This window comes from Mycobacterium tilburgii (assembly GCF_902168065.1).
In the GTDB taxonomy this organism is placed as follows: Bacteria; Actinomycetota; Actinomycetes; order Mycobacteriales; family Mycobacteriaceae; genus Mycobacterium; species Mycobacterium tilburgii.
The window spans coordinates 1-103017 of the sequence record NZ_LR655692.1; the positions used below are offsets into that span (position 1 = coordinate 1).

At 66.0% G+C, this 103017-nt stretch carries 77 protein-coding genes, 8 tRNA genes and 44 pseudogenes; 56 read left to right on the forward strand and 73 right to left on the reverse strand.

Annotation, left to right across the window (positions count from 1 at the left end; genetic code table 11):
• The 4 genes and pseudogenes from FQ389_RS21065 to FQ389_RS02550 form a co-directional block, all read right to left on the reverse strand.
• Positions 1 to 494, reverse strand: a 494-nt coding sequence (locus FQ389_RS21065) for a DUF5709 domain-containing protein (protein WP_313901943.1), incomplete at its 3' end; no start/stop codon positions are given.
• A gap of 19 nt (positions 495 to 513) precedes the next feature.
• Positions 514 to 626, reverse strand: a pseudogene (locus tag FQ389_RS21930) (hypothetical protein); the annotation flags it as partial.
• A complete protein-coding gene (locus tag FQ389_RS21935; protein WP_144205963.1) occupies positions 625 to 1152 on the reverse strand; it encodes a GGDEF domain-containing protein in 528 nt (175 codons plus the stop codon). The pseudogene FQ389_RS21930 and the gene FQ389_RS21935, both read right to left, overlap by 2 nt.
• 21 nt (positions 1153 to 1173) lie before the next feature.
• Positions 1174 to 2670 carry a potassium/proton antiporter gene (locus FQ389_RS02550; protein ID WP_144205964.1) on the reverse strand — a complete coding sequence of 499 codons (1497 nt, stop codon included), beginning with the start codon at positions 2668 to 2670 and terminating at the stop codon, positions 1174 to 1176.
• Positions 2671 to 2855: 185 nt separating this feature from the next.
• On the opposite strand from FQ389_RS02550, the gene FQ389_RS02555 reads away from it, so the two are divergent.
• Entirely contained in the window at positions 2856 to 3554 is a 699-nt protein-coding gene (locus tag FQ389_RS02555) for a potassium channel family protein (protein WP_144206028.1), read from the forward strand.
• Positions 3555 to 3579: 25 nt separating this feature from the next.
• Here FQ389_RS02555 and FQ389_RS02560 read toward each other — a convergent pair whose 3' ends face one another.
• Positions 3580 to 5058 carry a DUF4185 domain-containing protein gene (locus FQ389_RS02560; RefSeq protein ID WP_407662727.1) on the reverse strand — a complete coding sequence of 493 codons (1479 nt, stop codon included), beginning with the start codon at positions 5056 to 5058 and terminating at the stop codon, positions 3580 to 3582.
• A 468-nt stretch (positions 5059 to 5526) separates the two neighbouring features.
• Here FQ389_RS02560 and FQ389_RS02565 point away from each other — a divergent pair.
• Positions 5527 to 6476, forward strand: a pseudogene (locus tag FQ389_RS02565) (MFS transporter); the annotation flags it as partial.
• 242 nt (positions 6477 to 6718) lie between these two features.
• On the opposite strand, the gene FQ389_RS02570 reads toward FQ389_RS02565, so the two are convergent.
• The 6 genes and pseudogenes from FQ389_RS02570 to FQ389_RS02595 all read right to left on the reverse strand — a co-directional run bounded on the left by FQ389_RS02570 (position 6719) and on the right by FQ389_RS02595 (position 12832).
• On the reverse strand, positions 6719 to 7402 hold the full coding sequence (locus FQ389_RS02570; RefSeq protein WP_144206029.1) for a PE family protein: 684 nt from the start codon (positions 7400 to 7402) through the stop codon (positions 6719 to 6721).
• A 198-nt stretch (positions 7403 to 7600) separates the two neighbouring features.
• On the reverse strand, positions 7601 to 8791 hold the full coding sequence (gene tuf, locus FQ389_RS02575) for an elongation factor Tu (RefSeq protein ID WP_069399557.1): 1191 nt from the start codon (positions 8789 to 8791) through the stop codon (positions 7601 to 7603).
• Between the two features lie 145 nt (positions 8792 to 8936).
• Complete coding sequence (fusA, locus tag FQ389_RS02580; RefSeq protein ID WP_144205966.1) at positions 8937 to 11042, reverse strand: elongation factor G; 2106 nt, start codon at positions 11040 to 11042, stop codon at positions 8937 to 8939.
• An 84-nt stretch (positions 11043 to 11126) separates the two neighbouring features.
• Positions 11127 to 11597, reverse strand: coding sequence for a 30S ribosomal protein S7 (rpsG, locus tag FQ389_RS02585; protein ID WP_144205967.1), 471 nt, complete (start codon positions 11595 to 11597; stop codon positions 11127 to 11129).
• Positions 11597 to 11971 (reverse strand): 30S ribosomal protein S12, encoded by a 375-nt coding sequence (gene rpsL, locus FQ389_RS02590; RefSeq protein ID WP_144205968.1) that lies wholly within the window; start codon positions 11969 to 11971, stop codon positions 11597 to 11599. Before rpsL ends, rpsG begins: the two co-directional genes overlap by 1 nt.
• A 299-nt stretch (positions 11972 to 12270) precedes the next feature.
• Positions 12271 to 12832, reverse strand: a pseudogene (locus tag FQ389_RS02595) (TetR-like C-terminal domain-containing protein).
• A gap of 189 nt (positions 12833 to 13021) precedes the next feature.
• Here FQ389_RS02595 and FQ389_RS02600 point away from each other — a divergent pair.
• On the forward strand, positions 13022 to 13396 hold the full coding sequence (locus tag FQ389_RS02600) for a DUF3060 domain-containing protein (RefSeq protein WP_144205969.1): 375 nt from the start codon (positions 13022 to 13024) through the stop codon (positions 13394 to 13396).
• 29 nt (positions 13397 to 13425) lie between these two features.
• Positions 13426 to 13899 (forward strand): DUF3060 domain-containing protein, encoded by a 474-nt coding sequence (locus FQ389_RS02605; RefSeq protein ID WP_144205970.1) that lies wholly within the window; start codon positions 13426 to 13428, stop codon positions 13897 to 13899.
• 4 nt (positions 13900 to 13903) lie between these two features.
• Here the strand turns inward: FQ389_RS02605 and FQ389_RS02610 are convergent, their stop codons facing one another.
• The 10 genes and pseudogenes from FQ389_RS02610 to FQ389_RS02650 form a co-directional block, all read right to left on the reverse strand.
• Positions 13904 to 14671: a crotonase/enoyl-CoA hydratase family protein gene (locus FQ389_RS02610; RefSeq protein WP_144205971.1), complete on the reverse strand. Its 768-nt coding sequence runs from the start codon at positions 14669 to 14671 to the stop codon at positions 13904 to 13906.
• A pseudogene (locus FQ389_RS02615) lies at positions 14668 to 15397 on the reverse strand (PaaX family transcriptional regulator C-terminal domain-containing protein). Before FQ389_RS02615 ends, FQ389_RS02610 begins: the two are co-directional and overlap by 4 nt.
• Before the next feature lie 2 nt (positions 15398 to 15399).
• A pseudogene (locus FQ389_RS02620) lies at positions 15400 to 16339 on the reverse strand (crotonase/enoyl-CoA hydratase family protein).
• Entirely contained in the window at positions 16336 to 17133 is a 798-nt protein-coding gene (locus FQ389_RS02625) for an acyl-CoA dehydrogenase family protein (RefSeq protein ID WP_144205972.1), read from the reverse strand. Before FQ389_RS02625 ends, FQ389_RS02620 begins: the two are co-directional and overlap by 4 nt.
• A 229-nt stretch (positions 17134 to 17362) precedes the next feature.
• On the reverse strand, positions 17363 to 17536 hold the full coding sequence (locus tag FQ389_RS17660) for a hypothetical protein (RefSeq protein ID WP_186296237.1): 174 nt from the start codon (positions 17534 to 17536) through the stop codon (positions 17363 to 17365).
• A 118-nt stretch (positions 17537 to 17654) separates the two neighbouring features.
• Positions 17655 to 18410 (reverse strand): deoxyribonuclease IV, encoded by a 756-nt coding sequence (locus FQ389_RS02630; protein ID WP_144205973.1) that lies wholly within the window; start codon positions 18408 to 18410, stop codon positions 17655 to 17657.
• Between the two features lie 99 nt (positions 18411 to 18509).
• Complete coding sequence (locus FQ389_RS02635; protein ID WP_144205974.1) at positions 18510 to 22460, reverse strand: DNA-directed RNA polymerase subunit beta'; 3951 nt, start codon at positions 22458 to 22460, stop codon at positions 18510 to 18512.
• A gap of 51 nt (positions 22461 to 22511) precedes the next feature.
• Entirely contained in the window at positions 22512 to 25997 is a 3486-nt protein-coding gene (gene rpoB / locus FQ389_RS02640; protein WP_407662731.1) for a DNA-directed RNA polymerase subunit beta, read from the reverse strand.
• A gap of 449 nt (positions 25998 to 26446) precedes the next feature.
• On the reverse strand, positions 26447 to 27457 hold the full coding sequence (locus tag FQ389_RS02645; protein ID WP_186296238.1) for an ABC transporter ATP-binding protein: 1011 nt from the start codon (positions 27455 to 27457) through the stop codon (positions 26447 to 26449).
• Positions 27458 to 27632: 175 nt separating this feature from the next.
• Positions 27633 to 28674 (reverse strand): annotated as a pseudogene (locus tag FQ389_RS02650) (carotenoid oxygenase family protein).
• A 173-nt stretch (positions 28675 to 28847) separates the two neighbouring features.
• On the opposite strand from FQ389_RS02650, the pseudogene FQ389_RS02655 reads away from it, so the two are divergent.
• Positions 28848 to 29246, forward strand: a pseudogene (locus tag FQ389_RS02655) (TetR/AcrR family transcriptional regulator); the annotation flags it as partial.
• Positions 29247 to 29383: 137 nt separating this feature from the next.
• Here FQ389_RS02655 and rplL read toward each other — a convergent pair.
• The 7 genes and pseudogenes from rplL to FQ389_RS02680 form a co-directional block, all read right to left on the reverse strand.
• A complete protein-coding gene (gene rplL, locus FQ389_RS02660) occupies positions 29384 to 29782 on the reverse strand; it encodes a 50S ribosomal protein L7/L12 (RefSeq protein WP_144205977.1) in 399 nt (132 codons plus the stop codon).
• Positions 29783 to 29814: 32 nt separating this feature from the next.
• A complete protein-coding gene (gene rplJ / locus FQ389_RS02665; RefSeq protein WP_144205978.1) occupies positions 29815 to 30432 on the reverse strand; it encodes a 50S ribosomal protein L10 in 618 nt (205 codons plus the stop codon).
• A gap of 262 nt (positions 30433 to 30694) precedes the next feature.
• Positions 30695 to 30847, reverse strand: a complete 153-nt coding sequence (locus tag FQ389_RS21940; RefSeq protein WP_407662728.1) for a hypothetical protein — start codon at positions 30845 to 30847, stop codon at positions 30695 to 30697.
• Positions 30799 to 31092 (reverse strand): ROK family protein, encoded by a 294-nt coding sequence (locus tag FQ389_RS21945; RefSeq protein ID WP_407662735.1) that lies wholly within the window; start codon positions 31090 to 31092, stop codon positions 30799 to 30801. Before FQ389_RS21945 ends, FQ389_RS21940 begins: the two co-directional genes overlap by 49 nt.
• Before the next feature lie 44 nt (positions 31093 to 31136).
• A pseudogene (locus FQ389_RS21950) lies at positions 31137 to 31601 on the reverse strand (ROK family protein); the annotation flags it as partial.
• Positions 31546 to 32200, reverse strand: a pseudogene (locus FQ389_RS02675) (DUF7158 domain-containing protein). The pseudogenes FQ389_RS21950 and FQ389_RS02675, both read right to left, overlap by 56 nt.
• A pseudogene (locus FQ389_RS02680) lies at positions 32197 to 33379 on the reverse strand (NEW3 domain-containing protein); the annotation flags it as partial. The pseudogenes FQ389_RS02680 and FQ389_RS02675, both read right to left, overlap by 4 nt.
• Positions 33380 to 33447: 68 nt before the next feature.
• Here FQ389_RS02680 and FQ389_RS02685 point away from each other — a divergent pair.
• From FQ389_RS02685 to FQ389_RS02715, 7 genes and pseudogenes are all read left to right on the forward strand, one after another.
• Complete coding sequence (locus FQ389_RS02685) at positions 33448 to 34794, forward strand: ABC1 kinase family protein (protein WP_186296239.1); 1347 nt, start codon at positions 33448 to 33450, stop codon at positions 34792 to 34794.
• 89 nt (positions 34795 to 34883) lie between these two features.
• Positions 34884 to 35568, forward strand: a pseudogene (locus tag FQ389_RS02690) (alpha/beta fold hydrolase).
• Positions 35569 to 35668: 100 nt separating this feature from the next.
• Complete coding sequence (locus tag FQ389_RS02695) at positions 35669 to 36529, forward strand: cyclopropane mycolic acid synthase family methyltransferase (RefSeq protein ID WP_144205979.1); 861 nt, start codon at positions 35669 to 35671, stop codon at positions 36527 to 36529.
• A gap of 144 nt (positions 36530 to 36673) precedes the next feature.
• Positions 36674 to 37405, forward strand: a pseudogene (locus tag FQ389_RS02700) (class I SAM-dependent methyltransferase).
• Between the two features lie 95 nt (positions 37406 to 37500).
• A complete protein-coding gene (gene mmaA4, locus FQ389_RS02705; protein ID WP_144205980.1) occupies positions 37501 to 38397 on the forward strand; it encodes a hydroxymycolate synthase MmaA4 in 897 nt (298 codons plus the stop codon).
• A gap of 93 nt (positions 38398 to 38490) precedes the next feature.
• Positions 38491 to 39189 (forward strand): annotated as a pseudogene (locus tag FQ389_RS02710) (YciI family protein).
• Between the two features lie 7 nt (positions 39190 to 39196).
• Positions 39197 to 39904: pseudogene (locus tag FQ389_RS02715) on the forward strand (RNA polymerase sigma factor); the annotation flags it as partial.
• A gap of 40 nt (positions 39905 to 39944) precedes the next feature.
• Here FQ389_RS02715 and rplA read toward each other — a convergent pair.
• The 12 genes from rplA to FQ389_RS02775 all read right to left on the reverse strand — a co-directional run bounded on the left by rplA (position 39945) and on the right by FQ389_RS02775 (position 44946).
• Positions 39945 to 40652, reverse strand: a complete 708-nt coding sequence (gene rplA, locus FQ389_RS02720) for a 50S ribosomal protein L1 (RefSeq protein ID WP_144205981.1) — start codon at positions 40650 to 40652, stop codon at positions 39945 to 39947.
• A 61-nt stretch (positions 40653 to 40713) separates the two neighbouring features.
• Entirely contained in the window at positions 40714 to 41142 is a 429-nt protein-coding gene (gene rplK, locus FQ389_RS02725; RefSeq protein ID WP_144205982.1) for a 50S ribosomal protein L11, read from the reverse strand.
• Between the two features lie 19 nt (positions 41143 to 41161).
• Positions 41162 to 41947, reverse strand: a complete 786-nt coding sequence (nusG, locus tag FQ389_RS02730) for a transcription termination/antitermination protein NusG (protein WP_144205983.1) — start codon at positions 41945 to 41947, stop codon at positions 41162 to 41164.
• Between the two features lie 32 nt (positions 41948 to 41979).
• Entirely contained in the window at positions 41980 to 42438 is a 459-nt protein-coding gene (secE, locus tag FQ389_RS02735; RefSeq protein WP_144205984.1) for a preprotein translocase subunit SecE, read from the reverse strand.
• Positions 42439 to 42584: 146 nt separating this feature from the next.
• Positions 42585 to 42657 (reverse strand) — tRNA-Trp (locus FQ389_RS02740).
• Positions 42658 to 42808: 151 nt separating this feature from the next.
• A complete protein-coding gene (hadC, locus tag FQ389_RS02745; RefSeq protein WP_144205985.1) occupies positions 42809 to 43321 on the reverse strand; it encodes a (3R)-hydroxyacyl-ACP dehydratase subunit HadC in 513 nt (170 codons plus the stop codon).
• A 3-nt stretch (positions 43322 to 43324) separates the two neighbouring features.
• Positions 43325 to 43753, reverse strand: a complete 429-nt coding sequence (hadB, locus tag FQ389_RS02750; protein WP_144205986.1) for a (3R)-hydroxyacyl-ACP dehydratase subunit HadB — start codon at positions 43751 to 43753, stop codon at positions 43325 to 43327.
• Positions 43740 to 44219, reverse strand: coding sequence for a (3R)-hydroxyacyl-ACP dehydratase subunit HadA (gene hadA, locus FQ389_RS02755; protein ID WP_144205987.1), 480 nt, complete (start codon positions 44217 to 44219; stop codon positions 43740 to 43742). The genes hadB and hadA overlap by 14 nt, the downstream gene beginning before the upstream one ends.
• 47 nt (positions 44220 to 44266) lie before the next feature.
• Positions 44267 to 44434, reverse strand: coding sequence for a 50S ribosomal protein L33 (rpmG, locus tag FQ389_RS02760; protein WP_144205988.1), 168 nt, complete (start codon positions 44432 to 44434; stop codon positions 44267 to 44269).
• A 42-nt stretch (positions 44435 to 44476) separates the two neighbouring features.
• Positions 44477 to 44550, reverse strand: a tRNA-Met gene (locus FQ389_RS02765).
• Positions 44551 to 44586: 36 nt separating this feature from the next.
• Positions 44587 to 44659 (reverse strand) — tRNA-Thr (locus FQ389_RS02770).
• Positions 44660 to 44733: 74 nt separating this feature from the next.
• Positions 44734 to 44946, reverse strand: a complete 213-nt coding sequence (locus tag FQ389_RS02775) for a type II toxin-antitoxin system VapB family antitoxin (RefSeq protein ID WP_144205989.1) — start codon at positions 44944 to 44946, stop codon at positions 44734 to 44736.
• Between the two features lie 110 nt (positions 44947 to 45056).
• Here FQ389_RS02775 and FQ389_RS02780 point away from each other — a divergent pair, with 110 nt between their 5' ends.
• The 3 genes and pseudogenes from FQ389_RS02780 to FQ389_RS02790 all read left to right on the forward strand — a co-directional run bounded on the left by FQ389_RS02780 (position 45057) and on the right by FQ389_RS02790 (position 47497).
• On the forward strand, positions 45057 to 45779 hold the full coding sequence (locus FQ389_RS02780; protein ID WP_144205990.1) for an MBL fold metallo-hydrolase: 723 nt from the start codon (positions 45057 to 45059) through the stop codon (positions 45777 to 45779).
• Between the two features lie 187 nt (positions 45780 to 45966).
• Positions 45967 to 46717: pseudogene (locus tag FQ389_RS02785) on the forward strand (hypothetical protein).
• 84 nt (positions 46718 to 46801) lie between these two features.
• The gene (locus FQ389_RS02790) at positions 46802 to 47497 is read left to right on the forward strand and encodes a crotonase/enoyl-CoA hydratase family protein (RefSeq protein ID WP_144205991.1); all 696 of its coding nucleotides are present in this window, start codon (positions 46802 to 46804) and stop codon (positions 47495 to 47497) included.
• Between the two features lie 51 nt (positions 47498 to 47548).
• On the opposite strand, the pseudogene FQ389_RS18795 reads toward FQ389_RS02790, so the two are convergent.
• The 3 pseudogenes from FQ389_RS18795 to FQ389_RS02800 all read right to left on the reverse strand — a co-directional run.
• A pseudogene (locus tag FQ389_RS18795) lies at positions 47549 to 47752 on the reverse strand (patatin-like phospholipase family protein); the annotation flags it as partial.
• Positions 47739 to 48189, reverse strand: a pseudogene (cynS, locus tag FQ389_RS02795) (cyanase); the annotation flags it as partial. The pseudogenes FQ389_RS18795 and cynS, both read right to left, overlap by 14 nt.
• An 86-nt stretch (positions 48190 to 48275) precedes the next feature.
• Positions 48276 to 48476 (reverse strand): annotated as a pseudogene (locus FQ389_RS02800) (nitroreductase family protein); the annotation flags it as partial.
• Between the two features lie 247 nt (positions 48477 to 48723).
• On the opposite strand from FQ389_RS02800, the gene FQ389_RS02805 reads away from it, so the two are divergent.
• On the forward strand, positions 48724 to 51108 hold the full coding sequence (locus FQ389_RS02805; protein WP_144205992.1) for a lysylphosphatidylglycerol synthase transmembrane domain-containing protein: 2385 nt from the start codon (positions 48724 to 48726) through the stop codon (positions 51106 to 51108).
• Here the strand turns inward: FQ389_RS02805 and FQ389_RS21070 are convergent.
• Both FQ389_RS21070 and FQ389_RS18820 read right to left on the reverse strand, forming a co-directional pair.
• Positions 51105 to 51989, reverse strand: a pseudogene (locus FQ389_RS21070) (glycoside hydrolase domain-containing protein); the annotation flags it as partial. The gene FQ389_RS02805 and the pseudogene FQ389_RS21070 overlap by 4 nt on opposite strands.
• Before the next feature lie 35 nt (positions 51990 to 52024).
• Positions 52025 to 52465 (reverse strand): annotated as a pseudogene (locus tag FQ389_RS18820) (hypothetical protein); the annotation flags it as partial.
• Positions 52466 to 52471: 6 nt separating this feature from the next.
• On the opposite strand from FQ389_RS18820, the pseudogene FQ389_RS18825 reads away from it, so the two are divergent.
• A pseudogene (locus FQ389_RS18825) lies at positions 52472 to 52949 on the forward strand (hypothetical protein).
• Here FQ389_RS18825 and FQ389_RS02820 read toward each other — a convergent pair.
• From FQ389_RS02820 to FQ389_RS02830, 3 genes and pseudogenes are all read right to left on the reverse strand, one after another.
• Entirely contained in the window at positions 52946 to 54049 is a 1104-nt protein-coding gene (locus FQ389_RS02820; protein WP_144205993.1) for a galactokinase, read from the reverse strand. The pseudogene FQ389_RS18825 and the gene FQ389_RS02820 overlap by 4 nt on opposite strands.
• Complete coding sequence (galT, locus tag FQ389_RS02825) at positions 54046 to 55131, reverse strand: galactose-1-phosphate uridylyltransferase (protein WP_407662732.1); 1086 nt, start codon at positions 55129 to 55131, stop codon at positions 54046 to 54048. Before galT ends, FQ389_RS02820 begins: the two co-directional genes overlap by 4 nt.
• Before the next feature lie 28 nt (positions 55132 to 55159).
• Positions 55160 to 55858 (reverse strand): annotated as a pseudogene (locus FQ389_RS02830) (ANTAR domain-containing protein).
• A 658-nt stretch (positions 55859 to 56516) separates the two neighbouring features.
• Between FQ389_RS02830 and FQ389_RS02835 the strand changes: the two are divergent.
• The 7 genes and pseudogenes from FQ389_RS02835 (at position 56517) to FQ389_RS02860 (ending at position 60053) form a co-directional block, all read left to right on the forward strand.
• Positions 56517 to 56720, forward strand: a complete 204-nt coding sequence (locus FQ389_RS02835) for a hypothetical protein (protein WP_144205995.1) — start codon at positions 56517 to 56519, stop codon at positions 56718 to 56720.
• Positions 56708 to 56998 carry a hypothetical protein gene (locus FQ389_RS02840; protein WP_144205996.1) on the forward strand — a complete coding sequence of 97 codons (291 nt, stop codon included), beginning with the start codon at positions 56708 to 56710 and terminating at the stop codon, positions 56996 to 56998. The genes FQ389_RS02835 and FQ389_RS02840 overlap by 13 nt, the downstream gene beginning before the upstream one ends.
• Positions 56995 to 57201 (forward strand): hypothetical protein, encoded by a 207-nt coding sequence (locus FQ389_RS02845; RefSeq protein WP_144205997.1) that lies wholly within the window; start codon positions 56995 to 56997, stop codon positions 57199 to 57201. Before FQ389_RS02840 ends, FQ389_RS02845 begins: the two co-directional genes overlap by 4 nt.
• Positions 57202 to 57415: 214 nt before the next feature.
• Entirely contained in the window at positions 57416 to 57565 is a 150-nt protein-coding gene (locus tag FQ389_RS17665; RefSeq protein WP_186296241.1) for a hypothetical protein, read from the forward strand.
• A gap of 568 nt (positions 57566 to 58133) precedes the next feature.
• Positions 58134 to 58510: pseudogene (locus tag FQ389_RS02850) on the forward strand (SDR family NAD(P)-dependent oxidoreductase); the annotation flags it as partial.
• A gap of 1078 nt (positions 58511 to 59588) precedes the next feature.
• Positions 59589 to 59666, forward strand: a pseudogene (locus FQ389_RS21955) (TetR/AcrR family transcriptional regulator); the annotation flags it as partial.
• Between the two features lie 54 nt (positions 59667 to 59720).
• Entirely contained in the window at positions 59721 to 60053 is a 333-nt protein-coding gene (locus FQ389_RS02860) for a TetR family transcriptional regulator C-terminal domain-containing protein (RefSeq protein ID WP_407662733.1), read from the forward strand.
• A 203-nt stretch (positions 60054 to 60256) separates the two neighbouring features.
• Here FQ389_RS02860 and FQ389_RS17670 read toward each other — a convergent pair whose 3' ends face one another.
• Positions 60257 to 60598 (reverse strand): hypothetical protein, encoded by a 342-nt coding sequence (locus FQ389_RS17670; protein WP_186296242.1) that lies wholly within the window; start codon positions 60596 to 60598, stop codon positions 60257 to 60259.
• A gap of 324 nt (positions 60599 to 60922) precedes the next feature.
• On the opposite strand from FQ389_RS17670, the gene FQ389_RS17675 reads away from it, so the two are divergent.
• On the forward strand, positions 60923 to 61090 hold the full coding sequence (locus FQ389_RS17675) for a hypothetical protein (RefSeq protein ID WP_186296243.1): 168 nt from the start codon (positions 60923 to 60925) through the stop codon (positions 61088 to 61090).
• A gap of 618 nt (positions 61091 to 61708) precedes the next feature.
• On the opposite strand, the gene FQ389_RS02870 is transcribed toward FQ389_RS17675, so the two are convergent.
• Positions 61709 to 62134 carry a hypothetical protein gene (locus FQ389_RS02870; RefSeq protein WP_144205999.1) on the reverse strand — a complete coding sequence of 142 codons (426 nt, stop codon included), beginning with the start codon at positions 62132 to 62134 and terminating at the stop codon, positions 61709 to 61711.
• An 84-nt stretch (positions 62135 to 62218) separates the two neighbouring features.
• Positions 62219 to 62304, reverse strand: a tRNA-Tyr gene (locus FQ389_RS02875).
• Positions 62305 to 62376: 72 nt separating this feature from the next.
• Here FQ389_RS02875 and FQ389_RS02880 point away from each other — a divergent pair.
• The 3 genes and pseudogenes from FQ389_RS02880 to FQ389_RS02890 all read left to right on the forward strand — a co-directional run bounded on the left by FQ389_RS02880 (position 62377) and on the right by FQ389_RS02890 (position 65396).
• Entirely contained in the window at positions 62377 to 62868 is a 492-nt protein-coding gene (locus FQ389_RS02880; RefSeq protein ID WP_144206000.1) for a YajQ family cyclic di-GMP-binding protein, read from the forward strand.
• A 73-nt stretch (positions 62869 to 62941) separates the two neighbouring features.
• Positions 62942 to 64368 (forward strand): annotated as a pseudogene (locus FQ389_RS02885) (flavin-containing monooxygenase).
• Positions 64369 to 64455: 87 nt separating this feature from the next.
• A pseudogene (locus tag FQ389_RS02890) lies at positions 64456 to 65396 on the forward strand (NAD(P)H-dependent glycerol-3-phosphate dehydrogenase).
• Between the two features lie 92 nt (positions 65397 to 65488).
• Here FQ389_RS02890 and htpX read toward each other — a convergent pair.
• Complete coding sequence (gene htpX / locus FQ389_RS02895; RefSeq protein ID WP_144206001.1) at positions 65489 to 66349, reverse strand: zinc metalloprotease HtpX; 861 nt, start codon at positions 66347 to 66349, stop codon at positions 65489 to 65491.
• A gap of 92 nt (positions 66350 to 66441) precedes the next feature.
• On the reverse strand, positions 66442 to 67458 hold the full coding sequence (grcC1, locus tag FQ389_RS02900; RefSeq protein ID WP_144206002.1) for a nonaprenyl/(2E,6E)-farnesyl/geranylgeranyl diphosphat synthase: 1017 nt from the start codon (positions 67456 to 67458) through the stop codon (positions 66442 to 66444).
• A 21-nt stretch (positions 67459 to 67479) separates the two neighbouring features.
• Between grcC1 and menJ the strand changes: the two genes are divergently transcribed.
• From menJ to FQ389_RS02915, 3 genes and pseudogenes are all read left to right on the forward strand, one after another.
• A complete protein-coding gene (gene menJ, locus FQ389_RS02905) occupies positions 67480 to 68721 on the forward strand; it encodes a menaquinone reductase (RefSeq protein WP_144206003.1) in 1242 nt (413 codons plus the stop codon).
• A gap of 85 nt (positions 68722 to 68806) precedes the next feature.
• Positions 68807 to 69432 (forward strand): annotated as a pseudogene (locus FQ389_RS02910) (class I SAM-dependent methyltransferase).
• Positions 69433 to 69476: 44 nt separating this feature from the next.
• Entirely contained in the window at positions 69477 to 69908 is a 432-nt protein-coding gene (locus FQ389_RS02915) for a DUF732 domain-containing protein (RefSeq protein WP_144206004.1), read from the forward strand.
• 4 nt (positions 69909 to 69912) lie between these two features.
• Here FQ389_RS02915 and FQ389_RS02920 read toward each other — a convergent pair whose 3' ends face one another.
• The gene (locus tag FQ389_RS02920) at positions 69913 to 70605 is read right to left on the reverse strand and encodes a demethylmenaquinone methyltransferase (protein WP_144206005.1); all 693 of its coding nucleotides are present in this window, start codon (positions 70603 to 70605) and stop codon (positions 69913 to 69915) included.
• Between the two features lie 72 nt (positions 70606 to 70677).
• Here FQ389_RS02920 and FQ389_RS02925 point away from each other — a divergent pair, with 72 nt between their 5' ends.
• A complete protein-coding gene (locus tag FQ389_RS02925) occupies positions 70678 to 71427 on the forward strand; it encodes an SDR family NAD(P)-dependent oxidoreductase (protein ID WP_186296244.1) in 750 nt (249 codons plus the stop codon).
• 34 nt (positions 71428 to 71461) lie between these two features.
• Here FQ389_RS02925 and FQ389_RS02930 read toward each other — a convergent pair whose 3' ends face one another.
• Positions 71462 to 71779 carry a hypothetical protein gene (locus FQ389_RS02930; RefSeq protein WP_144206007.1) on the reverse strand — a complete coding sequence of 106 codons (318 nt, stop codon included), beginning with the start codon at positions 71777 to 71779 and terminating at the stop codon, positions 71462 to 71464.
• A gap of 197 nt (positions 71780 to 71976) precedes the next feature.
• Positions 71977 to 72126 (reverse strand): hypothetical protein, encoded by a 150-nt coding sequence (locus FQ389_RS17680; protein WP_186296245.1) that lies wholly within the window; start codon positions 72124 to 72126, stop codon positions 71977 to 71979.
• Between FQ389_RS17680 and FQ389_RS02935 the strand changes: the two are divergent.
• Positions 72126 to 72524: pseudogene (locus tag FQ389_RS02935) on the forward strand (cytochrome P450); the annotation flags it as partial. The gene FQ389_RS17680 and the pseudogene FQ389_RS02935 sit on opposite strands and share 1 nt — an antisense overlap.
• 46 nt (positions 72525 to 72570) lie before the next feature.
• Here the strand turns inward: FQ389_RS02935 and FQ389_RS02940 are convergent.
• From FQ389_RS02940 to FQ389_RS02965, 6 genes and pseudogenes are all read right to left on the reverse strand, one after another.
• Positions 72571 to 73724, reverse strand: a pseudogene (locus FQ389_RS02940) (glycosyltransferase family 4 protein).
• Between the two features lie 75 nt (positions 73725 to 73799).
• Positions 73800 to 74303 (reverse strand): DUF3592 domain-containing protein, encoded by a 504-nt coding sequence (locus FQ389_RS02945; RefSeq protein WP_407662729.1) that lies wholly within the window; start codon positions 74301 to 74303, stop codon positions 73800 to 73802.
• A gap of 17 nt (positions 74304 to 74320) precedes the next feature.
• Positions 74321 to 75970 carry a 2-succinyl-5-enolpyruvyl-6-hydroxy-3-cyclohexene-1-carboxylic-acid synthase gene (menD, locus tag FQ389_RS02950; protein ID WP_144206009.1) on the reverse strand — a complete coding sequence of 550 codons (1650 nt, stop codon included), beginning with the start codon at positions 75968 to 75970 and terminating at the stop codon, positions 74321 to 74323.
• 97 nt (positions 75971 to 76067) lie between these two features.
• Positions 76068 to 76850, reverse strand: a complete 783-nt coding sequence (locus tag FQ389_RS02955) for an alpha/beta fold hydrolase (RefSeq protein WP_144206010.1) — start codon at positions 76848 to 76850, stop codon at positions 76068 to 76070.
• Positions 76847 to 77764, reverse strand: a complete 918-nt coding sequence (locus tag FQ389_RS02960; RefSeq protein ID WP_260860435.1) for an o-succinylbenzoate synthase — start codon at positions 77762 to 77764, stop codon at positions 76847 to 76849. Before FQ389_RS02960 ends, FQ389_RS02955 begins: the two co-directional genes overlap by 4 nt.
• A 50-nt stretch (positions 77765 to 77814) precedes the next feature.
• A pseudogene (locus tag FQ389_RS02965) lies at positions 77815 to 79411 on the reverse strand (amidohydrolase).
• Positions 79412 to 79488: 77 nt separating this feature from the next.
• Between FQ389_RS02965 and fadD8 the strand changes: the two are divergent.
• The 12 genes and pseudogenes from fadD8 to FQ389_RS03020 all read left to right on the forward strand — a co-directional run bounded on the left by fadD8 (position 79489) and on the right by FQ389_RS03020 (position 88213).
• Positions 79489 to 81080: pseudogene (fadD8, locus tag FQ389_RS02970) on the forward strand (fatty-acid--CoA ligase FadD8).
• A gap of 353 nt (positions 81081 to 81433) precedes the next feature.
• Positions 81434 to 81879, forward strand: a pseudogene (locus FQ389_RS02975) (nitroreductase family deazaflavin-dependent oxidoreductase).
• A gap of 13 nt (positions 81880 to 81892) precedes the next feature.
• Entirely contained in the window at positions 81893 to 82795 is a 903-nt protein-coding gene (locus FQ389_RS02980) for a 1,4-dihydroxy-2-naphthoyl-CoA synthase (RefSeq protein ID WP_144206012.1), read from the forward strand.
• Between the two features lie 24 nt (positions 82796 to 82819).
• On the forward strand, positions 82820 to 83731 hold the full coding sequence (locus FQ389_RS02985; protein WP_144206013.1) for an SDR family oxidoreductase: 912 nt from the start codon (positions 82820 to 82822) through the stop codon (positions 83729 to 83731).
• Positions 83732 to 83741: 10 nt separating this feature from the next.
• A complete protein-coding gene (locus FQ389_RS02990) occupies positions 83742 to 84149 on the forward strand; it encodes a VOC family protein (protein ID WP_144206014.1) in 408 nt (135 codons plus the stop codon).
• Between the two features lie 97 nt (positions 84150 to 84246).
• A pseudogene (locus tag FQ389_RS02995) lies at positions 84247 to 85457 on the forward strand (anion permease); the annotation flags it as partial.
• 3 nt (positions 85458 to 85460) lie between these two features.
• Positions 85461 to 85760, forward strand: coding sequence for a hypothetical protein (locus FQ389_RS03000; protein WP_144206016.1), 300 nt, complete (start codon positions 85461 to 85463; stop codon positions 85758 to 85760).
• A 50-nt stretch (positions 85761 to 85810) separates the two neighbouring features.
• The gene (locus tag FQ389_RS03005) at positions 85811 to 86134 is read left to right on the forward strand and encodes a DUF3349 domain-containing protein (protein WP_144206017.1); all 324 of its coding nucleotides are present in this window, start codon (positions 85811 to 85813) and stop codon (positions 86132 to 86134) included.
• Between the two features lie 68 nt (positions 86135 to 86202).
• Positions 86203 to 87137: pseudogene (locus tag FQ389_RS03010) on the forward strand (AMP-binding protein).
• A 27-nt stretch (positions 87138 to 87164) separates the two neighbouring features.
• Positions 87165 to 87359, forward strand: a pseudogene (locus tag FQ389_RS21535) (amino acid permease); the annotation flags it as partial.
• 73 nt (positions 87360 to 87432) lie between these two features.
• Positions 87433 to 87606 (forward strand): hypothetical protein, encoded by a 174-nt coding sequence (locus FQ389_RS18830; protein ID WP_260860431.1) that lies wholly within the window; start codon positions 87433 to 87435, stop codon positions 87604 to 87606.
• Positions 87599 to 88213: an APC family permease gene (locus FQ389_RS03020; protein WP_186296246.1), complete on the forward strand. Its 615-nt coding sequence runs from the start codon at positions 87599 to 87601 to the stop codon at positions 88211 to 88213. Before FQ389_RS18830 ends, FQ389_RS03020 begins: the two co-directional genes overlap by 8 nt.
• Here the strand turns inward: FQ389_RS03020 and FQ389_RS03025 are convergent.
• Together FQ389_RS03025 and FQ389_RS03030 are read right to left on the reverse strand one after the other, a co-directional pair.
• Positions 88213 to 88770, reverse strand: a pseudogene (locus FQ389_RS03025) (TIGR04282 family arsenosugar biosynthesis glycosyltransferase); the annotation flags it as partial. The gene FQ389_RS03020 and the pseudogene FQ389_RS03025 overlap by 1 nt on opposite strands.
• A gap of 125 nt (positions 88771 to 88895) precedes the next feature.
• A complete protein-coding gene (locus FQ389_RS03030; RefSeq protein WP_144206020.1) occupies positions 88896 to 90419 on the reverse strand; it encodes a hypothetical protein in 1524 nt (507 codons plus the stop codon).
• Positions 90420 to 90688: 269 nt separating this feature from the next.
• Here FQ389_RS03030 and FQ389_RS03035 point away from each other — a divergent pair, with 269 nt between their 5' ends.
• Entirely contained in the window at positions 90689 to 92221 is a 1533-nt protein-coding gene (locus FQ389_RS03035) for a DUF7937 domain-containing protein (RefSeq protein WP_260860437.1), read from the forward strand.
• 4 nt (positions 92222 to 92225) lie between these two features.
• Here the strand turns inward: FQ389_RS03035 and FQ389_RS03040 are convergent.
• Positions 92226 to 92476 (reverse strand): annotated as a pseudogene (locus FQ389_RS03040) (NAD-dependent epimerase/dehydratase family protein); the annotation flags it as partial.
• A 78-nt stretch (positions 92477 to 92554) separates the two neighbouring features.
• On the opposite strand from FQ389_RS03040, the gene FQ389_RS03045 reads away from it, so the two are divergent.
• The 4 genes and pseudogenes from FQ389_RS03045 (at position 92555) to FQ389_RS03060 (ending at position 96109) form a co-directional block, all read left to right on the forward strand.
• Positions 92555 to 92839, forward strand: a complete 285-nt coding sequence (locus tag FQ389_RS03045; protein WP_144206022.1) for an SMP-30/gluconolactonase/LRE family protein — start codon at positions 92555 to 92557, stop codon at positions 92837 to 92839.
• 613 nt (positions 92840 to 93452) lie between these two features.
• The gene (locus FQ389_RS21540; protein WP_144206023.1) at positions 93453 to 93650 is read left to right on the forward strand and encodes a zinc-binding dehydrogenase; all 198 of its coding nucleotides are present in this window, start codon (positions 93453 to 93455) and stop codon (positions 93648 to 93650) included.
• A gap of 59 nt (positions 93651 to 93709) precedes the next feature.
• Positions 93710 to 94432, forward strand: a pseudogene (locus tag FQ389_RS03055) (SDR family NAD(P)-dependent oxidoreductase).
• A gap of 57 nt (positions 94433 to 94489) precedes the next feature.
• Entirely contained in the window at positions 94490 to 96109 is a 1620-nt protein-coding gene (locus tag FQ389_RS03060) for a multicopper oxidase family protein (RefSeq protein ID WP_144206024.1), read from the forward strand.
• Here the strand turns inward: FQ389_RS03060 and FQ389_RS03065 are convergent.
• The 4 pseudogenes from FQ389_RS03065 to FQ389_RS03080 all read right to left on the reverse strand — a co-directional run.
• Positions 96106 to 96927, reverse strand: a pseudogene (locus FQ389_RS03065) (alpha/beta fold hydrolase). The gene FQ389_RS03060 and the pseudogene FQ389_RS03065 sit on opposite strands and share 4 nt — an antisense overlap.
• Positions 96927 to 97915 (reverse strand): annotated as a pseudogene (locus FQ389_RS03070) (cyclase family protein). The pseudogenes FQ389_RS03065 and FQ389_RS03070 overlap by 1 nt, the downstream one beginning before the upstream one ends.
• A pseudogene (locus FQ389_RS03075) lies at positions 97912 to 98771 on the reverse strand (coniferyl-alcohol dehydrogenase). The pseudogenes FQ389_RS03070 and FQ389_RS03075 overlap by 4 nt, the downstream one beginning before the upstream one ends.
• A gap of 30 nt (positions 98772 to 98801) precedes the next feature.
• Positions 98802 to 99207: pseudogene (locus FQ389_RS03080) on the reverse strand (LLM class flavin-dependent oxidoreductase); the annotation flags it as partial.
• Positions 99208 to 99342: 135 nt separating this feature from the next.
• On the opposite strand from FQ389_RS03080, the pseudogene FQ389_RS03085 reads away from it, so the two are divergent.
• From FQ389_RS03085 to FQ389_RS03095, 3 genes and pseudogenes are all read left to right on the forward strand, one after another.
• Positions 99343 to 99657: pseudogene (locus FQ389_RS03085) on the forward strand (helix-turn-helix domain-containing protein); the annotation flags it as partial.
• 184 nt (positions 99658 to 99841) lie between these two features.
• Complete coding sequence (locus tag FQ389_RS03090; RefSeq protein ID WP_144206025.1) at positions 99842 to 100339, forward strand: hypothetical protein; 498 nt, start codon at positions 99842 to 99844, stop codon at positions 100337 to 100339.
• A 104-nt stretch (positions 100340 to 100443) separates the two neighbouring features.
• Positions 100444 to 100881, forward strand: a pseudogene (locus FQ389_RS03095) (PPOX class F420-dependent oxidoreductase).
• A gap of 9 nt (positions 100882 to 100890) precedes the next feature.
• Here the strand turns inward: FQ389_RS03095 and FQ389_RS03100 are convergent.
• Positions 100891 to 101361, reverse strand: a complete 471-nt coding sequence (locus FQ389_RS03100; protein WP_144206026.1) for a substrate-binding domain-containing protein — start codon at positions 101359 to 101361, stop codon at positions 100891 to 100893.
• A 221-nt stretch (positions 101362 to 101582) separates the two neighbouring features.
• Here FQ389_RS03100 and FQ389_RS18835 point away from each other — a divergent pair, with 221 nt between their 5' ends.
• Positions 101583 to 101795, forward strand: a complete 213-nt coding sequence (locus tag FQ389_RS18835) for a hypothetical protein (RefSeq protein ID WP_260860433.1) — start codon at positions 101583 to 101585, stop codon at positions 101793 to 101795.
• A 60-nt stretch (positions 101796 to 101855) separates the two neighbouring features.
• Here the strand turns inward: FQ389_RS18835 and FQ389_RS03110 are convergent.
• The 3 genes from FQ389_RS03110 to FQ389_RS03120 form a co-directional block, all read right to left on the reverse strand.
• Positions 101856 to 101929 (reverse strand) — tRNA-Phe (locus tag FQ389_RS03110).
• A gap of 35 nt (positions 101930 to 101964) precedes the next feature.
• Positions 101965 to 102038, reverse strand: a tRNA-Asp gene (locus FQ389_RS03115).
• Between the two features lie 48 nt (positions 102039 to 102086).
• Positions 102087 to 102159, reverse strand: a tRNA-Glu gene (locus tag FQ389_RS03120).
• 136 nt (positions 102160 to 102295) lie between these two features.
• On the opposite strand from FQ389_RS03120, the gene FQ389_RS03125 reads away from it, so the two are divergent.
• Positions 102296 to 102368: transfer RNA gene (locus FQ389_RS03125), tRNA-Lys, on the forward strand.
• Positions 102369 to 102494: 126 nt separating this feature from the next.
• Positions 102495 to 103017: TIGR04255 family protein (locus tag FQ389_RS03130; RefSeq protein WP_407662734.1), on the forward strand; the 523-nt coding region annotated here is incomplete at its 3' end.

Genomic DNA, 103017 nt, shown 5'->3' on the forward strand with positions numbered 1-103017 from the left:
TTCATTCTCTGCTCCTGTGTGCTATTCGGCCGCGGGGTCAACCAAAGGTGCCATATCTCATCGGCATTGGTGTCCTCGTAGACGACCATATGCATGGCAGCTTCCTCGGCCGAGGCGCCGCCACCGTCAACGCCGACGTCGTGGGCAAGGTAATTCCGTACCCGGATCCGTCGGGTCCACGTCGAATGCGACGAGCCGGCCCGCGCGCAGGTCGCCGACCTGGTTGTCGAGTGACTCGCCGTCGCTGTCGACGCTATCGCCGATTCCGTCACCGTCCCACGCATCGCTGACGTCGGGCACCTCGCGGGCCAGTCGACGCCCAGACTTTCATGGGTCCGCGCTTCGCTGCTGGTAAGCCCCAGGCCAGCAGTTCGCGGGGGCGTTCCAGAGGCGAGTAGCCTTCGTCGAGATCGATGCCGGTCTGTTCGGAGTCCAGAGTCTCTTCGGGTTCGAGCAGGTGGGCCTTGCACATCATCGAATTCAGAAATCCCCATCAGCACACCTCACATTTCGTCAGATCGATTCGTGGCGTTGCCGTAGGACGTGGGCCTCACTGCGCTCCGGGCGACTATGTGCGGATAGTGCAACTCAAAGGCCGGCCGTTCGGAGCGGATGCGTGGCAGCTCAACGCCCTCGATCGCCTAGTACCCGCCGATTTCGCTGAAAATGCTTGATGAACTCTGATTCATCAGAGGACTGTTTGAGGTCGACGTGAAGGCGCGCTACGACAGAAGAACTCTGAGCTCGCAGAACTCCGCTACCAGTTGCCTGGTGCGCGTCATTATTGTTGAAAGTTGTTGATCCAGCAGCATTTAACGTTCCGCACGGCACAGGGCGCCGGGATGCGGCAGATCGAGATGGTGATAAGCCCGGTTGCCCCCGGCGCGTTTGGCCTCGTACATCGCGGTGTCGGCGGGTGCCGACCAATGCATCGATGAGGTGCACATCCGGTGGTGTCGGAATCTGGTCGAGCGCAACCGCGGCGGTGATCGGAAAAGGAAGGTCGGCTATCGCTTGCCGCATCGTCTCAGTTATATCGGCGTGCTCGGGGGTGCCGGCCGTGTCGACGACGACGAACTCCTCGCCTCCGATCCGCGCGATCACCGCCGCAGGCCGACAGTTCTGCTCCAGAGCCGCGCCGACGCCAACCACGGGTCCCGGTCGCGACCCACGTCAGTCAACTTCCCCGTACTCGTCGAACCAGTAGGCGAGCTTGCCGCGCCGGCTGACCGCGCGAAGCCTGGATTCGGCCGCGGCCCGCGTTTTGCTGGTGGTGACGATCAGCAATTCGTCGCCGGTTTCGATGCGCGTATTGGAAATCGGGACAAAGGTATGTCCGTCGCGAATGATCAGCGTGATCACCGCCGGGTCGGGCAGCCTGAGTTCGAGGATGGTGACGTTGTGCAGCCGCGACGGTGCCTGCACGGTCATGGTCAGCAGTTCCGCGTCGAGCATGTCCAGCGGCGCCGCCTCGACCTGGATTTCCCGGGTGGGATCGCGGGCGATCAGGCCCAGCCGCTGTGCCACCGGGCGCAGGCTGGGGCCCTGCACCAGCGTGAACACCACCACGAGCAGGAACACGATGTTCAGCAGGCGGTAGCTGCCGGCCACCCCTTCGACGACCGGGAAGGTCGCCAACACGATCGGGACCGCGCCCCGCAGACCAGCCCACGACAGGAATATCTGCTCGCGCCAGGGAATGCGGAACCAGACGAGCGAGGCGACAACCGACAGCGGCCGGGCGACGAGCAGCAAGACGAGTCCGACGACGATCGCCGGGATCACGTCATCGGCCAGGTCGCTGGGGTTTACCAGCAGACCCAGCAGCACGAATAGCCCGATCTGCGCCAGCCAGCCGACTCCTTCGGCGAACGACCGGGTTGCCGACCGGTGCGGCAGCCCAGAGTTGGCCAGCACCAGCGCAGACAGATATGCGGCGATGAATCCACTGGCATGGGCCTCACCGGCGGCGGCGAATGCAACCAGTCCCAGGCCGAAGGTCGCGATCGGATACAAGCCGGAAGCGGGCAGCGCGATGCGCCGTAGCGCGACCGCGCCGAGGTAGCCTACGGCCACGCCGCCCGCGGCGCCCCCGAACAGTTTCCCGACCAGGTCGATGACGGCGCTCTCCGGTTCCAGCACGAAGGGCACGACACTGAACATCAGCACCAGAATCACGCCCGGCGCATCGTTGAACCCGGACTCCGCCTCGAGCAGTCCGGCGACCCGACGGGGAAGCGGCAGCACGCGCAGGACGGAGAACACCGCCGCGGCGTCGGTCGAGGAGACAGTGGCGCCGAGCAACAACGCGAGCTGCCAGTCAATGCCCAGAAGTAAGTGCGCCAAGCAAGCCGTCACCACGGTGCTGATGACGACGCCGACCGTGGCCAGGGCGACCGCGGGTACCAGGACCTTGCGGATGTCGTTGAACCGGGTGGCCAACCCGCCCTCGATGAGGATCAGCGCCAGCGCCGCGGTGCCGATGTTCCTGGCCAGCTGCACGTCGTCGAACTGAAGACCGAGCGCGTCTTCGCCGAGCACCACGCCGACGAGCAGGAAGAACAGCAGGCTGGGAAAACCGACCCGGGTTGCCACGCGAGTACCGACGATGCTGGCCAGCAGCACGAGGCCGCCGACCAGCAACGCCAGATACAGCTGCTGCAAGGTCATTACATTCCCGTTCGGATACGTCCCGGCACCGGTAGCCGGATCAGCATTCATCTACGACAAGGGGCCCGCCATTGGCGTGCTGTCAGTAAATCAGTACCGCCTCCCGGTGCGCTCACCGTACCTGGGGAAGCGTCCACGCCCGGCCGACGTCGATGCGACAAAATAGCAGGGTGGCGAAGCGGAGAATGCGAATCGGAATTGCCGGTGCGGGCAAGATCGGCCGTTCGGTCGCGGGTGAGTTGTTGGACAACGGCCACAAAATTCTGTTGATCGAACGTGAACGGAGCAATTTCGAACCGCACACAGTTCCCGGTGCGGACTGGCTGAACGCGGACGCTTGCGAGCTGACCGCATTGCAAGAGGCGGGCCTGGATACCTGCGATGTCGTGATCGCCGCCACCGGAGACGACAAATCCAATCTGGTCGTCGGACTGCTGGCCAAGGTCGAATTCGGGGTGCCCAGGATGGTGGCCCGGATCAACGACGTCCGCAACGCGTGGCTGTTCACCCAGACCTGGGGCATCGACGTGGCGGTCTCGACACCGGACGCAATGGTCGCCGGAATCGAGGGTGCCATCGATGTGGGCCACCTGGTGCGATTGATGGCACTTCACGAAGGGCGCGCGGCCCTGACGAAACTCACGCTGCCCGAGGGCAATCCGCTCGTGGGACAGCAGATGCACGACTTGGATCTGCCGGAAAACACCGTCTTGGTCACCGTGCTCCGACGCGACGAGGTGATTGTTCCGCAGCCCGGTGATGTGCTCGAAGCCGGCGACGAAATGTTGTTCGTCGGCAACGACGCCCTGGAGCTGTCGAGACACGCGGACAAGGACGGGCCGCTGTGGGGGGGCGATCCGAAGGCGTGGCGGTCCGAGCGCTAACTATTTCTCTGACTAACCTCTATGGCTAAGGCAGCACCGTGTGCATCAGCATCACGTCGTAGGCAGACCACAACGACAGGTTGAAGTACAGGTCCCGGCCCGACGACCACGGATGGATCATCGGCGCGTAGATGCCGCCGGGCATCTGGAATGACGAGACCAGGGGTTGCTCGTCGCTCCACGGTCCCACCGGCGTCGGCGCGGTCCTGGCGACGACGTCGTTGCTGCTGCCATTGGTGTAGAGCACCAGGTACTGCTTGAGGTAGTTGTTGTACTGGGCCGACATCTCGCCCACCGGGCCCGGCCACAGCGGGGTCGCCGCGCCCGGGTTCGCCGGCACCCAGCGTCCGCCGTTGTCACCATTCCAGTACTGGTACTTGCTCAGATCGGGCAGCTGGTTCGGCGGGACGCGCGACAGGAACACCGCGCCGCCACGTCCCGAGGGTGTGCCGAAGTTGTACAGGTAGCCGTCCTGACCCTTCATGAACGCACCCATCTGGAAGTTCTCGTTGCCCGGGGTGAACCCGAAACCCGGGACAGCGTCGGGTGCCGCCGTGCGGATGGAGCTGGGGAAGATCCCCCAGTTCGTGCCGTTGTCGTTGGACCTCGCGATCGCCGAATAGTTGGTCGACCACTGACCGTCGCGGCCCCAGCGGCGGATCGACATGTAGCTCATGTACTGCGTCCGCCCTATCGAAATGGCCGACGTTGGAATGATTCCCGTCTCATGGGTCGCCTTGTGAATGGTGTTGACGACCTGCTTGGAAAGGCCGTTGGTCCAGACTGGGGAGCCGGAATAGTTGTCGTTGGGCACACCATCCGGAATGTGGATCCCGTGCGACAGGTCGCGGTCGTTGCTGCGGAACAGCACGTTGTACCGCCATTGCTGGCCGCGCACCTTGCAGTAGCCGAAGGTGTCGCCGAACGCCATCAAGGCCTGACGGTTGACGGGATCGCCGTTGTCCCAAACGATCCCGAGGTCGGTGCCGGAGATACCGAACCGCTGCAGCGTCCTGTTCGGGCCATTCGGGCCGGTGACCCAGTCCACCAGCGACGTCGGCGATCCCGCAATCTGCGCCGGGGGTGGCAGCGCGTCGGGAGCCGGTTGCGGTGCGGGTTGGGCGCCCGGGGCCGCATTCGGCTGCAACGGCGTGGCATTCGGCGATTGCGGCAGACCCGGCGCGGGTGGATTCGGTGCGGGCGGCGGTACCACCCCGGCCTGCGGAACCATCGGCGCGGAATACCGCCGCGCGCTGGTGTGGGGCTTGAGCACGGACGAGATCAGCGGGCCCAGTTTGGGCAGCGGCGCCTGGTCATTGGTGTGGGACGGCCTTCGCCCCGTCGGCGGCTGCACGACCGGTTGCGGCGCGGGAATGGCCGGTGGCGCAGCAGGGGGGTCGATGTTGGCCTCGGGTGCACCACACGGTGTGGCGTTTGCTGATGGCACGGGTCCTGCCGCGACGATGTAGGCGATAGCGGCCACCGGCACCACCGCTGGCGACATGGTCCGAAGAATCCCCGACAAAGTCATACCCTTCCAGTGGCGAGTCGTCACATTGACGTTCGCGTTGGCTCATGTGACGATAGTGATCAACGGGGCTCATGTGACCAGTCATCAGCCAATAGGTATATATCCGTGACCGTGTCGAAACCGAGGCTTCCAGCGCTTCCGCGCGATCTTTGCTAGCTGCTGAAATCGAGTCCGGTTCGTCGCGCCCGAGTACGGCGCCGACACGCGGGCAGCACCGCAAAGACAAGCGCCGCAGTTACCGTCGTCACCGAGCCGCATACTGCCAGTTGGCCGCCTAGGCTGTGATCCGCCGCACACCCACTGCTCCTGCACCAACACGGTCTGGGCCACCCCGGGTGGACGGTCCGCCAAGGAGGACGACCGGTGAGCATCGACGACACAGTGCGGCCGAACAAATCCGGAGCCGGACGCGCATACCTTCGTCGGGTGGTCGCCGCCTCGATGGCGGGCACCATCGTCGAATGGTACGAATTCTTCCTCCACGGCACCGCGGCCACGCTAGTGTTCGGGAAGGTGTTCTTCGCCAAGGGCGGCACTGACCTCGACGCCATTTTCGCCGCCTTCGTGACCTACGCCGTCGGCTTTGCGGCCCGGCCCGCTGGGCGGCGTCGTGTTCGGCCAACTCGGAGACAAGTACGGGCGCAAGAAGCTACTGCAGCTGAGCCTGGTCCTGGTCGGCATCGCGACCTTCCTGATGGCCTGTCTGCCCACGTTCGCCCAGATCGGCTATTGGGCGCTGGCGCTCTTGGTGGTATTGCGGTTCATTCAGGGCTTCGCCGTCGGCGGCGAGTGGGGCGGCGCCGTGCTGTTAGTCGCCGAGCACAGCCCCAACGACAGCCGCGGCTTCTGGGCGAGTTGGCCGCAATCCGGTGTGCCGGGCGGGAACCTGTTGGCCACCGCGGTGCTGCTGGTGCTCACCTCGACCCTGTCGGACACGGCGTTCCTGAGCTGGGTCTGGCGCGTGGCCTTTTGGTTGTCCGCGGTCGTGGTGGTGATCGGTTACTACATCCGGACCAAAGTCAGCGACGCGCCGAATCTTTTTGGCAGCGCTGGAAGAGGCGGAGCGCACCAAAGACGACCGGGTGGTTGTGGTCGAGGCGATAAAGCGTTATCCCCGCGGCATTTTGACCGCGATGGGACTACGCGTGGGCGAGAACATCATGTACTACCTGGTGGTCACCTTCTCGATCACCTAACTCAATGCAAGTCCACGCGAACACCAAAACCATCCTGTGGTGGCTGCTGGCCGCAAACGCCGTGCACTTCGCGGTCATTCCGCTGTTCGGGGTCTCAGCGAACGATTCGACAGGTGCCCAGTGTATTTCGTCGGATCCCTGGCCGCTGGAACCTGGGGATTCTTCGCCTTCCCGACGATGAGCAGCAGCAAAAACCACCAACTGCGTCTTCAGGTAGCGCGCCAACACGTGTCTCTCCTCGCTTTGCCGGGAAGTTCGTGTCAGATTAGCGCCGCCACGCGCCCAGTAGTGGCAAACCGTGCCAGCCCGTCAGCGACTGGGGACAGGCGGTTGCCCCTTAAACGAGGTTGCCGGGAAGGGCGTCGCCGGAGTGTTCGACACCGGCCGCACGGACGCCGGAAGCATGGTGGCCGACGACAGCCCGGCGGCTTCCGCACTCACCGGGGGGCCGAGGTGCCCAGCGGACCCGACATGTCCGGGGTCACGGATGCGCCGGCAGCGGGTGCCGCCTGTGCGTACGACGCGGTGTGCGCCGGCGTCGTCGCGGCCGGGCCGGCGGGATTGGCCGGGTTGGCGGGAGCAACCGAACCGGCCGGCCCGGCCGCGCTCGCCGCCATCGGGGTCACTGTCGCCGCCGCGGGCGCCGCGCTCCCGGCCACCGCGGCCGGCGCTGGGGTACCGGTGACCGCGGCCGCCGTGGTCACCGGTACCGGTACGCCCGACGCCAGCGAACCCGCTTGTGCCGCAGCTCCGACCAGCGGCTGCTGCGCGCTCAGCGCGTGGGTGGCGGCGGTGGACGCGCCCAACACGGGTTGCGCCGCGGCCTGCAGGGGCGCCGCGTTGACGACCTCAGTGTCGGCGTACTGTGTCGCCCCGCCACTCATCAACTGTACGAACTGCTCGTGGAACAACGCCGCCTGCGCACTGATCGCCTGGTAGATCTGGGCGTGCACGCCGAACAACTGCGCGATGCTTGTCGACACGGCATCCGCGCCGGCGGCCTGAACAACTTGGGTGGCACCCGCCGCGGCCGAGTTCGCGTAGTTGATGGCGGTGCCGATTTTCGCCAGGTCTGATGCCGCGGCAGCCACATATTCCGGCGTCGCATTCACGAACGACATCCGAACCTCCCGGCCAAGCCCTGACGGTCGACTTCCCCGACCGTCAATTCAAACTAGACATGCAGATCTTACCGGAAATTCGCTGATCAGGAATGCACCTTTGGGCTTGAAGACGGCTCAACGGCCGCCGCATGACATAAGGCCCGGACTGCCGAAAACGGCAGTCCGGGCCTTATGTCGACTCTCGAGCCGGTAGCCCTACTTGTTTATCTTGACGACCCGGCCAGCGCCGACGGTGCGGCCACCTTCACGGATCGCGAACCGCAGACCCTCGTCCATGGCGACGGGCTGGATCAGCTTCACCGAGATGTTGGTGTTGTCACCGGGCATCACCATTTCGGTGCCCTCCGGCAGCGTCACCACGCCGGTCACGTCGGTGGTGCGGAAGTAGAACTGCGGACGGTAGTTGTTGAAGAACGGCGTGTGCCTACCGCCCTCGTCCTTGGACAGGATGTAGACCTGGCCCTCGAACTCGGTGTGCGGCGTGGTGGTGCCGGGCTTGGTGACAACCTGACCGCGCTCGACATCCTCACGCTTGATACCGCGCAGCAGCAACCCGACGTTGTCGCCAGCCTGGCCCTGGTCGAGCAGCTTGCGGAACATCTCCACACCGGTGACCGTGGTCTTGGTGCTGGTTGGGCGGATACCGACAATCTCGACTTCCTCGTTGACGTTGATCATGCCGCGCTCGACACGACCGGTGACCACGGTGCCACGACCGGTGATCGTGAACACGTCCTCCACGGGCATCAGGAACGGTTTATCGGTCTCGCGGACCGGGTCCGGGATCGACTCGTCAACGGCGTCCATCAACTCCTCGACGCTCTTGACCCACTTCTCGTCACCCTCGAGCGCCTTGAGCGCAGACACCCGCACCACCGGCGCCTCCTCGTCGAACTCCTGGGCGGCCAGCAGCTCACGGACCTCCAGCTCGACAAGCTCGAGCAGCTCTTCGTCATCCACCGCGTCGGCCTTGTTCAGGGCGACCAGGATGTAGGGCACACCCACCTGACGGGCGAGCAGCACGTGCTCACGCGTCTGCGGCATCGGGCCGTCGGTGGCGGCGACCACCAGAATCGCGCCGTCCATCTGGGCGGCGCCGGTGATCATGTTCTTGATGTAGTCGGCGTGGCCCGGGGCGTCGACGTGCGCGTAGTGACGCTTCTCGGTCTGGTACTCCACGTGGGAAATGTTGATCGTGATACCGCGCTGCCGCTCCTCGGGCGCGTTGTCGATCTGGTCGAATGCACGCGATTCATTCAGGTCCGGGTACTTGTCGTGCAGAACCTTGGTGATCGCCGCGGTCAGTGTGGTCTTGCCGTGGTCAACGTGACCAATGGTCCCGATGTTGACGTGGGGCTTGGTCCTTTCAAACTTCGCCTTCGCCACTGTTGTGTCCTCCGACTGTGTTGGTGCTTCGTGAAAAGCAGTTTTGATGTTTTCAGCTGTGCCGCGGTAGTGACCGGGCCAGGTTACTCCCTGGCGATTTACCGATCACCGCTTGGCTCGTTACGGGTGAGCCGGTGTTGACCGCTCACTCGCCCGTGGCCTTCGCAATGATCTCCTTCGACACGTTCGCCGGGACTTCGGTGTACGAGTCGAACACCATGGAGTAGTTCGCCCGGCCTTGCGTCTTGGACCGCAGGTCGCCGACGTAGCCGAACATCTCCGACAGCGGCACGTGCGCCCGAACGGCGCGCGCACCAGCCCGCTCCTCCATGGCCTGGATCTGGCCACGGCGGGAGTTCAGGTCACCGATCACGTCACCCATGTAGTCCTCGGGTGTGGTCACTTCGACCGCCATGATCGGCTCGAGGATCACCGGCTGGGCTTGCTGCGCAGCCTTTTTCAGCACCTGTGAACCTGCGATCTTGAACGCCATTTCCGAGGAGTCAACCTCGTGGTAGGCACCGTCGAGCAAGGTAACCTTCAGGTTCACCAGCGGATAGCCGGCCAGCACGCCGTACTGCATGGCGTCCTGGGCGCCCGCGTCCACCGACGGGATGTACTCCCGAGGGATGCGGCCACCTGTCACCTTGTTCTCGAACTCGTAGGTGGCACCGTCTTCATCGGTGAACGGCTCGAGGTTGATGATCACCTTCGCGAACTGACCCGAGCCACCCGTCTGCTTCTTGTGGGTGAACTCGACGTTCTGCACGGCCCGCTTGATGGTCTCCTTGTACGCCACCTGTGGCTTACCGACGTTGGCCTCGACCTTGAACTCGCGGCGCATCCGGTCCACCAGGATATCCAGGTGCAACTCGCCCATGCCGCCGATGACGGTCTGACCGGTCTCCTGATCCAGGTGCACCTTGAAGGTCGGGTCTTCCTCGGCGAGCTTCTGGATCGACAGCGACAGCTTCTCCTGGTCGCTCTTGGTTTTGGGCTCGATGGCCACCTCGATGACCGGGTCCGGGAAGGTCATGGATTCCAGCACGACCTGGTAGTTCGGGTCGCTCAGAGTGTCACCGGTGGTGGTGTCCTTCAGGCCGATCACCGCATAGATGTGCCCCGCCGAGGCGGTCTCGACCGGGTTCTCCTTGTTGGAGTGCATCTGGAACAGCTTGCCCAGCCGCTCTTTCTTGCCCTTGGTGGCGTTGATCACCTGGCTGCCGGAGTCGACCTTGCCCGAGTAGACGCGGACGTAGGTCAGCTTGCCGAAGAACGGGTGCGTGGCGACCTTGAAGGCCAGCGCCGAGAACGGCTCGTCGGTCGACGGGTTGCGGACGACCTCAACGTCCTCCTTGCCCGGCGTGTGGCCGATGGCCGGCGGTACATCCACCGGTGAGGGCAGATAGTCGATGACCGCATCCAGCATCGGCTGGACGCCCTTGTTCTTGAACGCGCTGCCGCACAGCACCGGGTAGGCCTCCGAGCTGATGGTCAGCTTGCGGATGGCGGCCTTGATCTCGGCGACCGTGAGCTCTTCGTCGCCGAGGTACTTGTCCAGCAACGCCTCGTCGGTCTCGGCGACGACCTCGAGCAGCCTGGTGCGGTACTCGTCGGCCTTCTCCTGCAGTTCGGCGGGAATGTCGACCACGTCGTACTTCTCACCGAGCTTGGCCTCGGCGCTCCACACCTTGGCCTTCATCTCGACCAGGTCGACGACGCCTTCGAAGTCGCCCTCGGAGCCGACGGGCAGCTGGATCGGGGTGACGTTGGCGCCCAAGCGCTCCTCCATCGTCTTCACCGAGAAGTAGAAGTCGGCGCCGATCTTGTCCATCTTGTTGACGAAGCAGATCCGTGGGACGTCGTACTTGTCCGCCTGGCGCCACACCTGCTCGGACTGCGGCTCCACACCCTCCTTGCCGTCGAACACGGCAACGGCACCATCCAGCACACGTAGGCTGCGTTCCACCTCGACGGTGAAGTCGACGTGCCCGGGGGTATCGATGATGTTGATCTGGTTGTCGTTCCAGAAGCAGGTGGTCGCGGCCGAGGTGATGGTGATACCCCGCTCCTGCTCCTGCTGCATCCAGTCCATGGTGGCGGCGCCGTCGTGGACCTCACCGATCTTGTAGCTGATACCGGTGTAGTAGAGGATGCGCTCGGTCGTCGTCGTCTTGCCGGCGTCGATGTGCGCCATGATGCCGATATTGCGGACCTTGGTCAGGTCGGTCAGCACGTCCTTCTGCGCCACAGAAGTCTTCCCACTCTTTCGATTGCGTAGTTAGTTCGCTGTCGGTTACGCCCGGCCGCACTGCCGGTCGGCGCCGTTTCGGCCTTACCAGCGATAGTGCGCAAAGGCGCGGTTGGCCTCGGCCATCTTGTGGGTGTCCTCACGCCGCTTCACGGAAGCCCCGAGGCCATTGCTGGCGTCCAGGATCTCGTTCGCCAGCCGCTCGATCATCGTCTTCTCCCGGCGTTGCCGCGAGAAGCTGACCAGCCAACGCAGCGCCAGGGTGGTCGACCGGTCCGGCCGCACCTCGACGGGCACCTGGTAGGTGGCACCACCGACGCGGCGGCTGCGGACTTCCAGGGCTGGTTTGACGTTATCCAATGCCCGCTTGAGCGTGATCACCGGATCGGCGCCGGTCTTGTCGCGGGCTTGTTCGAGCGCACCATAAACAATGCGTTCGGCCAGCGATTTCTTCCCCTTCAGCAGAACCTTGTTCACCAACTGGGTGACCAGCTGCGATCCGTAAACCGGGTCATTGACCAGTGGACGCTTCGGCGCGGGCCCCTTGCGCGGCATTAGCTCTTCTCCTTCTTGGCGCCGTACCGGCTGCGAGCTTGCTTGCGATTCTTAGCACCCTGGGTGTCCAGCGAGCCGCGGATGATCTTGTAGCGCACACCCGGCAGGTCCTTCACCCGGCCACCACGCACCAACACCATCGAGTGCTCCTGCAGGTTGTGACCTTCGCCGGGGATGTAGGCGGTGACCTCGACCTGGCTCGTCAGCTTCACGCGCGCGACCTTCCGAAGCGCCGAGTTCGGCTTCTTCGGGGTGGTGGTGTACACGCGGGTGCACACGCCACGACGCTGCGGGCTACCCTTCAGGGCAGCGGTCTTGACCTTGGCGACCTTGTCGCGGCGACCCTTGCGTACCAGCTGCTGAATGGTTGGCATCTACCGACTTTCTGTGTTCGAGGTCTTTTTAAGTCTCTGTCCTGCAGCTATCCACCGCCACGTAGCACCTGACGTACCCCGCGGCCGGGCGTATCGCACGCGCTCAGCACCAGATAAATCCGATGCGTGGACATACGAATTTGCCCGGCATTCGCTTCCTTACGTCAGGCGCCGTAAGCCGCCAGGCATGAGTTTCCACAATACCCGCCGCTGGTCTGGCAGGTCAAAGCGAGTGTCGCACCGCACCAACCGCCGTGCCACCCCCGTCGATCTGACCGTTATTTCGGCCCGCCTTCAAGCTAAGAACCGGCCTGGGTACTTCGCCGGTCCAACCCTGTCGCCAATCGCAACACCATGTCGGTGAACAGCGCACCGGTGTCGATGTCGTCCATCACACCCGTCATTTCCAGCAGCAGAAACCTGTGCAACGCCGACCAGAACTCGAGCGCGGCGTAAAAGGCCTCCTCGCCGTCGAGACCGTAGGAAGACAGCACGGCGATGATGGGGTGCGGCCGCGGCACGGGTGGGTGCGGTGTATTCGGGATCGTCACCGCCCAGCGACATCCGGGTGAACGCCGAATACCGCCCGGGATGATGGTGCGCATAGCTGCGGTAGGCGCCGGCCATGACCAGCACCGCGTCGTCGCGCGAGCGCCCCTCCCCGACCCGGTTGAGCGTCGTGATGATGTCGTCGATGACCCGGATCCGCACCGCGCACCGCAGGTCCTCCAGGCTGTCGACGTGGTTGTAGAGCGACGGCCCCTTGGTGCCCAACTGCGTGGCAAGCGCGTTGATGGTCAGCGAGTCCCATCCCGGCCCGCGGGCGCCACCCACCGATGGTGGTTCCGGGTGGGCTGCCATGGAAACGCCTTTCGACGCGGTGATCAGGGGATGCTCAACTAATGACTCTAGTTGACGAAGCCGCTGATAGACGCCAGTGGATCCGGGACGGGCCTTAGTCAACCCGGGCGAAACTATTTGCCATTGCGCAGGCCGATACACGTAGGCTCATTCCAGCACATACCCGCAGCCGCCGAAGGGGGACCCGCGATGCACTGGAGAACGGCCGCCGGGTCGCTTGCAACCGGTGTCATCGCGATCACGGCCGCGGCCGCGCCGCCGCCGGCCGCGCAGGCCAAAAACGGCGACACCCACATCATCGGGGAGGGCAGTCAGCAAACCATCGACTGCAACGACAGCACGCTGTACGTCAACGGCACCCGGAATTCCGTCAACGCGTTGGGCAACTGTTGGGCGGTGACGGTCATGGGGTCGGGCAATACGGTAATCGCTGACTCGGTCACCCATGACATCACCGTGTACGGCTATGACCAGACGGTCTTCTTTCACAATGGATCGCCGATTCTGTGGGACCGCGGTCGCGAACTGGGAATGACGAATCGCCTGCAGCAGGTGCCCGCCTGACCTATAGCTGCCGCACCAAGGAGGGGAACATGCGCGTCCACGTCAGCGACCGTTCGATCAGGCTGGCCGTACTCACCGTGGCACCGGCCGTCGCGGCCAGCTGCAGTTCGACCGCCAACCCGCCCGGCGGCCCCAGCACGACGACGAAGAGCAGCACCACCACGACGACCACCGGCGCGGCCGCCACGACCGCGCCGAACAGCGAAAACACCACCGCCTCAGTCGAAATCGGCAACACCCTGAACTACGGCTCGGTGGACACCACGGCAACCCTCGACTGCGCCTCCGGCAAGTCGCTGAACGTCGCCGGATCCAACAACACGCTGGCAGTCACCGGTACCTGCGCGACGGTAAGCGTCGGCGGCGCGAACAACAAGATCGCCATCGACAAGGTCGACACCCGCATCACCGTGCTGGGCCTCGACAACACCATCACCTACAAGGGCGGCGATCCCAAGGTGGACAACCTCGGCTCTGGCAACACCATCAGTGAGGGCAGCTGATCGGTTACGTCGCGGCCGCTCCGTGCCGACCAGCCCCGGCGGCGAATCGCCCCGCCCCCTCGCTGGCTTCGGCGGCAACCTTGGCGATGCTGACGAATTCTTGGTGGATCGCCGCGGACTCCGGCAACCCCCACTGATGCAGCGCCGACAGCCGGTCCGCCCGCAGACACTGTTGCGGGAGCGCGGCCAACTCGGCCGCCAGCTGCTCGGCCGCTTGCCGCGCTTGACCTTTCGAGACGACCCGATTGGCCAATCCCATCGCCAGGGCTTCATCGGCCTTGACCTCTCGGCCGGTCAGGATCAGGTCCAGCGCCCGGCTCTGGCCGATCAGCCGCGGCAGCCGCACGGTGCCCCCGTCGATCAGCGGCACTCCCCAACGCCGGCAGAACACGCCGAACACGGCGTCCTCCTCGGCCACCCGCAGGTCGCACCAGATAGCCAACTCCAGACCGCCCGCGACGGCGTAGCCGCTCACCGCGGCGATCACCGGCTTGGACAGCACCATCCGCGACGGGCCCATCGGGCCGGGACCGGTCCGGTGCAGCTCGTTGGCCTGCGGTGTGCCGAAGGCCTTCAGATCAGCGCCCGCACAGAACGTTCCGCCCTCGCCCCACAGCACCGCCACCGACGCGGAATCGTCGCGTTCGAATTTCTCGAAGGCCGCGTACAGGGCGATTGCCGCCGGACCGTTCACCGCGTTACGCGCCTCGGGCCGGTTCAGGATCACCGTCGTCACCGGACCCTTGCGCTCCACCCGCACCGCATCACTCATGTCGCCTCCAGGAGTTGAGTTGTATCGCGCCGGTCGAGCAGTTCGGTCGCAAAGTCGTGATAGACGGCACGCAGCGGCGCACCGGGCCAATCCTCGGGCAGCAGATCGGCAGGCAGCATCGTATCGGTGAGCAGGTGCCGCACGATCGCCGCGGCGACCACGAAGCGGCCCGGAACGTCTGCGACAGCGGCCATCTCATCCAGAAGCCGGCGACCGTCCGCCGCCCAGCCGGGCAGGTCCCACAGCTGCGCGGCGAGCTGCTCGGGCGCGTCATCGCGCGCGGTGAGCACCCGCCGGACCCGATCGGCCAGATCGGGTTCGAGGTCGGGGTCGAGGTTGTTCGGGCCTCATCCATACACCCTCGCGTAATTCACCGAAACGATTGCGGTACATGCTGTTTCGCTGCGCAGCACGCGTTCGCGCATCGGCGCCGACGCCGGTCACAATCACGACATGCCAGTCGCCGCGCCAGGGTCGGATCCGGAGCCGCATCGCCTCGTCCTGACGGCGCTGGCGTGCCAGCAGCCGATCCGAGAGCCGGTAGCCGTCGGCCGAGCGGATTAGGTCACCGGCCCCGACCCTGCGGGTTAGCGCAACCCGCAGGGTCGTCTCCTTGATTCCGAAATCGGCTGTCAGCCTGATCAGCTCACTCGCGGTCGCCCAGGCCGCCGGATGGGCACCCAGCAGAACGCTGAGTACCACCGAGCGCGCGGTCATCGTCGCCATGACTACACCCCGGAGGTACGTCGGACGTAGTCGCCGAACGGCTCGTCGCGATGGCGCACCGCCTCGCGGAAGCCGTGTTCGACCGAGTCGGCAACGAAGGCGTGCCCCTCCGGGCGTGTGCCGGGCGATGCCGTCGAACAACGTGCTGACCATCCGACTGGTAGCCACACCCCGTTGCAACAGAGCGGAATTCAGCGCGAGCTTCACCATGATCAGCTGATTGACCGGCACCGCCGCAATGCGCTCCACCAGCCGTTCGGTGCGCTCGTAGAGATCTTTGGGGTCGGGCGCCTCGACGGCCAGACCCCACTCGGCGGCTTGCGCCCCGGTGATCGAATCACCGGTGAACAGAAGGCGTTTGGCCAGTTGGTCACCGAGCCGATGCGCCCACAGGCCGGCGGCCGGGACACCCCACACCCGGGTGGGCGGGTAACCGATTTTGGCGTCTGCCGCGGCGATAACCTGGTCGGCGTGCAACGCGATGTCGGTGCCGCCGGCCACGCAGTACCCGTGAATCTTGACCACCGTCGGCTTGTCAGCGTGCATCAGGCTCGAAAACCCGCGCACGAACCGGCTCATCATCTGATAGTCGATCATCGGGTCCCAGGGCTGGTCGGGCCGGTGGTTGATGCCCTGGGTTTTGCCGTCCAGCACGGTGCCCGCATAGGCGCCGGTCCCGCCGGCCGAGCCGGTGCCGTCGGCGTAAGCGGACAGGTCGAAGCCCGCGCAAAACCCTTCGCCGCGGCCGGATACCAGGATGACGTGCACGTTGGGGTCGAGGTCGGCACGCTCCACCAGCGCAGAGAGCTCCAGCGGAGTGTCCGCGACGATCGCGTTGCCCTTCTCCGGCCGGTTGAAGGTGATCCGCGCGACCCAGCCGGTGACCTCGTAGGTCATTGTCTTGAGGTTGTCGAAGTCGACTGGCCTGATCGCGTAAGTCACCGGTGGCTCAGCCCTTTACCAGGCACCGCTCCAGGATAGGCGCCAGATCCAGTCCGGTCAGCATGGTGCCGACCGCGCCGCCCCATTGACCGCCCAGCCTGGTGGTCAAGAACACCTCGGCGACCGCGGGGTAGCATGCCGGACCGGACCAGCAGCGAACCTTGCAACGCCAGGCAGATGTCCTCGGCGACCTTGCGCGCCCGGTAGGCGATGGTGTCCAGGTCGCTCAGCTCGTCGCGCAGCTGGCCGACGTGGCGGCCCAGCCGCGGGTCCTGACCGGCGCTCTCGTCGAGTTCGGCGAACAGCACCTCGATGCATTCCGGCCGAGTTGCCATGGCGCGCAAGGTATCTAGCACGCTCACGTTGCCCGAGCCTTCCCAGATGCCCACCAGCGGAGCCTCGCGGAACGTCCGCGGCATGCCGGAGTCCTCGACATAACCGTTTCCTCCCAGGCATTCCAGCGCCTTAGCGGCGTGCGGGGTGGCCCGCTTGCATACCCAGTGCTTGCTGGCCGCCAGACCGATGCGGCGCAGTAGCCGCCTCCTTGGCGTCCCCGCGCAGTGCGTTGTCGGTGGCGCTGGCCATCCGCATCGCGACGATCGTCGCGGCCTCGGCCTCGACGCCAGGTCGGCGAGCACGTTGCGCATCAGGGGTTGGTCAATCAGGTAGGCGCCGAAGGCCTTTCGGTGCTGGGCGTGATAGATCGCGCGGGTCAGGCCGGTGCGCATGCTGGTAGCGCTGCCCAGGATGCAGTCAAGGCGGGTGAGGTTGACCATCTCGATGATAGGCGGCACGCCACGCCCTCCTCGCCCACCAGCCAGACGACGGCACCGTCGTACTCCACCTCGCTCGAGGCGTTGGCATGGTTACCGAGCTTGTCCTTGAGCCGCTGCAAGAACATTCGGTTGCGGCTGCAGTCGGGCAGGATCCGCGGAAGCATGAAGCAAGACAGCCCACCGGGAGCCTGCGCGAGGACCAAGAAGATGTCGCACATGGGCGCCGAGTTGAACCAATTGTGACCGGTCAAACTGTAACTGCCGTACCGTTCGGAGTGGCCTGGGTGGTGCCGGCGCTCACGTCGGAACCACCCTGCTTCTCGGTCATCGACATCCCGGCGGTGATGCCGACTTTCGTGGTGGCCAGCTTGAGCTCGACCGCCGCTGGAGAACACAACCCCGCATCATCCGCAGTGCTCACCGAGGCTTTGATCCGCGAGGGCGGGCAGTGGGTACCTGGTTGGTGACGACATGCGTGTCCGACATGCCACTCATATTACAGTTTTCAACAGCCGAACAAGAGGTGTAATACGGGCGGCTCAGCCGCGAGTGCGCTCCCGCAGGAAGGCGATGTCGTCCTTACGTCCCTCATCGGCGGTCTCGCAGATCACTGGCGCGTCGGCGGCCTCGACCACCGCCACCAGCAATTCGGGATCGATTTTTCCGGTGCCGAAGTTGGCGTGCCGGTCGGCACCCGATCCCGCGGCATCGCGCGAATCGTTGCAGTGCACCAGGTCGATGCGCCCGGTCAGCGCCTTGATCCGGCCCACCGCGTCGATCAGCGCCTCACCGGCGGCCCAGGCGTGACAGGTATCCAGGCAGAAACCAATTCCCTTGTCGCCGATGTGATCCCACAGTTTGCCGATGGTGTCGAAATAGCGGGCCATGGCGTGGTCGCCGCCGGCGGTGTTCTCTAGATACACTGGGACGTCGGTTTCCAAATAGTCCAGCGCCTTGACCCACCGCTCGAAACCGGCCTCCGTGTCGTTGTCGTCCGCGTAACCGCCGTGCACGATGACCGCGGTCGCGTTGATCTGGGCGGCGGCGTCGCAGGTGTTTTGCAGGATCTTGCGCGACGGGATGCGGATGCGGTTGTTGGCCGAGGCGACGTTGATCAGATACGGCGCGTGCACATACAGCGGTGTGCCGGACGTCTTGAGCACCTCGGCGTCCTCGCGGGGTTTCGGCTTTTTCCAGCTCTGCGGGTTGCTGAGGAAAAACTGCACCACGTCGGCGCCGTCGGCTTGCGCGGCGGCCAGCGGGTCGTCATTGCGGACGTGCGAACCGATGAGCACGTCGGCCAGTCTAGTGATCCGGTGCGACGCGACGGCTTCTCGCGCGGGTAGCCGGCACGAAAAAGCCCCCGCACGAGGCGGGGGCTTTTTCGTCAGCAATTAGCGGTAATCGCTGTAGCCGTAGTCGTCCAGCGGAACCGCGGCACCGGTGGCCTGACCGAAGTCCGGGCTGTAGTACTGATCCTCGTAGGACGAAATCGTGTACGCCGCGGCGCGGGCCTCTTCGGTCGGCTGCACCTGGATGTTGCGGTACCGGTTGATGCCGGTGCCGGCCGGGATCAGCTTTCCAATGATCACGTTCTCCTTCAGACCGTTGAGCTTGTCGCTGCGGCAGTTGATCGCCGCGTCGGTCAGCACTCGCGTGGTCTCCTGGAACGACGCCGCGGACAGCCAAGAGTCGGTGGCCAGGCTCGCCTTCGTGATCCCCATCAGCACCGGACGACCGGCCGCGGGCTCGCTGCCCTCGGCCACCACCCGGCGGTTCTCCGCCTCGAACTCCGCACGGTCGATCAGCGAACCGGGCAGGAACTCCGTCGCGCCCGAGTCGATGATGGTGACCCGGCGCAACATCTGGCGCACGATCACCTCGATGTGCTTGTCGTGGATCGACACACCCTGAGCGCGGTAGACTTCCTGGACCTCGCGGACCAGGTGGATCTGCACCTCGCGGGGGCCCTGCACGCGCAGCACCTCGTGCGGGTCGGCCGAGCCTTCCATCAGCTGCTGGCCCACTTCGACGTGGTCGCCGTCGGACAGCACCCGCTCGGAACCGTCTTCGTGCTTGAACACACGCAGCCGCTGCCGCTTCGAGAGCTTATCGTAAACGACTTCCTCGCCGCCGTCGTCCGGAATGATGGTGATCTTGTAGAAACGGTCACCATCCTCGAGCTGGACCCGCCCGGTGACGTCGGCGATCGGCGCCTTGCCTCGCGGCACCCGGGCCTCGAACAGCTCCTGCACCCGCGGCAGACCACCGGTGATGTCCTCACCGACACCACCCTGGTGGAAGGTACGCATGGTCAGCTGCGTGCCGGGCTCACCGATGGACTGCGCGGCCACGATGCCGACAGCCTCGCCGATGTCGACCAGCTTGCCGGTCGCCATCGAACGCCCGTAGCAGGTCGCGCACACACCGGTACCCGTGGTGCAGGTCAGCACCGAACGCACCTTGACCGACGTGATGCCCGCGCCCAGCAGGGCCTCGATCTCCGGATCGCCCAGGTCCTCGCCGCGCGCGACGACCACGTTGCCCGCCTCGTCGACCGCGTCGGCACCCAAAGTCCGTGCGTACGCCGAGGTTTCGATGTACGGGTCACGGATCAGGCTGCCGTCGGGCTGACGCTCGGCCATCTTGACGATGATGCCGCGCTCGGTCTGGCAGTCGTGTTCGCGGACGATGACGTCCTGGCTCACGTCCACCAGACGACGGGTCAGGTACCCGGAATCGGCGGTACGCAACGCGGTGTCCGCCAAGCCCTTTCGAGCACCGTGGGTGTTGATGAAGTACTCCAGCACGGTCAGGCCCTCGCGGAACGACGACTTGACCGGACGCGGGATGAACTCACCCTTCGGGTTGGTCACCAGACCCTTCATACCGGCCAACGTCCGGGTCTGGGTGAAGTTACCCGTGGCGCCCGAGTCGACGATTGTGATGATCGGGTTGTCGCTGGGGTAGTGCTCCCGCAGCGCCTTACCGACCTCGTCGGTGGCTTCCTTCCAAATCTCCACCAGCGCCTCATTGCGCTCGTCATGGTTCAAAGCACCACGCTGGAACTGCTTTTCGACCTTGTCGGCCCGGTCCTCGTAGTGGTCGAGGATCTCCTTCTTACGCGGCGGCACCAGCACGTCGGCCATCGAGACCGTGACACCGCTGCGGGTCGCCCAGTAGAAACCGGCGTCCTTTAGCTTGTCCACGGTCTGCGCGACCATGATCATCGGGTAGCGCTCGGCCAGGTCGTTGATGATCTTGGCCTGAACCTTCTTGTGCATCTGCTTGTTCACGAACGGGTAGCCCAGCGGCAGCAGTTCGTTGAACAGCACCCGACCCAGGGTCGTCTCGGCCATCCACGCATCGCCTGGCTGCCAACCGTTTTGGCCGAACAACTCCGCCTCGATCTCGGCCGGCGGACGCAGCTCCGTCAACCTCACCTTGATCTTGGCCCGCACCGAGAGCACACCGCGGTCCGACGCCATGATGGCCTCGGCTGGCGAAGAGTACACGCCGACCTCCGGCTGATCCTTGGCCGCCGGCTGGTATTCGCCGTCGGCCCCGGCCACCTCGGTGGTCAGGTAGTACAGACCGGTCACCATGTCGAGTCGCGGCATGGCCAGCGGACGGCCGGACGCAGGCGACAAGATGTTGTTGCTCGACAGCATCAGGATGCGAGCCTCGGCCTGCGCCTCGGCACTCAGCGGCAAGTGCACCGCCATCTGGTCACCGTCGAAGTCGGCGTTGAACGCCTCACACACCAACGGGTGCAGCTGAATAGCCTTGCCCTCCACCAGCATTGGCTCGAAAGCCTGAATACCGAGGCGGTGCAGGGTGGGCGCGCGGTTCAGCAGCACGGGGTGCTCCGCGATGACTTCTTCGAGCACGTCCCACACCTGGGGACGCTGGCGCTCGACCATGCGCTTGGCGCTCTTGATGTTCTGCGCGTGGTTGAGGTCCACCAGACGCTTCATCACGAACGGCTTGAACAGCTCCAGCGCCATCAGCTTGGGCAGACCGCACTGGTGCAGCTTGAGCTGCGGACCGACCACGATGACCGAACGGCCCGAGTAGTCGACACGCTTACCGAGCAGGTTCTGCCGGAACCGGCCCTGCTTACCCTTGAGCAGATCCGACAGCGACTTGAGCGGACGGTTGCCCGGCCCGGTGACCGGACGGCCGCGACGGCCGTTGTCGAACAGCGCGTCGACGGACTCCTGCAACATCCGCTTCTCGTTGTTGACGATGATCTCGGGCGCGCCGAGGTCGATCAGCCTCTTGAGGCGGTTATTGCGGTTGATCACGCGGCGGTACAGGTCGTTGAGGTCGCTGGTCGCGAACCGGCCACCGTCGAGCTGCACCATCGGACGCAGCTCCGGCGGGATCACCGGCACCGCATCGAGCACCATGCCCATCGGCGAGTTGCCCGACTGCTGGAACGCCGCGACGACCTTCAGCCGCTTCAGTGCACGAAGCTTCTTCTGCCCCTTGCCGTTCCGAATGACGTCGCGCAGCATCTCGGCCTCGGCGTCGATGTCGAAGTTCTCGATCAGCTTCTGGATCGACTCCGCGCCCATGGCACCGGTGAAGTACTCGCCGTAGCGGTCGACCAGCTCGCGGTAGAGGTTCTCGTCGACGATCAGCTGCTTGGGAGCCAGCTTGGTGAACGTCGTCCAGATGTCCTCGAACCGGTCCAGCTCGCGCTGGGCCCGGTCGCGGATCTGACGCATCTCACGCTCGCCGCTGTCCCGAACCTTGCGTCGCGCATCGGCTTTCGCGCCCTCGGCCTCCAGCGCGGCCAAGTCGGCCTCCAGCTTCTGGGCACGTGCCTCCAGATCCGCGTCACGCTGGTCCTCGACACCCTTGCGCTCTACCACCATCTCGGCCTCGAGCGTGGAGAACTCGTTGTGCCGCATCTCCTCGTCGACCGAGGTGATCACATAGGCCGCGAAGTAGATGATCTTCTCGAGATCCTTCGGTGCCAGGTCAAGCAGGTAGCCCAACCGGCTCGGCACACCCTTGAAGTACCAGATGTGCGTGACCGGCGCGGCCAGCTCGATGTGGCCCATCCGCTCGCGACGCACCTTGGCGCGAGTCACCTCGACGCCGCAGCGCTCACAAATGATGCCCTTGAAACGCACGCGCTTGTACTTGCCGCAGTAGCACTCCCAGTCGCGAGTCGGTCCGAAGATCTTCTCGCAGAACAGGCCGTCCTTCTCCGGCTTCAGCGTGCGGTAGTTGATCGTCTCCGGCTTCTTGACCTCGCCGTAAGACCATTGCCTGATGTCCTCCGCGGTCGCCAAACCGATACGGAGTTCATCGAAGAAGTTGACGTCGAGCACGTAACTCCCTTTCCCCTTGCGGGTTCAGTAACGATTTAATGCTAGGTCGCGCTAAGCGAGATCCTCGACGGACGCAGATTCGTTGCGCGACAGGTTGATTCCCAGGTTCGCTGCTGCGCGCTCAAGGTCCTCGTCCTCGCCTTCGCGCAGCTCGATGGCCGCACCATCGGAGGAGAGCACCTCAACGTTGAGGCACAGCGACTGCAGCTCCTTGAGTAGCACCTTGAACGACTCTGGGATGCCCGGCTCGGGGATGTTCTCGCCCTTGACGATCGCCTCGTACACCTTGACCCGACCGACGGTGTCGTCGGACTTGATGGTCAACAGCTCCTGCAACGTGTACGCCGCGCCGTAGGCCTGCATGGCCCAGCACTCCATCTCACCGAACCGCTGTCCACCGAACTGCGCCTTACCACCTAACGGCTGCTGGGTGATCATCGAGTACGGACCCGTCGAGCGCGCGTGGATCTTGTCGTCCACCAAGTGGTGCAGCTTCATAATGTACATGTAGCCAACGGTCACCGGGTACGGGAACAGCTCGCCACTGCGGCCGTCAAACAGCACCACCTTGCCGTCGGCATCCACCATCACGTCGCCGTCGCGGTTGGGCAGCGTGCAGGACAACAGACCCTGCAGCTCCTCCTCCTTGGCACCGTCGAACACCGGAGTTGACACGATCTGGTCCGGCTGAGCGTGCCGCAACTGCTCCGGCAGGTTCGCCGCCCAGTCCGGCGTGCCTTCGATGTCCCAGCCAGCCTTGGCGACCCACCCGAGGTGGGTTTCCAGGATCTGACCGATGTTCATCCGTCGCGGCACACCGTGCGTGTTCAGGATAATGTCGACGGGCGTGCCGTCTGGCAAGAAGGGCATGTCCTCGACGGGCAGGATCTTGCCGATGACACCCTTGTTGCCGTGGCGTCCGGCCAGCTTGTCACCGTCGGAGATCTTGCGCTTCTGGGCCACATAGACGCGGACCAGCTCGTTGACGCCGGCCGGCAGCTCGTCGTCATCCTCGCGGGAAAACACGCGGATGCCGATGACCTTGCCGGACTCACCGTGCGGCACCTTCAACGACGTGTCGCGGACCTCGCGGGCCTTCTCGCCGAAGATCGCCCGCAGCAGCCGCTCCTCCGGGGTCAGCTCGGTCTCACCCTTCGGGGTGACCTTGCCGACCAGGATGTCGCCGTCGCGAACCTCGGCGCCGATGCGCACGATGCCCCGCTCGTCCAAGTCGGCCAGCACCTCGTCGGAGACGTTCGGGATGTCCCGGGTGATCTCCTCGGCGCCCAGCTTGGTGTCGCGGGCGTCGATCTCGTGCTCCTCGATGTGGATCGAGGTGAGCACGTCCTCCTCAACCAGCCGGTTGGACAGGATGATCGCGTCCTCGTAGTTGTGGCCTTCCCACGGCATGATCGCCACCAGCAGGTTCTTGCCCAGGGCCATCTCACCGTTCTGGGTGCACGGGCCGTCGGCGATGACCTGGCCCGCCTCGACGCGGTCGCCCGCGTCGACGATTGGCGACTGGTTCGCGCAGGTGCCGTGGTTAGACCGGGCGAACTTACGCATCCGGTAGGTGTGCCGGGTGCCGTCGTCGGCCATCACGGTGATGTAGTCGGCGGACACCTCCTCGATAACCCCGGACTTGTCGGCGACAACGACATCGCCGGCATCGATCGCGGCGCGCAGCTCCATGCCGGTGCCGACCAGCGGGGCCTCGCTGCGTACCAGCGGAACCGCCTGGCGCTGCATGTTGGCACCCATCAGGGCACGGTTAGCGTCGTCGTGCTCAAGGAACGGGATCATGGCCGTGGCCACCGACACCATCTGGCGCGGCGACACGTCCATGTAGTCCACCTCGGACGACGGGACGTATTCGACCTCGCCCGCCTTGCGGCGAACCAGCACACGCGACTCTTCGAAGCGGCCGTCGGCGTCGATCGGCGAGTTGGCCTGCGCCACGACGTGGCGGTCCTCCTCGTCGGCGGTCAGGTAGTCGATCTGGTCGGTGACCACACCGTCGACCACCTTGCGGTACGGAGTCTCGATGAACCCGAACGGGTTGACCCGCGCGTACACCGACAGCGATCCGATCAGACCGATGTTCGGACCCTCCGGAGTCTCGATCGGACACATCCGGCCGTAGTGCGACGGGTGCACGTCACGGACCTCGAGGCCCGCACGCTCACGCGACAGACCACCGGGGCCCAGGGCCGACAACCGGCGCTTATGGGTCAGACCCGACAGCGGGTTGTTCTGGTCCATGAACTGCGACAGCTGGCTAGTGCCGAAGAACTCCTTGATCGCCGCCACGACCGGGCGGATGTTGATCAGGGTCTGCGGCGTGATGGCCTCGACGTCCTGAGTGGTCATCCGCTCGCGGACCACCCGCTCCATGCGCGACATGCCGACCCGGATCTGGTTCTGGATCAGCTCGCCCACGGTGCGTAGGCGGCGGTTGCCGAAGTGGTCGATGTCGTCGGTCTCCACCGGCACCTCGACCCCACCGGGGACCGTCATCGTCGGCTGGCCCTCGTGCAAGCGCACCAGGTACTCGATGGTGGCGACGACGTCTTCCTCGGTCAGCGTCGACGACGTGATCGGCTCGCCGGCGTGCAGCCCCAGCTTCTTGTTGACCTTGTAGCGGCCCACCCGGGCCAGGTCGTAGCGCTTCTCCTTGAAGAAGAGGTTCTCCAGCAGGGTCTGCGCGGACTCCCTAGTCGGCGGCTCGCCCGGACGCAGCTTGCGGTAGATGTCCAGCAGCGCCTCGTCGGTGCCGGCGGTGTTGTCCTTCTCCAGCGTCGACATCATGGTCTCGGAGAAGCCGAACCGCTCCGTGATCTGCTCGTTGGTCCAGCCGAGGGCCTTGAGCAGCACGGTGACAGGCTGACGACGCTTGCGGTCGATGCGCACACCGACGGTGTCGCGCTTGTCGACGTCGAACTCCAGCCAGGCGCCGCGGCTCGGGATCACCTTGACGCTGTGCAGCAGCTTCTCGGTCGACTTGTCGATCGTCTCGTCGAAATACACACCGGGCGAGCGGACCAGCTGGCTGACCACGACACGCTCGGTCCCGTTGATAATGAACGTGCCCTTTTCGGTCATCATCGGGAAGTCGCCCATGAAGACCGTCTGGCTCTTGATCTCACCGGTGTTGTTGTTGATGAATTCGGCCGTGACGAACAGCGGTGCCGCGTACGTCATGTCCTTGTCTTTGCACTCGTCCACCGGCGCCTTGACTTCGTCGAAGCGGGGGTCGGAGAACGACAGCGACATCGAGCCGGAGAAATCCTCGATCGGCGACAGCTCGTACAGCACCTCTTCGAGGCCACCAACCGGGTTGAGTTCGCCGCGAGCGGCGGCGATCTCACGCCAACGCGGCGAGCCGATCAACCACTCAAAGGAGTCGGTCTGCACGTCGAGCAGCCCCGGAACCTCAAGCGGTTCGCGAAGCTTGGCGAAAGAAACTCGGTCAGGTGATCCGGGCACGGAGTTGTTAGAACTAGAGGAGTCCGTCTTGCTCTGGCGAGAATCTGCCAAGATGCATCCTTCCAGCACCTCGTGCGACTCACGAGAACCGGGGCCACCGGACCTGTTCGCCGCGAATTGTGTCGGTTATGCCGGCGAACGATCTACCCGACTCTCACGCCCACAACTAAATAGCTGAGCTGCAGAAAAAGGCTCAGACTAAGGACCACGGTGGCGGGTGAGGGCGGGCAAGAAGTAGCCAACGCAACGTCCAACAATAGCGCAGGCGCGCGCATTCTTCAACTAACCATTCAGGGAGTACCGGCGCTGGCAGGCGTCTCGACTATCCCGTGGGTACATGCTGTCTTACAAATTTACGTGTCCGCGCTCTTGTCGTCAAGAGGAACGCACCGCAAGTTGTGAGAAAATCTTGCGGCCCCCGCCTCCGGCTGTTCTCGACGCGCCACGAGCAGCCGACCCGCCGAGCGGGGGCTACGCGGGGGAGCGATTGGGGGCGGGGACTAGTCGCCGAACTCGTGCGCCTGGTACCGGTGCGTGCCCTCGAGGTCGTCGAGAATCGCGGCCTGCGCCTTCTTCGGCAGGGTGTGCAACATCTCCCGCACCCGGGCCTGGCGGCGGGCCACACCCTTGCGCTCCGGCATGCCTGGCGTCGCCGTGATCTGCGGCGGCACGCCCTCGATCTGTTCGGTGCCGCCGGCGTGGTGACCCTGGTCGAGCAGCGCCTGCTCTTCGGCCATGGTCGCCTCGTCCTTCTCCTCGGACATACCGATCGGTCCGATGCGTCGGCCGTTGAGGAATTGGCGCACGACGGGCTCGTCGCTGGTCAACAAGACCTCGCGGGGCCCGAACATCACCAGGCGCTTACGGAACAACATGCCGATGTTGTCCGGCACCGTGCGGGCGATGTTGATGTTGTGCGTCACGATCAGGATGGTCGCGTCGATCTGGGCGTTGATGTCTAGGATCAGCTGACTCAGGTAAGCGGTACGAACGGGGTCCAGACCGGAGTCAGGCTCGTCACAGAGGATGATTTGTGGGTCCAACACCAGGGCGCGGGCCAGGCCGGCACGCTTGCGCATACCACCGGATATCTCACCGGGGAACTTTTTCTCGTCTCCCCCGAGACCCACCATCTCCAGCTTCTCCATGACGATGTCACGGATTTCGCTTTCCTTCTTCTTGGTGTGCTCGCGCAGCGGAAAGGCGGTGTTGTCATACAGATTCATCGACCCGAACAGCGCGCCGTCCTGGAACAGCACACCGAAAAGAGTCCGAATCTCGTAGAGCTCCTTGGCGGAGCACTCGATGATGTCGGTGCCGTCGATGACAATCGAGCCACGTTCCGGACGAAGAAGGCCGATCAGGGATTTCAAAAACACCGACTTACCGGTACCCGACGGGCCCAGCAAAACGCTGACCTCCCCGGCGGGGATATCCAGGGTCACGTCTTCCCAAATCCTCGAGGAGCCGAAGGATTTGGTCAGACCGCTGACCTCGATAGCGACGCCCATAGGAATCCTTCCGTCGACACCTGCTGCCACCTGCCCCTTTGTGTAGCTTGAGTCACTGTAGTGCACGCCTGCACCAGCACAGCAGTAGTTGTGCAGCACCGGAGGAAAAATTAGCAGACTCGAGACCCCCACCCTTAGACGCAGGCTAATGGTCATCGGAGCAGCGGTAAAGGGGTCAAACGGTCGGAGCCCAGTTGCCGTGGAAGCCCATCGGTACGCGCTGGGGCTGGTGGATCGTGGCGATCGACTCGAGCGTTTGCGCGTCGAGCAAGAGTAATTGCCCTTCATCACGGCCGCGGTGATAGCCGTACCCATCAGCACGCCGTCATCCTCGGCACGCGCGCCCGCTCCGTTCGCCGGGTTCGGCACAAAGGACATCTTGCCGAGCAAAAGGTCCGGATCGAGCGCGGCAACGACGCTGTATCCTGTCGCGTAGTCGTGCTTGTAGCGCGCTGGTCATCTCGGTCGCCCCGCTCGACAAGTAGCCGCCATCCATGCCGACGGTATAGCCGAACCAACGCCAACTGCCCAGCAAGCTTTCATCGATGCGCGGGAACTCCTGCGGCCGGTCGTCGCGGCATTCGGTGGAAACCGCCCCGGTGGTCAGCGAGAAATCGTGCATCACCGGCGACCCGGTCACCTCGATGTCGATGGTGCGGCGCGCGCGGCCCGCGATGTCGATCACGGAGTAGTGCACGGTGCGGCCGCGCCCGAAAGGGTTAGGACACCGCGTTGCAGTTCGCCGGTGTGCGGATCCCGGTGCGGGTACGGGGTGTAGCCGCCGAACAGGGTCCCGTCGAAGTCGCAGGGCCCGACCGTGTCCAGCTCGTCGGTGAGTTCTTAGTTGGCGCCGCCGCCCTCGACGAGCGCCAGCGTGCGCCCCGCGTGGGTCAGCACGTTGGTGTTGTGTCCGACCGACAACATGCCGGCGTACGGGTTCAGTCCGGTGGGTTGCGGCTCCCCCAGGGCGGCACACACGGGTGGTGTGCGGACCCACCGGTTGCTATACCAGCACAGCCTTGCTGTCGCGCCACGCCGTGGACCACCGCGTCGCCGGTGAACCAGCGGTAGGTCGCCGGATCGATCTCGGCGGCCGGGTTCGGCCCGTTGCGCAGGTAGCGGCCGTTGAGGTGTTCCGGGATCTGTCTGGTGACAGGCAGGTCGGTCGCGGTCACCTCGGCACTCACAGGTGCCAGGAAATCCTCAATCCTCGAGATAGGGGTTACGCACTTTGGTGATCGGGGTGGAAGTCACTGCTGAGCTCGCTATAACCTATAACATTGATATTTCAGCGTTATTAGGTATGGTAAGCTGGCGCCGCGGCAAGGGCAAGGGCCTGCTAGAGAAGTACTTTGAAGTACTAAAGAAGTGCTTAGAGAAAACTGATGAGATGACTTCGGAGCTTCGGCGTAGCGTTCGCGACGAGATGCTGCACGCGGCGGTGAACCTGCTCGACAACGACGGGCCCGATGCCCTGCAGACCCGCAAGGTGACCAGCGCCGCGGGCACCTCGACGATGGCGGTGTACACCCACTTCGGCGGCATGCGGTCGCTAGATCGCGGCGGTCGCCGATGAGGGGTTGCGCCAGTTCGACGCGGCGTTGACGGTGCCGCCGACGGAGGATCCGGTCGCGGACCTGTTCTCCGGGTCGGCGCCGCGTACCGGCGCTACGCGATCGAGCGGCCGCACATGTATCGACTGATATTCGGCAGCACCAGCGCACACGGCATCAACGCGCACAACGTGCTGACGCTGACGGTCGCCGAGATCGACGAGCACATCAAATTTACTTGTGGCGCTGGGTGATTCAACCGAACGAGTGGCCCAGTCGCTGAGAGCCTCGACCCGTCCTGAAGGGTGTGAACGCACGAAACCCCCGGTACTCCTAAAACCAGGGGTCCCGGGGGGTTTGCGTGTGAAGCGGGCTACTTGACGGTGACGGTGGCGCCGGCGGCCTCGAGCTTGGTCTTGGCCTCGTCGGCGGCCTCCTTGGCGACCTTCTCCAGCATCGGCTTGGGAGCACCGTCGACCAGGTCCTTGGCCTCCTTGAGGCCCAGGCCGGAGACGATCTCACGGACCACCTTGATCACGCCGATCTTCTTGTCGCCGGCGGACTCGAGGATGACGTCGAACTCCGACTGCTCCTCGGCGGCCTCGGCGGCACCGCCGCCGGCAGCACCACCGCCACCGGCGGCGGCGACGGCGACCGGAGCGGCCGCTGTGACCTCGAAGGTCTCCTCGAACTTCTTCACGAAGTCGGAGAGCTCGAGCAGGGTCATTTCCTTGAATGCGTCAAGCAGGTCGTCAGTAGAGATTTTTGCCATGGTGTGGGTCCTTCCTGATTTGGGGGTTTGAGTTATTCGGCGTCAGCCGAGGTCTCGGCGGGAGCTTCCGAAGCTGTTTCTTCCGGGGCGGTTTCTGGGACGGGGGCCGCTTCTGCAGCCGCGGCGGGAGCCGGTTCGGAAGCCTTCTTCTCCTGCAGGGCCGCCGCCAAGCGGGCCAGCTGCGAGGCCGGCGCGTTGAACAGCCCGGCCGCCTTGGCCAGGTTGCCCTTCATGGCGCCGGCCAGCTTGGCCAGCAGCACCTCGCGCGAATCCAGGTCGGCGATGCGCTCGACCTCGGCCACCATCAGGGGGTGGCCGTCCATGTAGCCACCCTTGATAACCAGCGCCTTGTTCTCCTTGGCGAAGGTCTTGATGGCCTTGGCGGCGTCCACCGGCTCGCCCTTGACGAACGCGATGGCCGTCGGGCCGACGAACAGCTCGTCGAGTACCTCGATGCCCGCCTCCGTCGCCGCGCGCTTGATCAGCGTGTTTTTGGCCACGGTGTAGGTGGCCGAACCCGCCAGCGAGCGGCGCAGCTCGGCCAGGTTGGCGACCGTCAGCCCGCGGTATTCAGTGATGACGGTTGCGGTTGAGGCGCTGAATTGCTCGGCGATGTCGGCAACGGCGGTGGCCTTGTCGGCTTTTGCCATACATACCTCCTCGGTGAAAGTTCGACGTATCGTCTGTGATCACCCGAGGAACGACGAACGCCCCGGCGCAGGAAGCGGCACGGGGCGTGAATATAACCGGCGCGGGCGCCAGCGGTACTGCCTCGTCCTCCTGCGTGGGCCGCCGGGATGGTCCCGGACCTTCGACCGATTGCTCGGTGACCGACGGTCTTCGGTGGATCGGGACCAAGGATAGCGTGACCCGCCCTGCTCAGCCAAAACGGCTCAGTTGGGCGACCGCGGCTTACAGACCCGCGAGGCGGGCCGCGCCGACCAGGCCCGCCTCGCCGCCCAGCTCGGCTGGCACCACCCGCAGGCCGCTCAGAAAGTCCAGGCCGGCGTAGTCGTTCAGCGCCGCACGCAGCGGGTCGAAGAGCAGCAGACCGGATTTCGCCACGCCTCACCGACGACGACCAGGTCCAGGTCGCACACCGCGGCCACCGAGGCGATCATCGCCGCCAGTCCGGTTGCGCCGCGGTCGAACGCGCACAGCGCGATGTCGTTCCCCGCCGCCGCGGCGGCGGCCAGGTCGCGTGCCCCGGCGCCGACGGGCGCCGACCAACCGTTGGCCCGGGCCCATCGCACCAACCACGGCCCGAACGCCACCGTCTCGACGCAGCCGCGGCCCCCCCGCAGCTGCACCGCTCGCCGCCCTGCTCGACCACCACATGACCGACGTGACCCGCATTGCCGCTGCGCCCGGTGTACGGCTACCGCCCAGCACCAACCCACCGCCGACCCCGGTTCGACACGACCATCCCCAGCAGGAATCCCGCACCGCGGCCGACGCCGTGCCAGTGCTCGCCGGGCGCCATACAGATGCCGTCGCCGTCGAGCCTTACCGGAACGCCGGGCACCGCGGCCGCGACCCGGTCCCGCACCGGAAACCCTCGCCAGCCGGGGATGTTGATCGGGCTCACGGTCCCGCGGGGCAGGTCGATCGGCCCGGCCGAGGCGATCCCCACCGCGCGTACCGCGCCGCCGGCCGACGTCAGCGCTTCGGCGACGACAGCGTCGACGACGTCCCACACCTGTTCGCCGGACCCGCCCGGCGGGGTGGGCCGGGTGATGGTGTGCACCAGCGCGCCTTCCGAATTAGCTAGGCCCGCAGCAATTTTCGTGCCACCAATGTCCAGACAGAGGGTAAACATATTCGCTCAGTGCCTGTGGGTGTTGGCGGGGGTCGCCGGTGTGCTCGTAACCCGCGGCGAGCCGGACGAGCTCGGCACGCCGCGCATCCAGCACAGCCGGAAGGCGCGACGCCGAGGGCGCCCAGCAGGTGCCCGGCGATCGCGGGCCGCACCCGGGCCAGCGGCGGTGCCGCCCGCGACGGCGTGCGCCAGCCGTCCCGGTCGGGGCTCGGCTCGGCGAACCGCAGCGGATTGCGGGCGTGGTAGGCGGCGACGTCGTCGTCGCCGATCTCGACCGCAATGGTCACGTCGGCGTAGAGCGCCCGCGCCCGCGGATCGGCCAACACCGCCGCCGCGACGCTGCCGATCTCCAGCCGCGCGGTGAGGTCGAGCAACACCTTGGCCTCGGACGGCGTCCGGTCGCCGGTCAACCCCCGCGCCGCGGCCTCGGCGGCGATCACCCGCTCGGTCACCAGGAGCTGAGTGAGCCATCGCCGCAATTGCCGGCCCTCGCTGGTACTGCGGTCCGGCAGCGCGGACGCGCGGGGACCGTCGCGTAGCCGCGCCTCCGCCGCGTCGAGCTCCTCGACCGCGACGGTGGCGACCCAGGCGACGCTCATGGCACCGTCACTGTAACCGCGGGCGAGTAGATCAGCTGTCCGGCGCAGCCGATCCGGATCAGCGCCCACCATTGGCCGAGGGTCAGCCACGCCGGCGGGCGAACATTGAAGCCGAGCTCGGCGCTGCCGCCGGCTGGCAGGACCGCGCCGAGCTCGGCCGGGCCGATCCACTCCCATGTGCCCCACGGGCTGATCAGATGGGCCTCCAGCGACACATCCACCCCCGCATTGCTGCCCACCGTCACCGTCAACCGGCCGGTCTCCCCGGCGCGCAACGCGATTTCGCCGGGCCCGCCGATGAGGTTAGGCCAACTCCGCCGGCGGGTCCGCACCGACCTGGACGATGCACACGTCCTCGACCGGCTGGCACCATGTGGGCGGCACGTCCTGCCCGGTGATGCGCAGCTTCGCCCGCACCGGGTACAGGCCGGGCGCAGCGTCGACCGGAACGGCCAGCGCCACAACGGCTTCCCGGTGCTCACCGGGTTCCAGCAGGAACGGCAGCTGGGTCGGCGCCGCCGACCAGCCATCCGGGCAGACCACCACGACGGTGCCGGTCAGCGTCGCATCAGTGCAGTCGCCGACCGCGGTAAGCCGCAATGTCACTTCGCCGCCGGGCGGGGCGGTCGCGCGCTGCGGGTGCAGGTGGGCGACGGCCGGCAGCCCGCCCAGCGGTGCGGGTCCGCGATTGTGCAGCCAGTAGCGGGCGTAAAGCGGTTGAGCGGCTTCGGCTTCCGGGCCCAGTGCGACAGTGTGGTCGACGGTCTTGGGTAGTTCCAGCCGGGCCAGCACGGTGGTCACCTGGTAGCCCTGAGCTCGATCGATCGCCGGGCTTCCCGCGGCACCTCGAGCAGGTCGGCGAGCCCGGTGACGTGCAGCGTGCCGAGCGTCGATCCGACGAGACGCGGGCGTGGGAACCGGTCGTCTCCACCAAGCGCAGGGCCACCGAGGCGGGATCGACGGTTCGGCCTTGCCGGCGGGCAGCGGGTTCCCAGCCGCCTTGAGCGCGCCGAGGTGCACGGCGTCGGCGGGTTCGACATGCAGCAGCGACCCGGCGGCCGCCCACGTGCCGCGCCGCGGGCCCGGACGGACCGCGCGTAGCGGATACGCGAATTGTGCACTGCGGGACGGGATATCGTCTTGCCGCCAGTCGAGATCGGCTGCCACCGAAGCGATTTCGGCGCCCAGCCGATCCTCGTCAACCCCGGTGTTGGTTGTTGCCAACTTGAATTTGGCAGACTGCTGGGATGACTTCTACCAAACACCGCGAGGTGGCCAGGCTGGACAGGGTGCCGTTGCCGGTCGAAGCGGCTCGGGTCGCCGTCACTGGTTGGCAAGTCACTCGCTCCACCGCTCGCGTCCTCACCAAATTGCCAGGCAAAGGGCCGTGGCAACAGAAAATGATCAGGCAGCTCCCCCAGACGTTCGCTGACCTGGGGCCCACATACATAAAGTTCGGTCAGATCATCGCGTCCAGTCCCGGCGCCTTCGGCGAATCGCTGTCCCGCGAATTCCGCGGCCTGCTCGACCGGGTACCGCCGGCCGACTCCGACGAGGTGCACAAGCTGTTCGTCGATGAGCTGGGCGCCGACCCGGCCGATCTGTTCGCCGAGTGGGAAGAAACACCATTCGCGTCCGCGTCGATCGCCCAGGTGCACTACGCCACGATGCACAGCGGCGAAAAGGTGGTCGTGAAGATCCAGCGGCCGGGCATCCGTCGCCGGGTCGCCGCCGACCTGCAGATCCTGAAACGTTTCGCCCAGGCCGTCGAACTGACCAAGCTGGGCCGTCGGCTCTCGACGCAAGACGTGGTGGCGGACTTTGCCGCGAACCTGGCCGAGGAGCTGAACTTCCGTCTCGAGGCGCAGTCGATGGAGGCGTGGGTTTCGCATCTGCACGTGTCCCCGCTGGGCAAGAACATCCGGGTACCGACCGTGCACTGGGACTTCACCAGCGACCGGGTGCTGACGATGGAGCGGGTGCACGGCATTCGCATCGACGACGTCGCGGCGATCCGCAAGGCCGGGTTCGACGGCGTCGAACTGGTCAAGGCCCTGCTGTTCTCGCTGTTCGAAGGCGGTCTGCGGCACGGCCTGTTCCACGGCGACCTGCACGCCGGCAACCTCTACGTCGACGATCAGGGTCGCATCGTGTTCTTCGACTTCGGGATCATGGGACGCATCGACCCGCGCACCCGGTGGCTGCTGCGCGAACTCGTGTACGCCCTGCTGGTCAAGAAGGACCACGCGGCGGCCGGCAAAATCGTCGTGCTGATGGGCGCCGTCGGCACCATGAAGCCCGAGACCCAGGCCGCCAAGGACCTGGAGAAATTCGCCACCCCGCTGACCATGCAGACGCTCGGCGACATGTCCTACGCCGACATCGGGAGGCAGCTGTCGACACTGGCCGACGCCTACGACGTCAAACTGCCACGCGAGCTGGTGCTGATCGGCAAGCAGTTCCTCTACGTCGAGCGGTACATGAAGCTGCTCGCGCCGAAGTGGCAGATGATGTCCGATCCGCAGCTCACAGGGTATTTCGCCAACTTCATGGTCGAGGTCAGCCGCGAACATTCCTCCGACGTCGAGGTCTAGGGGCGACCATTGCAGATCCGCACGGGCTACGCGAGCTCCGGGACTATCTTGGGCGGCCGGGGGGCGACCTGAAGATCTACTACGAGGACATGGGCGATATCGACGCCTCGCCGGTGCTGCTGATCATGGGACTCGGCGCGCAGCTGCTGCTGTGGCGCACCGAGTTCTGCGAAAAGCTCGCCAGCCACGGTCTGCGGATCATCCGTTACGACAACCGGGACGTCGGCCTGTCCGACAAGACCGAACGGCGCAGCGTCGGGCAGCCACTGGTCACCCGGTTGCTGCGCTCGTGGGTGAGGCTGCCGAGCAAGGCGACGTACACGCCCGAAGACATGGCCGCCGACGCCGCGCGCACTGCCGTCGTTGATCAAGGGCCCGGCGCCGGGCGCACCGCGCGATGTGATCCTCGACAACGCGGTCCGCGTGGGCAGGTCATCGGCAGCCCGCGCTACCGCATACCCGACGAGCAAATTCGCGCCGAAGCCGCCGAGGGATACGACCGCAACTATTACCCCGCAGGGCGTCGTCGGGCAGTTCAGCGCAATCCTGGGCAGCGGAAGTCTGGTGCACCACAATCAGCGCATCGTGGCGCCCACGGTTGTCATTCACGGGCGGGCCGACAAACTTATGCGGCCCACGGGCGGACGGGCGATAGCGCGGGCAATAAGCGGCGCCCGATTGGTGTTATTCGACAGAATGGGACATGATCTGCCACAGCAGCTGTGGGACTCGGTGATCAGTGTTCTGACCGGCAATTTCGCCGAGGCCAGCTAAGGCCCGGAGTCGAGCAGCCGGCCCGGCGATCTTCCGATCGACGTTGTTTCGCGCGAGGTCCCACGGCGTTGTGGCTTTGAATAATCTGGAGGAAGTGAAAGTGCCGAAGCTGAAGCCGTATTACGAAGAGTCGCAGGCAACCTACGACATTTCGGACGACTTCTTTGCGTTGTTCCTGGACCCCAACATGGTCTACACGTGCGCGTATTTCGAACGCGACGACATGACCCTGGAACAAGCACAGCTGGCGAAGCTGGATCTCGGCCTGCGCAAACTGAACCTGGAGCCGGGGATGACGCTGCTCGACGTCGGATGCGGCTGGGGCGGAGCGGTTGTCCGCGCGGTCGAGAAGTACGACGTGAACGTCATCGGCATCACCCTCAGCCGAAACCACTACGCGCGCACCAAGAAAAAGCTGGCCGCGATTCCCACCAACCGGCGCGCCGAGGCACGCTTGCAGGGCTGGGAAGAGTTCGACGAACACGTGGACCGGATCATCAGCTTCGAGGCCTTCGACGCGTTCAAGAAGGAGCGCTGGCCCACGTTCTGGGATTGGGCCTACGAGACCCTGCCCGAGGGCAGCCGGATGCTGATGCACAGTATCTTCACGCACCCGCAGTCGTACTGGAAAGAGCACGGCATCCCGATCACGATGTCCGACTTGAGGTTTTTGCACTTCCTCGGCAAGGAGATCTTCCCCGGCGGGCAGATGTGCGGCGAACCCGACATCGTCGACTACTCCCGCGACAGCGGCTTCACGCTCGAACACACCGAGTATCTGCAGCCGCACTACGCGCGGACGTTGGACATCTGGGCGGCCAACCTGGAGGCCAACCGCGAACGCGCCATCGAGATCCAATCCCAAGAGGTCTACGACCGGTTCATGCGCTACCTGACCGGCTGCGCGAACCTGTTCCGCAAGGGCATCTCAAACGTCGGCCAGTTCACCCTCACCAAATAGCACGACACCCCCGACACGCCGGCCGATGCGCCGCGTTGAACTGCGGCGGTTTGCCCTCCGTCAAACCTGTAAAGCTGGATAATGAATGCGCCCAGTTCAGGGGATATATGAATGAGTGCGTTCGGTGGGGAGGGCACAACACTCATGGCTCAAAAGCTGGAACCATACTTTTCCGACGTCCAGGCACACTACGACCTGTCCGATGACTGTTACCGATTGTTCCTGGATCCCAGTCAGACTTACAGCTGCGCGTATTTCGAGCGCGACAACATGACACTGGAAGAAGCCCAGGTGGCCAAGATCGACCTGGCATTGGGAAAACTGGGGCTGCAACCGGGCATGACCCTGCTTGACGTCGGTTGTGGGTGGGGCTCCCATGATGCGGCGGGCGGTCGAGAAGTACGACGTGAACGGCATCGGCCTGACGCTGTCGAAGAACCAGGCAGCCCACATCCAGAATTCCGTCGATCAACTCGAAAGTCTGCGCAGCGTAAAGGTATTACTGGCCGACTGGAAAGAGTTCGACGAGCCGGTGGACCGCATTGTGTCGATCGGCGCGTTCGAGCATTTCGGACCGGAGCACTACAGCGACTTTTTCGCGATGGCGCACACCCTGCTGCTGGGTGAGGGGGTGATGTTGCTGCACACGATCACCGGACTGACCGGGCCGCAGTGCATCGAGCGCGGCATCCCGCTTACCTTCGAGATGGCCCGCTTCATCAAGTTCATCGTCACCGAGATCTTCCCGGGCGGGACGAGGCCATCGCGATCCAGTCCGAAGAGGTCTACGAACGGTACATGAAGTTCCTGACCGGCTGCGCCGACGCGTTCCGGAAGGGCTATATCGACTGCAACCAGTTCACGCTGGAAAAGTAGACTTTGTTGCATGGGCGACGCGGGGGTGCCGCCGGGCAGCTCGGCGGGCGGTGAGCCGGCCTAGGGAAATCTGAAGTCAGGAGAACTACACGACTATGGCTGAGCAACCGACCGGCTCGACGAAGATCAGGACGCGATTTGAAGATATTCAGGCGCACTACGACGTTTCCGACGCCTTCTTTGCGCTGTTCCAGGATCAGACGCGGACCTACAGCTGCGCATACTTCGAGCCGCCGGAGCTGACCCTCGAGCAAGCCCAGTACGCCAAGATCGACCTCAACCTGGACAAGCTGGACCTCCGGCCCGGCATGACCCTGCTGGACATCGGCTGCGGGTGGGGCACCACCATGCGCCGCGCCGTGGAACGCTATGACATCAACGTCATCGGCCTGACTCTGTCGAAGAATCAGCACGCCCGTTGCGAGCAGATGCTGGGTGCGATCGAAACCGATCGCTCCCGCGAGGTGCGGCTGCAAAACTGGGAAGACTTCACCGAGCCGGTCGACCGCATCGTCTCGATCGAGGCGTTCGAGCACTTCGGGCACGAGAACTACGAAGACTTCTTCAAGCGGTGCTTCGATCTCATGCCCGACGACGGGCGGATGACCGTGCAGAGCAGCGTCAGCTACCACCCCTATGAGATAGCCGCGCGCGGCAAAAAACTGACCTTCGAGACCGCCCGGTTCATCAAATTCATCGTCACCGAGATCTTCCCGGGCGGCCGACTGCCCACCACCGGCATGATGGTGGAGCACGGCGAGAAGGCGGGATTTGTTGTTCCGGAACCACTTTCGCTGCGCCCCCATTACATCAAGACGCTGCACATCTGGGGCGACACGCTGGAGTCCAACCGGGCGAAGGCCATCTCGGTCACGTCCGAAGAGGTCTACGAGCGGTACATCAAGTACCTGCGCGGGTGCGAGCACTACTTCAGCGACGAGATGCTGGATTGCAGCCTGGTGACATATTTGAAGCCGGGCGCCGCTAACTGACCCTGATCCGCTGTCGGATCCATGCTGCGTCGTTCGTCGGATAGGTAGAGAATGGCGCACGGGGCTTCTCTCACAACCTGGAGGTGACGACACATGCGGTACTTCGCCTTATTGATCAGCAGCGAGCAGAACCACACGCCCAAGGACCCGCCGGCCGCGATGCAGGCATGGCGGGATTTCCACGCCAAGCCGGTTCGGCGATCAAAGCCGGTGACGCGCTGGCGCCCGCGGCCGACGCGGTGGTCATCACCGGCGGGCCGAACGCGCCCGTGGTCACCGACGGCCCCTTCGCCGAGGCAGCCGAGGTGGCGTGCGGCTACTACCTGTTGAAAGCCGAGAACCTCGACGAAGCGCTGGCTCTGGCGCGCGACATCCCGGTAGGCCGCGTTCGGCGCGGTGGAACTGTGGCCGGAGGTCCGCTCGATCGAGCCGTCGCGCCCCCTCACCGGCAACGACTGGCTCGCGCTCCTGCTGGAACCACCCGAATCCGCGCACACGCCGGGCACCCCGGAGTGGGAGGCGGTCGCGGCCAAGCACGCCGACCTGCACGCGGCCGCCGGTGACCGCGTGATCGGCGGGGCCGCCCTGCACGATCGGTCCACCGCGACAGCCGTCCGGGTGCGCGACGGCGAGGTGCTAGTCACCGACGGACCGTACGTGGAAAGCGCCGAAATCGCGACCGGCATCTACCTGCTCGACGCCGCGGACCGCGACGAGGCCGTCAAGATCGCGTCGATGATCCCCGCCTCCACGGTGCAGCTGCGGCGACTCGCAGGAGTCTCGGGACTTTAACCACCCGATGACCGACCTGGACGGCGTCTTACGCCGGGAATGGGGCCCGGCGGTCGCCGCGCTCGCGGTGGTCCGGCGACCTGACCGTCGCCAAGGACGCCGTCCAGGAGGCCTGCGCCGAGGCACAGCGCAACTGGCCCCGCGACGGGGTGCCCGACCGCCCCGGCGGGTGGCTGACGACCGTCGCGCGCAACCGCGCCCGGGACCAGCTGCGCCGTGAATCCGTCCCGTCCCGGAAAGGAATTGGCCGCTTTCGTGGACGAGATCAGGGCCCGTACCGATCGCATCCGGTGCACGACGACGAGCTGCGGATGATGTTCGCGTGTGCGCACCCGGCACTGGACCGGCAATCGCAACTGGCGCTGACGTTGCGACTGGTGTCCGGTTTGACCGTCGCCAAGATCGCGCGTGCCCTGCTGCAGACCGAGACGGCCATCGGTCAGCGAATTACGCGCGCCAAGAACAGATTCGCCATGCCAACATTCCGCTGCGGGAGCCGCCGGCGGAGCTGTTGGCCGAGCGCACACCGCATGTATTGGGTTGCATCTACTAAGTTTTCACCGAGGGCTATTGGTCGACCGTGGTCCCGTCGGCGATACGCGACGAACTGTGCGACGAAGGCGTCGCGACCCTGCGGGCCGACCTGCTGCGGCGCAGGCCAGCGCGGCGAAGCCCTCACCTGGTACTGAACGGCATTGGGGCCGTACCGATATTGGGCTAGTACGCCCGACAAGTCGACGCTGGGCGCCGGTTCGCTACTCCTCCGTGAAGTTGCGGGTGACGGACGGGTCGACCGGGATGCCCGGACCCGTGGTCGTCGACACGGTGACCTTCTTCAGGTAACGGCCCTTGGAAGAGGATGGCTTGAGCCGCATCACCTCGTCGATCGCGGCCCCGTAGTTCTCCGTGAGGTTCTTCTCGTTAAACGACGCCTTGCCGATCACGAAGTGCAGATTGGCCTGCTTGTCGACGCGGAAGTTGATCTTGCCGCCCCTGATGTCGGAAACGGCCTTGGCCACGTCGGCGGTCACGGTGCCGGTCTTGGGGTTGGGCATCAGGCCGCGGGGACCCAGCACACGCGCGATACGACCGACCTTGGCCATTTGGTCGGGCGTCGCGATCGCGGCATCGAACTCCAGCCAGCCGCCCTGGATCTTCTCGATCAGATCGTCGCTGCCGACGATGTCGGCGCCGGCGGCCTGCGCCTGCTCGGCCTTGTCAGCGACGGCGAACACCGCGACGCGGGCCGTCTTGCCGGTGCCGTGCGGCAGATTGACCGTGCCGCGGACCATCTGGTCGGCCTTGCGCGGGTCGACACCCAGCCGAATCGCCACCTCGACGGTCGCGTCCTGCTTGGCCGACGCGGTCTCCTTGGCAAGCCTGGCCGCCTCGAGCGGGCTGTACAGGTTGTTGCGGTCCACCTTCTCCGCGGCGGCGCGGTATACCTTGCTGGTCTTGCTCACTTGCTCATCCAATCTGATGTTGGGTCGTAGTTCCGAAGCTGGCCCTCCCACGGTTAGGGGCCTATTCGACGTTGATGCCCATCGACCGGGCGGTACCGGCGATGATCTTGGCGGCGGCGTCGATGTCGTTGCTGTTGAGGTCGGTCTTCTTGGTCTCGGCGATCTCGCGCACCTGGTCCCAGGTCACCTTGGCGACCTTGGTCTTGTGCGGCTCGGCCGAACCCTTGCCCACCCCGGCAGCCTTGAGCAGCAGCTTGGCGGCCGGCGGCGTCTTGAGGGCGAACGTGAAGCTGCGGTCCTCGTAGACCGTGATCTCCACCGGGATGACATTGCCGCGCTGGTTTTCCGTCGCAGCGTTGTACGCCTTGCAGAACTCCATGATGTTGACGCCGTGCTGACCGAGCGCGGGTCCCACCGGCGGAGCCGGGTTGGCCTGTCCCGCCACGATTTGGAGCTTGATCAGCCCGGCGACCTTCTTCTTCGGGGCCATGAGATTCCTACGTTCCTTCCTAGATCTTCGAGACTTGGGTAAAGGTGAGTTCCACCGGAGTTTCGCGGCCGAAGATCGACACCAGCACCTTGAGCTTCTGCTGTTCGGCGTTGACCTCGTTGATCGTGGCCAGCAGCGTCGCAAACGGGCCGTCCATGACCGTCACCGACTCGCCGACCTCGTAGTCCACCTCGACCACAGGACGTTCCAGGCCACCGGTTTCGGTGGTGGCGGCCGTGGTTGCGCCCTTGGCCGACTTCTTCGACGAACCCGGCGGCAGCAGGAACTTCACCACGTCGTCGAGGCACAACGCTGACGGACGCGACGTCGCACCGACGAATCCCGTCACACCGGGCGTGTTACGCACCGCAGCCCACGAGTCATCGGTCAGATCCATGCGCACCAGGATGTAGCCCGGCAGCACGTTTCGGTTGACCTGCTTGCGTTGGCCGTTCTTGATCTCGGTCACCTCTTCGGTGGGCACCTCCACCTGGAATATGTAATCGCCCACGTCCAGGTTCTGCACCCGGGTCTCGAGGTTGGCCTTCACCTTGTTCTCGTAGCCGGCGTAGGAGTGGATGACATACCAGTCGCCGGGCTTGCTGCGCAGCTCCGCCTTCAGGGCGGCGGCGGGGTCGACTTCCTCATCCAGCTCGGCGGTTGCGGCGTCGGCCTCAGTGTCGGGGTTCTCCGGGGTGTCCGGGGTTTCCGAAGTCTCGGGAGCCCCGGAGACATCGGAGACCTGGGCCGTCTCTCCCACGTCGACCGTTTCACCCGCGGACGTGTCACCGTCGAAGGTAGTCACGGTTTTCAGTCCTCTCTATATGCTTACGAAGCTCAGCCGAACACCAGCAGTGCCAGCTTGGTCAGGCCGAAATCAGACAGGCCTACCAGCGCCACCATGAAGGCGAGAAACACCAGCACCACCGAGGTGTAGGTGAGCATCTGCTTGCGGTTCGGCCAGATCACCTTCCACATCTCCGCAACGACCTGCTTGAGGTAGTTGAAGACGAAAACGAAAGGATTTGCCGTCCCGTCCCCAGGCTTCTTCGGCTTCTTGATCTTTTTGTCGGTCTTCTTGGCCGAGGATGTCTTCGTGGCCTCCGCGGCGGTCTCGACCTCATCCGCAGAGGCCACGTCGTCGGTTTCGACCACGCGCTGCCGGGACCGCTTACCGGTCGGGCGCTGCGGTTTGGTCACCACGCCCGTTCGACCGCCGCTCGCACGGGCCTCGGTGTCGCCGTCGTCGCGTGCAGCGTCGTTGGCAGCACCGATACCGGGGCCTTCGTCGCTCACCGCATGCTCCTTTGTTTGCTAGCTATCACACGATCCGTGCCGAGCTGATCGGACACCCGGTTCAGTGTCCAGCATGGCACGTCTCGCAAAATCCGACTCCTCCTCATGCCGTTCCGGCTGCATCGTCGTCGAACGTCGCGTTGTTGCAGGGACGACAGGACTTGAACCTGCAACCTGCGGTTTTGGAGACCGCTGCTCTGCCAGTTGAGCTACGCCCCTTCGCGGTTGGCAGGCCAACCTGCGCTTAGCTACCCGGGGCCTACATGACACACGCGCTCCCCGTTCGGTGATCCGAACCTAACGGACAGCGCACTGTAATGGGAAAACCCCGAGGTCCGAGTGTACATCGGCACGGGAGCCAGATACTAAATTACGCGGTTCTGACGACCTGCCCCGATTCGTAGTCCCATCTGAGCTTGATGGAATCGTCATCCGTTTCTTCCCGATATTGCCCCACCAACGTGGTGTAGGCCTCTATCACGACCTCGCCGTCGTCGTTGGTGCAGATGTTCTTGGTGACGACGATGTCGGCGCCGAACCGCTCGACGACGGACTCGATGTCCATACGCCCCCACAGCTTGTCGCCTGCCTTGATCGGCTTGTAGAACACGAAACGTTGCTCGACCTGGACGATCACCAGGTTTTCCATGCCCAAGTCGACGTTGCGGAAGAAGTCCAGCTGCACGTACTTGGCGAAGATCGTGACCAAGGTCGGCGGCGCGATGATGGCGTCATAGCCCAGCTCGGCCGCCGCGGCCTCATCGTAGTGTGCGGGATGCTCGCATTTGATGGCCCGCGCGAACTCGCGCAACTGCTCCCGGCCCACTACGAAATAGTCCGGATACCGCCAGACCATGCCGCGGATATCGGTCTTGAGCGCCATGAGCTACGCCAATTTGGCCGAAGCGATGGCCCGCCCGAAGATTTTTTTGCCGCCGGTGGTCGCGGTGAGGGCGATGGTCACCGACTTGGTCTCGGGATCCATCGACTTCACGCGGCCGCTGAACACCAGCTCCGCACCCGTGCCATCATTGGGCACCGGCACCACGGCGGTGAACCGCACGTTGTACTCGGTGACCGCGCCGGGGTCGCCGATCCACGAGGTGACATAGCCGCCGCCGATGCCCATCGTCAGCATGCCGTGGGCGATCGCGGTGTCCAGCCCGACGACCTTGGCGATGTCGTCGTCCCAGTGAATGGGGTTCAAATCGCCGGACACTCCCGCGTAGTTGACCAGGTCCTGGCGCGTCAGCGGGTAGATCTTCTCCGGAAGCTGGTCACCCACCTTCACCGAGCTGAACTCACGAAGTGGCATCAGAAAATCCCTCTTCTCCATCCTCGCCGGCACGGCCCGCCAGGGTCGTGTAGGTCTCCTGCACGATGTCACCTGCTTCGTCGGTGATCACGTTCTTGGTCACGATGATTTGATTGCCGTGCGAAACACGCATGGAGTCGACGTACACGTCGCAATAGAGGCGGTCACCGGCCTTCAGGGGTTTGAAGTACTTCAGCACCTGGTCGACCTGAACGATCTGCGCGTCGTGCACCGCGATTTTGGCGCTTTTGAAGAATGCCGACTGCGCCTTGTAGCCGAACACGCAGCAAAACGTCAACGGGGCCAGCAACCCCTTGTACCCGAGCTCGGCGGCGGCCTCCTCCTCGTGATACGAGGGATCGTCGTTTTGGACGGCGGTCGCGTACTCCCGGATCTTTTCCCGCTCCACCTCGTAATAGTCGGGATAGCGGTAGTGCATCCCGACGATGTCTTTCGTCAACGGCACGGCTTCAGAACCTACCTGGTCAATATGGTCGAATCGGTCGGAGCTGACTAGCGCGTCTCGCGATGCGCCTGGTGTTGGCCGCAGTTCGGGCAGAACTTCTTCAGCTCCAGCCGGTCCGGATCGTTGCGGCGGTTCTTCTTGGTGATGTAGTTGCGGTGTTTGCACACCTCACAGGCCAAAGTGACCTTTGGCCGCACATCGGTACTGGAAGCCATGTCTATTCTCTCTCACGATGCACATTGCACATTAGTGTGTTGTAGCGATGGCCGGACTCGAACCGGCGACCTAACGATTATGAGTCGTTCGCTCTAACCGACTGAGCTACATCGCCTCTGGCACGCGCCGTCCGCCTGCTCGGCGTCCGCCGAGCCCCCTAACGGAATCGAACCGTTGACCTTTTCCTTACCATGGAAACGCTCTACCGACTGAGCTAAGGGGGCTTGGAACCCGTAGCGATCAGTCTTGCCTCGGGCTTAAAAGAGGGTACAGTGCCACGCGTGGCGGCACCAAACCGTCACCCCGGGCCGCCGTTTCGGTGCCGCTGCCACGCGCCGAGGTCGCTGAACTCGTCGTAGATGTCCTCTTGTTCGCCTTCCGCGGCCCCGGGGCCGTCGACCAGCGTGCGCAGCGCGAGATGGACGGCCTCGCGCGCGTCAGCCAGGTGATACCGACGGATTGCCTCTTGGACCAGATCGTCGTCGATCTCGATCTCGACTTTTTTCAGCATGGACAAACAATACCCGCGGCAAACCCGCTCAATCGTTCCGAAAAGCGCGGTTGACGGGCCGAAACACGCCCACGAATGTGGGCCACCCACTCGGGTCATAGGCTGTTCGGGTGCCAGACTCGTCAGCGGACCGGCTGTATTTCCGTCAATTGCTCGCCGGACGTGATTTCGCCGTCGGCGACCCGTTCGCGACCCAGATGCGCAATTTCGCCTACCTGATCGGCGATCGGCAGACCGGGGACTGCGTGGTGGTCGACCCGGCGTATGCCGCCGGAGAACTCGTCGACATCCTCGAGGCGTACGGCATGCACCCGTCCGGCGTCCTGGTCACCCATTATCACGCCGACCACGTGGGCGGTTCGATGATGGGCTTCGAACTCAACGGTCTGGCCGAGCTGTTGGAGCGGGTCAGCGTACCGGTGCATGTGAATACCCATGAAGCACTTTGGGTTTCGCGAGTTACCGGAATCGCGATCGCCGATCTGACCGCCCACGAGCACGGCGACAAGCTCGGCATCGGCGACATCGAGATCGAGCTGCTGCACACACCCGGTCACACGCCGGGCAGCCAGTGCTTCCTGCTGGACGGGCAGCTGGTCGCCGGTGACACCCTGTTCCTGGAGGGCTGCGGGCGCACCGACTTTCCCGGAGGTGACTCCGACGAGATGTACCGCAGTCTGGCGCAGCTGGCCGCGCTGCCCGGGGATCCGACGGTATTTCCCGGGCATTGGTATTCCATCGAACCGAGCGCACCGCTGGCCGAGGTCAAGCGCTCCAACTATGTGTATCGGGCCACAAATATCGACCAGTGGCGAATGTTGATGGGCGGCTGACGGACTGCGTGGGCTTCCCTCACACGGGAGTCATTGCGCTTCGGCACCCGTGCCAGCAGAATCTCGGGTGCACATCGCTGCCATATGAGCGGAGGGGTGGAGTCACATGGGTTCAACGGGGTGGATACAAGGCACTTAGCACGGGTTCACCAACCTTGAGTCCAGCACCTGGTTAGCATGGGCCGCGATCATGCTCGGCATCGTCGCCCTGATCGTAATCAACCACCAGCTCAGCCGCGGCCGGCGATTGGCCGCCGAGCAGACTCGCCCGCACGTCGGCGTGCAGATGGAACCGCATGCCGCCGAATGGCACGTGATCGAGCTGGTGGTCCGGAATTTCTGTCAGACCGCCGCCAACTACATTCGTTTTTCTTTCGCGAGTCCGTCGACGGTGGCCGAATACGAGAATTCCCGACGGCTACGCCGAAGTCGTGGAACTGCGATTGCCCAGCGAAATACCGGTACTCGTGCCCGGGCAGGAGTGGCGTCTGATCTGGGATTCGGCGCTTGACCCCGCCGAGATCGGCGCGGCCATCGAGTCTCGCTTCACCGGGTCGGTGACCTACTTCGACCGCCCCGACAAGCCGCGCGGCTGGCGGTTCTGGCAGCGCGAGCGGCCGCAGTTGCACACCGACGTCGTGCTGGACTGGGACGCCCTGCCGCCGGTTCAGCGGATCGAGTTGATGACCACGCACGACCTCGCCAAGCGGGAGAAGCAGAAGCTGGAACTGGTCCACGGCCTGCTGATCTACTTCCACTACGCCAGCAATGAAACGCGCGCCGACGTGTTCCGCAGCGAGATCGAACGAATCAACAACGCGGTGCGCGAAACTCGGGATCGCTGGCGCGTTCGGCAACAAGATGCGCCGACCGACGTCGGCCTGCGCTGGGGCGGCACCAGCAAAGATCCCGCCGGTCACCACGTCCAGCAGGCGTAACCGGCGCGGTACGGCCGGCCCCGCGGGGTGGCGGTTGGTCGATCTGATTCAATCGACTTCGCTGCCCGTCGCGAAGGAGTAACCATGAGCGGTCCGGTCACCTACAGCCGCAAGGATGCGATCGCGGTCATCAGGATGGACGACGGCAAAGTCAACGCGCTGGGCCCCACCATGCAGGCCGCCCTCAATGAGGCCATCGACCAGGCCGACGGCGACGACGTCGGCGCGCTGGTGCTCACCGGCAACGACCGGGTGTTCAGTGGCGGATTCGACCTGAAGATCCTGACTTCCGGCAAGGTGCAGCCCGCGATCGACATGCTACGGGGCGGCTTCAAGTTGTCGTATCGGCTGTTGTCCTACCCGAAACCGGTGGTGATCGCCTGCACCGGGCACGCCATAGCGATGGGGTCGTTCCTGTTGTCCTCCGGCGATCACCGGGTGGCCGCCCACGCCTACAACATTCAGGCCAACGAGGTGGCGATCGGCATGACCATCCCGTATGCAGCCCTGGAGATCATGAAGCTGCGGCTGACGCCGTCGGCGTATCAGCAGGCCACCGGGCTGGCCAAGGCGTTCTTCGGCGAAACCGCCCTTGCCGCAGGGTTTGTCGACGAGATCGTGCTGCCGGAGGTGGTGGTCAGTCGCGCCGAGGAGGCCGCGCAGGAATTCGCCGGCCTACACCAGAACGCGCACGCCGCAACGAAATTGCGCGCCCGCGCCGACACCCTCAAGGCGCTGCGCGCCGGAATCGACGGCATCGAAGCCGAATTTGGCCTGTAAGGAGGAGGCGACGACCGTAGCCGCCCGTCACTTCACCTTGCGTCGCCGGCGTCAAACGGCCCAGCGGAACCGCTTGAGATACGTCGACCAATTCCAGGTCGCCAGGAAGTCCTGCGCGGCCTGATGACACTTTTCGTACAGCGCCTCAAGGCGGTCGGCACCGATATCGAAGTCGAGGACACCCACATCGGTCGACTCCACCGCGATCGCCCGGGTGGCGACCCACGGCTGGTTGAGGTGGGTCTGCGGAAACCCAATCGTAGGCAAGGTATTTGCCGTCGAAGGTTACGACGACGCGGTCGCCCGACGGGTGCGGCTTCTTCTGTAGGTCGACGCTGAAGTTGATCGCACTCATGATGCCGTCGCCGAATTGCTCGTGGATCAGTTCTTTGATGGCGCCCCCGTACACCTTGCCGCGCCTCGTAAAAGCGGTAAATGGTCGGGTCGGTAGGCACCGCGGTGGGAAGGCCCCCGCGCATCGGCAGTGCGGCCAGCACCGGCACCACGGACTGGTCCAGACCGAGCCTTTCGACCAGCTGCTTGCCCAGTTCCGGCGGAATCGGGTGCTGCCCCAGCAACGCCGAGGTGGTCCACATCACCGGACGGTCGATGGCGTCGGCCAGCTCCTGCCAGGTGAGGCCACGCGTCAGGCGCGCAACGACGATCTGTTCGGTGATCTCGTTTCTGTTCATGGGTCAAGCATGCGGCATCCGACCTGCGTCGGCCCTGCCACCGTGACAAGACGCGTTGTAACCCGCTCCTCAGCCGGGGCCCGTCGCCACCGGCCGTGGTGGACGCCCACGTCGAACGGCCGGCGGTCCGGCTTGCGGATCGGTGTCAGCGGACGTTCGGCCGGATAGCCGACGCCGAGCATGAAGGCGACCAGGTGGTCGTCCGGCACCCCGAGGATGGCGCGTGCCTTCTCCTGATCGCCCACCGAGGAGTGCCCGGTGCCGATGCCGAGGTCGGTGGCGGCGAGCGTTCGGTGATGTACCAGCTTGTCGTTCTCGGTTCTGGCCATGTTCACTTCCTCCCGGTCGGCACCCTTCGTGGGCGACCTTACGGGAGCGAGCTGTCCGCCGCTGTGTCTGCCGGCCGCGCACTTGCGAGGTTCCGGCCGCAGGTAAACAACCTCTCCGGCAGGTCATGCCCCCTACCCGGCGGTATCCGGTTAAGTTGTCGGCGGGCCGCTAACCGCGCGGCCGCGACCCGGAGGATCTGTTCGCATGCGAGTTGACGGGCTCGACATCAACTTTTCCGGCCGCTTGCTGCAACCGGTGAACCGGCACACCAACGACATTCTGCGGCTGATCCTGGCCACCCTGTTTCTCGCGACGGTCATCACCGGCTCGCTGGTGACCCGCACCAGCTGGGTTCGGCTGGAAAAGTCGGTTTCGGAAATTGTCGGGGTGTTGTCGCCGACGCAATCCGATGTGGTGTATCTGCTGTACGGATTCGCGATTTTGGCGCTGCCGTTCATGATCCTGATCGGCTTGGTCGTCGCGCGGCAGTGGAAACTTCTGGGCGCGTACGGCGCCGCCGCCTTTCTCGCCGCGCTGCCGTTGTCGATCAGCAGCAACCGACTCGCGGCGCCCCGATGGCATTTCGACGTGTCGGACCGGTTGAGCGCACTGCCGGCGCAATTCCTCGACGACCCGCGCTGGATCGCGATGCTGGCCGCGGTGCTGACCGTCTCCGGGCCGTGGCTCCCGGCCCGCTGGCGGCACTGGTGGTGGGCGCTGCTGCTCGCGTTCGTCCCGATCCATCTGATCATCAGCGCCATCGTCCCGGCCCGCTCGCTGGTGGGCTTGGCGGTGGGATGGTTCGTCGGCGCGCTGGTGGTGTTAGTGGTCGGCACCCCGGCGCTGGAGGTACCGCTGGTGGGTGCGGTGCACGCAATGGCCAAGCGGGGATTTGTCGTGTCGCGGCTCATGGTGGTCCGTCCCGCCGGGCCCGGACCGATTGTGCTGTCGACGGATTCCGGCGATCCGGATTCGACGGCCGCGATCGAGCTGTACGGGCCTCATCAGCGCAGCGGCGGCGCGCTGCGCGAGCTCTGGCGCAAGCTGCGACTGCGTGACGCGGAGACCGCACCCCTGCATGCCTCGATGCGTCGCGCCGTCGAGCATCGCGCACTGATGACCATCGCGATCAACGAGGTGGGCGTGGCAAACACGTCGACGCTCGCATTCGCAGCCCTCGATCGCGGTTGGACGCTCTACGCGCACAAGCCGATTCGGGGTATCCCGCTCGACGAATGCACGAAGACCACGCCGGTCGCGCGGGTGTGGGAGTCGCTGCGAAGGCTGCACGACTATCAGATTTCGCACGGTGATCTGCGCCGCCACGAGATCACCGTCGACGAGGGGACGGTGCTCTTCGGTGGGTTCGGCAATGCCGAGTACGGCGCCACTGAAGCTCAACTCCAATCCGACCTGGCGCAGCTGCTGGTAACCACGACAGCGCTGTACGACGCGAAGTCGGCGGTGCGATCGGCGATCGACACATTCGGCAAGGACACCATCCTGACCGCATCCCGGCGTCTCACCAAATCCGCTGTGCCTAAACGTGTTCGGAAATCCGTCGGAGACACATCCAGCGTCATTACCGCCGCGCGCGCCGAAGTCAAATCACAGACTGGCGCGGATCAGATCAAGAAGCAGACCATCACCCGGTTCACCCGCAGCCAGGTGATCCAGATGGTGCTGCTGGGGGCGCTGGTCTACGTAGCGTATCCGTTCATCAGCACCGTGCCGACGTTCTTTTCCGAACTCAGAACGGCGAACTGGTGGTGGGCGCTGCTCGGTGTCGCGATTTCGGCGTCGACCTATGTGGGTGCGGTAGCCGCGTTGTGGGCGTGCACCGACGGCACGGTGAACTTCTGGAAGTTGTCGATCGCGCAGGTGGCCAACACCTTTGCGGCCACCACCACCCCGGCCGGAGTCGGCGGCTTGGCGCTGAGCAGCCGGATCCTGCAGAAGGGCGGCCTGTCCGTCATGAGGGCCACCGCCGCGGTGGCGCTGCAGCAGTCGGTGCAGGTGATCATGCACCTGATGTTGCTGATCCTGTTCAGCACGGTGGCGGGTGCGTCGATGGATCTGTCGCATTTCGTCCCCGGGGCCACTGTGCTCTACCTGATCGGCCTGATCGGCGGTGTGGCGTTGGGCATCGTCGGCACGTTCCTGTTCGTGCCCAAGCTGCGGGGCTGGCTGTCGACGGCGGTCCGTCCACGGGTGCAGGAGGTCGCCGGCGATCTCGTCGAACTGGTCCGCGAACCCAAACGTCTCGTGCTGATCATCCTCGGTTGTGCCGGAACAACTCTCGGCGCCGCGCTGGCATTGTGGGCCAGCGTGCAGGCGTTCGGCGGCGGCGCGCCGTTCGTCACCTGCACGGTGGTGACGATGGTCGGCGGCACCCTCGCGTCTGCCGCGCCGACCCCCGGCGGTGTGGGCGCGGTGGAGGCGGCGCTGATCGGTGGTCTGGCCGCCTTCGGCGTACCCGCCGCCATCGGAGTGCCGTCGGTGCTGTTGTACCGGGTGCTGACCTGCTGGCTTCCGGTGTTCATCGGCTGGCCGGTGATGCGCTGGCTGGCCGACAACGACATGGTCTAGCCGGCCGGTTCGTCGCGTTTGGCCCCGACGAACACCACAATGGTTGACCTCCGGGCACTCTCACCGACCATCGCGATGAGGTACCGGAAGTAGTAGCCATCCGGCACCGACCGTGCAACGGTGACCGGCAGGTTGACCGCAGCGGACCCGTCCGAGGCGAACTGTCCCGATATCGGCGCCGCGGTGATCCCGGCGATGACGGACGCACCCGTAAGGTGGTGGCCGTCGACATCGTCGATCATGCGCTGGGCGTCTATTTTGGCGTCGGCGGTGCTGACCGAGCGCGATCGTGACGACGGGCTGGGCGACGTTGAGGGTCACCGCGGAGCTCCCGGCCCGGAACGACGGCGGCGCCGAGGCATCGCACACACCCCAGCCCGTGTGCGGATGGGTGGCAACGGAGAACGCGAGTTCGCCGCCGGACGGATGATCGCCTCGGGAACTTAGGTGTGATCAGTTGGCTTGCCGTCGATACTCAGACCACTCAGGTATTTCTGGTGGCTCGGTCCGGATGCCCCGGGTGCGTGAGATACGGATGGAATTACCTGCCGCAAGCTTGATTATGGCCCGGTCGAACAGCGGTGTGTTGATGGTGAGCATCGGCGTTCCGGGTGTTTCCGGATACAGCCTGAGCGCAGCCCACACATACCAGCTGGAGAGGGCGCCGAAATCATCGTTACCGGTGCGCCATCCGGGGTGGCGCTGAACAGCCCCCGCACCCGGTCGACCGTCAGCTGGGTCTTCCATGGTTGGCCGATGTAGTTGTACAGCCACGGCACCCCGAAGCCGGGCTCATTGCCTGCCCAGAGGTACGGCTCGTTCGGGCCCTCGTTGAGTTTCTTTGGTGAGCGGTCCAGCCTGTCGCCACGTGTTTGCGTCCCCGAGCGCTGGTGGTCGGCAGTATCAAGACATCGCCGAAGGCCGCGCATCCCACCGACGCGTTCGTCATGCTGAACCCGGTCGAGCGGGGATCGTTAAAGTTGTAGCCGGCGTAGTTGCCGACGGTGTCCGGCGAGTACTGCACCATCCCGAACGGCACCGTGGCCCAGGGGAAGTTGTCGATTTCGCCCACGGTCTCGCCGCCCTTGCCGGTACCGATGAGCGTGTCGACGTGCTCGACGGGGTCGAGCGCGAAGGCCAGCTCACCGTCGAAGCCATCGGCGGGGCCGGTGAGACGAATGTCATGAAGACGGCCGTCACCGCGACGACTGCGGTTACGATCCGTCGCGACTTCATAGCTGTCTCTAATGCTGCATGTCTGCGATGTCTGCGCTGTTGCGTAGGTGATTCGCAAAGGGCGGCGCCGAAATCGCAAAACGCATACTCGCGGCAGTCGTGCGCCGTACCGTGTGGACATGGCAGCATAGCCGTACCCGATCGACGCCGGTCACCCCCGTCGGCCCTGCTCAAGCTCGTCAACCCGGTGCTCGGTTTCCTGCTGCGCACCCCGCTTGCCGGCCCGACCCGCAAGCAGCTGATGGTGCTGAGCGTCACCGGGCGAAAGACGGGGCGGCCGTTCACACTTCCGATCAACGCCCACCTGATCGACAACGAACTGTATGCGCTGACCGGCGCCCCGTGGAAGCAGAACTTCCCGGGCGGCGCCCCCGCGGAGGTTGTCTACGACGGCAAGAAAACCGCGATGCGCGGCGAGCTCATCCGCGACCGCGCCGTCGTTTCCGACCTGTATCACCGCTGCGCCGAATCGTATGGCGTGTGCCGCACGCAAACCATGATCGGGTTGAAGTTCCGCGACCAAACGCATCCCGACCCTCGAGGAGTTCGGCGAGGCCGTCGATTGGATGCAGCTGGGGGCGATCCGGCTGACCCCGGCCGCCTAGCCGCCGCCCGGCCCGCACGGCCCTGCCCCCGCGGCCGCACGCGTTCGGCTGATCGCCGGCTCGTCGAAGCCAGCCTCGCGCAACGCCCGCCGCACCGCGCCACCGACCGCCTCGGCGGCATCAGCCGGCACCAGCGCGATCACCGAGCCCCCGAAGCCGCCGCCGGTCATCCGGGCGCCCAACGCCCCGCCGGCGACGGCGGTGTCGGCGATCAGGTCCAGATGGGCGGTGGTGATTTCGAAGTCGTCCCGCATGGACGCGTGCGAGGCCGTCATCAGCCGCCCAGCCGAGACAAAGTCCGAATAACGCAGTGCGGCAACGAAATCCAATACCCGGCGGTTCTCGGTCAGCACGTGACGGGCCCGCCGGTGGTCGAGCACGTCGGTGACTACCGACAGCGCCGCGGTGCCGTGGTCCTGGACCTCCCGCAGCGACGACACCCCCAGCGCCGCGGCCGCCCGCTCACAGGACGCGCTCCGGGCCGCGTATTCGCCGCCGGCGTGCCGGTGCCGGGCCCGCGAGTCGATCAGCAGAAGCGCGGCGTCGCACGCGTCCGGGTCGAAGACCACCGGGTCGACGGTGATGTCGCGGAAGTCGATCAGCAGCGCCGTTGACGGTTGCCCGTACAGCGCGGCCAGTTGGTCGAGTAAACCCGTTGGCGCACCGACGTATTCGTTCTCGGCGCGCTGGGCCAACCGGGCCCGCTCGATCCGGTCGAGCTGCACACCAGCGGCCGAGGTGAGCGCGCCCAACACCGCGCATTCCAGTGCCGCCGACGACGACAGCCCCGATCCCATTTCCACCGTGCCTGTGATCGACATCGTCCCGCCGCGCACCCGGTGTCCGGCCCGGCGCAGCGCCCAAATCACCCCGGCCACATAACCGGCCCAGTCGGGCACGTCGCCGGGGGCGGTGGTCAGCGGGATGCGCACCGCCCCGTCGGCGCGATCGCTGCGCACCGTGATCGCGTCGGTATCCTCGGGCGTGAACGTCACCACCGTGCGCTGCGGTAACGCGATCGGCAGCGCGAACCCGAGGTTGTAGTCGGTGTGCTCCCCGATCAGGTTGATCCGTCCCGGTGCAGCGTAGTGGACCGTCACCCCAGTCCCCGCAGTCGCTCGGCCACGCTTTCCGGGGTGACATCGCTGATGAACGCGTCCATCGCCGATTCGGAGGCCGCCAGGTACTTGAGCTTGGTGGCGTTGCGCCGGATCGACATCAGCTCGACGTGGAAATAACCCTCGGCCTGCGCCTCGGTGTAGGCGAATTGGTGCAGCGCCGAAATATAGGGCAACGGAGCCGAATACATCCGGTCGAAGCGGCCCAGGACGTCGAGATAGAGTCGCGCGAAGGCGTCGAGTTCGGCGTCATCCAAATCAATGATGTTGCGCACGAACCGGTTCGGGTAGATGTGCACCTCGACCGGCCAGCGCGCGGCGAACGGCACGAATGCCGTGAACAGCTCGTTGCGGGTGACAATGCGACTGCCGTCGGCGATCTCGGCGGCCAGCAGGCTGGCAAAGAGGTTGTCGCCATGGCACATTCGATGCGTGTCTGCCTGTCCCAGCATCGCGGCGGTTCGGGGTGTCAGGAACGGGTAGCCATAGATCTGGCCGTGCGGATGAGTCAGGGTCACCCCGATTTCCTCGCCACGGTTTTCAAAACAGAACACCTGCTCGATGCCCGGTGCGGCCATCAGGTCGGCGCTGCGGTGCCGCCAGGCGTCGACGACCAGCCGCGCATGGGCGGGCGGCAGCTGCGCGAATGACCCGGTGTGATCGCTGGAGAAACAGATCACCTCGGTCCGCCCATGTCCGGGCGCCGCGGCGAAGCCGGCACCCGACGGCGCCCCCAACGGCGCGCCGGTTCCGGAAAGGCTGGGAAACCGGTTCTCGAACACCACGACGTCGTAGTCCGGTGCGGGCACCTCGCTGGTGAGGCCCGTCGGTCCGGGGCACAGCGGGCACTGGTCGGGCGGCGGCTTGTAGGTGCGGTCCTGACGCAACGCCGCAACGATCACCCACCGGCCGGTCGCCCGGTCGTACCGCAGCTGCGATTGGTCCGGTACCCGGGGCGGCAACGGTCGGCGATCAGCGACGGGCGCCGGGAGGTGCCCCGGCAACGCGAAAAACAACAGATCGCGGCCGTCGGCCAGCTTCGCCCGGATCGGCGCTGTCACGATGTCGAAGACTAGCCTGGCCGCCCGTCGATCAGGCCGATGTGCTCTGCGAGTCCTCCATCGCGTCGGCAACGAGCTCGTGCGCGGTGAGCAGCAGTTCGTCGAACACAATGCGCGGCGCAATTCCGTCGGCGCTCAACTGGCAGAAATTTTTGGCGATCTGTTGGGCGAGCAATGCCAGTTTCATGTTGCGCACCTGGGACAGCGACTTGAGCAGATTGAAGGCGGCCGCCTCGTCGACGCCGTAGACCAGCATCAGCATGCCTTTGGTCTGGTCGATCGCGCCGCGCCGTTCCGCGATGGCCGCCACCTTCGTCGTGATCGCGTCTTCGGACGGACGCTTGGGGGTGACGTCGACGTAGAAGCCGTGGGTGCCGATGACGTTGCCGCCGTCGTCGCAGACCTGGCCACCCACGACGACGACGTGGTGGACCGTACCGCGGGTATCGACGACGCGGTGCCGGGTGCTGAACGCCTGCCGGTTGGCCATCATTTTGTTGATCGTCGCCGTCTACCTTGCCGAGGTTCGTCGGGATGCTTGTGCGACAGCACGAGTTCGGTGGTGGGTGTCACCGTCCCCGGTTCGTAGCCGTGTAGCCGCTGCAAGCACTCGGACCATTCCCAGCGTTGGTCTTCGAATGTAGAACCGGAACCAGCCCACCGATTGCGGTTCGCCCCCGGTGAGTGCCTGTTCGAGGGCTGCTGTCTGACCGTCTAGTTCCCAAGCCATGGCGCACACTTCGACACGGTCGGGACGGCGGCCGGCGCCGGATCCCCACCGGCGTGTCCCGCCACCCTGGCGCAGCCGCTCCTCGGAGATCCGGCAGAGTTCGCGCGATCGGTCGATCTGTAACCGCGCACGCCAAATGGACGAGGCGACGTCGTTGCGCAGCGATCGACAGTCTCGGGCGGTGATCACGGCACGGCTGGAGCTTCGCAGCGAGACCTACCGCAGCACGGTGACGCGGCGGGCGGTCCGGGCGCGATGAGCCTTTTGCCGGCACGCGGAAAAGCAATACACGGCATCCGAGCGCCCGAAGAAGCTTTCGTGACACACCGCACAACTGGCCCGCGTCATAGCCGTTACGTTACAGATATACAGGCCTTTAGCGACACCCCACCTGGTGTTTTGTGTTCGGCGCTGAAACTCGGATGAGGCCGGCAGGCACCCTGGAGTGAGCCCAGGAGAGGCGGTAACTAGTGTCGGGTGGGCGCGACGTCCGTGACCGCAGCCCTGGCGGTACCCGGCGAGACGATCCGGACTCGGGCCGCACCGGCGGGCTGCGCGGTACCGCGCGGGCAAACTACGAGCGGGCGCAAAACTGGTGGATCGGGTCCGAGGGCCTGCTACGGCTCCGGATGGCGACGCGGACGACCGCTTCCCTGGCGTGTTCGCTGGCGGCGTTGTTCTGCTGGCGCCGCACAACATCGCCGCCGCCGCCGTTTTCGTCGTGGTCGTCTTCGTCGCGGTCTATATCCGGCCGGTACGGCCCCGCGGCCGGGCACTCGGCATGGTCGCGTTCATATCCTATTTCTTCACGTTGTATCTGCACGGTATCTGCACGCCAAGGCTTCCGAGTTGCCGTGGATGATCGCCGCCGTAGTGGTGGGCACGCTGTGCGCCCACGTGATGAGCAGCTACGTGGTGCCCGACCATCCGGAAGGCGTGCTGCGCGAGACGATTCGGGCACTGCGCGCACGGATGGCGATCGTCGTCGACACCACGGCCGAGGCGGTTCGGACCGGACGGCTCGACGAACGTCGACGGCGCCAGATGCGAGCCCGCACCATCCGCCTCAATGAAACCGCGCTGATGGTGCAGACCCAGATCGAAGACAAGGCCGATCCCGCCATGCTGTGGCCGGGGTGACCAGCCAGCAGCTGGCACCGTGGTTGTTCGACGCCGAACTGGCTGTCGAATGGGTCGCCAATGCCGGCCGGCAGGCGGCGTCCATCGCCGCCGGCGACCACCGCGATCCCGGCCGGCATCCGCATGGAACTGGTCGACGCGCTCCCGGTCTCGCCCAGTCGATCCGCATCCCGTCGCTGGCCGGTCTGCAGCTGGCCGCGTGACAGGCGCAGGCCGTCCTGGACTGGCAGTCGTCGCCCCCAACATCCGACCAGGTCGCGGTACGCCGCCTCGCGCTGGCGACCATCAACGCCGCCAACGCGACCGCCGAAGTCCGGGGCAATAGTCGAGGGAGTAGAGGGGGTAGAATGGGGCGAGCTGACCACCGTCGGTCCGCAAGACGCCCAGCCCGCCGACCCGCAAGCCAACAGGGGTCTGTTGCAGATTACCCGGCAGGCGATCCAGGTGGCGATCGCCGCGGCGTTGGCGATCGTGACCGGCGAGCTGGTGTCGCCGGGCCGCTGGTTCTGGGCGGTGATCGCGACGTTCGTGATCTTTGCCGGCACCAAGTCCTGGGGGAGACGCTGACCAAGGGCTGGCAGGCGGATGCTCGGCACAGCGCTCGGCGAGCCTTGCGGCATCCTGGCGGCCACGCTGTTCGCCGGTGGACACGACCGCCGCGCTGGTAGCGATCTTCATCTGCCTGGTTTGCGCCTTCTACTTCATGACCGTCATTCATGACCGTCACCTAATAGCCTGATGACGTTCTGGATCACCACCATGCTGGCGCTGCTCTACGACCTGCTCGGCCAGTTCTCCCCCGCCGTGCTGATGTTGCGCATCGAGGAGACCGTGATCGGGGTTGCCGTGGCGATCCTCGTGTTGCCGACGAACACGAGAACCGCCATCCGCGAGGCCACCCGGAAGTTGTTGAAGGCGCTGTCGGAGCTGATCGAAATCTGCACTGCGACGCTGTGCGGCAGCCAAGAGACCATCGGCCTGACCGAGCAGGCCCGCCAGCTCGACCGGACCCTGCAACAGTTCCGGATCACCGCCAAGCCGCTGCTGGCCGGCGTGGCGGGCCTGGCCGGTCGCGGCACCATCCGGCGCGGCCTACGGGTTTTCACCGCCTGCGATCGGTACGGCCGCACCCTGGCCCGCCGCGACCATCATCACCGTGTCGTCGGGACTGGCGTTCGTGCCTCTGCGGGCGACCCCGAGCTACAACGCGTCGAAGGGCCGCCGTCCACATGCTCAGCGAATCACTGCGGCTGCCATTCGCCGGTTCCACGGTCGAGACCAAGGAGCTGGTGCCGCCGTCGGTGCAGACGGATCTGGTGCCTGGGCAACGCGATAACGATGCCGCGATGGCCACTGGACGATTTCCTCGACGAGGTCATGCGGTTGTTGGAGAACGACCCGGGTGCCAACGAAATTCAGGTCGAGCGGGTGAAGTTCCTGCGTTACGGCGAGGCCCGCGGCGACTACGACGAGGTCGTCGCGGGCCTCAACGCCAGCGACCCAAGTAACCGACATTTCGTTCCCGATGTATGTCCAGTCGTGTCGTCACGCCCGCAGGGCGAACGCTTCGACCGGCCGGTCGTAACCACGAAACTGCAGGCACCGCGCATCAGGTCGTCCGCCACCCCAGCCGCGACGAGCAACTCCCCGCCGGCGGCGTGCTGTTGTATCCGGGTCGAGAGGTACACCGGATCGCCCAGCGCGGTTAAGTCGACCACCATCTCGCCGACGTTGCCGACGTAGGCAACGCCCGCGTTGACCGCGAGGCCCAGCCGCAACTGGGGTCCCACGTCCCGCCCGTAACCGACGGCCCGCAGCAGCTCCATGCCCGGCCAACACCGCGCGGCGCCGGTACTGCGGTCCGCTGATACCCCGCACGATCGCCATGACCTCGTCGCCGATCAGCTTGTCGATCAGCGCGTCGTTCCGAAGCAGGGTCTGCGTGGCGGTCGCGTAGAACGCGGTTGAGCAGCCCGAGAAGTCCGCGGCGTCGTGACGCCGGCCCAGCACGATGGAACCGCGAACGTCGGCGAACAGCACCGCGACGTCGACCTCGGCGCCGCCCGGGGAAGCGCATCGCATCGGCTGCACAGGTTGGGATTTTTGCGGGACGGGCTGAACCCGGCCGCGGCGAAGGGGCACGTCCCACCGGCCCGCCGAACGGGTTGTTACATACCTTGTGGCGCGGCGCCGACGGCAGGTAACGAAATATCCGCCGGGTCCTGACCAGAGGCGCATGACCCTCCGTTAACACCTTGTCCCACGGCTGGTTTGGGACCACCGGAGCCGTGCGGGTGGCAGCATCGAAAACGACCATGCCGACAGTGTCAGCCCCGAGCGAGTGCGGCACATGAGGCATCGGCCCCAAAACCGTCCCGCGCCTCGTTGAAACCCCTCACCATGGCCATACATTATCTGAAAGTTGTCTACCAACGTTCGTACGCTGCGGATTCCGGGCTAAGGAGACCGCCATGGCCGTCGATACTGTTCCCGCAAGCGTTTTCGACGCCGACCTGCCCATGCTACAGTACGAGGCGGCGGAAACTCCCGCGCAGGTCTACCCGCGCATCGAAGCCGCTTTTCGGCCAGCGGGGTCAAAGACATCACCGACGCCGCCGGTGTGCCGAAAGGCTCGTTCTACGCATACTTTTCGAGTAAGGAAACCTTCGCCGCGGCGGTTCTCGATCACTACTGGTCCGACATCGAAGCCCGGCTACTGCCCTTGCTCGACGGGGAAGGACCGGCGGAGAAGCGAATCACCCGCTTCTTCCACGCGCTCGCCGACGAGCACGAGGCGGGCGACTTCTTGCTCGGCTGCTTGGTCGGCAATCTGTCACTCGAGCTTGGCGGCGCCAGCGAACCGGTGCGAGCCGAGCTCGTTCGCATTCTCGGGCGCTGGGACGCGGCGCTCACAGCGTGCGTGCGCTCCGGCCAGACCGGCTCCCCGGGCGAGGTCCGGGCGGACATCGATGCGGCCGAGCTCGCCTCGATGCTGATCGAGGCGTGGGAGGGTGCCGCTTTGCGTGGGAAGGTGACCCGCAGTCGTGCACCCTAGGAACGGTTCGAGACCGTCACGGTGCCGGTCCTGCCCGCTGAGCCGAATGTGCAAGGAACACGTCGGTGACTTTGGGAGTTGATTAATAGACGACTGGTCATCTATGGTCCGATCAACCGAGCGGAGGACGACGCCGATGACCACCCGACCAGCTACGACGAACCGCAGCACCCCGCGCTACTGAGCGCGAAGTTCGAGCTTGATCACGACCATGTTGCGCGCTGGTCGTCACCGATCCGCAGATCGACTTCCTCAGCCCCGGTGGAGTGTCGTGGCCCGTATTCGGCGCCAGCATCCGCGACAACAACACCGTCGCTCACCTCGGCGAGCTCTTCGACGCCGCGAAGCTCGCGCAGATCACCGTCGCGTTGTCGCCACACTAGTTCTATCCGTCCGATCGCCAGTGGCGCTTCGGCGATCTGCTCGAACAGTTCATGCGCAGTGTCGGCATGTTCGAACGCCGGGGCGCGTACACCACCGACGGGTTCGCCGAGTCCGGTGCCGACTTCCTGCCCGAGTACCGGCAGCACATCCACTACGGCCACACGGTGATCGCCTCTCCGCACAAGATCGTCGGCCCCGAATCCAACGACCTTGCGCTGCAACTACGCAAGCGCGGCGTCAACCAGGTGGTCCTGGGCAGAGATGGCCGCCAATCTGTGCGTGGAAGGCCACCTGCGCGAGCGCATCGAGCAGGACTTCGAAGTCGCTGTCGTAAAGGACTCCACCGCCGGCCCTCGCCTATCCTAAGGCGACGGTTACCTGGCCGCGCTGGTGAACTTCCGATTTCTGGCCAGCGCCGTCCGGACCACCGCCGAGGCGGTCAGCAAGTTATCGAGACATGTTGTCACCCAGCGTTTTTCGTCGAGGTGGAAGCACACCCCTACCACCCGCAGGGGGAACTGCACGAACTGTGCGCGACCGAGGACATCATCCTGCTGGCTTTCGCGTCACTGGGCCACGCCCTGGAGCCCCGGTTGCTCGACGACCCGCTGATCGCCGACATCGCACGGAGCGTCGGGAAGACTCGCGCATAAGTGTTGCTGGCCTGGGGAATTCAACGTGACAGTGCGATACTGACACGGGATCGGTCAACCCCGCACGCATCCGTGAGAACTTCGACGTCACCGCACTGCCGCAGAGTGCCATCGACGAGATCAACGAACGCCTGGTCACCCGCATTCAATTCCGTTGCAGACGCGGGAGTGCCGGGTTTCGCGGAGGTGCCCGCCGGTAGCTGAATCGGTGCGCACACGTCTGACGAATGTGCTGCGCGCGGCGCGGACGCATTCATAAAATGCCGCATGGGTGTCGGCATGATCCCGGACTTCGTGCTGGAGCTGGTCGCGTGAAAGCGTGGCAAGTCAACGAATTCGGCGAGCCGGCCGACGTACTCCGCTGGGTGGACCGAACGCTGGGAGACCCCGCCGCCGGGCAGGTGCGGATCCGCGTCACGGCGGCTGGTCTCGGGCTGCCCGATGTGCTGATGTGCCCGGGGCACCTACCCGCTGACACCGCGGCTGCCGCTCACCCCCGGCCAGGAGCTGGTCAGCACCGTCACCGCGGCCCGGCCGGGCGTCGACTTCGCGGTCGGCACCCGGGTGCTGGGCATCAGCGACTTCCTCGGCGGCCACGGATCCCTCGCCACCGAGGTGCTAGCGCATGCCGGCGTCATCTTCGCGACGCCGCCCGACCTGGACGACGCCGCCGCGGCGGGATTCTGGATCCCCAACAGGACCGCGTGGATCGGGCTGGTCGACCGCGGCGGCCTCACCGTCGGCCAACGCCTGAGCGCTGCACGCCGAGGTCGTCGTCGTCAGCGACGACAGACGGGCCGAATTCTGCCGATCGCTGGGTGCCGACCACGTCGTCATCGCCGACGGCGACACCACCGCCGGCGGCGCACCGCTTGCCACGGCGTTGCGCGAGGCGACCGACGGGGCGGGCTGGACGTGATCTTCGATCCCGTCGGTTTCGCCAGCGGTGCGTGGCCCACCCCCGACGTCCAGGTGATAGTGCTGACCAACACCACGCGGCGCCATCCGGTCCGCGGTCAGTGCGAAGATGTCGTTCCAGGACATTCCCGCCGCGCGAGGGACTGGGCGTACGGCGAGTCCTCGGCAAGATCGTCGCCGAGATCGACGGTTGATACCAAGCCTGAACTGTGGTGGCAGGTACTGGATTCGAACCAGTGTAGGCGTAAGCCGACGGATTTACAGTCCGCTCCCATTGGCCGCTCGGGCAACCTGCCGCCTAGCAGGGTACAACGACCGGGTAGACATTTCACAAACGGCTCGGAGCCACACCCTAGGAGGGGGATCGCATGGCGGACTCATCATTCGACATCGTCAGCAAGTTCGATCGGCAAGAGGTGGACAACGCGCTCAACCAGGCGGCCAAGGAAGTGGCCACCCGCTTCGACTTTCGCGGTACCGACACCAAGATCGCGTGGAAGGGCGACGATGCAGTCGAACTGACCTCGTCCACCGAGGAGCGCGTCAAGGCCGCTGTCGACGTGTTCAAGGAGAAGTTGATCCGACGCGACATCTCGATGAAGACGTTCGACGCCGGCGAACCGCACGCCTCGGGCAAGACCTTCAAGGTCACCGGCACGCTCAAGCAGGGCATCGACAGCGAGAACGCGAAGAAGATCACCAAGCTCATTCGCGACGAGGGCCCCAAGACGGTGAAAACCCAGATCCAGGGCGATGAGATTCGCGTCACCAGCAAGAAACGGGATGACCTGCAGGCCGTCCAGGCGCTGCTGCGCAACGCGGACCTGGACGTGGCCGTGCAGTTCGTCAACTACCGCTAAGGGGTTGCTGGCCCACCAACCGGCGGGATGCCTAGTGTAGTGTCGAGCTGCACACTGCTAAGCGAGGTGCACGATGACCGTGACTCCCCCGCAGGCCACCGGACAGCCGCCGGTCGAGGCCGGCTATTTCGACGTCGTCATCGTCGCCGCCGGGATATCCGGCATCGGCACGGCCTATCGCATCGCCGAGCGCAACCCGCACCCCACGTACGCCATCCTGGAACGCCGCGCGCAGATCGGCGGACCTGGGACCTGTTCCGCTATCCCGGCGTGCGACCAACAGCAGCATCTTCACGCTTCCTTTCCGTTCGAACCCTGGTCCTTTCCGTTCGAACCCTGGACTCGCAAGGAAGGCGTCGCTGACGGCGCCGACATCCGCTAGTACCTGGCCGCCACGGCGCGCAAGTACGGCATCGACCGTCACATCCGGTTCAACAGCTACGTCCGTTCCGCGGACTGGGATTCGGCCTCCGACACCTGGGCGAACACCGTCGATCAGGGTGAGGACAGCACGATCTACCGCAGCCGGTTCGTGTTCTTCGGGTCCGGCTACTACAACTACGACCAGGGCTACACCCCGGAATTCTCCGGCATCGACCAGTTCGGCGGAACCGTCGTGCACCCCAGCACTGGCCGGAAGACCTGGACTACACCGGTAAGAAAGTCGTGGTGATCGGCAGCGGCGCGACCGCGGTCAGCCTGCTTCCGTCGCTGTCGGACCGCGCCGCCACGGTCACCATGCTGCAGCGCTCCCCGACCTATCTGATCTCGGCATCCAAGTACAGCTGGTTCGCCGCGGTGATGAGTTTCCTGTTGCCGCAAGGCTTCTCGCCTGGCCACCCAGACCTACGCCGCGTTGACCGAAGCCGTGTTCTTCCGGTTGTCCCGCAAGCTGCCGGGCATGGTCCGCAGGCTGCTGCGGCGCAAGGCGATCACCAGCCTGCCCGAGGGGTACGCGGTCGACGTCCACTTCAAACCGCGGTACAACCCGTGGGGCCAGCGGATGTGCCTGATCCCCGACGCCGACCTGTACAACTCGATCACCGAGGGCCGCGCCGAGGTGGTCACCGACGAGATCGACCACTTCGATCAGCGTGGACGGCGAAATGATCGATCACCGTGAACGTTTCGTCTACAAGGCGCACATGCTCGAGGACGTGCCGAATCTGTTCTGGTACGTCGGCTACATCAACGCCTCCTGGACGCTGCGCGCCGACATCATCGCCCGTGCCACCGCGAAACTGCTGGTGCACATGACTTCTCACGGCTACACCCACGCCTAACCCGTACCTGGGCTCCGTGCCGATGGACGAGAAGCCGTCCTGGGACATCGCCGGCTACGTGAAACGCTCGGCGCACGAGCTGCCCAAGTCGGGCACCAGGCGACCGTGGAACGTGCGGCAGAACTACCTTGCCGACGCCCTCGACTACCGGTTCGACCGCATCGACGAGGCCATGGAGTTCGGCCGGGTCGCCGACCGGGTGGCGGTCGCGGGCTAGCCGCTCGCGGCCCGCCGCTGATTCCCAGGTAAATTGCTACCGCGCAAATTGCTACAAAATTTGGGACGACGGCAATACGCTGACTCCATACCAGCCGAAAAGCGCGAACCCAAAGTTGTTGTCCTCGGTGGCGGTTTTTGGGGAACCACGGTGGCGTCGATCTGCGCGCGCCAGGGACCGACCCTGCAATGGGTGGGTTCGGAAGAGACCGCCGACGACATCAACGAGGGCACCGCAACACCCGCTACCTCGGCGGCGAGGTCGAGCTGAGCGACACGCTGCGCGCGACCACCGATTTCGCCGAGGCCGCTAACTGCGCCGACGTCGTCGTGATGGGCGTGCCCTCGCACGGATTCCGCGGTGTGCTCACCGAATTGGGAAAAGAGCTGCGGCCGTGGGTTGCCGGTGGTCTCGTTGGTCAAGGGGCTCGAACAGGGCACCAACATGCGGATGTCGCAGATCATCGAGGAAGTGCTGCCGGGTCACCCGGCCGGCCCCAACATCGCGCGCGAGGTCGGTGAGAGGTATGCGGCCGCGGCAGTGCTGGCTATGCCCGACCAGCACCTGGCCACCCGGCTGTCGAGGCTGTTCCGCACCCGGCGATTCCGGGTCTACACCACCGACGACGTGATCGGCGTCGAGATGGCCGGGGCGCTGAAGAACGTCTACGCGGTCGCCGTCGGCATGGGCTATTCGCTGGGCATCGGTGAGAACACCCGGGCGCTGGTGATCGCCCGCGCGCTGCGCGAGATGACCAAGCTGGGCGCGCTGGGGAAACCCCGAGACCTTCCCGGGGCTGGCCGAGCTGGGTGACCTGATCGACACGTGTACCAACCAGCGCAGCCGGAACCGGCACGTCGGGGAACAGCTCGGCGCCGGCAAGCCGATAGACGAAATCATAGCGTCGATGAATCAGGTCGCCGAGGGGTCAAAGGCCGCGAGCGTGATCATGGAATTCGCCAACAAGTTCGGGGCTGAACATGCCGATCGCCCGCGAAGTCGACGCGGTGATCAACCACGGATCGTAGGTAGCCGGCGCCGAGAGTGCGTCCCGGGCGCCGACACGCCGACGCGGCCCGCCGTAGGCGAACACTGAAAGCCTTGAGCGCACGCGCGGACCTTACCCGCGCGCCATCGCCTCCAGCCGCCGAATCCGGTCCTCGATCGGCGGGTGCGTCGAGAACAGCGAACCAATCCGCTCACCTGCCCGGAACGGGTTGGCGATCATCAAGTGTGCCTGGGTGGCCAACTGCGGCTCGGGCGGCAGCGGCGCTGCCTGCACGCCACCGGAGATCTTGCGCAACGCCGACGCCAGGGCCAACGGGTCGCCGGTCAACACCGCACCCGACTCGTCGGCCTGGTATTCGCGGGAGCGCGACACCGCCAGCCGTACCACCGTCGCGGCGATCGGGCCCAGCAGCGAAACCAGCAGCAGCGCAAAGGGATTCTCCCCGTCGCGGTTGCCGCCGAACATGCCGGCCCACATCGCCATGTTGGCCAGCGCGGTGATCACACCTGCCAGAGCACCGGCCACACACGAGATCAGGATGTCGCGGTTGTAGACGTGCGACAGCTCATGACCGAGCACCGCGCGCAGCTCACGCTCGTTGAGGATGTCCAGGATGCCGGTGGTACAGCAGACCACGGCATTACGCGGGTTGCGCCCGGTGGCGAACGCGTTGGGGGCGTTGGTGTCGCTGATGTACAGCCGCGGCATCGGCTGGTGCGCGGCGGTGGCCAGCTCGCGCACGATCCGGTAGATCATCGGCGCATGCAGCTCAGACACCGGCTGCGCGTGCATCGCCCGCAAGGCCAGCTTGTCGCTATTGTAGTACGTGTAGACGTTCATCCCGATGGCGAACATCAACGCCAAGAACATCGCCGTCCGACCGAACAGCGAACCCACGAACACGATCATCGCAGACATGCCGGCCAACAGCAGGAAGGTCTTCAGCCGGTTGGCATGTGGATGCCAGGTCACGGTTCCTCCTTTAAGAAAACGTGGCGACCTTGTTCGGTACTTGACTCTTGTCAATCCAACGACCGGAGTAGCCGTTCAGGTTCCACGCCCCGCTAGCCGTGGCGGCTGATGGTGAAGTCGACCAGCGTCTGCAACGCGCGCCGGCCCGGCACGTCGGGCAAAAGACCCAGCTCGTGGTGGGCCTTGGTGGCGTACTGCGCCAGGAAGTCCTTGGCCTGCGCCATGCCCGGCGACGCGCGCAGCAGCGTCAGCGCCTCGGTCACCGCGTCGTCGTCCTTGACCGGTCCGGACAACAGTTCACGCAGGCGATCACCGTCCGGCCCGGGCTGTTGCAGCGCGTAGACCATCGGCAGGGTGTTCACGCCTTCGCGAATATCGGTGCCCGGCACCTTGCCCGACTCGCACGAGTCGCTGTCGATGTCGATGATGTCGTCGGAGATCTGAAACGCCGTACCCACAATGCCGCCGAGTCGGGCCAGCCGCGCAACCTGCTCGTCGTCGGCTCCGGAGAACATCGCCCCGAACTCGCCGGCGGCGCCGATCAGGCAGGCCGTCTTCTCGTACACCACCTTCAGGTAGTGCTCGATCGGATCCGCGCCCAGGGCCTGTTTGTACATGCCCCGGGTCTCCCGCATCTGACCGGTCACCAGCTGCGCGAACGTATCCGCGATCAACCGCACCGCCTGCGGCACCAGCCGCGACACCAGCCGCGAGGCCGTGGCGAACAGGTAGTCGCCGGCTAGGATCGCGACGTTGTTGCTCCACCGCACGTTGGCGGCCTGGGCGCCGCGACGGACCTCCGCCTCGTCCATCACGTCGTCGTGGTATAATGTGGCCAGGTGCACCAGCTCGATCACCGCACCCGCGATGGTCACCTCCGGCGCGTCCGGGTTGGGGCCGATTTGTGCGGACAGCACGGTGAACAACGGCCGAAACCGCTTGCCGCCGGCCTTGAACAGATGCATCAGCGAATCGGTCATGATCTCGTCGGCGCTGCGCAACTCGGTATCCATGAGCAGCTCGATGTTTGCCATACCGTCGCGCACCGTCGCGGCAAACGCCGCATCACCGAAATCGATGCCTGCGACCACCGTCGCCGGAATACTCACGCGACTAACATACTGGGGGGCGTGGACACGCCGCCCGACACCAAGTCCTCCGGCGCCGACCTCGTGGTGGCGGGCGCTGGACCCGCGGGTTCGGCGGCGGCTGCCTGGGCTGCCCGAGCGGGCCGCGACGTGCTGGTCGTCGACTCCGCCAGTTTCCCGCGCGACAAGCCCTGCGGCGACGGGCTGACACCGCGCGCGGTCGCCGAGTGCGAACGCCTCGGGCTCGGCGCCTGGCTGGATACCCGCAGCCGGCACCGGGGCCTACGGATGAGCGGTTTCGGCGGGGAGCTGGAAGTCGACTGGCCCGGGCCGTCGTTCCCCTCGACCGGCAGCGCGGTGGCCCGCCTCGAGCTGGACGACCGGATCCGCAAGGTCGCCGAAGAGTCCGGCGCACGAATGCTGCTGGGCACCAAAGCCGTTGGCGTGCATCATGACTCGTCTAGGCGAGTGACGTCGGTGGTGTTGGCCGACGGCACCGAGCTGCGCTGTCGGCGGCTGATCGTGGCCGACGGGGCCCGCTCGCCGCTGGGCCGCAAGCTAGGCAGGCGCTGGCATCAGGAGACGGTGTACGGCGTCGCGGCCCGTGCCTATCTGACTACCGCGCGCAGCGAAGACCCCTGGCTCACCTCGCATCTGGAACTGCGCTCACCCGACGGCGCCGTGCTGCCCGGGTACGGCTGGATCTTCCCGCTCGGCAACGGCGAGGTGAACATCGGCGTGGGAGCACTGTCGACGGCCAAGCGTCCGGCCGACCTGGCGCTGCGGCCGCTGATCTCCTACTATACCGACCTGCGCCGCGAGGAGTGGGGCTTTGCCGGCGCGCCCCGGGCCATCTCGTCAGCGCTGCTGCCGATGGGCGGTGCGGTCTCCGGCGTGGCCGGGCCGAACTGGATGCTGATCGGCGACGCGGCCGCCTGTGTGAACCCGCTCAACGGCGAAGGCATCGACTACGGGTTGGAGACAGGCCGGTTGGCCGCCGAGGTGCTGGACGTCCACGACGTGTCCGGGCTGTGGCCGTCGCTGCTGTCCGACCACTACGGCCGCGGGTTCTCCGTCGCACGCCGGCTCGCACTGCTGCTGACTTTCCAGCGTTTCCTGCCCGCGGCCGGCCCGATCGCCATGCGGTCCACCACGCTGATGACCATCGCGGTCCGGGTGATGGCCAACCTGGTCACCGACGAGGACACCGACTGGCTGGCGCGGACCTGGCGTGGCGCCGGACGGTTGTCCCGGCTCATCGATCGCCGAACCCCCTTCAGCTGAACCACCTTCTCGTAAGAGCGACACAGCCAGGCGTCATATAACAACTTAGTTGACATAGATCAGGCTATTTGATATAGCTGGAGGCATGACTCAGCCAACTGATTTCGAGTTCGAAGCGGCCTACCGCGGGGAAACCGCCCAGTTCGGCGCGGGCGGGCGGCCGCCCTGGAGCATCGGCGCCACTAACCGGAACTGGCCGCGCTGATCGAACAGGGCAAGTTCCACACCGAACGCGGCATGACCACGGTGGGTCTCGACCTGTCCCCCCACCGCGATCGACCTGGCCCGCCGCGAGGCCGCGCGCCGGGGACTGACGAACGCCACCTTCGAGGTCGCCGACATCAGCACGTTCACCGGATATGACGGCCGGTTCGGCACCATTGTCAACAGCACCCTGTTCCACTCGATCCCGGTCGAGGCGCGCGAGGGCTACCAGCAATCGATCAGCCGGGCCGTCGCGCCGGGCGCCTCCTACTTCGCTCTGGTCTTCGACAAGGCGGCGGTACCGGACGGCCCTATCAACGCGGTGACCGCCGACGAACTACGCGCCGTGGTGTCCGACTTATTGGGTCGTCGACGAGATCCGCCCTGCCCGTATCCACGCCAACTTGCCCGACGACGTTCCCGAGATGCCATTCGTCGGATTCCGGGACGAACCCAAACGGTTTGAAGTCGGTCAGCGCGTGGCTGCTGCTCGCCCATCGGAACTGATCATCCCGGAGACCGGGTCGTTGCTGCGGTGTATAGTCCGGCTAATGAAGGGTACCAGGCTGCTAACCAGTGTCGCCGTGGCGGCGGCCGCCATTTCGCTGGCCGTGCCGGCGCTCGGCGACCCGACCGCCCCGCCGCCACCGCTCGCACCGTCGACGCCGTTGCCGCCTCCGGCGGCAACGCCGCTGCGGACGCCGTCGCCGCCCACCGACTACGACGCCCCGTTCAAGCAAACCGTCAACGGGTTCGGCATCTACCAGCCGCAGGACCAACTCGCGTGGCTGGGCAAGACCACCTGTGACCGGTTGGGTCGCGGCGTGGACCACGACGCGTACCAGTCGGCCACCTTCATCCAGCGCAACCTGCCCCGCGGCACCAGTCAGGGGCAGGCGTTCCAATTCCTCGGCGCGGCCGTCGACCACTACTGCCCGGACCAGATCGGCGTCGTCCAGGCGGCCGGCACCCACCCGAACTAAGCGATCACCGCCACGGCTTGTGGCCCGCATGCAGGGCCACAATGCCACCGGTCAGGTTGCGCCAGCGTACACCCGACCAGCCCGCGGCCGCGATCTGCGCGGCCAGCTCTTCTTGGTCGGGCCATGCCCGAATCGACTCGGCGAGATAAAAGTAGGCGTCGGGGTTACTCGACACCGCCCGTGCCACCCGCGGTAGTGCCCGCATCAGGTACTCCTTGTAGACGGTGGCGAACAGCGCGTTGGTGGGCGTGGCGAATTCGCACACCACTAGGCGGCCACCGGGCCTCGTGACCCGGACCATCTCCCGCAGACCCGCCTGCGGATCGACGACGTTGCGCAAACCGAAACTGATTGTCACGGCGTCGAATACGCCGTCGCCGAACGGCAACCGGGTGGCATCACCGGCGACTTTGGGCACCCTGCGCGCTCCACCTGCGGCGAGCATCCCGACCGAGAAGTCCGCCGCCACACACCAGGCCCCGGATTTCCCCAGCTCGACGGTAGACACCGCGGTGCCAGCCGCCAGGTCCAGCACCTTGTGGCCGGGGCCGATCCGCAGCGCAGCACGGGTGGCCCGCCGCCAGTACCGGTTCTGCCCCAACGACAACACGGTGTTGGTCAGGTCGTAGCGGCGGGCGACGCCGTCGAACATCGACGCGACCTCCCGGGGATTCTTGTCCAAGGCCGCTCGACTCACGACGACGACGCTACCCGGCCCAATTTGGCCCGTTTGGGAATGGTCCCGGCCTGAGCGGTGTTACAGAACGGCGTGAGCGAAAAGGTTGGGTTTGTCACCGGTACATCGCGTGGGTTCGGGCGGGAATGGACCGTCGTGGCATTGGAGCGGGGCGACAAGGTGGCCGCCACAGCGCGCGACACGGCCACGCTGGACGACCTGGCGACGAAGTACGGCGATGCGCTGCTGCCGATCCAGCTCGACGTCACCGACCGCGATGCCGATTTCGCGGCGGTCAAGCACGCATACGACCACTTCGGCCGGCTGGACGTCGTGGTGAACAACGCCGGCTACGGCCACTTCGGATTCGTCGAAGAACTGTCCGAGCAAGAGGCACGCGACCCGACCAGATCGAGACCAATGTGTTCGGTGCGCTGTGGGTCACTTAGGCCACACCCCTATCTGCGCGAGCAGGGCAGCGGGCACATCATCCGGGTGTCGTCGATCGGCGGCTTCTCCCAGGCGTTGGCCCGGGGAAGTGGCGGAGTTTGGTGTGCACGTCACGCTGATCGAACCGGCCGGCTACGACACCGACTGTCCGGCTCATCGGCCAAGCACTCCGACCCGCTGCCCGTGTACGACGAGCTGCGCGCGATGGTCGAGGACCAATGCCGCCAGCGCTGGTCGGCGAAGGGTCATGCGCAGGCGTCGGCCGCCGCGATACTCAAAGTCGTCACGCCGAGCAGCCGCCGCTGCGGGTGTTCTTCGGCAGCTCGCCGCTGCAGAACGCGAAAACCGACTACGAGAACCGGGTCTAATTCCGTTCTAGCGCAGTCGATTTAGTCGTACGCGTAGGCCATCATAGCGGCGGGACTGATCACCTCACCATGTTGTGCGAGTGATTCATAGGTCGGGTCGCCGAGGACTTCGCGCAGGTGCGCAATCGTCGTGTCGATCTGGGGGAAGGCTGCGCGTGTCCAGTCAGTCGCGGCGAATCCGCTGATCGTTGCCCGGCGGCCTCGTGGTGTCCGAGGCGGTCCAACATGGCGGCGAGGATCGCCAACGGGTTGCGCAGGTCGGTCACGCTGCCGGTGTCGTAGTAGTGCAGCAAGGCTGCGCTCAGGTTTTCGAAGAACTCGGCAAGATCGTGGTCCATGGAAGCAAAGCACATCGTGACGGCGGCGGCCGACTCCATCTGTCGGTTGCCGCCTCTCCCGCGCCACCACCAAGGCCCGCCGCAAGGCGGCGTATGCGGCGCCGGAATCAGCGTACCGGTAGGCCATTCCGTACGCCGCCAGCGCAAAACAAACCCGGACGGGTTTGTCGGCGCTATCCGCCTCCGCATCCAGCCCACAGGCGGCCACCCTCGCTTCGTCACCGTTGCCCAGGAAATTACAACGCCATCACCAGACATGCGCGGGTGAAGAACTGGGAGCCCTCTCGAGCCGCGATCGGCTGGCGGCAGAGCTCTGCCCAGCGATCGGCCTGGCCGGCATGGCTGTACACGACACCCGTCGAGATTTTGATCTCGGAGGGAGCCACTGGCCGAGCATCCCGAGTTGGCGAATAGCGCGGTTGAACAGACGATGCGGCATTCACCCACGCGGCCGCCACCCTGCGCATCGCGCTCGAGGATGTCGAAATCGCCGGGGTGACGATCCCCGCCGGCACGTTGTTCATCGCAAACACCGCCGCCGCCAACCGCGACCCCGACGTCTACGATGACCCCGACTGACTTGACATCACCCGCGTCGGAGCGCCGCCGATGCAAACATGCTGTGCCGGCATGCACTACTGCCTGGGCGCCAACCTGGCTCGACTCGAGCTCGCCGAGGCCCTGGCCGCATGACACGGCGCATGCCCGATGCCCACCGCATCGGCCCTTGCCGTGGAAGCCACTCACCGGACTAAGCGGACCAAGCACGCTCCCAATCGAATTCACGCCCGACAGCACGAACGTCGCGCAATCTCGCGCTGACGACGGAGCTACTCGCTTGCGCGTAGCGCCGTTGGGAGCCACGCGCTTCTGGCGGCGGGAGACTGCACGACCGTGTAGTGGCCGAGCAACTCGTCGCAGATGGCCGGCCAGGTGCAGGCGAGCAGACTGCGCCGCGCGGCTTGCGAATAGCGCGGGCGTTCCTGCAGCAGGTGCGCCACCGCTTTGGGTAGCCGGCGCTCTAACTCGTTGACCCCAACAACAAGCCGGTGCGCCACGGGGTGACCAGGTCGCGTGGGCCGCCGGCGTCGGACGCGATCACAGGCAACCCCGACGCCAGCGCTTCCTGAACGACCTAACAGAACGTCCCGTGCTCGCCGGTTTGCACGAAGACGTCCATGCTGGCGTACGCGGCGGCCAGCTCCGCTCCATACTTGGCACCGGTGAAAACCGCTGACGGCATTGCGGATTGAAGTTTGCGTTGGTTGACCCCGTCGCCGACGATGACCACTTGCACCTCACCGGAGACGGCCAGCCCGGCCAGCCGCTCCACGTGTTTCTCCGGCGCCAGCCGGCCCACGAAACCCACGATCGGTTTGCCCTCGGGCGACCAGCACCGCCGCAGTGCCTCGTCCCGCGCCGACGGCGCATACCCCATGATGTCGACCCCGCGTGCCCACTGGTGTACCCGCGTAATCCGGTGGGCAACAATGGATTACACTGTGGAAGTGGACGGCTCCAAGGTACGGTCAGCGAGCCGGTGCAGATGCCGGAACCACGTCCACGCCGCGCGAGTGGTGATGCCGATGCCATAGCTCTCGGCGAAACCCGGTACGTCGGTTTGGTAGACGGCCACCGTCGGCACGCCGAGCAGACGGGCGGCGCGCACCCCGCCGTAACCGAGCAACGCTGGTGAAGCTAGGTGCATCACATCGGGCTGGAATCCGCGCAGCACCTTGAGCAGCCGAGGCCGCGGCACACCGAGCGGCAGCGTCGTCACGTTGGGGAACATTCGAGATGGCACCCGGTGCATCCGGATGCCATCGTGTATCCGTTCGGCGAGAGGTTCACCGGGCGGGGTGTCGGGGGCGATCACCAAAGCTTCGTGGCCGGTTCGGCGCAAATGCTCGAGCACTCGGACGACAAAATTGCTGACACCGTTAACCTGCGGCAGAAATGATTCCGCGACTAGCGCAACGCGCACGAGATCATCGTGTCAGCGCCGATTGTCTCCGAGGTTGCGGGGTGGCATACGGGGCGCGAATTTGCTGGTCACCCATCATGCGGCTTTGCTGCGACCGGCTCGCGCCGCACCGCGACGGTCCAACCGTCGGTCCACCAGCGCCAGCGCCACCAGCAGGACCACCGCGACCAGCCAACTGACCACTGCGATCGACCCAGCCGGGATGATAGCCAATGCCGCATTGCGGTGCTGCACCCGAACCAAATTGGGGTCGTTCTTGTTGTATTCGACGTAAATCCGCATACCCGTAGCCAATTCGGACGGATACAGCACCCCGAGCTCGGGCCGATACGTCACCCGCTCCGGTGTGACGAATTCGATAGTCGAGCGGCGCGGACCGGCGCTGAGCACCTCCGCCTGCGCCACGCCCATATTGTGCTGAATCGCAAGATCGTTGCGCCATGCCCCGGCGACCAGCAACACCGACTGCAACGTCACCAGACCGGCGATGATCAGCACCGCGATCCTGGTGAACCGTAGCGCCGTTCGCACGCGACTGGTCGGCGGTACATCGCCGCGACCGTGAATCAAGATGCGCATCAATGTTTTCAAGAACTTCACAAGGCTGCCTTGATGGCGGCATGCAGACCGCGCAGCGACGACCGGTCCGCCTTGACCTCCAGGACCCGCATCCCGGTGCCGGGTTCGTCCAGCGCCGCGTGCAGCTCGACCACCTCTATCTGGCGGCTTTCGACGTGATAGGCGCGGCACAGCGCGCCGACATCGACGTCGTGCGGGGTGCCGAAGATCCGCGACGACACGTCGGAGAACCTTGGGTCGCCCTGCTCGAGCAGTTCGAAGATGCCGCCGCCGTTGTCGTTGGACACCACGATCGTCAACTGCCGCGGGGTCGGTTCGGTCGGGCCGATCAATAGTCCGGAGCTGTCATGAACGAACGTGAGGTCGCCGATCAACGCGACGGTGCGGGCCGGATTCTCGGCGGTGCCGTTGCGTTCATGAGCAAGCGCGGCCCCGATGGCGGTGGACACGATGCCGTCGATGCCGGCGACGCCACGGTTGGACCGCACCCGGATGCCGTGCGGGGACAGGCCGACCAGGGCGGCGTCGCGCACCGGGTTGGACGCGCCAAGCACCAGCTGATCGCCCGGGCGCAGCGCGTCGGCCACGGCGGCGGCGACGTGCAGCCCAGTGGTCAACGGGTGCGCCGCGAGCTGACAGCGGACCGCTGCTAGCGCGTGCTGATTCATCTCCGAGCAGCGCAGCAGCCACGCCGGGCTCGGCGTCCCGGTTGTCACCGCGCGGGTCCCGGTGGCCTGGGAGTTCCCCGAGACATCCGGCCAGCGCGGGCCGTTGGTCAGCGCGTAAACCGGCACCTGCGGGTCGGCCAGCAGCGCCGACACCGGGCGATGAAGCGTCGGGCGGCCCTGCATGATCACCTGCTTCGGGCGCAGCAGCGTCAGGGCCAGCGGGTGTAGCGGATTGGCGGCGGGCGGTGCCGTCGGTTCGGCGACCGTCGGCAACTGCGCGAGGTTGGGATGCACGCCCGCGCCGTGCCCGGCGATGATGACGGTGTCGGGCGTCAGGTCGATGTCCAGCGGCTGGTCGAACACGACCGGGGGCGTGTAGGTCCACGGCTTCCCGTCGGGCCGTCCCGGCGGTATGACGGCGCCGCGCGGTTCGGGTTCCGGCACCAGCGGCTCGCGCAGCGGGATGTCGAACTGCACCGGGCCGGCGTTGGCGGTGCGCGAACCGGTGGCCGCCGCCAACACTCGGCAGGTGGCTGAGCGCCAGGTCGCGTTCAGCGACTCCAGCCGTTCAGGCGCGTCTTCGGCCAGCCCGAGGCTGATCGTGGCGCGCACCTGGGTGCCGAAATAACCCAGCTGTTCCATCGTCTGGTTGGCCCCGGTACCCAGCAGCTCGTAGGGCCGGTTGGCCGACAGCACGATCAGCGGCACCCGCGCGTAGTTGGCTTCCACCACAGCCGGGCCGAGGTTGGCGACGGCTGTGCCCGAGGTCATCGCGACGCAGACCGGCGCACCGGCGCCGATCGACAGGCCTATGGCCAAGAAGCCGGCGGTGCGCTCGTCGATGCGCACGTGCAACCGGATTCGGCTAGCTCGGTCGGCGTCCTGCAGCGCGAACGCCAGCGGGGCGTTGCGCGAACCGGGGCACAGCACGACATCGCGGACGCCGCCGCGAATCAGCTCGTCAACGACGACGCGAGCCTGGGTCGTCGAGGGGTTCACCCCTACAGGGTGTCACAGCAGGCCGGGCTGCCCACCGAACGTGGAGTTGTTGGTCCAACCGCCGCTTATCCGCCCAACAAGTCGACGCTGGGCGCGATCAAACGTCGGCAAAGAACTTCAGCGCCACGCTGTTGACCGCGTCGGGCCGCTCCAAGAAACCCAGGTGCCCGGTGTCGAGAATCTGCACGTAGCGGCCGTTGGGCATGGCGTCGGCGACCTCGCGGCCCAGGTGCGGCGGCGTGATCACGTCGTCGGCGAAGCCCATCACCAACACCGGTGTCGTGATGGCGCGGTAGGCCGCCAGCCGGTTGGTCTGCGGCGAGACGCTCAACTGGGTCCGGAGCCCGGGGGTCCGCTTGACCGGCCACGTCCGAAACATCGTGATCCAGTCCGCCACCAACACGTCATCGTTGATCGTCTTGCGTGAAAAGCTTTCCAGCACGCGCACTTTCGCCTCGTACGCGGGCGGCAGCTCGATGTTCGACGAATGCAGCTGGACCTCGCCGTCATAAAAACCCTGACGGGCGCGGTCCAACCGGCCGCGGGTGGCCATCAGCACCGCGGCCCGCACCAGCTCGGGCCGGGCCGCCATCAGCTCCTGGGCGATAAAGGCACCCATCGACACTCCGACGATGCGGGCCGGGGCGGCGTCCAGAGATTCGATCAGGGCGGCGGTGTCGGCGACCATCGTCTCCGTGGTGAACCCTTCGGCGTTCTCGGTGGCACCGATCCCGCGGTTGTCGAAGGTGATCACGCGGTATCCCGCCGACACGAACGCCGGAACCTGGTGCGGCAACCAGGTGCGCCCGGGGCCGCCGCTACCGGCGATGAAGAGCACGGGCTCACCGCTGCCGCGGTCGTCGTAAGCCAGGTTGGTCACTCGCACGACGGTACAAGGAGCGCGTGGCAGGCCGTGAGCCGGTCGATCCACCACTGCCGCCGCTCGGGCGGTGCCGCCAGCGCGTGCAACCGCGCCGGATCCGGCGTCACCGGCCCGACGGCCAGGGTCCCGTCGACCGGGGCGGGCACATCGGCGACGTCCTCGACGAACAGGCTGCCGGTGCCCAGCCCGCAGGCGTGGCGCAGCCGCGGCAGGGCCGCCGCCGCGGCCAGCCCGGTGGCGATGCCCACCGCCGAGTCCAGCGCGCTGGAGAGCACCACCGGGACGTCTATCTGCGCGGCAATGTCCAACAGCGCCGAAATCCCGCCCTGCGGAGCCACTTTAAGCACCGCGATGTCCGCGGCCCCGGCGCGGACCACCGCCAGCGGATCGTCGGCCTTGCGAATGCTCTCGTCGGCCGCGACCGGCACGTCGATGCGCGCGCGCAACGCGGCGAGTTCGTCGACGCTCGAACAGGGCTGTTCGAGGTACTCCAACGGGCCGTCGGCGGTCAGGGCGGACGCGGCCCGGGCCGCCAGCTCGACGGTCCAGCCGCCGTTGGCGTCCACCCGCACCGTCGGCAGCAGCGCGCGCACCGCGTTGACGCGGGCGACGTCATCGGACAGCGTCTGGCCGGGTTCAGCGACCTTCACCTTGGCCGTGTGGGCTCCGGGGAAGCGGGCCAGCACCTCGGGCACCTGGTCGGCGGGCACGGCCGGCACGGTCGCGTTGATCGGGATGCGCTCGCGGCGCCCCGGCGGCGGCGGGCGGTAGGCGGCCTCGATGCCCGACGCCAGCCAGTGCGTGGCCTCCGGCGGCGGGTATTCGACGAACGCCCCGAACTCGCCCCACCCCGCCGGGCCCTCGATCAGCGCGACCTCCCGGGTGGTGATGCCGCGGAACCGCACCCGCATCGGCAGCGCCACCACGTGTAGGCGCTCCAGCAACTCGTCGAGCGAAGGCCTCACTGGCCGTAGACTCGGCGCCCGGCCAGATACGTCGCCCGCACGTTCAGATCGGCCATCTGCTCGGGCGGCACCGCGCGCGGATCCGCCGACAGCACCACCAGATCCGCGTACTTGCCGACCTCGAGCGAACCGACCACGTCGTCGGAGAACAGCCGCCAGGCGGCGTCGATGGTCTGGACGCGGATCGCCTGCTCGACCGTCAGCCGTTCCTGCGGCCCGAGCACCCGCCCGCTGGGCGCCGTCCGGGTGACGGCGACGCTGATGTTGCGCAGCGGCTCCTCGGGGGTGACCAGCGGGTCGTTGTGCAACGAGATCCGCATTCCGGTGGCCACCGCGGACCCCGCTGGCATCCAACGGGTTCCGCGCTCCTCGCCGAACAGGCCGTCAACGATGACGTCGCCCCAGTAGTTAATCTGGTCGACGAAGATGCTGTAGGCCACGCCGAGGTCGGCGGCGCTGCGCAGCTGATCGGGCCGGATGGCGCCGACGTGCTCGAGCCGCAGCCGATGGTCGTCACGCGGATGGCGTTTCAGCGCCTCCTGGTAGACGTCCAGGATGGTGTCCACTCCGGCGTCGCCCTGCACGTGGCAGGCCATCGGCCAGCCCAGCGGGTAGTACGCCCCGACGATTTCGTGCAACTGCTCGGCGGTGTAGTTGGCGCACCCGCACGAGCCGGGCGGGACGCCGATGATCCGGCTGGCCTCGGTGTCCAGGTAGGGGAACGAGAGATCGATGTTGCCGATCCACGGCGGGCCGTCGACCCAGATCTTGATGCCGACCTGGCGCAACATGTCGTCGCCCTGTCCGAGGGTGGAGTCGGTGGTCATCTGCGGGTTGGAGATTTCGTAGGTGCGCAGCCGCACCGTGAGCTGGGCGCGCAGCTGTTCGACCATCGGCCGGAACCCGGGGTCGAAGGCCATTTCCGAGCAGGTCGTCAGGCCGGCGCGGTTCAGCCGCGCGCACTCGGCGAGCAGCATCCGCGGATAGTACGCGAAGTCGATGGCGCCGCTCAGCAGCGGAAACACCGCGCCGGTCTCTTCCGCGGTGCCGTCGAGTTCGCCGGCGGCGTCGCGGCCGAACTTGGCGCCCTTGGAGTCGGGGGTGTCGAGGTTGAGGCCGTGCAGCTGAGCGACCCGCGAGTTGAAGTACGCCTTGTGCCCGGAGTTGTGAATGATCACCAGCGGTCCGTCGGGCGCGATGTCATCGAGCCAACCCAGCGTCGGCTCCGGAAGTCCGTTCTGCAGCAGCGGATCCCAGCCGTTGAGGTAGGCGCCGTCGGATCCGCGGCGCAGCCTCGGAGCGGATCGCGGCCACGACGTCGTCGGCGCTGCGCATGGTGACCGGCCGAATGCCGACCAGTCGGTCCGACAGCGCGACGGCCGCCATCAGCGGATGACCGTGTTCCTCAACGAATCCCGGCATGACGCAGCCGTCACCGAGTCTCTGGGTGTCGGGGCCGACGAATCCCGCCACCTCGGCTCGGGTGTCGACGGCGACGATGCGGCCATCGGCGCCGGCAAGCGCCTCGGCCGTGGGCTTCGCCTCGTCCACGGTCAGGATGTTTCCGGTCACGACGAGATCTGCATCGGCCATGGGGAGGAATCGTACTGATTGCCGGTGTCGAACAGGGTGCGCCCGACCCAAATTGCAACACGTTCTAGTCTGGCCACATGAGCCGCGATCTGTTGCGTCACCCCACCCACAACGGCCATCTACTGGTGGGCGCGCTCAAGCGCCACAAAACCATGCCGGTGCTGTTCCTCGGCGACACCACCCTGACCGGTGGCCAGATGGCCGAGCGCATCAGCCAGTACATCGAGGCGCTCGGCGCCGGCACCGGCGTCGGCCTGCTGTCCCTCAATCGCCCGAGGTGCTGCTGATCATCGGCGCGGGCCAGAACCGCGGCTACCGGCGCACCACGCTGCACCTGCTGGGCTCGCTGGACGACCAAGCCTGCGTGCTCAACGGCACCGGCATAAGCTCGCTGATCATCGACCCGAACCCGATGTTCGTCGAACGGGCGCTGGCCCTGCTGGACAAGGTGCCCGCGCTCGAGCAGATACTCACCATCGGCCCGGTGCCCGAAGCGCTGCAGGGCGCCCGGGCCCACGTCGTCGACTTGGCGGCCGAGGCCGCCAAGTACGACCCGCAGCCGCTGACCGCCGCGGAGCTGCCGCCCGATCAGGTCATCGGCCTGACCTACACCGACGGCACCACCGGCAAGCCCAAGGGCGTGATGGGCACCGCGCAGTCGATCTCGTCGATGACCCAGATCCGGCTCAGCGAATGGGAATGGCCGGAGAACCCGCGGTTTCTGAGGATCACGCCGCTCTCAACACGCGGGAGCGGCATATTTCCTGCCCACCCTGATCAAGGGCGGCGAAATGCATGTGCTGCCCAAGTTCGATCCGGCCGAGGTACTGAAAACCATTGAGGGAAACGCATTACGGCGAGATTCCTGGTGTCGTCAATGCTGTACGCGCTGATGGACCATCCCGATTCGCACACCCGCGACCTGTCGTCGCTGGAGACGGTCTACTACGGCGCCTCGCCGATCAACCCGGTGCGACTCGCCTAGGCGATCCGCCGGTTCGGCCAGATCTTCGCCCAGAACTACGGGCAGTCCGAGGCGCCGATGGCCATCACCTACATGGCCAAGAACGAGCACGACGAGAAGCGGCTCTCCTTTTGCGGGCGCCCGACGCTGTTCGCGCGGGTGGAGCTGCTGGGCGAGGACGGCCGGCCTATGCTGCAGGGCGAGCCCGGCGAAATCTGCGTCAGCGGGCCGCTGCTGGCGGGCGGCTACTGGAACCTGCCGGAGGAGACGGCGAAGATTTTCAAGGACGGCTGGCTGCACACCGGCGACATGGCCCGCGAGGACGAGGAAGGCTTTTACTTCATCGTCGACCGGGTCAAGGACATAATCGTCACCGGCGGCTTCAATGTGTTTCCCCACGAGGTCGAGGACGTCGCCGAGCACCCGGCCGTCGCCCAGGTGTGCGTGGTCGGCGCGCCCGACTAGAAGTGGGGCGAGGCGGTCACCGCGGTGGTGGTACTGCGCTCCGACGCGCCGCGCGACGAGGACGCGTTCGAGAAGGTGACCGCCGAGATCCAAGCCGCGGTCAAGGACCGCAAGGGCTCGGTGCAGGCGTTGAAGCGGGTGGTGATCGCCGACGCGCTGCCGTTAACCAGGCTGGGCAAGCCGGACAAGAAGGCCGTGCGGGCCCAGTCCTGGGAAGGCGCCGCCCGCTCCGTCGGCTAGGCCGTGGGTAGGCTTTCGCCGAACGTGACAGCACAGTCACGCTCGCGGCCCGGCGTGACTGTGCTGTCACGTTCGGCTCGCGGGCGTCGGGCCGCTGAGGCGCGAAGGGCAGAACCGACACTTCCGGACGGCGTGTCGTTGTACAGCAAAAACAGCGATTCGATCAGCATGAACAAACCCGAGACCAGCACCACGATGGTTGCCAGATTGCGGTCGCATATACACCGGGTTGCGGGTAACTGTCCGGGCGCCAAACTTCACGGAGCAACCGCATACGAAACGCACAATTGCGACGGCGCCCGGCGGGAGACTAGCCTGAGACCATGGAATCGGACCGCGCGGAGAGCCCACGCATGAAGGTTAAACCGCCGTGGTGGCTGAAGCCGGCCAACAAGGTTTTCATCCAAATGTCGAAGCTGGGTTTGAGTTTCGGCGGCGAGAGCCCGGTCATGCTGACTGTACCGGCCGCAAGTCCGGCGTTGCGCGGTCCACACCGGTAACCCGATGACGGTCGGTGGCCGGCGCTACGTCGCGGGTGGTTTCCCCGGCGCGGATTGGGTCAAAAACGTAAGGGCCGCAGGCGAAGTCACACTGCAGGGCGGCCGCACGACGGAGCGGGTCCTGGCTGTGAAACTGGCGGCCGAGGGGGCCAGGCCGCTGTTGCGCGCCTTCCCCACCGAGGTTCCCACCGGGGTCGGCTTCATGAAGCGCTCCGGACTCGTCCGCGACGGCCGGCCCGAGGAATTCGAGGCACTGGCCCGGTCGATGCGCCGTATTCCGTTTCGACCCTTTGAATTAGGAGTTCAGAAACCTTGAGCGACAACCAATTTGACACCGAACAATGGCGACTCGTCGACGGGTTCGGCGATCTGACCGACATCACCTACCACCGCCACGTCACCGACGCCACGGTGCGGGTGGCGTTCGACCGGCCCGAGGTGCGCAACGCGTTCCGGCCGCACACCGTCGACGAGCTGTACCGAGTACTCGACCACGCCCGGATGTCGACCGACGTCGGCGTGGTGCTGCTGACCGGCAACGGCCCTTCGCCCAAGGACGGTGGCTGGGCGTTCTGCTCGGGCGGCGACCAGCGCATCCGCGGCCGCAGCGGCTACCAGTACGCGAGCGGCGAAACCGCCGACACCGTCGACGCGACCCGCGCCGGGCGACTGCACATCCTCGAGGTGCAGCGGCTGATCCGGTTCATGCCCAAGGTGGTGATCTGTCTGGTCAACGGCTGGGCGGCCGGTGGCGGGCACAGCCTGCACGTCGTCTGCGACCTGACCCTGGCCAGCCGCGAGCACGCCCGCTTCAAGCAGACCGACGCCGACGTCGGCAGCTTCGACGGCGGCTACGGCAGCGCCTACCTCGCCCGCCAGGTCGGCCAGAAGTTCGCTCGCGAGATCTTCTTCCTCGGCCGCACCTACACCGCCGAGCAGATGCACCACATGGGTGCGGTCAACGAGGTCGTCGACCACGCCGACCTGGGACGGGTCGGCATTCAGTGGGCGGCCGAGATCAACGCCAAGTCGCCGCAGGCGCAACGGATGCTCAAGTTCGCGTTCAACCTGCTCGACGACGGCCTGGTGGGCCAGCAGTTGTTCGCCGGGGAGGCCACCCGGCTGGCGTACATGACCGACGAAGCCGTCGAGGGCCGCGATGCGTTCCTGCAGAAGCGGGCCCCGGACTGGAGCCCGTTCCAGCGGTACTTCTAGCGCCCGCACCTAGACTCGCCTCCCGTGAGCAAAAGTCCCTTGCGCAGGCTGACCGATCAGTTGGTGCTGGCCACCATGCGCCCGCCCATATCGCCGCAAATTCTCCTCAACCGGCCGGCGATGAAACCGATCGAGCTGGCCGGCCAGCGCATCCTGCTCACCGGGGCCTCCTCGGGCATCGGCGCGGCCGCGGCCGAGCAGTTTGCCCGGCACGGCGCCACGGTGGTGGCGGTCGCGCGCCGCGGCGACCTGCTCAACGCGCTCGCCGACCGGATTACCGCGGCCGGTGACGAGGCGGTGGCGATCCCCTGCGACCTGTCCGACATGGCGGCGATCGACGCGCTGGTAGCCGACGTGCAGGGTCGCCTCGGCGGGATCGACATCCTGATCAACAACGCCGGCCGGTCGATCCGCCGGCCGCTGGCGGAGTCGCTGGAACGCTGGCACGACGTCGAGCGGACCATGGTGCTCAACTACTATGCGCCGCTGCGGCTGATCCGCAGCCTCGCCCCCGCGATGATCGAGCGCGGCGACGGCCACATCATCAACGTCTCGACCTGGGGCGTGCTGTCGGAAGCATCGCCCCTGTTCGCGGTGTACACTGCATCGAAAGCCGCGCTGTCGATGGTGAGCCGGGTCGTCGAGACCGAATGGGGACCCCGAGGCGTGCACTCGACGACGCTGTACTACCCACTGGTCGCCACCCCGATGATCGCGCCCACGAGGGCCTACGACGGCATGCCCGCGCTGACGCCCGAGGAGGCGGCCGAATGGATGATCACCGCCGCGTGCACCCGCCCGGTGCGCATCGCGCCGCGGATGGCGATTGCCGCCAAAGCCCTGGACACCTTCGGGCCCCGCTGGGTCAACGCCCTCTGCAACGCCAGACCCTGCAACCCAACTACCTTACCGATAACTGAGCCGCCCGCGTGGTAGACACGACGATATGGAGATCCTGGCCAGCCGGATGTTGCTGCGGCCGTCGGACTACCAGCGGTCGCTGACCTTCTACCGGGACCAGATCGGGCTGGCGATTTGGCGCGACTACGGCGCCGGCACAGTGTTTTTTGCGGGACAATCGCTGCTGGAGCTGGCCGGGTACAGCGAATCCGACCCCTCCCCGGCGGTGTTTCACGGAGCGCTCTGGTTGCAGGTCCGCGACCTGGAGGCCACCCAGGCCGGACTGACCGGCCGCGGCGTGCCAATCGCCCGCGAAGCGCGGCGCGAACGATGGGGCTTGAAGGAGATGCATGTGACCGATCCGGACGGCCTCACCCTGATCTTCGTGGAGGTGCCTCCAGAGCACCCGTTACGCCGCGATATAAGAGATGAACAACAGGGAAATTTCGGTTAACTTACAGGTAACATCAGTAGAAAAGTGGAGGTCACCTGCGTTTTTTGCTGCGCGTGCGTTCGACAATAGATTGCCCCTACCACCAGAATCAGGCGTCGTGGACATACAACTGTTCCTCTTGGTGATCGTCGTCGTCACCGCCCTCGCATTCGATTTCACGAACGGGTTCCACGACACCGCAAACGCCATGGCGACCTCCATCGCCAGCGGCGCGCTCAAGCCCAAAACGGCCGTCGCCCTGTCCGCGGCCCTCAACCTCGTCGGCGCATTCCTGTCCACCACTGTCGCGGCCACGATCGCCAAGGGCCTCATCGACTCCAGCGTGGTCACACTGGAACTCGTGTTCGCCGGGCTGGTCGGCGGTGTCGTGTGGAACCTGTTGACGTGGCTGCTCGGTATCCCCTCGAGTTCGTCGCACGCGCTGATCGGCGGAATCATCGGCGCCACCATCGCGGCTGTCGGCGCCCACGGGGTGATCTGGAAGGGCGTCATGTCCAAGGCCATCATCCCGGCCGTGGTGTCGGTGTTCCTGGCCATCGTGGTCGGGGCGGTCGCGACCTGGCTGGTCTACCGGATCACCCGCAGCCTGTCCCGGGAGCGCACCGACGCCGGCTTCCGGTGCGGCCAGATTGGGTCGGCGTCGCTGGTCTCGCTGGCGCACGGCACCAACGACGCGCAGAAGACAATGGGCATCATCTTCCTGGCGCTGATGTCCTACGGGTCGGTCAGCAAGAGCGCGGCAGTGCCGCCGATGTGGGTCATCGTGGCCTGCGCGCTGGCGATGGCCACCGGCACCTACCTGGGCGGCTGGCGGATCATCCGCACCCTGGGCAAGGGCCTGGTCGAGATCCAGTCGCCCCAGGGTATGGCCGCCGAATCCTCCTCGGCCGCAGTCATTCTGCTCTCCGCCCACTTCGGCTACGCTCTGTCCACCACCCAGGTCTGCACCGGCTCGGTGATGGGCAGCGGGCTCGGTAAGCCCGGCGGCGAGGTGCGCTGGGGCGTGGCCGGGCGCATGGGGGTCGCATGGCTGGTCACCCTGCCGCTGGCCGATCTGGTCGGGGCGATCACCTACTGGATCGTGCACCTCATCGGCGGCTACCCCGGCGCCATCGTCGGCTTCGGCCTGCTGATCGCGGTCTCCACGACGATCTACCTGCGGTCGCGCAAGACCAAGGTCGACCACAACAACGTCAACGCCGATTGGGAAGGCAACCTGACCGCCGGCCTCGACGGTCCGGACACCAAACAGCCGCCGAGCAACGGGTCCGCGGCGGTGAGCACCGACGACCTGAGCGTGGGGCAACTCTGATGAGACACCTGACCGACTGGTTCAACTACGAAGCGACATTGAAGATCCTGGTCTTCAGCATGCTGGCCGGGGCTGCCCTGCCGGGCTTGTTCGCCCTGGGTATCCGGCTGCAGGCGCCCGCTGCCGGCGCCCCCGGAAGCGAAGGCACCAGCACCGGGCGCAACCCTGTGCTGTCGGGCCTGGCCTGGCTGATCTATGCGGTGGTGATCGCCGTGATCGTCATCGGCGTGCTGTACATCGCCCGCGATTTCATCGCCCACCACACCGGCTATCCATTTCTGGGCGCCAAACTTAAGTAACATCGAAGAGTCGTACACAACTACCGAGCCCCAGGGCAGGAGTTGATCTTGTGAACCGATTTCTCAACTCGGTGGTGTCGTGGCTGCGTGCCGGCTACCCGGAGGGCATCCCGCCGACGGATACCTTCGCACTGCTGGCCCTGCTGGCCAACCGGTTGTCCAACGATGAGGTCAAACTAGTCGCCAACGAACTAATGTTACGCGGCGATTTCGACAAGATCGACATCAGCGTGATGATCTGCAAGCTCACCGACGAACTGCCGTCCGAGGAGGACATTGAGCGGGTGCGGCAGCGGTTGGCCGCCCAGGGCTGGCCACTGGACGATCCGCACGACGACAAGCACGACGAACTCAACGGCGGAGCGCACGCATAGCTGTTCTGCGTGCCCTTCGCGTCCCACCCGGCTCCGCCGCCGCAATGCTGCTGCCCGCGCTGGAGCGGGTGCTCACCGGCTGCGACCCGACATTCGTTGCGGCGCCACCGGATTCGGTGGGCGAGCTGGAGGCGTTGGGTGTCGGCAAAACCATCGATGACGACGTGGCTCTAGTAGCGACGACGTCGGGAACCACCGGTCCCCCCAAGGGTGCCTTGCTCAGCGCCGCGACCCTCACGGCCAGCGCGGTGGCCACCCATGACCGGCTCGGCGGGCCGGGCGGCTGGCTGCTGGCATTGCCGCCCTACCACATCGCCGGGATCCAGGTGCTGGTGCGCAGTCTGATCGCCGGCCGCACGCCCGTCGAGCTGGACGTCACCGCCGGCTTCGATGTCGCCCAATTGCCAACCGCGGTGGTGAAATTGGGCGCCGGACGGCGATACGCGTCGCTGGTGGCCGCCCAGCTCGCCAAGGCGTTCGGCAATCGCGCCGCCACGAGCGCGATCGCCGAACTGGACGCCGTGCTGCTGGGCGGCGGGCCGGCCCCGCGGCCGGTGCTGGACGCCGCGGCCGAGGCCGGGATCACAGTGGTGCGCACCTACGGGATGAGCGAGACCGCCGGGGGCTGTGTGTACGACGGTGTAGCGCTGGACGACCGCGGCGTGCTCACCGTGCTGGGTCGCGCCGACGACGCGATCAGCACGGGCGGATTGACGGTGTTGCCGCAACCGGTCGAGGCCGCGCTGAGCGCCCACCCGGCCGTCGGCGACTGTGCGGGTCTTCGGTGTTGCCGATGTCCGGCTGGGGCAGCGGGTAGTCACGGCGATCGTGGTGCGCGACGGCTTCGCGGCGCCGACGCTGGATGCACTGCGCGAACAGGTGACGCGCCGCGCCGCGCGAACTGCACCTCGTTGACGCGCTGCCACGCCGCGGCATCGGCAAGGTGGACCGGACGGCGTTGGTGCGCCGGTTCGGCACTGGTCGACAGGCCGGCCGATCGTGAGGGCCGCCCGGTGCGAGGTGCTGGGCGGTGTACCCGACGTCCGGCGGCACATACATCTATGGGTGCGAACACCTCGGCCCGTTGCGGGGCTTCCTCGCCGGGTGGGGATTCGTGATCGGCAAGATGGTCTCGTGCGCGGCCATGGCGTTGACCGTCGCCGCGTATGTGGCGCCCGGGGCGCCAGTGTGGGTGCAGCACGCGGTCGGGGTCGCCGCGATGGCCGTGCTGACCAGCATGAACTATCGCGGGGTCACCAAGACCGCGATGCTGGAACGAATACTGTTGTACCGTTGGCGTGCACACCATGATTGCGCTGACCACCGTAGTGGTCGACATTGTCATGGGCAAACACGATCTGGCGCAGCTGAGCGGGACGTGGGGCGCCGGATCGGTGTACGGCGTGCTGCAATCGGCGGTCCTGATGTTCTTCGCGTTCGCCGGGTATGCACGGCATCGCGACGATGGGTGAGGAGGTCCGCGACCCCGCCCGGACCATTCCCCGTGCGATCACCACCGCCCTGGCGATCGCCGTGGTGCTGTACGCGGCCATCGGGGTAAGTGCGCTGCTGGCGATCGGGCCCGACCGGCTTGCGCGCGCCACCGCGCCGCTAGCCGAGGCGGTCCGGGCGGTCGGACATCCGGGCCTGGTGCCGGTGATCTCGACGGGAGCCGCCCTGGCCAGTCTGGGCGTCTTGCTGGCACTGATCGCCGGGCTCGGGCGCACCATGCTCGCGATGGCCCGCCATCGCGACTTGCCTGGCTGGCCGCCGTACACCCGCGGCACCGGGTGTCCGCATCACGCCGAGATCGCGGTCGGCGTGGCGGTCTGCGCCCTGGTGAGCACGGTCGATCTGCGAGGGGTAATCAGCTGCTCCTCGTTCGGGGCGTTGATCTACTACGCGATCGCTAATGCCGCGGCCCTGACGCTGCGGCAGCGCGGGGCGGTCAACGTGTGCGGCCTGGCCGGGTGTCTGGTGCTGGTCGCGACATTGCCGTGGGAATCGGCGGTCGCCGGGCTGACGGTATTCGTCGTCGGCGTCGCTGGGCGGGCGGTGATCCTGGCGGCGCGCCGATAAAGCCCGGCGTCCCGAGTGACCCTGGCGAAGCAACTGGCCGGGCCGCAGGCCTGGCGCACCACGGCCACGTCGCTGGCGACGTCGAAATCGGCCAACCGCTCCACCTCGGCCACCTCGATACCGTTGTCGTACAACGCTTTCCGGGTGAGCTCGCCGGTGTCCGGCTGGGACATCGGCAGGCCGCGCAGGCAGGCGGCCATCGTCGGGTCCCGCACGCCCAGCACCCCACCATCCGCCGTCGTCGGCGAACCCCAGAACGGCCGGCGAGCGCAGCAGTCGGCACGCGCAGTCGGGCCAGCAGCTCGGCGGTCACCTACGGGGTGTCCATTGCCGATCTGCAGCACCGGGAAGCCGTCGGCAGCGTCCAGGTGCGCGATGGGAGCCGGTCGGCGAAGCCGTCACCGCGCTGAACGACACCAGCCGGTGCCGGAGCGCGGCCAGGGCGGCTCCCGCGTCCAGGTCGCCGGTCAGCGCGACGACCCGGGCAGCCACCGGGGCGGCGGCCACCGCGTCCAGCGTGTCAGCAGCGCGGCCGCGGCGATGTCGGCGGCGACGCGGGCGGTGTCATCGTTGTTGGCGACGACCATTATCCAGTGTACGGCGGGAATGGCCGGCAGCGACTCCCTCGTTCAGTCACGGCAGTACCACCGTGACCAGTTCGTCAGGCATCGGTGCGGGCCGCTCACGACCCGGACGACGAGCGACCGCCGCCACCACTGCCACTACCGCCGCCGGACGGCAGCCTCGGTAGGACGGGCTTCGGGGCGACGGTCTGCTGCTGTTGGGTCTGTGGCTGCTGGGTGGGTGGTTTGGTCGGGGCCACGGTCGTCGGGGCCACGGTCGTCGGGGCGACGGTCGTGGTCGGTGTGGCCGCCGTGGTGGTCGGCATGGTCGTTGATGTGGACGGGGTCGGCGTGTTTGTTGTTGCGGTCGGCAGCGTTGTTATGGTCGGCGGCGTTGTTGTCGTCGGGTAGGGCGGCACATACGGCGGCTGGGGCCGCCATCCCGGGAACGGAACGATGATCGGAATGGGAATCGGGACCGGGCCATTCGGGTTGGGCACCAGCCCGGGTCCCGGCGCCACCGGGTTGGCTGGCGCCGGAGCGACGGCCGGAGCCGGAATGATGCCGCCCTGGTACCCCGCATTCGGCGCCTCCGGCGGCGGCGGAGGCACCGGCGCCTGCTGCTGGGTCGGCAGTAGCGGCATGAACTTGCCCGGGACGGCGTTCTGGTGTCCCACCACCGGCTGCTGACTGGCGGTCGGCCGCACCGCGACCACCACCGCGACCGCCAGCGACGCGACACCGATGACGGCGAACGCCACCACGGCATTGCCCACCAGCAATGACCGCCGGCTCAGTTTTAGCGGGCTGGTCAACGCGTCGGGATCGTCTTCGTAGTAGTCGTCGAACTCGTCCGGAAGCAGGTCGTCATCGTCGTCGGCCATCGAGTAGGCCAGCTGTTGGTCCGCCGCGCCGGGATCGCCGAACCCGGCCAGCCCCGCTGTCGACGCCATCGCCGTCTCATCGCCGGTCCGCCCGGCGGCCTGCGCCATCGCGGTGGCGTCGCCCGACACCGGCGCCGCCGCCAGCGCGGCCCCGCGGGCCAGGGCGAAGGTGGGATCCTCGGGGACCTGCACCCGTTTGGTCGCATCGGAGAGCTGATCGGCAACCCCCGCCAGATCCGGGTAGGCGCCCACCAGATACACGTCACTGGGCGCGTCCGGCTGCCCGCCAAGGCTGGCCATCATCGTGTCGAGCGTGCCGGCGGCGTCGCCGGCGAGCGCCTCCTGAGCCAGCATCGTGGGCGGCGCGTCCGGATCCCCCTCGCCCACCACCGACAGGGTCGCCGTGTTGTCGTCGACCACCAGCACACCGCCCGAGCGGCCCGCCACGCGCATCAGCGCCGTGACGGCCTGCGACTGCGACAGCACTCCGACATTGTGCACACCGGAATCCTCCAGCGCGTGCCGCAGCTGGTCGGCGGCCGGATGGTCGGTCCAGCACACCCGGGTGCCGACCAGGCGGTGGTTCTCGTTCGCCAACAGCCGATCCGTGCCGACCACGGTCTCAGTCAGCTGCTCGACAGGGTTGTTAGCCAGATCGACGACGGACTGGTCAATCACGTCGGTGCCGTCCGCGCCCGCTCCGACCAGCGCCAAGCGGGCGACGGGGCCGGTGACAGCGGCCCCCAGAACGACGTCCATCCCTGCTCTCCTTCGGCTGGCCACCCTGGAACCAACATATCCCGGCATCATTACACTTCGATACCGTCGGCAGTAACCATCATTCGAGTGTCCCCCGTTCTGCGCCACTACCGCGTCTCCCGAACGGAGATTATGTTTCCAAGTAGGCAACGACGCCGCCTCGGCAAGGGGGCTCCCCCGCCGCAGCCGCGAAAGTGCGCCGCCCGTAACCGTCCTCGATACCCCGGGGGACCGTGAGCCAAATCAGCGACGAGCCACCGACCGGCCCCATCAGGGGCGGGGCGACGCCGCGGACCGCGCGCCAGCCCGGCACCGGGAACCGGGTGGCCGACCTGGCCGCCATCGTCCTGCTCGTCGTCGCGGCGCTGCTGCCGTGGAACCTGTATTTCGGTCTCGGGATTCCCGGCAGCAACACGACGCTGTTCGCGGTGCTGATCGTCGTGACGGTGCTGTCGCTGATCGCCGTCGCTTTGCCCCGCTCCGGGTCGACGGGCCGCGGGCTCCGGTTCGCGCTCGACGCCCCCTATTTGCTGCTGGTGCTCGCGTTCGTCGGGTTCGACGCGGTCCAGACCGTCCGCTTCGGCGGGACCGTGACCGTGCCGGGCGGCGTCGGTCCGGGAGCCTGGGCTGGAGCCGCCGGTGTGCTGCTGAGCGCGCAGTCGGCGAGCACCCCGGCCACCGCAGCCGATGACGCCGCGGACGGCGCGCAGCGGCCGGCGCGGATCATCGGCTACGCCTCGATGCTGGCCGCGGTACTCAGCTTCGGTTTCACGCTGTTCTGGCGCATCAAGTACGCGCTCAACGGCACGGGAGACTCGGTTTTCGGCACGCAGAACATCGCCGTCATCGCGACGGCGGTGGTATACGGCCTGGTGGCGTTGATCGCCGTGCTGGTGGCCTCGCGATGGCTGCTGGACCCCACCCGGGCCGCGCGGTTGGCGACAATCGCGCTGGGCGCCTCGGCGCTGCTCGCAGGGATCGTCGTCTGGCTGCTGCCGGCCGGCCGCGACGTCGACGCGTTCCACGGCGTCGTGCAGAACACTACCACCGCCGGGGTCGGGTTCGAGGGCTACCTCGCCTGGGCCGCGGTCGCCGCGCTCTTCGTGCCCCGCACGCTGTTCGGCCGGGCCGACCCGGTCTCGACGGAGGAGAACGCGTGGCGCGTGGCTGCCCGCACCGGCCTGCTGCTTATCGCCGTCTGGTGCCTGGGGTCACTGGCCATGCGGATCACCGACCTGGCCGTCGCAACCAGCCTGAACTACCCCTCTTCGCGCTACGACACGGCGGTGCTGGCGGTGTTCGACCTGGCCACCGCGGCACTGGCACTCTGGCTGCGAAGCAAACTGCGCGACGGCTCGGTCGCCGCCAAAACAATCACGACGCTGTGCGGACTTGTTGCCGCACTGAGCATTTCGCGGGTCATCGTGGGCGTGGTGCTGGCGCCGCGGTTCGCCGAGCCACCGAACGCGATTCGGAACCCGGTATACGGAAACGACCTAGCGCAGCAGATCACCAGCACCTTCGACGTCGCACTGTCCGCGCTGGCGCTGTGCATCCTGGCCACGGCGATCATCACCAGACACTTCGCCCGGCTGCGCCGGCGTCGCTGCGCCGCCCGCCAGCGCGCCGTCGCGCAGAACGCCAACGCCCCCACGACCCGCATCCCCACCTGCGAAGCGCCCACCACCGCGTTACCCCAATCGACCGGCTACCCAAGGATTTTCCGCGGCGACGATTCGGCCACCCGGCAGATACCCCGGTCCAAGCCGCAGATCTACCGGCCGCCGCAGCATCCGTCCTAGCGCGCTAGCGCGGCGGGGCGAACGCGAAATCCTGTGAGCCGTCCCGCGGAGCGATCGCCGCCCGGAACCCCGGCACCTCGGCCGCGCGGGCGGGATAGGCGACGATATGGCGCACGTCGCCGCTGCGATACTGCCCAGTGATCAACCGGGGCCAGCGTCTCCCCGCGTGCCCGGCACAGGGTGGTAGCCACGTCGAGGTATCGAAATGGGCCGCCCCGAGCAGACGTTGACCGCAGTGATGCCGGACGTGCCCGCCACGTGCGCGAGCGGGTACCGGGTTGGCGCCGACAGGATCGCGATCAGCGCTGATGGCGGCCGGCTCTTTACTGCCCACTGTCAAGCCGTCGGCTCTACAGCGTGAGCATCGCGGCGTTGCGCGATCGCGGCCGATCCGACGAGCGGGTCGCCGAGACGATCTTCGACCACGGCGACAAGGGGGCTTCCGACGGCCTGGAATCCGACACCGACGGCAACCTCTACGTCACCGCTTACGAACACAGCGTGGTGCTGAAAAGGAGCGCCGGATGGCCGATGGTCAACGGTGTTGCACGGGCCGAAGCTGTTGTGGCCGGACACCCTCGCGTTGGCCGCCGACGGGGAGCTCTACGTCAGCGTTAACCAGCTGCCCCGCATTCCGCTGTTCAACAACGGCAGCGAGGCCTGCATACCGCCGTACCTGATCATTCGGGTGAACGTCGGGATGCACAACCGGTCCGGTTGCGCCGACAATGATTGTCCAGGAATGTCCAGCAACTCAATTTGTTTGCACAGATGGGATCACGATGAAGGCGATCATTAACACGCAGGCCGGCGGCCCGTCGGTGCTGCAACTGGTCGAGCGGCCCGTTCCTGCGGTGGCCGCGGGCCAGGTGCGCGTGCGCATCGCCGTGTCCAGGGTGAACCCGACCGACTGGAAAGCCCGACAGAGCGCAACCGCGGTGGCCGCAGGTGGTGCAGGTCCCCAACCAGGACGGTGCGGGCGTCGACGCCGTCGGTGAGGAGGTGATCGGACTGAATTTCGGTGAGCGCGTGTAGGTCGGGGATTCCGCATGGCAACGAGCCGATGGAACGGCGCAGGAGCACGTCGTGCTGCCGGCGCACCACTGGGCGCCGGTGCAGCTCGAACCCGGCGCGCTGGACGGATTCACCGTGCTGGTCGCGGGTGGGGCGGGCGTCGTCGGCCACACCGCCATCCAGCTCACGGTCTGGTCCGGTGCGACGGTGATCGCCCATCAGCGACGACGAGAAGGCCGAGCTGGCCCGGCGGGCTGGGGCGCATCAGATCATCAATTACCGTCAGGAGAAGTTGGTGCCGGCGGTGCTCGACCGACACCCGTCCGGAGCCGACATCATCGTCGAAGTCAACCTGAGCGCCAACATCGAAGCCGACCTGGACCTGGTGGCAAGCAACGGCACCATCGCGAACTAAGTGTCGGATGAGCTCGACGTCATTACCCATCCCCACTCGCGCCGGAATGAACAAAAACGGTGATCACCGGCGGGACGGCGAGCATCGGAATCGAGTCCGCGCGGTTGCTCACCAGCGAAGGGGCCACGGTCATCATCACCGCCGCGACCGGGACAGGGGCAAGCAAACGGTTGCGGCCATCGGTGCGAACGCCCGATTCGTTCCGACCGACATGGCGGATGCCGAGTCCGTGAATTAGCTTGTGCGGCAATGCGGCGATGTCGACATCATCGTGAACAATGCCGGCAGCTTCCCATCCACGCTGACGGTCGACCAGGACATGGCCGTGTTCGAGGAGCTGTTTCGCACCAATGTCCGCGGCGCCTACTTTCTGGTCGCGGGCCTGATTCCGCGGATGCTGGAGCGGGGTCGCGGCAGCATCGTCAACGTCACCACCATGGCCGCGTTCAAGGGAATTCCCGGCGAGTCGGGTTACAGCGCCTCCAAGGCTGCGCTGGAATCGCTCACCCGCACCTGGGCCACCGAATTCGGGGCGGCCGGGGTGCGGGGGAACAGCGTCGCCCCCCGACCTCACCCGTACCCTCGGGGTTGCCGTCGCGTGGGGGGAAGTCAACGAAGAACTCGGGTGGGCGCTGCCGTTGGGTCGAACCGCCTACGCATCCGAAATCGCGGAAGCGGTACTCTTCCTCAGCTCCCCCCGCGCCAGCTTCGTCACCGGCTCCACGCTGCACGTCGGCGGCGGCCATCTAAGAATCCTTGTTCGGTGGTTGCGTTCCGGCTGACTCCCGGGCACGGTGTAATTCGCCGGGAACCAACGGGCCGACGACAAGGAGCGATCAATGCCGGTGCTACCCGCCAGTGGGGGACCCTGCGGCGCGCGGCTCACCCGGCGCGGGTTCATGGCGGCAGGCATTGCGGGCGGACTGACGCTGGCGGCGTGTGGGCAGTCCAAGTCATCGGCGCCGAACAGTGCCAGCAGAATGGCGGACGCGATCGCCGCGGCCGAGGCGGCGAGGCCGCACAGCGGGCGCACGGTGACGGCCAGTTTGACCGCGGAGGTCCGGAAGATCGATCTGGGCGGGCCCGTTGTGCGGACGCTGACCTTCGGTGACACCATCCCGGGACCGGTGATCCGGGCCGCCATCGGCGACGAGCTGGTGGTCCGGGTCTCGAACAAGATCGATCGGCCGACGTCGGTGCACTGGCACGGTATTGCGTTGCGCAACAACATGGACGGCGCCGAGCCCGCGACCCCGAACATCGGCGCCGGGCAGGACTTCACCTATCAGTTCTCGGCGCCGGATTCCGGCACCTATTGGGCCCACCCACATACGGGCCTCGACGATGACACCGGCCTGTACCTGCCCGTCATCATCGATGACCCCACGGAGAGCGACTACGACGCGGAATGGATTGTCGTCCTCGACGATTGGACCGACGGCGTGGGCAAGAGCCCACATCAGCTGTATGAGGAACTCACCGATCCGCACAAAACCAGCGTGCCGCCCCCACCCGAGACGACGTCATCCTCCACCCCGACCACTCCCGAGACCACATCGGAGACTCCGACCACCTCGACCACAGCGACGACGCCGACTACACCCGCCGGCTCGGCGGTCTCCGCAGCGCCCGCGCGGGTCGGCACCAGCTATCTGCTCGGCGACGACGCGGGCGACATCGCCTACCCGTTCTATCTGATCAACGGCCGGATTCCGGCTTCGCCCACCGTCTTCAGCGCGAAGCCGGGCCAGCGGATCCGGATCCGCTTCATCAACGCCGGCTCCGACACCGCGTTTCGCGTCGCGCTGGCCGACCACACCATGACCGTGACCCACACCGACGGCTTCCCCGTCGTACCGACCGACGTCGACGCGCTGCTCATCGGGATGGCCGAACGGTACGACGTCATCGTGACGGCCGCCGACGGCGTCTTCCCACTGGTCGCACTGGCCGAGGGCAAGAACGCGCTGGCGCGGGCGTTGCTGTCCACCGGCAAGGGCAGCCCGCCCGATTCCCGGTTTCAACCGGCAGAACTCACCAAGCGGGTGGGCACCGCCGCGATGTTCACCGCCACGACACCGGCCCAATTGCCGCGCCCCGAACCCGGGCTGAACCTGCCGATTGTACTGGGCGGCAACATGATCCAATACGACTGGACGATCAACGGGGAGCCCTACAGCAAGACCAATCCGCTGCACGTGCAGGAGGGGCAACGGCCCACCATCACGTTCGACAACGCCACGATGATGTATCACCCCATCCATTTGCACGGGCACACCTTCCAGCTGATCAATCCCGACGGAACGCTGGGCGCCCGCAAGGACACCGTGATCGTGCTGCCCAAGCAGAAAGTGATGGCCGTACTGGTCGCCGACAATCCTGGTGTGTGGCAACTGTATTGCCACAACACGTATCACCAAGTTGCCGGGATGATGACCCGACTGGAGTACGTCTTCTAGGAGTCGCGGAGGAACTCCAGCAGCAGCTTGTTGACCGTGGACGGCTGCTCGATCTGCGGACAGTGGCCGGTGTCCTCGACCACCACCGCGCGTGCGCCCCTCGATCTGGGCGGCGATCTCGGCGGCCCAGCCCGCGGGCAGCAGCTTGTTGTTGCTCCCTTCGACGATCAGCGTCGGCACCTTGATGCGCCGGTATGCCCGCGCATTCGACGGCGTCGGCGGCCGTTCGGCGCCGGTGCGCCGGAACCGAACCGCGGCCACCGCCTCCCACGCGCCGGCGCGGTGCTCGATTCGTAGCGGTGGCCCACGTATTCGTCGTCGGCGGGATAGCCGGGGCCGTGGAACAGCGCTTCGACGATGCGGCGCATGCCCGGCAGGCTCGCGTCGTACTCCGGCAGCGCCGCAAAGTGCTCGTTCTGTTGAATCTCTTTGCCACCACAGATGATCACCAGGCCGCGGATGGGCAGCAGCGGGGCGTCCGCCGTGGCGTCGTTGAGCAGGTTGATGGCGCCCATCGAGTTGCCGACGAAGTGCGCCGATTCGATACCCGGCACCCGGCAAAAACGAGCCACGTGCCGGATTCGCATGCCCCGGCCATCGACGAAATCGGTCACCTTCGCCGAGTTTCCTTAGCCCAACATGTCCGGGTACAGCACCCGGTAGTGCGCGGCCAGCGCGGAAATAGTGCGTTCCCAACCAAGTTCGGCGCTGGCGCCGAACTCACCACCGTGCAGCAGCACCACAGGTTCGTCGTCGCCGTCCTCCAGGTAGCCGGTGGGCAGGCCATCCACCAAGGTGGTCTTGTGCTGAAAATCCATCACTTGATCGCGATCGGGTTGACCGGGGAACCCACGGCACCGACCACCCGCAATGGCGGTGCGATCAGCTGGAACTCATAGACGCCGTCGGCCGCGCAATCCTCGGCCAGCGCGGTGAGTTCCCAGTATTCGTCGAAGATCATCCCCCTGTCCCTGTCACGCAGGCAGAGCAGATGCAGCGGGAAGCTGATGCCGTCGACACCGGACACCAGGTCTTCGACCTGAAGGTTATCGGCGGCCACGGCCGCGATCTCGTGATCATGCAGCCACTGCGCGCATCGCCAATCTAGCCGGGAGTACCCTTCTGTCTTATTGCCGGTCATCAGAAACCTTGCCCACCAACCGGTCCGGATCAACACGATGTCGCCCCGCCCGATCGTCACCCCCTGGGCACGGGCCACGTCGTCGAGTTCTTCGGGCGAGGTCGGGTTTCCGGCCTCCAGGAAGACCTGCGCTTTCCGGTGGCGCACCAGGTCCAGCAGCACACCGCACGACGTGATGCCCTTGACGTCCACCTTGTCGATGCCGCAATGGTAGGCGCCCATGCTGGTCACCAAATCCGCGGGAAAGCCGTTGTAGCGCTGATCGTCGTAGTACACGTGCGACAGCGCGTCCCACTGACTTACTGCCTGCAACGGCATGATGAGGTCGTCGTTGAAGCGGAACGGATTGTCGGCGGTCATGTAACCACTCAGTTGCTGCGCCAACGGGTTACGCGGCCAGCTGGGCCCGTACTTGGCCAATGTGTTCACATCGCCGCCGTCGACGGTCATGATGTGCACCGGGTTGTGCCGAAACTCGAACGCCCCCTGGGGACCGGAGGCGCCGAAGTCGACGAGCGGAAAGACCTTGCCGTGCCGGACCAGGCTCGCGGCGTGGGCGACCTTGTCCGCTGTGATGAAGTTCAGGGTGCCGAGTTCGTCGTCCCCCAGCGTCCCCAGTTGGAGACGTCGCGCACGACCCGCCGGAAATCAGTCAAGTCGGTCACGGGATTCCTTCGTTCCTGAGGGGCCGCGGCAAGAGGTCGCGGGCGAGCGCGGCGCCGACCATTCCCGCCGTCGACCCAGATGACCTGTCCCGTGATGTAGCCGGCCGCAGCACTATTCAGGAGGAGCAGCACCGCCGCCTGCTCGGCCGGCTCGGAAACACGGCCCAACGGCTTGGGGATGTCGTCGAGGAAGCCCTGCCCGTAGGCCGTGCGCAACTGATTAAGGATCGGGGTCTCGGGTCACGCCAGGGCCGGTGCAGTTGATGCGGATGCCGCGGACACCCAGCGGAGTGGCGCTGCGCATCATGTAGAAGATGATCGCCTCTTTGGACAGCTGGTAGCCGTTGCCCAGGGCGTCGGGGTTGCCGCGACGCCAGTCGATGTCCTCGGGCATGGTCGCGGTGTCCAGCAAGGGGGCCGCCGTGGCCGCATGTTCGCGGTACGCAGCCGCCGCGAGCGAGGACACGCTGACGATCGATGAGCCCGCCACCATCTTCGGGATGAGCGCCTCGGTGACCTGTCGCAGGCCCAGGAAATTGATTGTGGCGACCAATACCGGGTCCCCGATTCCCGACGAGACACCGGCGACGTTGAACAACGCATCGACCGGCCCACCGATGGCCGCCACCGCCTCGTCGATCGACTCCGTGGCGGCGAAGTCTACCTCATGAAAGGCATTGGGATGAAAGGCCTTGGGCTGAAATGACGGTCGCTGCTTGTCCAGGCCGATCACCTCGGCGCCCCATTCGGTGAGCTGACGTGCCACGTGCGCGCCGATGCCCACGCGCACCCGGGTCACCACCGCGCGGCGGCCTTGATAGCCGAGGTATCGCCAGAGCCCGTCGATTGCTTCCACGTTGTTCCTAGGTCCAGCGACCGTCCGGGATCACTTGTTGCGCTCCTCCTTCGCGCGCTGCGCGGCCTGGACCCGTCCCTCGTTGATCTCGGCCATGGCCTCGGGAATCTCACTGGCAGTGAAGCTACCGCCCCGGCCGGTGGGCAATCCGCCGAACGAGTAGTGTTCGTCGAATTTCGGCGCCGTGGACGTCGGGCGCCGCGATCCGACCTTCTCGATGACCGGCGCCAGGCGCTTTGGCCTTCTCGGCCACCGCCTTGTGGTCGCGTTCGATGAACTCAGGCAGCACCTCTCTGCCCATCAACTCGATGGATTCCATGGTGCCCTCGTGGCTGCGCGAGTTGAGCAGTAGGATGATCTCGTCGACGCCGCTCTCTTCGTAGCCGCACAGGAATTCGCACACCGTGGCCGGGGGTCCGATCGCGCCGCGCCCGGGACGCCACCGTTCCTCGCCGCCTGCCACTGCTGGAAATATAATTCTCGTTATTTGACTTACCTAGTGTTCAAAATATCGCACACTCATATGCGCTATATTAAGATCTTCGCTCTCCTAGGAAGGTCTGTCAAGACTGTGACGGGTTCGGGTACTGACTCGCAGACGCTGGCCAGGGGGCTCACCCGCTGCAAATGGTGGCGGACTCCCCCACCGGACTGACCGTGCAGCAGCTGGCCGACCAGGTCGGGGTGCACCGAACCATCACCTACCGGCTGTTCGACAGCTGGTGCAGTTCCGGCTGATCGCTAAGGGCGAAGACGGGCGGTACCGGCCGCGGGCCTCGCGGTCCTCGGCGCGTCGTTCGACCGCAACGTCCGCCAGCTCAGTCTGCCGACGCTGTGGGCGCTGGCCGACGAACTACGCTTGGCAAAGTCATCTACCGTCACCAAATCAAAGGCCTTGTCAGCGACAATTGACAATACCAGCGAACCCCAATCGGTCGCAGATGTGTGAGCTGGACGAATTTCCGCGTGCTGTGATTTGCCTAACTGTCAGCATTATTGTAGTCGTGTTCGTTCACTACATTTGGTAACTTCACAATTGACTTTGGCAAACACAATGCGTCAGGAATTCGATGCGAAAAATCATTGCGGCGTTGTTCATTGGCGCTAATTTGCTTGCGACAGCGACATTTTGGGGTGCGACGGGCGTCGCCGCAGCCGACACCAGCGCACCGGGCAAGTTTGTGCCGTTGACGCCGAAGTTTCGGGCGTGCGACTTCACCTGGTTCCCAAATGTGGCGACCGACGGCGTCGGCACCGGTCACGCGGTCATCAGCAAAGGGACGTCCAATCAGGTCGTCGCCCAGGTGCAACTGGCCGCCGCCGAACCGCAGGCCCACTACAACGTCCGGCTGATTCAAATGCCCAGGACGGCACCGGGCTGCGGAGCCGGTGATCCCGGTGTCGCCGCCGGCGCGATCGACACCGACGGCAGTGGGGCGGGAAGCGTGACGGTGCAAGGCACCATCGCCCCCAACACGACGGGCGTCTGGGTTTTCGTCGACCGCCCATCACCGCACTCGCAACGGCCGATCGATTTCTACACCTCCGAAATCGTCACGCCGATCTAGCTGGATAGTTGCTGCCCAGCGGGTGAATCCCGTTACGTCACAGGTGTTCCCGTGACCGTCGACGACGGCGGATACTAGCACGGGTAGGCGCTACTGTGGACGTCATGGCACCCAAGTTGGCGACCGCGGACGTGGTCGGTCTTCCCGAATTGCTCGACTTCATCCGGCCCTGGCACAAGATGCTGCTGACCACATTCCGCATCGCTGCAGAGTTCGCCGGTGACCGGTGGTGTCGACGCGCAGGGTCGTATCGTGATCGCCACGTACCCTCAGCACGCCAAGAGTGCGAACATCCGTCGCAAACCCGTCGGCGAGCGTGGTCGTGCTGTCCGACGATTTCAACAGGGCTTACGTACAGGTCGACGGCGAGGCCGAGGTGATCGGCCTACCCGATGCTCGTCGACTACTACCGGGTGATCGCGGGAGAACACTCCAACTGGGCGGAATACCGCCAGGCGATAGTGGACCAAGGCAAGTGCCTGATCCGAATCACGCCGCGCCGTTGGGGACCGGTCGCCACCGGCGGGTTCCCGCCGAAGTAGGACCTCAGCTCAAGCCATCGAGCTTTCGCGGATGGACAGTGTGGGGCGCAGCCACAGCGACTCGACAGGTCGTCCGTTGATACGGTCGAGCAGCATCGTCATCGCTTGAGCTCCCATCTTCCGCATCGGTGAGCGCACGGTGGTCAGCGGGAATGGCAGCTCACCTGCCAACGGTGTGTCGTTGTACCCGACGACCGCGATGTCGGCTCCCGCCGTCCGGTGATCGGAGCGGATGGCCCCGAGCGCGCTGATGGCCGCGAAGTCGTTGACGGCGAAGACGGCCGAGACACAGGGGTGTTCGGCGAGGATGGTTTCGGCGGCGTTCCGGCCGCCGGCCACGTCGAAAGCACAGCGCAGGACCCTCGCGTCGGGGACCGGGAGGCCCGCATTGGCGTAGACATGGATCGCATCGCTGGGCCTGCTGGCCGGCGCCGCGATCGCATGGTGGGCAGGTCGTCGCGGGAAGCGTTGGGCGGGCATGCCTATCGCCTACGGCAGCGGACTGTGGGCGTGGATTCTCGGCTCGGCCTCGCTGAGCCTGGTCCTGTCCAACCTGATCTACGGCTGGCGGTTCAGCGAAGGCGGGAAACCAACGTTCTTGCCCTTCGTCTGCACCACGACGGGCATCGTGCTCATCTACCGGCAAGGGGTGGCCGGTGTTGGTCACCGGCGCCATCTTGGGCGCCTTGACCACCACACCGGTGGCGATGCTGCTCATCGATCACCTCACCGGGCCGCTGCGCCTTCCCGCCGTCGTGGCCAACACCGCCGCCATGTCGATCGGCACGTCCATCAGCTTCGTCGGCTGCCGATATCTGCCGTGGATGCGGTTGCCCGCCCCGGTCGATGCGTCGGTAGACACCCGCGCTCCCGCCCGGCCGGCAGATTTTTCCATCTCAAGATCATTAGCGTGAAGAAACACATCTTCACCACCACTATCGGGCGTGATAAACTTGTAGCCCCGAATACTGGTGTGGCCAGGGCCGGGATCGAACCGGCGACCTCCCGCTTTTCAGGCGGACGCTCGTACCAACTGAGCTACCTGGCCCGGAAGGCACCGATAACATGCCTCGCCTTCATGGGCGACCCTGACGGGACTCGAACCCGCGACCTCCGCCGTGACAGGGCGGCGCGCTAACCAACTGCGCCACAGGGCCTTGCTTACCTGCATGTACTGCTCGCTCCGGCGTCGCCGCCGTTACGCGTACCCCCAACGGGATTCGAACCCGTGCTACCGCCGTGAAAGGGCGGCGTCCTAGGCCACTAGACGATGGGGGCCAGTCCGAATCACTCCGGGGGTACTCGCAACGCAACTTGCGTTGGGAGCCACGCCAGCTTAGGTCACCGCAGGCCCAATCCTCAAACGAGGAGTGTTCGAGCCACAATTTGAGTCCAAGTATCCTGAATCTTCGCCGCCCCTATAGCTCAGTTGGTAGAGCTACGGACTTTTAATCCGCAGGTCCTAGGTTCGAGTCCTAGTAGGGGCACCGAGACGGGTGCGAGCCCCGTTCGCGCACAGAATGGCCCACGTCCGGCGCCCGCGGGGCTTGGCTATGCTTCGCCAGGTGAGCGTCGATCCGGGCCGGCAGAACGCGCCCGTAGCCCTGGCAACGATGGAGATCCGGCACCCGGCAACTGATGCCCTCACCGAGGGGTCGAGCCGGGAGCTCAAACAGTTCCTGGCCGACAAGCTGCCGATCGAACGGGTGGCGCAGGACGTGGCGTGGGGCATGGGCCCGGGCGGCAGCTCGGCACCGACCGCCGAAAACTTCGTCCGCTACGTCAACCGGGACAGCACCCTGGCCGCGTCGATCAAGACCCAGGCGGCCGTCGTCGAAACCACCGCCTACTCCAGCTTCGAGTCGCTGTGCGACGTGGCGATGCGCGTCGTGGACGCCCGCGCCCAGGTGTCGTCGCTCGTCGGGGTGGAGCGCATCGGTCTGCGCTACCTGCTCGAGATCCGGGTCCCGGCTGACGAGCACGGCCGCATCGAATGGGCCGATTGGATCGACGAGTCGCTGCTGGGCCCGCAACGCCTGGCTCCCGGCGGGCTGACCCTGACCGAATGGCAGGGCGCCGCGGTGTACCGCGAGCCGCAGTCGGGCAAGTCGATGATCGTGCGGTACGGCCCGGGAC

Excerpts from the sequence above, each read along its gene's own strand:
- FQ389_RS02550 (WP_144205964.1), bottom strand. The coding sequence starts at position 2,670 with ATGACCTTGCAGCAGCTGTATCTGGCGTTGCTGGTCGGCGGCCTCGTG.
- FQ389_RS02555 (WP_144206028.1), top strand. The coding sequence starts at position 2,856 with ATGCGAATCGGAATTGCCGGTGCGGGCAAGATCGGCCGTTCGGTCGCG.
- FQ389_RS02560 (WP_407662727.1), bottom strand. The coding sequence starts at position 5,058 with ATGTCGCCAGCGGTGGTGCCGGTGGCCGCTATCGCCTACATCGTCGCG.
- FQ389_RS02570 (WP_144206029.1), bottom strand. The coding sequence starts at position 7,402 with ATGTCGTTCGTGAATGCGACGCCGGAATATGTGGCTGCCGCGGCATCA.
- rpsG (WP_144205967.1), bottom strand. The coding sequence starts at position 11,597 with ATGCCGCGCAAGGGGCCCGCGCCGAAGCGTCCACTGGTCAATGACCCG.
- rpsL (WP_144205968.1), bottom strand. The coding sequence starts at position 11,971 with ATGCCAACCATTCAGCAGCTGGTACGCAAGGGTCGCCGCGACAAGGTC.
- FQ389_RS02600 (WP_144205969.1), top strand. The coding sequence starts at position 13,022 with ATGCACTGGAGAACGGCCGCCGGGTCGCTTGCAACCGGTGTCATCGCG.
- FQ389_RS02605 (WP_144205970.1), top strand. The coding sequence starts at position 13,426 with ATGCGCGTCCACGTCAGCGACCGTTCGATCAGGCTGGCCGTACTCACC.
- FQ389_RS02610 (WP_144205971.1), bottom strand. The coding sequence starts at position 14,671 with ATGAGTGATGCGGTGCGGGTGGAGCGCAAGGGTCCGGTGACGACGGTG.
- FQ389_RS02645 (WP_186296238.1), bottom strand. The coding sequence starts at position 27,457 with ATGGGCGTCGCTATCGAGGTCAGCGGTCTGACCAAATCCTTCGGCTCC.
- rplL (WP_144205977.1), bottom strand. The coding sequence starts at position 29,782 with ATGGCAAAAATCTCTACTGACGACCTGCTTGACGCATTCAAGGAAATG.
- rplJ (WP_144205978.1), bottom strand. The coding sequence starts at position 30,432 with ATGGCAAAAGCCGACAAGGCCACCGCCGTTGCCGACATCGCCGAGCAA.
- FQ389_RS02685 (WP_186296239.1), top strand. The coding sequence starts at position 33,448 with ATGACTTCTACCAAACACCGCGAGGTGGCCAGGCTGGACAGGGTGCCG.
- mmaA4 (WP_144205980.1), top strand. The coding sequence starts at position 37,501 with ATGGCTGAGCAACCGACCGGCTCGACGAAGATCAGGACGCGATTTGAA.
- rplK (WP_144205982.1), bottom strand. The coding sequence starts at position 41,142 with ATGGCCCCGAAGAAGAAGGTCGCCGGGCTGATCAAGCTCCAAATCGTG.
- hadC (WP_144205985.1), bottom strand. The coding sequence starts at position 43,321 with ATGGCGCTCAAGACCGATATCCGCGGCATGGTCTGGCGGTATCCGGAC.
- hadB (WP_144205986.1), bottom strand. The coding sequence starts at position 43,753 with ATGCCACTTCGTGAGTTCAGCTCGGTGAAGGTGGGTGACCAGCTTCCG.
- rpmG (WP_144205988.1), bottom strand. The coding sequence starts at position 44,434 with ATGGCTTCCAGTACCGATGTGCGGCCAAAGGTCACTTTGGCCTGTGAG.
- FQ389_RS02775 (WP_144205989.1), bottom strand. The coding sequence starts at position 44,946 with ATGCTGAAAAAAGTCGAGATCGAGATCGACGACGATCTGGTCCAAGAG.
- FQ389_RS02790 (WP_144205991.1), top strand. The coding sequence starts at position 46,802 with ATGAGCGGTCCGGTCACCTACAGCCGCAAGGATGCGATCGCGGTCATC.
- FQ389_RS02805 (WP_144205992.1), top strand. The coding sequence starts at position 48,724 with ATGCGAGTTGACGGGCTCGACATCAACTTTTCCGGCCGCTTGCTGCAA.
- FQ389_RS02870 (WP_144205999.1), bottom strand. The coding sequence starts at position 62,134 with ATGTCCTGGAACGACATCTTCGCACTGACCGCGGACCGGATGGCGCCG.
- FQ389_RS02880 (WP_144206000.1), top strand. The coding sequence starts at position 62,377 with ATGGCGGACTCATCATTCGACATCGTCAGCAAGTTCGATCGGCAAGAG.
- FQ389_RS02915 (WP_144206004.1), top strand. The coding sequence starts at position 69,477 with ATGAAGGGTACCAGGCTGCTAACCAGTGTCGCCGTGGCGGCGGCCGCC.
- FQ389_RS02930 (WP_144206007.1), bottom strand. The coding sequence starts at position 71,779 with ATGGAGTCGGCCGCCGCCGTCACGATGTGCTTTGCTTCCATGGACCAC.
- FQ389_RS02945 (WP_407662729.1), bottom strand. The coding sequence starts at position 74,303 with ATGCGCATCTTGATTCACGGTCGCGGCGATGTACCGCCGACCAGTCGC.
- FQ389_RS02960 (WP_260860435.1), bottom strand. The coding sequence starts at position 77,764 with ATGCGGGTGCGGTTCCGCGGCATCACCACCCGGGAGGTCGCGCTGATC.
- FQ389_RS02990 (WP_144206014.1), top strand. The coding sequence starts at position 83,742 with ATGGAGATCCTGGCCAGCCGGATGTTGCTGCGGCCGTCGGACTACCAG.
- FQ389_RS03000 (WP_144206016.1), top strand. The coding sequence starts at position 85,461 with ATGAGACACCTGACCGACTGGTTCAACTACGAAGCGACATTGAAGATC.
- FQ389_RS03020 (WP_186296246.1), top strand. The coding sequence starts at position 87,599 with ATGGGTGAGGAGGTCCGCGACCCCGCCCGGACCATTCCCCGTGCGATC.
- FQ389_RS03030 (WP_144206020.1), bottom strand. The coding sequence starts at position 90,419 with ATGGACGTCGTTCTGGGGGCCGCTGTCACCGGCCCCGTCGCCCGCTTG.
- FQ389_RS03060 (WP_144206024.1), top strand. The coding sequence starts at position 94,490 with ATGCCGGTGCTACCCGCCAGTGGGGGACCCTGCGGCGCGCGGCTCACC.
- FQ389_RS03090 (WP_144206025.1), top strand. The coding sequence starts at position 99,842 with ATGCGAAAAATCATTGCGGCGTTGTTCATTGGCGCTAATTTGCTTGCG.
- FQ389_RS03100 (WP_144206026.1), bottom strand. The coding sequence starts at position 101,361 with ATGCCCGCCCAACGCTTCCCGCGACGACCTGCCCACCATGCGATCGCG.